Source organism: Geodermatophilus dictyosporus (genome assembly GCF_900115505.1).
GTDB classification, from domain to species: domain Bacteria; phylum Actinomycetota; class Actinomycetes; order Mycobacteriales; family Geodermatophilaceae; genus Geodermatophilus; species Geodermatophilus dictyosporus.
Genome location: NZ_FOWQ01000009.1, coordinates 55,589 through 168,566, shown reverse-complemented (window position 1 = coordinate 168,566; position 112,978 = coordinate 55,589). Strand labels below are relative to the sequence as shown.

The following is a 112,978-nucleotide window of genomic DNA, read 5'->3' as shown; positions in this document are numbered from 1 at the left end:
GAGCTCGGCGACCTCGCGGCGGAGGCGGTCGACGTCGATGACGGACTCGATGCTCCCGAGGGTCGTGTCGAGCTCGTCCAGGACGACGGCGAAGTCAGCGGCCACGTCGATCCAGGGTAGTGCGCTCCGCCCCCGGACCGCGGGGCGGCGCTCAGCCGATCCGCGCGGCCACCCACCCCGGGACGGCGCCGGCCGGGCGCGGGCAGCTGCGCAGCTCGGCGACCAGCGCCTCGGCCGGCAGCGGCGGGCCGGCGGGCTCGAGGTCGTGGTTGAACAACGGCAGCAGCCGGCGCGCGGCCCGGTCGAGGACCACGTCGGTCTCCAGCCAGGTGCCGCGCTCGGGCGTCCACATCACCCGCTTGAGCTCCTCGACGGCGACGCGGACCGCGGCGGGCACCGCCACCTCCCGGGACCGCTCGCCCGGGGTCCCGTCGGCGGTGAGCACGTCGCGGCGCACCGGGCCGGCGACGACCGCGCGGTAGCGCAACCGCGTCGCGCCCTCCGGCGCGGCGGCCAGCAGCGCGGCGCCGAGGTCGCGCAGCACCGCCTCGGTGTCCCGGCCGGGGCGGGTCGGCGGCCGCCAGGTGACGGTCACCCCGGCGTCGGCCAGCGCCCGCCCGGCGGCCGCGAGCACCTCCCGGACGGCGTCGGGCGGCTCGGTCGCCGGGGCGAGGACGACGGCGACCGGCTCGTCGCCCCGGCGCTCGGGCACCCGTCCGGAGCGCAGCGCCTGCCCGTAGGCGTCGAGCTTGGCCCACAGCTCCCCGGCCAGCCGCTCGCCGTCCTCCGCGGTGTAGGGCCGGTCCTCGGTGACGGCGAGGACCAGCAGGCCACCGGCCGAGCGGGTGACGGCGTCGATCGTCCGGGGGTCGCTGACGGTCACCCGGCCATCCTCCCAGCGGGCGCTCCCCCGCCCCGGCGGATGGGCCCGGCGCGGCCGGGTACCTCCCGGGGCGTGACCGAGCCCCACCGCCGGCTGACCCGCGAGGACTACGAGCGCGGGCTGCCCGACCACCACGACCCGACCGCCGGCCTGTTCGGCGCGCCGCCCGCACAGTCGGCGCTCACCCTGCGCCTCGTGCTCGCCGCCTTCGGCCTGGTCGTCTGCGTGGTGTTCGGCGTGCTGTGGCTGCGCACCGACCTGCCGTCCTGGCCGGCGGTGGTGCTGTTCGCCTCCGGCGCGGTGGCGCTGGTGGACCTGCTCGTCGTGGCCCGCCGCAAGCGGCGCGGGGAGCCGGGCTGACGTGCGCGCCGTCGTCCACACCGCACGGGGGGAGCCCGACGTCCTCCCCGTCGGTGAGGTCCCCACCGGCGCAGCCGCGAGGGGCACGTGCGCGGCCGGCTGGTGCTGGTGCCCCGATCAGGGCTCGCGCGTCTCGGCGAGCACCCAGCGCAGGTACTCGGGGCTGCCGCCGGCGACGGGGAGGGCCAGGACGCAGGGGACGTCGTAGGGGTGCAGCTCCGCGGTGCGGGCGGTGATCGCCGGCACCAGCGAGGCGCGCGTGTGCAGCGCGACCCGCGCCTCCGGCTCGTCGTGCACCCGACCCTCCCACCGGAACACCGAGCGGATCGGGGCCAGCAGGTGGCCGCAGGCGGCCAGCCGCTCCTCCACCAGCGTCCGGGTGAACCCGGCCAGCCAGTCGGCGTCCGGACCGGTGACGACCACCTCGACGACGTCCACGGGCGCCATCCTGCGCGGTGCGTGCGGCGGCCCGCGCGGGGTAGGTGGCCGCCATGAGCGACGACCTGACACTCGACATCGACGGTGAGCGGTACGTGCTGCGCAAGGGCGACGGAGGCCTGCAGGTGGGCCGCGCCGTCGGCGGCGACGTGACCTGGCTGGACGACGTCGACCCCGGCCTGCTGCCCGAGGACGCGCGCGCCGCCCTCGCCGAGGGCGACTCCTCCAGCGCTGCGCTGCGCACCGCGGTGAACGGCATCGTGCAGGCCGAGATCCAGCGCGGCGGTTGACCGGCGCACGTCCCGCGACCGCCCGGTCCCCTCACGGGACCGGGGTCAGTAGGGCGCGACGTTGTAGAAGGCCGCGTCCAGGTCGGCGATCGTGTGGCCGGCCCACTCGACGTAGATCTCCATCAGCTGCCGGTCGGGTTGGACGAAGCCCCACGCCTCCCATGCCGGGTCGGTGCCCGGTGGGCTCTGCCGGTACCACCCGCCGCCGTCGATGCCCTGGGGCGCCGACGGGTCGGCGATGGCGTCGAGCTGCGCGATCCGCTCGTCCAGCGCGGCCTGGTCCGGGTACTGGGTGAGTTCCAGGTAGAGGCCCGACGGGTACGTGCACCCGATCCCCGCGACGGCCGGTGACGAGCTGCGCGGTTCGTACGCCTGGCACGTGGCGTCGCCCCACCCGCCGGGACCGGGGGCCTCGGGCACCAGGTCGCGGAAGGCCGCCGCGAGGTCGGCGGCGGCCAGCCACGGGCTGACCTCCTGCACGAGGGAGGCGGTGGACGCGGGGGCGTCACCGTCCTCGTCGACGGCCACGACCGAGTAGTCGTGCGTGCCCGGGGGCGGGTTCTCGTCGAGGAAGGACGAGCCCGCGGCACTCGGCTCGAGCACGTCGTCGCCCCGGCGGACCTCGTAGCGCTCGGCGTTGTCGACACCCGTCCAGGAGAGGGTCACGCCGGTCATCACGACCTCGGCGGTGAGGTCGCCGACGGGGTGCAGCGCGCTGGTCACCGTCTCCCCCGCCGTCAGGTCCGAGCGCTCACCGTCCTCGGCGACGGCGGCCACGGAGTAGGTCACGCGGGCTCCGCTGCCCGCCCCGGTGTCCACGTACGTCGTCGCGTCCGACCGGTCGAGCAGGACCCCGTCCCGGTGCACCTCGTAGGCGGCGGCACCCTCGACCGACTGCCACCGGAGCTCGACGCCCTCAGCCCGGGCGTCCACCGCGAGGGAGGCCGGGCGGTCGAGCGCCCACGGCCGCCAGACGACGACACCGGCCGCCGCCGTGGCGAGCAGGAGCAGGACGGCGAGCAGCCACGGCCAGCGGCGGGGTGCCTGCGAGCCGGTCCCGGCCGCTCGCGCACCACCGGTGTGCGACCCGCCGGGAGGTGGGCCACCGGGATACGGGCCACCGGCGTACGGCCCGCTGGGGAGCGGGCCACTGGGGTGCGGGCCGCCGGGGTGGGGATACGGGTCGGTGGGGTACCGGACCCCGGTCCAGCCGCCCGGCCCGGCCTGCGGGCCGGGGTCCGTCGTCCCCGGCCCGTTCCAGCCCGGCCCGTTCCAGGTCCCGCCGGCAGCGACCGGCGGCTGGACCGTGGGCTGCGGTGGCCACGACGGCGGACCCGGAGGAGGAGGCGACGACTGGGGGAACCGGTCCGACCAGGGCTCGGGGTGGGAGGCGGTGGGCACCCGACCGGCCGGGGCCGGGGTGGGCACCAGGGTCGGGGTGGGCACCGGGGTCGGGGTGGGCACCGGGGTCGGCCCCACGGTCGTCGGCACCGGCGCGACCGCGTCCCGCACGGCCGCGGCGAGGGCGGTGCAGGAGGGCTGGCGGTCCGCCGGGTCCGCAGCCAGGGCGCGCTGCAGCACCTCCCGCAGCGCCGTGCGGCCGGGCGGCAGCGCGTCCCACGTCTCGGGCCGGGGCCCGGCGAGGACGGCACCCATGAGGACCAGCGGCGAGGCCTGGGGGAACACCCGCTGCGCGGTGAGCAGCTCGAACACCACGCAGCCGAGCGCGTACACGTCGACCGCGCCGGTGACGGGGCGCTCGAGCAGCTGCTCGGGAGCCGCGTACGGCAGGCTGGCGAGCAGCGCGCCGGTGTCGGTGAGCTGCCGGGTGGCCTCGCTGGTGTGCGCGATGCCGAAGTCCCCGAGGAAGGCGCGCTCCCCGGTCACGCCGCCCTTCGACAGCAGGATGTTGGCCGGTTTGACGTCACGGTGCACCAGGCCCATCTCGTGGGCGTGGTCGAGCCCGTCGGCGACCGCCTCCAGGATCCGGACCGCGCGGGCCGGTGTCATCGGGCCCTCCCGGCGCAGGACCTGGTCGGCGTCGGAGCCGTCGACGAACTGCATGGTCAGCCACAGCCGGCCCTCGTCGCAGCCGCGGTCGTGCACCCGCACCAGCGCCGGGTGGTCGAGCTTGCAGGCGAGCTCGGCCTCGCGCTCGAAGCGCGCGGCGTAACCGGGGGCGGAGGACAGGTGCGGGTGGATGACCTTCATCGCGTCCTGCCGCGGCAGGCGCGGGTGCTGCACGAGGTAGACCGACCCCATGCCCCCGACGCCGAGCTGCCGCACCACGCGGTAGCCGGCGAACACCATCCCGGCCGTGAGCTCCATGCCCGCTCCCCGATGCCGACCTCGGCCGCCGCCGTCTCGGCGGAGGCGGCCTCCTCCGGCGGACGGTAGGCCCGCCCGGCACGGGGTCGGGGCCCGCCGGCCCCGTGCTGACCTGCCCACCCCGCCCTCGCGCGTGGCGTCACGGTGCTCGTCAGGGCTGACGCGCAGTGTCACCGTCGCGTGGGACCTCCGACCCGCCCTGGAGACGCCCCACCGCCCTAGCGTGGGAACCGGACGCCGGGCAGTGGCGTCCGGCCGCCGGCCTCGTCGGCCGGCCTGCCTCGGGAGTCACCATGAGCGCACCCGTCGACCACCCACCCGCCCCGGCCGAGGGACCCCGGCCGTCCGCCGACGCGGCAGGCACCCCCGCCCCACCCGCCGAGAAGCGCGGCATCGAGGACCGCAGTTGGCTGCTGTTCGGCGTGGTCGTGGCCTTCATCCTGCTGGCCTTCGTCGGCATGTTCGTGCTGACCGCGCTCGGCGGCGGCACCGACTACGTGCCCTGGGGCGACTGAGCCCTGACGCCCGCTGACCGTCCCGGCCGGTGAGGCCCGGACGGCGGGCCTGCACGTGCCCGCACCGCGGTCGCGACCTGACCGTCGAGGTGCCGCACCCGGGCCCGACCGCCACCCCGGCGCTGCGCCCGCCTCGAGCGGGAGGCCGGGCTGCCGAGGCGGCCGTCCCACGCCGACCTCGGCGCGCCCGGCGCGGGGTGCGCCGACCGCACCGGCAGCTCGTCCGGTGGCGCGCGCTCTCGTTCTCCTCCTCCTCCGTGTCTTCCCTTGCTGCCCTGTGACGTGTACAACGGTACGGACACCTTGTACGCACAACCGTCGGCGCAGTGCTGCGCACCGAGGAGTGCTCCATGAGTTCCGTCCCGTCCGGCACCGAGCGGTCCCGGGTGCCCCTGTTCGCCACGATGAACCGCATCCCCGGTGGGCTGATGCTGATCCCGCTGGTCCTCGGCTCGGTGCTCGGCACCTTCGCCCCGGGCGCGCTGGGCATCGGCAGCTTCACCACCGCGCTGTTCCAGGACAGCGCGCTGCCGCTCATCGCGCTGCTGATCTTCGCCACGGGCACCCAGGTCACGTTCCGCACCGGCGGCCCGGTGCTGGCACACACCGGCGTGATCCTGCTGTTCAAGAGCCTGATCCCGGCCGGCCTGATCGTGCTGCTGGGGCTGGTCGTGGGCATCGACGGCTTCTGGGGGCTGTCGATCCTCGGGCTGCTGGCCGCCTTCGACAACAGCAACGGCGGGCTGTGGCTGGCCTTCACCGGCAAGTACGGCGACAACCGCGACCGCGGCGCCTACCTCGCCTCGGCGATCAACGACGGCCCGTTCTTCACCCTGCTGTTCCTGGGCGCCTCCGGCCTCGGCGACATCCCGGTGCTCACCCTGGTGGCGGCGCTCGTGCCGTTCGTGCTCGGCGCGCTCGTCGGCAACCTCGACCCGCAGTGGCGCGAGGTGCTGCGCCCGGTGCCGAACATCGTCATCCCGTTCTTCGCCTTCGCCCTGGGCACCGGCATCGACCTGGGCGCGGTGGTCACCGGCGGCATCGGCGGCATCGCGATCGGCGTCGCCGTCGTCCTCATCACCGGCTCCCTGGTCTACGTCGGCTACCGCTTCGTGCTGCGCCGCGGCCGCAAGGCCGGCATCGGCTTCGCCGCCGCCACCACGGCCGGCAACGCCATCGCCACCCCGGGGATCGTCGCGGCCGCCGACCCCCGCTTCACCGAGTACGTCGGGACGGCGACCGCGCAGGTGGCCGCCGCCGCGCTGGTCACCGCGATCCTCGCGCCGATCGTCGCCTCCTTCGTGCTCAAGCGCGCCGGCGGGCTGACCAGCGAGGACGAGGTGGACGTCCCGGTCGCGACCGTCTCCGCCCCCGACCCGGCGGACCCCGACGGGAGGACGACGGGGGGCGGCCGGTGAGCCGGATCGGCGTCGTCGCCGACGACCTGACCGGCGCCACCGACACGTCGGTGCAGTTCGCCCGCCGGGGCTGGCCCACGCTGCTGCGGCTGCGCCCCGGGGCCGACCGGCTCCCCGCCGACGCGGTGCTGGCCGAGTGCACCGACGCCCGGGCCCTCGGCGACGCCGCGGCCCCGGCGACCGCCGCCGCCGTCACCCGGCTGCACGCCTCGGGAGCCGGCCGGCTCTACGTCAAGGTGGACTCCACGATGCGCGGCTCGGTCGCCGCCCAGGTGCGCGGCGCGCTGGAGAGCTGGTCGGCGGTGCGGCCGGCCGCCTTCGCCGTCGTCTGCCCCGCCTACCCGGCGATGGACCGGGTGGTCGCCGCCGGTGTCGCGCTGGCCGGCCGCCGCCTCCTGGAGGAGGGCCCGGCCGGGCGCGACCCGGTCACCCCGGTGGCCACCTCCCGGCTGGCCGACCTGCTGCCCGGCTCGGTGCACGTCCCGCAGCCCCCCGGCGGTGACCCTGCCGCGCTGGCGGCGACGCTCACCGCGGCCGGCCGCGCCGCCCGGGTGGTCACCGTCGACGCCCGGGACGACGCCGACCTCGCCCGCCTCGCCGACGCCGTCGAGCGGGTCGGCCCCGACGCGGTGCCGGCCGGCTCGGCCGGGCTGGCCGGGGCGCTGGCCGACCGGTGGCGCCCCGCGACGGCCGCCGCCCCCGCCGACGCGCCGCCGTCCGGCGAGGGGCCGCTGCTGGTGCTGGTCACCTCGCTGCACCGCACCGCCCGCGAGCAGGAGGCCCGCCTGCGCGAGGCGTGCGGCGGCGACCTGCTGCACCTCACCCCGGCCGCGGCCGACCTGGCCGACGAGGCGGCGTGGGCGGCCTGGGTCGCGCGCGCCGTCCCCACCGGGCCGGTGCCCGGCCTGGTCGTCGTGACCGCACCGGAGGAGCGCACCCCCGGCGTCCGCGCCGACGCGGTCGCCGCCTCGCTGGCCGGGCTCGTCGCCCGGCTGCACGCCCACCGGCCCTTCGGCCGGGTCGTGGTCACCGGCGGCGACGGCGCCCGGGCGCTGGTGGACCGGTGGGGGTGCACCGGCATCGAGGTCCTCGGCGCGGTGACCGAGGGCGTCCCGCACGGCCGGCTCGTCGGCGGGGACGCCGACGGGCTCCCGGTGACCACCAAGGCCGGCGGTTTCGGCGACCCGGACACCCTCGTCCGCGCCGTCGCGCCCGCCGGGCGACCCTGACCAGACGCACGAGGAGAGGACAGTCGTGGACAAGCCCACGCTCGCCGTGACCATCGGCGACGTCGCCGGCATCGGCCCGGAGATCACCGCCAAGGCCCTGCTCGGGCACGACGACCTGCGCGCCGAGTGCGTGCCCGTGGTCGTCGGCGACGTCGGCGCGGTCCGCCGGGCGGTGCAGGCCGTCGGCGGCGACACCGGCGCCGTCCGGCAGATCGAGGACCCGCGCACCGCGGCCAACGAGCCGGGCACCGTCGAGGTGGTGCAGGTCGGCGACCCGATGCCCGAGGTCCCGCTCGGCCGGCTCAGCGAGGTCGCCGGCGACGGCTCCTACCGCTTCGTCGTCGCGGCCTGCGACCTGGCGAAGTCCGGCGCGGTCGACGGCATCGTGACCGCGCCGCTGAACAAGGCCGCGATGCACTCGGCCGGGCACGCCTGGCCCGGCCACACCGAGCTGCTCGCGCACGAGTTCGGTGTGGACAACTTCAGCCTGGTGCTGTCGGCCGGCGACCTCTACCTGTTCCACCTGACCACGCACGTGTCGCTGCGGCAGGCCATCGAGGCGGTCACCCCCGAGCGGACCGAGGCGGTGCTCCGGCTCGCCGGCGCCTTCACCCGTGCCCTCGGCAAGCCCGACGCCGAGGTCGCGCTGGCCGGGCTCAACCCGCACGCCGGGGAGAACCGGATCTTCGGCGACGAGGACGCCGACGTGCTGGCCCCGGCGGTCGAGGCGGTGCGCGCCGACGGCGTCAACGCCGTGGGCCCGCTGCCGGCCGACGCCCTGATCCCCGCGGCGGTCAAGGGGAGGTACGAGATGGTGGTCGTCTGCTACCACGACCAGGGCCACGCCCCGTTCAAGGCCGTCTACGGCGACGACGGCGTGAACATCACCGTGGGCCTGCCGGTGGTGCGGGTGTCGGTGGACCACGGCACCGCCTTCGACATCGCCGGCCAGGGCATCGCGCGGGAGGGCAGCCTCGTGCTGTCCTGCCGGCGGGCGGCGGCCCTGGCCCAGGGCTGGGACCAGGTCTGGCAGACGGCGCAGGTCTCGGCCGCCCAGCTGGGCGCCTAGGGTCGGGAGCCGTGCCGGGTCTCGACCGCGCCGCGGGGCGGCCACTGCACGTGCAGGTGGCCGACGCCCTGCGCGCGCAGATCCGCGACCACCGCCTGCCGCCGGGGTCGGCGCTGGACAGCGAGGTCGCCCTGCAGGAGCGGTTCGGGGTGGCCCGCTCGGTGGTCCGCCAGGCGCTGTCGACCCTGGTGGCCGAGGGGCTGGTGGAGCGCAGCCGCGGGCGGGGCAGCATCGTGGCGCCGGCCCGGCAGCACCACCGCCTGGTGCAGCGCGCCAGCGGGCTCTACGCCCAGATGGCGGCCGAGGGGCTCGCGGTCACCACCGAGGTGCTGTCGCTCACCGAGGAGCCCGCCGCCGCCCAGGACCGCTGGCTGGGCGGGGACCGGGTGCTGCGGCTGGAGCGGCTGCGGCGGGTGGACGGCCGGCCCCTGGCCCGCATCCGCACCGCCCTGCCGCTCCCCCGCTGCGCCGGGCTGACCGCCGAGGAACTCACCGACGCCTCCCTGCACGAGGTGCTCACCCGGCGCTTCGGTGCCCGGCCCACCGGCGGACGGCGGCAGGTGCGCGCGGTCGCCGCCGACACCGACCTCGCACGGGAGCTGGAGACCCGGCCCGGCGCTCCCCTGCTGCTGCTCGAGGGGCAGACCCAGGACCAGGACGGCCGGCCGCTGGAGCTGTTCGCCACCTGGCACCGCGCCGAGGACATCGCCTTCGACGTCGACCTGGAGGCCGAGCCCCCGTCGCTGCCCTCGCCACCCGTCTCGTCACCGCCTGACCGCGACGGGCTGCGGGCGGCCGCGGAGCAGGCGCAGCACCTGGCCGACCGGCTCCGGGAGCTGGCCGACCGCGCCGGCTGACCACTGGCCGGGCCGCGGCCTCAGTCCATCTGCCAGCCGGCGAGAGCCTCGGCGAAGGGGGTCGAGAACCAGGTGGTGGCGGCGCCGCACGCGACGGCGACGACGGCGTGCACGGCAGAGACGCTCCACGCCCTGCGCACGACGGCCCACACCGACGAGAGGCCGCACACCAGGGCCACGGACACGAGCGTCATCGGCGCGAGGCCCATCGCCAGCATCCCGGCCAGGTGCAGCCACCCGCCGACGTAGGGGATCGTCGTGGGCCAGAGGTCCTTCGGGTCGTGGTACCCGACGGCGACGTCCGCCAGGGGGAACCGGTCGAGTCCGTTGACGAAGTAGGGCACCACGACGAGGAGCCCGTAGACGGCCACGGCGACGACGGAGAGGGCACCCAGCCACAGAGCGCCGCGGACGGTGGTCACGTCCACGCTCCGGTCGCCCGTCGCCGACGCGGTGACGGGTCGGCGCCGCGCCTCCCGCAGCCAGGACCCGCACCGTCACGACGCCGCCGTGGCGCCGTGCCCACGGGACGGTCTCCGTCGGCCGACCAGCACACCCTCATGGCACCCCACGGACCGCAGCGGCCGGGCCCGGGCGGCCGGCTGGAGCCACATCATGGCGCCGCGGGCCGCGACACGGGCCTGTTGCCCTCGGCGGGCCCCGGTCGGCTACCGCGTCCGGCCGGCGTCGGCGCCCGCTCCGCGGCGGATCTCCTCCTTGGTGCGGGTCTCGCGCAGGACGAACGCCGCGGCGAACGTGATGGCGCCCATCAGGGCGATGTAGGCCGACACCGAGGCGGACGAGCCCGTGGCCGCCAGCAGCGCGGCCATGAGGAACGGCGTCGCCCCGCTCACCAGGATGGCGGCCAGCTGGTAGGCCAGCGAGGCCCCCGAGTAGCGGATCCGCGGCTCGAACAGCTCGGCCAGGTAGGCGGCCAGGGGCCCGTAGGTGAGCGAGGACCCGATCAGCCCGCCGACGAGCGCGAGGAAGATCAGCGGCAGCGACCCGGTGTCGATGAGCCAGAAGAACGGGAACGCCCACAGGGCGATGACCGCCGCGCCCAGCAGGATCGGTGGCCGGCGGCCGACCCGGTCCGACACCTTCCCGCTGTAGTAGATGACGAACACGGAGATCGCCGACGCCACGAGCGTGACGGAGAGCAGCTGGTCGCGGTCGACGCCGAGGTCGCGGGTGGCGTAGTCGAGGACCCCGGCGATGCTGATGTAGAAGATCGCGTTGGTGCCGAACAGCAGTCCCGCGCCGAGCAGCACCGGCTTGCGGTGCTTGCGCACGACCTCCATGAGCGGCGCCTGCGCCACCTGCTCCTCGGGGTCCTTGGTGTGGTGCTCCTGGAGCTGGCGGAAGACCGGGGTGTCCTCGACCCGCAGCTGGATGAACATGACGACGGGGAGCAGCACGGCGCTGGCCAGGAACGGGATGCGCCAGCCCCAGGAGACGAAGGCCTCGGGGCTCACCGTGGCGCTCACCACGAGGAACACGACGTTGCCCAGGATGACGCCGATGGGGACGCCCATCTGCCCGAAGGTGCCCGCGCGCCCCTGGTGGTCGCGTCCCGCGTTCTCGGTGAGCAGGAGGATGACCCCGCCCCACTGTCCACCGACCGCGATGCCCTGCAGGAACCGCAGCGCGACCAGGGCGATCGGCGCCAGCACGCCGATGGAGTCGGCCGTCGGCAGCAGGCCGATGAGGAAGGTCGCCGACCCCATCAGGACCAGGCAGGTGACGAGGGCCGGCTTGCGGCCGACCTTGTCCCCGAAGTGGCCGAAGACCAGGCCGCCGATGGGACGGGCGACGAAGCCGGCCCAGAAGGTGCTGAAGGACAGCAGCGTGCCGACCAGCGGGGAGGCGTTGGGGAAGAACAGCTCACCGAAGACCAGCGCCGCCGCGGTGGCGTAGATGAAGAAGTCGTACCACTCGATCGAGCTGCCGATGAGCCCGGCGGCCATGAGCTTGCGCAGCGCCCGACGGTCGAGCGCAGGGGCGTCGTCCTGCGAGGTCGTCATCGCGGTTCCTGTCGCCGTCGCGGGGGGCGCCTCTGACCCTGCGGGCAGGCTATGAGTGCCCCGCGGAGGCGGCAAACGCTGGCGGACGGCGGTCCGCGTGTCCGTCTCCGGGTACCGCCTCGCGGGCGACACGCCGCCGGCGTGGGCACGAGGGGGCAGTCCCGGCCCGGGGTCGTCCCCCGGGCGCCGCTCCAGGAGCAGCAGGGACTCGTCCCTGTGGGACACGACCGGCCGGCCCCAGGGGTGAGGTCCGTGCGCAGTCGTGCTCTGCCCACACCTGCGGTCAGAGCACGACCCGCCGTGGAACAACTGACGGCCGCCGTCCGCGGTGTCCGGTCACCGCCCGCCGGAGCGCCTCAGGTGTGCCCGTCACCGGCGCGGCGGACGGCCAGGTGCGGTGGCCGGGCCAGCGTCTGGGCCACCACGCAGTACCGCTCGGTCAGCTCCCCGAGCTTGACCAGCGTGGCGTCGTCGGCGTCGGTGTCCAGTTCGGCGTCCACGGTGATCGACCCGAGCCCGACCGGCGTCTCGCGGGAGACGCCGAGCGTGCCGCGGGCGTCCATGTCCCCCCGCGCGGTCAGCCGGGCCGAGCGGACGTCGACGCCCATCGCCGTCGCCACGCTGCGCATCGTCACGCCGGCGCAGGCCAGCAGCGCCTGCAGCAGCATGTCGCCGGAGCAGGCGTCGCTGCCGTCGCCCCCGGTGGAGGGGTGCAGGCCGGCGCGGACCGGCCCGGACCACGTGTGCACCGTGGCGGTGATGCCCGGGTCGGCGAACTCCGCCTCGGCGGACATCGTCACGCAGGCCGATCCCGGCTCGTCGCGGTACTGCTGCTTGAGCGGAGCCTGCAGTTCACGCAGCTGGGCGGCGTCCATCCCGGCCTCCTCGTCGTCTCGGACCTCCATGCTGATGACCGGCCGCCCGCCGCGCGACCGGGCCGCGCGGCCCGTGTGACCGCGTGTCCTGCTCGTGAACACTCTGGCGCTTCAGGCGCTACTCTGCATGCATGGCGACCATCCAGATCCGGGACGTCCCCGAAGACGTCCACCGGACCTACCGTCGGCGTGCAGCCGAGGCGGGCAAGAGCCTGCAGGAGTTCCTCCTGGCCGAACTCGTCGAAGGTGCCCGTGCCCAGACCCCCGCCGAGGTGGTGGGCGAGGTCCGGGCACAACTGGAGCGCAGCGCCGGCGAGGGGTTCAGCCCCTCGTCCTCGGCGGACATCGTGCGTGCCGACCGCGACGGTCGATGAGGGTCCTCGACGCGTCCGTCGTCATCGACGCCATGGCCGTGTCCGGACCTGCCGGCGATCGAGCCCGGCGCCTGGTCGCCGGGGAGGCGTGGCTCCACGTGCCGTCGGTCGTCGGAGCGGAGATCACCTCGGCGCTGCGCGGGATGGTCCTCCGCGGCGTGCTGACCACCGGCGACGCCCGCGTGGCGGCAGTCCGCGCGTCACGGCTGCGTGCGCGGCGCTATCCGTTCGAGCCCTTCCTCGCGCGGGTGTGGGACCTGCGCGACAACGTGACCGTCTACGACGCCTGGTACGTCGCACTGGCCGAGTCCCTGGGTGCACCGCTGGTCACCGCGGACGACCGGCTGCGCCGCGCCGACGGTCCGCGCTGCGAGGTCCTCAGCCCCGAGGAGGTCCTCGCCTCGGCGGAACAGCGAGCCCGCGGCCCGGCTCAGCCGTCGACGTAGCGGTCGGTCTCGACGACGAACTGGCCGGTGGCGGTGTTGGCGTCGACGAACTCCGGCAGCAGCGGGATCCGCACCGTCACCGTCGCGCACACCGAGAACTCCTCCCCCGCCACCAGCCGCGGCACGTAGGCGCCCGCCGCCTCGCAGCCGGCACCGGCCGGGGCGTAGGCCAGCTCGACGTCGGTGGCCTCCACCGACTGGTCCTCCACCGCCAGCTGCGCCGCCCGCTGCGCCCGCGCCAGCCCGGTGGCCACGTCCGGCGCGGTGGCCAGCGCCCGCCCCGCCTCCCGCGCCGCCGCGGTGGAGGCGAACACGCCGCGCTGCACCGCCGAGAACCCGGCCACCACGTAGACCAGCGGCACGAACACCACCAGCGCCACGAACACGAACTCCACCAGGGCCGAACCGCGCTCCCCACCGCCGAGGCGCGTCCGCAGCCACCTCACGGCGCCTCCTCCACCGCCCGGCCGGTGACCTCCAGCGGCAGCACGTCACCCAACCCGGCCAGCAGCGTGGGCACCGCACCCGCGCAGCGCACCGTCACCAGCGTCAGCCCGGTGGCGTCGACCTCCTCGGCCGCGGTGCACACCAGCCCCTCGGCGGTCCGCTCCGACGTCGCCCGCGCCACCACGGCCAGCGCCCGGCCGGTCGCCTCGGTCACCGGCACGTCGGCGTTCGCCGCGAACCGGGCACCCTCCTGCGCGCCGGCCACCACCACGTTGCGCACGTGCACGTAGACGGCCACCTGCAGCACCGCCAGCAGCAGCACCACGACCAGCACCGACACCAGCACGAAGTCGACGACCGCGCTCCCCCGCTCCCCCCGGTCGTCGAGGCGGCCGGACCGCTCAACCGCCATTGGTGACCGACGCCAGCGCGTTGGTCACCGCCGCGACGATCGCCTCGCGGAACGGGATGAGGATGGCCAGCACCAGCGCCGCCGTCATCACCGTGATCATCACCCAGCCCGGGACGTCGCCCCGCTCGGGATCGCCGCTCCGCAGCCGGGCGGCGAGCACCGCGACGACCGCCGTCAACCAGGTCCACGCCCGCATCCGTCGTCCTCCTCCGTTGGTCACCGGCGCTCACCGCGCCAGCGAGACGATGCTGATCAGCCCCGGGAACAGGGCGAACAGGACGGTGACCGGCAGCACCATGAAGACGACCGGCACCATCATCTGGATCTCCTTGCGGCCACCCGCCTCGAGCAGCCGCCGCTTGCCGGCCTCCCGCACGTCGGCGGCCTGCGCACGCAGCACCTCGGCCAGCGGCGTGCCGCGCTCGATGGCCACCAGCAGGCCGTCGACGAAGCGGGCGAGGGCGTCGACCGACGTCCGGTCGGCGACCTGCTGCAGCGCCTCGACCAGCGGCACCCCGGCCCGCGCCCGGCCCAGCGCCGCGCCGAGCTCTCCGGCCAGCTCGCCGCCGGAGAGCCGGGTGACCCGCGCGATCGCCGCGGTCGGGCTCTCCCCCGCCGTCACGGCCAGCGCCAGCAGCTCGGCGACCACCGGGAACTCCGCCAGCAGCAGCTCCTCGCGCCGCCGCACCTGCTGGGTCAGCCACCAGTCGCGGCCGAGCACCCCGCCGAGCAGCCCGGCGGTGCACAGCAGCGCCACCGACAGCACGTTGACGCTGCCGGCCACCAGCGACCCGACGCCGGCCAGCAGCGCGGCGCCGAGGAGCCCGAGCCCGCCCCACACCACCTGCTCGACCCGCACGTCCTCGACCGTCTGGTCGCCGCCCAGGGCGTCGAGTCGCCGGCGGACGGCGACCCGCCCGCCGAGCACCCGGTCCACCAGCCGCGCGCCGTCGGCCACCACCGGCCCGAACACCCGCCGGACGGCGGTGAGCAGGCCCGGCTCGGTTCCCGTCCCGAGCAGGCGGGACGGCGGCGGGGTGTCGTGCACGTAGGGCGCGAGCCGGTCGACCAGCCGCACCGAGCGGAACGGCGGCGCGAAGGTGACCACCAGCAGCAACCCGGCGGCCGCCACGGCTCCGAGGACCATGCCCAGCAGGGACGCACTCACTGGAGCACCCGCACGTCCTGCGGCAGCCGCCCGATCCGCAGCATCAGCCGGTAGGCCACCAGGCAGACCACCCCGCCGACGATCAGCAGCCCGGTGCCCATCGGCGAGTCGTAGGCGGCCAGGGTCGTCGACTGGGTGGCCAGCAGGAGCAGCACCACCCACGGCGCGCCGACCGCCAGCCGCGCGGCCTGCACCACCCAGCCCTGCCGGGTCTCGAGCTCCGCGCGGGCGCGGGCGTCCTCGCGCAGGAAGGTGGCCAGCGTCCGCAGGACGCGGCCCAGGTCGCTGCCGCCGACCTCGCGGGCCACCCGCAGCGTCTCCACGATCCGGTCGCCGACCGGGTCGCCGAGGTCGCCCTTGAGCCGGTCGAGACTCTCGCCGAACCGGCCGCTGGAGCGGTGGTCGGCGGCGAACCGGGCGAACGGCGGGCGCAGCACCTCGGGCCCGCGGGTGCCCAGCGCCGCCAGCGCCTCCGGCAGCGACAGTCCCGCCCGCACCGCCGAGGCCAGGTTGTCGACCACCTCCGGCCACACCTCGCGCAGGTCGGCGCGGCGCCGCGCGGCCAGCCGGCGCACCTGCACGTGCGGCACGGCGAAGCCGAAGACGCCGAACGCCAGGCTCACCGTCACCGTCCCCGTCGTCAGCAGGACGACGACCAGCGCGAGCAGACCCAGGCCGACCTGCAGCGCCACCAGCTGGGCCGCGTTGATCCCGGTCAGCCCGGCCGCGGCGAGCAGCCGCGTCCGGCGTCCGGGCAGGCGCGGGCCGGTCCGCCGCCGCGGCGCCCGGGGACCGCTGCGCCACACCAGCAGCAGCCCGACGCCGAGCAGCAGCCCGAGCAGCGCTCCGGTCAGCTCCACGTCGACGCCTGCAGCAGGGCGGCCAGGTCGAAGCCGGCGGCGGCGAAGCGCTCGGGGTGCGGCGGGAAGCCCTCGGCGCGCACCAGCCGGCCCTCGCGCGTGGTGAAGACGTCGGCCAGCTCCACCACGCCGTCCTCGGCCCGGCCCGGGACGGCGACGATCTCGCGCACCCGCCGCTGGCCGGAGGGCTCGGTGGCCACGTGCACGACCAGGTCGACGCTGGCGGCCACCGTCGGGACGACGAAGGCGTGGCCGATGTTGTCGCCGGCCAGCAGCGGCAGCGTGCACGTCTTCACCACCGCCTCGCGGGCGCTGTTGGCGTGCAGGGTGCACATGCCGGGGAGGCCCGAGTTGAGCGCGATGAGCAGGTCGAGGCACTCCTCCTGGCGCACCTCGCCGACGACGATGCGCGACGGGCGCATCCGCAGCGCCTCCTTGACCAGCCGGCGCAGCGGGATCTCTCCGGCGCCCTCGAGGTTGGGCTGGCGGGTCTGCATCGCCACCACGTCGGGCAGCGGCACGCGGAGCTCGAACACCTCCTCGCAGGTGATCACCCGCTCCCGCGCCGGGATCGCCGCGCACAGGCAGTTGAGCAGCGTGGTCTTGCCGGCCTGCGTGCCGCCGGAGACCAGCACGTTCAGGCCGGCGGCGACGGCGGCCTCCAGGAACCGCGCCGCCTGCGCCGTCAGGGTGCCGCCGTCGACCAGCTCGTCGAGGGAGTGCGCCTGCAGCACGAACTTGCGGATGTTGACCGCCATGTGCCGCCGAGTGACGTCGGGGATGACGCGCCTGGCGGTCGTTTCCGCAGGTCAGCCGGGATGGGGAACCCCTTGAGTCCGCACGGAGTCCGCAGGACGGGCGAAAGCCGAGTCGATGGCAGCGCGCGTACGGGCGTCCGCGTCCGGCCACAGGTGCGAGTAGGTCCGCAGCGTCTCCGTTTCATCGGCGTGCCCGAGGACGTGAGCCACCGTCTTGACCGACTCCCCGTAGCGGATCAGCGCCGAGGCGGTGAAGTGCCGCAGGTCGTGGAACCGGGCGTTGGGCAGGCCGGCGCGTTTGCGCAGCGGCTGCCACACGGAGTTGTTGAAGGTGTTGGACCAGATGGGGCCGCCGGTGCGCGATCGGAAGACGAGGTCATCCGGCCCGGCCGGGAACGCCGCTAGGTGCTCGGCCAGGGCCTCCGCGACGACGCCGGCGAGCGGAACGGTGCGGACACTCCCCCGGGTCTTCGGTGGTGCCAGCCTCGGCGGTGCACCCGGGACAAGGGTGAGCTGCTCGACAACGTCTAGCTCCCGCTCGAGAAACCGCACGCGGCTGACCTTGAGCCCCAGCGCTTCTCCAAGCCGTAACCCGCAGCCAGCTCCAAGGATGACAAGGGCGCGGTACCGGTCCGGTGCCGCCTGAACGAGTGCGTCGACCTGCTCGACCGTCAACGGGACGACCCTCTTCCGGTGCGGCCGCGACGGCACGGTGTCGCGACACGGGGACTTGGCAAGGAACCCGTCCTCGACCGCGTCGGCGAAGATGCCGGCTAACAGGGCCATGACCTGCCGACTGGTTGTCGGCGACAGCCTGGCCTCCATCCCACGCCGGAAGGCGAGCACCTGGGTTCGGGTGACCGCCGAAAGTCGCTTGTCACCGAAAGCGGGCAGCAGGTGATTCCGCAGGTACGAGTCATATGCCCGGCGCGATGAGTCCCGCAGCGGCTGTGCTGGTAGCCACGTCTCGACGTAGGCACCGAAGGTGCTTCGACCCCTCTGCGGGTCAACCCAGTCACCGCGCACCAACGCCGCGGTTTGCTCATCGAGCCACCGCTGAGCGTCCACCTTCCGCTTGAAGTGCCGAGCGTGCTCCTTACCGTTCTCGTCCCGGTATCGGGGGCGGTACGTGCCGTCCGGCCTCCTTGCGATCGACGCCACCGCTGACCGCCTCCGTCTCCTCGTGCCGGACCTCCGGCCCTCGCAGTCTCGGCTCCCCCACTGACCAGAACACTGCCGTCTCGCGGCAGGGTCAGCCGACCCCGCGTTGGCATCCGGCTTCCGCGCGCTTGCGAGTACGGCCGCCCATCCCTACACCCTGCTGACCTGCGGGCTCCACCTGTTGGTCAGCGGCGGTCGGCCGCCGCTTCGGCGCGCCGGTAATCGATCCAGGCGTCCAGGTCGTCCCGGCGGTAGAGGACGCGGCGGCCGAGGCGGAGGCTGCGCGGGCCGGTGCCGAGGTGCCGCCAGTGCCGGAGGGTGGCGACGGGAGCGCGGAGGAGTTCGGCGGCTTCGGCGATGGCGAGCAGCTCGGGATCGCGGCTGGGGTTGCGGTCGGGCATGGTCGACTCCGGTGTGGTCGAGTGGGCTGGGCCCCGTCACCTCAGAAGGCGCCAAATCGGAGCTCGTGCTGACAGCCGACCGCCAGACACTGCAGAAGTTCTCCAGTTGTCCTCCGGCGTCCGCTTCCCGGTACCGCGTCCGGCAACGCTCGCCCTAAAAGCGGCCTCAGGGACACGATTCGCCGCTGGACCGGAGTTGCCCGGCCGCCGACAGGAGGACCGTAAGGCTGCGACGATGATGATCGGAAGCCGCTGGTACGGACACCCCCGCCCGGCCCGCGACACACTGCTGCCGTGGGCCCCTTGTTCGTCATCGCCGGTGTGGCACTGGCGGTTGTCATCGCCGGTTCGCTGCTGTCTCCGATACCCAAGCAGTGGACCGGCGGCACGACCTCGGCGCCGGCGTCCCACTCGAGGCCTGCAGCCTTCACGACACGACGAGTTGCTTCTGACTCGTCGTACGCCCAGGCGAGAACTTGCACGACTCGGAGTGGCCCGTCCTGCGTCCAGTCGGTGGCCGGGTTATCCCACCAGTCGGTCGACTCGCATACCACGGCGGACCTCAGCTCAGTTGGTCGAGGATCTGGCGGAGACGGGGTGCCTGGACGGCGAAGTTGCGGTCGCCCTCAATGCCGCCGAAGTGGAGCCCAAAGGCTTTACCGCTCGCCAGGTCGATGAGCACCGAGCCGGAGTTGCCGCCGAGCGTGGTCGCGTCATGGTGGAGCAGGTCCTGCTGCACCAGCGCCGTCACCTGACCTGGAGCCAACCGCTTGTAGTTGTAGATCCCGTCAAAAATTCGTTGCTGGTCCGCCGCGTCGTTGCGGCTGTCGTAGGCGGGGTAGCCGACGACAGCGACCCAGGCTCCGACCCGGGCCTGCTCGAACTCCACTCGGCTTGCCAGCTCGATTGCCCGTGGGCGGGGCTCGTTCTCGTAACTATGCTCCGCGACCCGCAAAACGGCCACGTCGACCGAGTTCTCCGGCTCAATCCAGAGCACCTCCTCGATGCGGAATCTCGACTCCTCGGGGATCCGGTGTTCATGCCGCCAGTCGACGTCGACGCGGACGGGAGGCAGCCCGGAGTACTGCCGGAAGACGAACGCGCCGTCTTTCATGTGAGCGAACTCCGCTGCGACGTGCCGGTTAGTCACTACGAGGTCCGGCGCGACCATCCAGCCAGTGCCAAGCCAGTCGAGCCGGTGGTTGCGGACGTCGATGCGCCCCACACTCGGGATCGCTTGATCGAGCAGCGCTCGAGCCTGCTCAAGCCGCCGGCCGATCTCCTCGCTGTCGGGGAAGGCGTCGGGAGGATCGGTAAAGGTTCCCCTCTGCACGAGGTGGACCGGCCGGGTGAAGCGTTCAATGATCGCTTCGAGCCCGGGCCGATCACCGAGGCGGTATGTCCCCTCGTCGATGCCCACGGCGACTTCCTGGGCGTCGTCAACGGTGAGGCCACCCTCCAGCCTCTCCAGGCCATCGAGCTGCGCCTGTGCGGCCTCGGCGAGCTGGGAGAAGCGGTCGAGGAACTCCTCCCTGAGCGCGCCATCCGAGAAGACGAGTCCTGAGATCATCCCCTCGCACCCCCTATGCGCAGTCCCGCTCAGGTCCGGACGGGCAATGCGCTCCCTGGCGGGGCATCGGCCTTCATCGTGCGTCCGCGGTCAGGGACCTGTCTAGGTAATTGAGCACGCCGGGGTTTCCCGGGCAACTGCTGTCTGCACAAGGGCATCGACGTAGTCGCTGTCCAAGCCCCCGACCTGCATCAGGTGCTCGCAGCCGGACGGGCCGCCGGCTGCAGGCATGGCACCGTCGACGGCACGCTTATCGCCACCTACCGCTGCCGAGTGGCCAACCGCGACACCGGCCAAGACGTGTGGTACTCCGGCAAAAACCAGCTCCAAGCGGCAACGTGCAGGTCGTCGGCGACCCCAGCGGCTTTCCCGTCGCCGTCTCCAACGTTCAGCCAGGGGCAACGCATGACCTCACCGCCGCCCGCGTCACCGGCTTCCGCGGCGCCATGTACGCCGCGGCCGCCCTGCCCGGGTTGCCCACGCTGGCCGGCAGGGGCTACAACGGGGAGCGGGATCAGCGTGCACACGCTGGGCCAAGGGCGCCCACCTAGCCCTGAGCACGGCCTGCCGCAACCGGCTGCCCGCCGAGGGCGAGCGCGGCATCGCACTGCTCAAGACCCAATGGAAAGCGCCACGCCGCATTCGGCTGTGTCCTCAGCGAATCGGCGCCACCGTCGCTGCCGCACTTCTCCTGACCAGCGCTGAACGACCAGCCCGTTGAGAAAACCTTACTGCTCGCTTCATGGTAGGTGCGGCGCGGCCCTACATCGAAAACCCGAGGCTCCATGCCTCCCGTATCGCTCCATATGCGTCGACGAGGCCCCAGCCGTACCGCTCGTCCTTGCCCGATTGCCCCAGCTCCACAGCTGAGGAGTACAGACACTGTCGGACGCTCTCAGTCAGTTCTCGTCCCGAGAGCTGCTGCCGGATCGATGTCGCGCTTAACAGCAGGGCGACGGCTCCGCCGAGGAGCCCAGCGCTGCAGCCCGTGCCGCTCATTGGCCGCCAGCCGCCGCCCGCCTGGGCAGTCCTAATGTCCACGCCCGGCGCCACGAGATCGGGCTTGACGTAGACGTCGTCATCCATGGGCACGACGCCACCACTACTGAAGCTCGCGGCCTCGTCCTCACGGTCCGTCGAGCCCACCCCAATCGCCAGTGGCTCATTGCCAGGCGTCAGGAGGTGTCCATGGCCTTCATTGCCCACGGCGCAGACGACGATAATGCCGAGTTCGTCGATGACTTGAATCATCTCAGCGAAGATCGGGCTGCGCTCCTGCCTGGAACTACCGAGCGGGATGACCACCACATCGGCGTGCTGGTCTTCTGCCCACTCCAACGCCGCGAGGAGGTCGCCCTCCCGGCCCGAACCGTCCGCCCTAAGTACGACGGCGCTGAGTAGCCGCGCGCCTGGTGAAACGCCGATCGCTTCCCCGCTCGCGTCCCCACCCGCGACCAGGCTGGCCAAGCTTGTCCCGTACCCGTTCGGGTCAACACTTGCGGCCGCGTCCTCAGGGCCACCGGTGAAGTCATAGGAGGCCCACACCTTGCCGACCAGGTCGGGATGCTGGCCGTCGGTGCCAGTAGCAAGCACTGCCACCCGGACACCCGAACCGTCGACCCCGAACTCGGACCAGGCGAGCGGCACCCCCATTCGCCGAAGGGCCCAGCTGGCTCGAGCCCGAGGGGACGGCGCGCTCTGCGAGGTGACGTCCTCGAGGAGGCGACCAAGCTCCTGCAGTTGCGCCGATGCGTCCTGCCCGGCCGACGCGGCGCGGAGCAGGTCGCGCGCCAGCGAGCGCAATTGCCTTCCGTGGACGGGGGACCGCCCGGCCACCGCATCAATGACGCCGACGAGCTCTTCAGCGACGAGGCCGAGGTACGCCTTGGGTGCGGTTGTCAGGCGGCGGCCGAGGTCCAGGAGGACCCTGGCTGAGCCGGCGCTGTCGTGCATGGGGAGGCGCTCGGCTCCGCGGGCGAACAAAACGAGAAAGTCTTTCCACCGGTCGGCCTTGGCGGCGCTCAAGGCTCGATCGAAGGAACGGCTGGGCGTTGCGCGTGACGTCCGATCAAAATCCTCCCGCATGGCCACCCGCCACTGAGGATCGGCAAGCGAGTGACTACCGAAGGCGTCGGCACGCTTAAGCGCCTGAGCCGCGCTGTCGGGATCGATGAAACTGTACGAGGTGAGGCGCTGCGCGGCGTCGAGCCGGGGCAAACCGGTCCATGGACTGGTCTCGACGCTGTACTGGTGGAGCAACTCGGCCACCTCGCCGGCGCGCTCCGCGCCGTAGCGGACGTCCAGGTCCGCGAGGAGCAGGTCCCGGAGGTCGGAGTCCATCTGGTAGAGGTCCGGGCCGATGCTCCGAAAGAGGGGTGAGAGCAAGAGCTCGGCCTCGACGGTATACGGCAGGACGTCGGGTGGGTCGATGAAGAAGCGGCTGCGGATTAGGTTCAATAGCGTGGGGTCCACGGCGACGGGGATCGCCGCATGGGCGGCCAGAGCGGTGGCCACCTCGCCAGCCCGGTGTCGGAAAGCGTCCAGGATGCGCTGAGCAGTCGCCGTAGTCACAGTGGCCGCTCCAGGCTCACCGGCCGTCCGCGCAGGACGTCCACGGCCCGGTGCATGCCCGTGACGTCCAGCGGCGCCATCGGAACGTGTCGGGCAAGTTGCGCCGCAGTGCTCGGGGGCCAGCGTGTGACGGGGACTGGGTTAAGCCAGACCACGCGACTACGCCGCAGTCTCACGGCCCGGACGAACGCCAGACACTCCACCAACCGCACCGGGTCGTAACGACCCCGCGCCGCGCCGGCGTCACTGATGAGCGCTGCGCCGATATCCGGCCCGAGCGTCGTAAGCGGTTCGGCGACCTCGACCGGATTGGAGAGGTCGGGATCCCGGTAGACGAACCCCTGCTCGTTGGGTTCGATCTTGTGCAGAACGGCGTCCAGCACCGGCACAAGGCTGTCCCTCACGTGTGCCAGTGGAGCCAGCTCGGCCCCCTCGGTCGGGGTGTCATGGAAATACCAGACCGCCGTCTCAGCCAAAGTTCCCTGCCGACGGATGGCGCGGACGACGTGGTCGACGAAACCATGGAAGGGCGTCATGGACCCCTGACGGTCCACGAGGAGGAGCAGTTTCGCCGCGTTTCGCCGGCGCGGTCGCTCGACTGGCGGCGTGGCAACGCCGCTGTCCAACCGTCGGCGTACGGTCTCCTCGGCATCTAGCTCGACCGGCGGGCCCAGGCGCACCGGGTGACGCAGCCGCCGCCAGGTTTGGGCGACGTCTCGTTCCGAAAGCGGATACCGGGGTGCGAGGTTGTAGCGCACTCCTGCGGCGCCAAGCCGACGCGGCAAGATTGGGAAGGCGTCGACTGGCCGCGTCACCGCGGGCGCCACGGACGGCTCGCTCGCGACCGTCGCCCCGTGCGTTGGCGTGGCTGCACTGTCGGGAGCGTCAAGACCCGTCTCGGGCACCGTGTCCGTGGGACCGGCGATCGCCTTTGCCGCGTCCCATCCTTCCATCGGAAGCTGCTCGAACTGCGCGCGGATCACTGTTTGGTCCTCAACCGACTTCGCCCAGAGAGCCACGAGGAGCTCGCGCAGCGCCTCCCGCGACGACAGACCGAAGCCAGCCCCCAGGGCCTGGCGGAGGCAATCAAGGTCGTCGACGCCGATGGCGATCTGCCGGCGGCGCAGCTGCAGGACGAGCTGCCAGAGGAAATCCGGCATGCCACCGGCGGTTGTCATTGAGCGGCCAGGTGTTCGCGGGCGCGCCGCTGGTCGTCAGGGTTCTTGAGCAACGCACCTACGTACGGCAGGTGCTCGACGTCCGCGCCTGGGACCTGCCGCCGTGCAAGGTAACCCACCCAGTCGATGAGCTCACCGAGCCCGGGCTTGCGGCTGAGATCCAAACCACGGATGGCGAGCATGGCGTCAACCGCTGCAGCGCGGAGTCTCCGCTCGCCTGCACCGTGGAGCTGGAGGACACGGTCTAGAAAGGAGACCTCGGAGGGAAACTCCACAAAGTGGTAAATGCATCGTCGCAGGAACGCCGGAGGTAGCGCCTTTTCCTCGTTGTGGGTCACGATGATCACCGGCCGTAGGTGGGGTTGGTCCTGCGGCACTGCCACGCGGCGCCCGGGGAGGTCGGCGACGTCGAACTCCATCCGGTCCAGCTCACGAAGTAGGTCGTTCGGGAAGTCCAAGTCGGCCTTGTCGATTTCGTCGATGAGGACCACCGAACGGCGCCCGTAGGTAGCCCGAAGGAACGCACGCCCTAGTGGTCCCAGCCGGATGTAGTTGGCCGCGTCCTTGGCGCGCGAAGCCGCGTCTGGGTCCGCATTGGCCAACTGGGCGTCGTACAGCCTGCGTACCGCGTCGTAGGTGTAGAGCAGGTCCTGCGCGCGGCTGGTCGACTTTACGTAGGCTTCCTCGAGCGGCAGCCCGAGGGTGTAGGCGACCGCAAAGGCCAGCCGGGTCTTCCCGGAGCCGGGGTCGCCCTGCAGTAGCAGGGGGCGGCCGAGCGCGATGGCGAGGTTCACCGCCTCCTCAAGCTCACGGGAGGGCAGGTACTCCTCCCGCCGAATCGTCCGCCTCGGCGGTTCCACCTCGCGGACCTCGGTGACGTCTGCCTCCTCGATGAGCTTCTTCACCGGCTGACGCCGTGAGGCATCAAACTCCAGGTCTCGGTCGACGGTCCGCCGGGGACTCCGTGTCATGACCGGGCCTCCTGCAGGCTGCGGCGCAGTTCGTCGTAGAACTCTTCGCGGGCACCGGCGTCGCGGACCCGCTGGACGTCGTCGTCCAATATCGTGTACAGCATCGCTAGGTTAAGTTCCCCGTCTAGCTCAGCGCCGGACAAGAGCCTGCGCTTCCAGGGGACCGCCAGCTCGACGGGCCACCCCAGCGCGTTCACCACCTCGACCGTCCAGCGGTGGATGTCCTCCTCGTTGACGCTGGGCACCGGAAGGGCAGCGACGTCCACCGGGAGATCGGTATCAGGAGCGGTTAGCAGGACGAGCACTAAGTACCGAAGCGGGCTCGTTAGCTCTCCGCGCACACCCTGCCAAAATCGCTTGATCGCCTGGCCGTCGGCTCGGTCACACCAGACCGGAAAGACTATGTGCCGCACCTGCAGGTTCCGGCTCTGGCTCGCGATCCGCCGCACTGCGACGTCGGTCGACCACATCTCCGGGTTGAGCGTCGTGCCGTCGGGGTCGACCTGGACCCACGTGCCGCCTAGTGCGCGCTGTAGCCGGTCGCAGAAATAGCGCACGAACTTAGTGTCCGGCCACGCCACGGCGATGCCCAGTACCCTTCGGGTGCCGGCGCGGAGCTGCTCGGCGTAAAAGCCGTCAACGAGCGACTGGAGGTCGAAGGTCGCGAGGTCGAGCAGGTTGAAGTTAACCGGGGTGGCCAACGACAGGATTCGGTCACGCTCCAGTGCGCTGGCCAAATCCCACCCATTGCTGTCGGCGGCCTCAACAAGCTGGAACGCCACGTCTCTGAGGCCCCCGGTGCCGACATAATCATCGAGGTTCTCACCCAGACGTCTCCGCACGAACTCCCTGAGCTGACGCCTTGTGGGATAGCGCTCGCGCAGAATGGAGTCGAGGGTCGCGGCAGTGGTCACGGGACAAGTGCACCCGCACGGCCCGTACGCTCCAGGTGTCGCTGGATGGCTCGGAGCGGTATGCCCGCGTTGCGCTGTGGCGGGAAGGCGGGCGCGGCCGGGTCACCGGAGTGGTGCAGCGCGACGGGCTTCCAGCCCAGGGTGAAGCACGGAGATCCCGAAGACCCGTGCTGGGTGTTTGTCCGGTAGGTCAGCCGAGTGCCATTAGCGTTGAAACCGATGATCGCCTTCGTGTCCAGCGCGAGCTTCAAGGGGCGTGCCTGCGGATGCTGGAGAATCGCTAGGGCCATGCCGGGGGTCGGCTCGGGAGACGGTGTCCCGATGTCGATCCAGCCGGTGCTGTCGCCCCGTCGGTCCCGCAGCCGAACGACCGCGTAGTCCAGCTCGTCCTCCCCGGGGAGCGCTGCGGGATGGGGATTGGTATCCGACGGGCTGTAGGGAGCAGCCGACACAAGCCAGTCCGTCTGGGCAGCTGGGAGTGTTTTGCCCTCTTGCTGGCCGCCGTCCGGCGCCACTCGGAAGTCGAACCGGAAGCTCAGCGGGGCCGATCCGCCAGAGAGACCGATGAAGGTCTCCACGACGTGGTAATTCGTTAGCACGCAGGACGGACTGATCAGGAAACCCGTGCCGAGGGCGCCGCCGCTAGTGCGCTCGACCCGGCAGACTCGCCCGGTCATTTCCTGGGCGGTGGTCAGCCATGCGTCGACGTCGAGGAACTCCAGTTCGGGGTCGATGAGGCTCTCGAGCGAGGACCTGGACGGTATGTCCTCGTCCATTGTCAGCCAGGCCTCGTCGTACAACGCGCGAAGTTTTGGGTTACCGGGATTTTCGGCTAATGCGCACAGCACCAGTTTGTCGATCCAGTCTTCAGCGTCGGCCGTATCCACCAACTCATAGACAGCGGCCTTGAGGCCACCGGTACCCGCGACATCCTCGAGGTTGCGGTTACACCGAAGAGAGAGCATCCGGGCTAGTGCTAGTCGCGTTCGAAAAGCGTCGCGCAGGGCCTCGTCGAGTTGACTCTTCTGTGAGGCAGTGATGGGCAACCCGGACCTCCCGAGATGAGGGATGTTGCCACCTACGCGCTTGTCTGCAGGTGATCCCCCGCGACGATGATCACAACCTCGTCATTTCTTGACTCCTCGCCGCGAACATCGTCCACTTCAGCCGCCCCGTGCGTACGGATTGGGAACGACCCTGGCAGAAGTCGAATCTCGAGGCGGCCCAATGCGCCGCCCGTATGGCGGCGACGTAAAGGTAGCTTGCCTTCGAAACGTGTGCCACGGAGACGTATGTCCGACGCTGAGCGTTGTCTTTGGGTCGACGAACCGTCCGGTGGCGACGAGTCCAGCCATAATTGACCCGCGGAGCCGGAGATCGCCAATCATTGGCCACGAGTCGAGGCTTGTTACGAGGGCCGGCACGCGCGTGCGACCCTTGATGACCGTATCGACGGACAGCCTAATAGGACCACCCCGGCCCTTCTCCGCTGAGCGCCGCATCGACCGGACGCCGATTCCTCCGTTGCGTTGCCGGGACTGTCCTCCCGTTGCCGGCACTTCGACGGGCGTGGTCTCCAGCGATCTGAACGAGGACGAGGACTGCGCCGGCTGGCTCATCCAGTGAAACTCGATCACCGAGAATCCTCCCTTACAGGGACAGCGCTCCCAGCAGGTAACCTCTCGCGACGCCCGTGCGCTGTCAACGGGGAGCGCAGCCTCTGCGCGCCCGCCAGGTCGGCAGGCGCAAGCGCAGCGTCGATCATGTCGTACTGCGGCCAATCCCTGCCGGACGCCGCTTACGGTGGGCCGCAGTTGGCACGGCATCCGACTGGTGGCTGGTGCCCGTGGCCGTGCTTCACTGCTTTAGCCGCTCAGCGGGCTACAACGACGATCTGGGAGTGCACTTGCTCAGCGCCGGCAGGGCCACTCGGGCAGCCGAGCGGCCCTGCTGGTAAGAGCGCCGGGTTATCTGGCGGCCAATCGACTTCTCCCAGAGTGGGCCGCTTGGGGCGAACGTCGCCTGACGCGGTGCCTACCGGCGGCCCAGCGGCTACAGGGCGCTGCTCATCGTCCGAGGCCTGGAGTGGTTGCCCGTTGGTAGACGGACGGCTTAAGGCGCTCGGGCTGCGGGCGAGGGACGCCTATGGTTGAGGCGTTCGGCCGCGAGGGAAGGGTTGGCAGCCGCTGGGCGTCGGCGTCTCGGGCTGCGCGCCAGGCGTGGCGCTCTGCGGCGAGCCGATCGGTCGGCTGGCTGGGAAGAGCCGGTTCAGTCGTCAGCTGGGTGATGCGCGCATGTGCCTCAGCCAGGTCCTGCTGGGCGGTGGCGATCTGACGGTCGAGGTCGGCCAGCGTCGCCATGGGATCCGGGGTTCGGCCGAGTGCTCCGTACCGGCCAAGCTGTTGGTCCCGTCGGCGGCCGGCCTCGGCCACAGCCCGCCTCGCCTGATCGTGGGCGTGCTGGGCGGCGTGGGCAGCCGCGAGCAGCGTGGCGTGCTCGGGGTGGGCGTCTTCGGCGGTGCGGCGGGCGGCGGCGCCTAAGGCCGCTTGCAGCGCCGGCCGGTTGTCGGGCCGGCCGGCGACCTGCGCGAGCCGGCCGGGGTCAGTGGGCAGGTCCGGGAGGTGCAGGCGCCACCGGTTGGCCCAGTCGGTGAGGTGTTCGGCGGCGCGGGACAGCGTGGGCCGGCGCAGCCCGAACTGGCCCGGGCCGCCCAGCACCACGGTGGCCGCGGCCCGTGCGGAGTCGCGGTCGGTGTCCCAGCGACCGAGCAGCGTGTCCCGGATGCGGTCGGCGTCGGCGGCGACCCGCGACCCGCTGACGGCGGCCCGCCCGGCCGCCTGCCGCGCAGCAGTCTCCGCCTGCCGGCAAGCGTCGGTGAGGGCGGCCAGCTGACCGTTGAGGTCCTGGTGCAGTCCGATGAGCTCTCCCAGGGCCTCGCGCATCGGCTGCAGGACGGCGAGCCAGGTGAGGCAGCGCTGCTCTGCCGTCCACGCCTGGTGCAGCTCCGCGAGCACCTGCTCGAGCGGGCGGGGTGCGGCGTAGTGCGCGGCCTCGGCGGCGGCGAGCTGCGCGGCGTGGCCGGGGCCGAGGTCGGCCCGGTCGCGGCCGAACACGGCGATCCACTGCTTGCGCGCCTCGGCTGGGTCCTCGGCGATCAGGTGGGCGGTGTTGGTGGTGCGGCCGCGGGTCATCCCGACGTAGGCCGACGCCGCGCCGGTGTGCTCGCCGATCACGGTGTGGGCCGCCGGCACGGTGTCGCCTTGCACTCCGTGCGCGGTGCTGGCGTAGGCCAGTTCCACGTGGGCAGTGACGTAGTCGGCGGGCAGCACCCGCTGCCCCGCCCCCGTAGGGGTGGAGGCGCCGGGGGTGACGTCACCGGGAGCCGCGTCGGCAGGGGTGACGATCAGTTCGCCGTGGCGGCCGACGGCGGTGACGGTCCAGGTGTCGCGGTTGGCCACCTTGAGGGCGCGGTCGTTGCGGCGGGTGGCGATCCGGTCGCCGGCGCCGATCCGCTGCCCGGCGCGGGTGGTGACTGCGGCGCGGTCGTCGACGCGGCCGTCGGCGACCAGCCGCTGCCGGATGGCGGCACCGAGCTCGGCGGCCTGCTCGCGGGTGTCGACCACCACCGCTACGCGCTCGCCGTCGCGGTGATGCGCGGCGGTGAGTTCGGCCAGCGCCTGCTGCAGCGCGCCGTGATCGGGGTGCAGGCGTATCTGGCCGCGGGTCACGAGGGCGTCGAACATCGCACCCGGATCCTCGCCGGTGCGCATGGCGAGAGTCAGCTCGGCGTACGCGGCATCCGGGAGCACCCGGCCGGTGTCGTCGGTGCGGGTGAAGCGGTGGACCTCGTCGAGGGTCAGATGCCCAAGCGGGTCGACCTCCCGCACGGCGAGGTCCAGCACGCCGCCGCGGCCGACGGCGGCCAGCTGGTGGCGGTCGCCGAGCAGCGCCACGCGCACGTGGTGCTCGTCGGCGATGGTGAGCAGGACCCGGGCGGTGTCCTGATCGAGCATTCCGGCCTCGTCCACCACCAGCAGATCCCCCATCCGCAGCCGCGCGCCCTCCTGCTCCGGGCCGGCATACACATTGCCGGTGAGCGGGTCGGCGGCGCCGGCGGCCAGCCGGGTCCAAATCCCGTCGCTGGGCCAGCGCCAGCCGTGCTGGAAGGCCAGCCACGCCGCCGAGCCGGTGGCGGTGCCGACCTCGGCGGCGGCGACCTTGGCCGCCTTCAGCGTCGGGGTCACCACCGTCAACCGGCGGCCTTGGGCCGCGAGCAGGTTGCGGGCGGCGGCCAGCAGGGAGGTCTTCCCCGCACCGGCCGCGCCCTCGATCACGATTAGCGGCCGGTCGCCGGCCAGTGCGGCGGCCGCGGCCTCCTGGCCGGGGTCCAGCCCCGCGGGCGCGGACAGGGACAGCGCCGGCTCCGGCCCTCGCCGCGGATTGGCCGGTGAGGGAGCGCTGCGGGTGGCGAACCGGGCCGTGAGGTCGGCCTCCACGTCGAGCACCGGCTGGGACGTCCACGCCCGGACGTGCTCGGACACCGCACCATGCCCGCCGTCGCGGTCCAGCAGCGGCACACACCGCGCCATCGCCCGGGCGGTGAGGTCCTCGGCCAGCTCAAGGCGGACTGCGGCGTCGACGACGATGCCCGCGGCGGCGATCAGCTGCTCGACCTCGCCGCGGACATCGGCGGCGTTCCACGCCGAGCGGCCGGCGGCCAGCCGGGTCAGCACCGTCCCCACCTCGTCGTCCCGGTCGATGCTGCCGACCGGGGTCGGGACCAGGTCCACGGGGCGGTCACGGTCGCGATAGCCCAGAGCGGCCAGCTCGCCCACCCACCGGGCGGTGAGGTCCGCACCCGGTTGTGGGGTGACCTTGTCCGGGCGGCCCTCGGCCCACGCCCGGGCATCCCAGGCCCGCCGCAGCCCCGGTCCGGGAACCTTGCCGGGGTGCGCCGCGGTCCACTCTTGTTCGTACCGGTCTCGATGGCGGCCTATCTGCGCCGCCCGGGCGCTGAACGGACCGACGTACTCGGCGAGCTCCTGTATTTCTCCAGTGCGGTCCAGGGTGTAGCCGTGCGCGGCAAGGGCGGCCCGGAACTGCAGGTCAGTGGCGGCCGCCGCATGTCCGATCCCGTTGACCGCGGCGAGGAAATCCCGCACGCCCACGGTGTGCAGCCCCCGCCAACTTCCGGCGGCGAAGACCCGGGCGTTGACCTGCAAGTGCAGATGCCGGTGCGGATCGCCGGCGCGGGAGGTGTAGTGCCGCACCTTCACCGCCTCCAGCACCTCCACAGGTACCTGGACTTGACCGCCTCGCGGCCCCACCCGGGTGGTGGCGTGCCGCGAGAGCCAGCCGATGATCTGGGTCGCGGCGCGGTCCTGCGCGGCGTCGTAGGCGGCAGCGACGTCGGGATGCAGGGCGGCGACCAGCGACCAGGACTTCGGTCCGTTGACCACGACCTCGACGAACCGCACCGCCCGGTCGTCGGTGCGCAGCCGACCGCGTGCTACGCCGGTGTCGGGGTCCAGGCCGGCGACCCAGGTCTCGTAGCCGTCCCCGGTCAGCGCAGCGAGCTCGGCCACCCTGCCGCCGGCGGCGGTGTAGCGGCGGGCGATTCCGGGCCCCTCGGTGAGGTAGTAGTCATCGGCTCGGCCCCGGCCGGCCTCCACGTAGTGCCGGGCCGCCGCTGGAGCGCCGGTGTAGATCTTCAGGCCGCCGTGCATTGTCAACGCCACCCAACAATGACCAACACGCCACCCCCAGAAACGGCAGTAGGCCCCGCGAAGCGGGGCTCGGACTACCGCTATGGGTAGCATGCGTGCCGCTATTTGGTGAAGAATTGAGCTTGCCCGGAAACGGCTGAAGGGGCGGGCACGAAGACGCTGCGGACGTCATGTCGTTGGTTGTTTACGGCGATTGTCGACTGAGAACAGGTCGCTTTCCTTCCAGTTGCAGGTGCGGACGACGATCAGCTCCGGGGTGCCCCAGCTCGCGTTACCGACCTCCTGCGACCCGGGTAACGTGGATGTCGAGCGGCCGCCGGACGACCAGGCTGCCACGGAGAACCGCTGATGCCCGCGACCGTTCGACGGGCGTTCTTCCCGCTGCAAGCGACCTTCCAAGACGCGCGGCGGCACAACGTCATCCCGTCGAACCTTTGTGAGGCTGCGGCGGTGCCCGAGGCGCTGCCCACCGGCCGCGAGAAGGTCGAGGGGCACTTCCTCAGCCGGGCGCAGGTCGACGCCCTGGCGGCAAAGGTTGCAGAGGCGGACCCGGTCTACGGGCTGCTGGTCCGTTTCGCGGCTGGGGTCGGACTGCGGACGAGTGAGCTGGCGGGCCTGCGCCTACGGAATCTGCGATTGCGCGCCGAGAAGTGGCGGTGGAGCGCACCGCGAAGAACGTGCCCGGCACCGGCTGGGTCTTCGAGGACCCAAGAGCGCCAGGAGCCGGCGACGGGTTCCGATCCTTCAAGACAAGCTGCTGCACAACCTTGGCCTCTACCTGGCGGGCCACCCGCGCCGCGATGAGCTGGACGCCCCGCTGTGGCTCGGCCGGGTCGGAGCGGGTGCGACTACGGCAGCGCGGGCGCGGACCACCTGTGCAACGCCCAGGCGATCTATCGCAACATCTAACCGCCCGGCGGTGGCCGCCGTGGGCCTGCCTGCTGGCGCGCGCACCGGGGTTCGCTTCCACGATCTACGGCACACCTGCGGCAGCCAGTGGGTTGCAGACGGCATGACATGTTCAGCGTGAGCCGGTGGCTCGGGCACAGCTCCATCGCCTTCACGGACGCCGTGTACGCCCACGTCGCCCAGGAGCCCGACTACACCGCCGCCATCAAGCGGACGAGAAGGGCGCGCGGGCTGCAAGGCCACCGCCTCCGACTTTCGCAAGTGCGAACCGGCTGGTAGATTCGTGATCGGTCCACCCCACCGCGACTGCAGAAAGGCTCATCCCCCTCTGAAGGGGATAGCTCTGCGCATGTGGAGGCCGGGGATGGACATCTGGTCGGTACTGACGATCACCGGCGCTCCTGCACTCGCATACGGTGTCGCATACCTCCGCTACGTCGCCTTTATGAAGCGACTTGTCGAGCAGCATGGCGTTGAGGGCCTGAAGGCCGCAAAGGTCGTTGCTCCTCCCCTGCGCCGACCCTCGGTCAAGTGAGAGAACGTGCCTCCAAGCCGCGTAGTTACCCACTCCAAAGTCGAAAGGTTGATTCAACGCCGAGCCGGGATCGGCGCCGTGATCGGCACCGGACAATGACCTTGGCACACCGCTCTGACAGTCCTGACACGCTGCGTTATGCCACAGGCACGACCGGCGGGCGCCCACGCGGGCAGGCCGGCCCGTGCCCGCTGGCCGCGGTGGCCGCCGGGTTAGCTGAGCTCACCCGGCGCACTCAAGTTCGGATCGGGATCGTCGTTTGGGTCGAGCACCGCAGGCCCGGCACAACCCGGCTTTTGGCGCGACGCTAGGCCCTGCCAGCCGCGAGAATCAGTACATGCGACGCGACGACGAGGGCCGGTCAGACGACGAGCCTGTCGGTCAAACCGCAAATCCATCAAGCGACGGGTTGAACAGTACGAACAACGAGGCGCCGCCGATCCAGCTGCTCGTGCGGGTCGGCGACAACCTGCCTCGCGTCACCCCGCCCGGCTACGCGGTCGCCACCGACCTGCTCGCCGAGTTGCTGGACGGCATCGACAGGCCGCACGCGTTCGCGCCCCCTGACCGGCACACCGGTCTGTGCCGAATCTGCGGCGCCACTGCGACGCTGACCTTTGAACACATCCCGCCCAGCTCGGCCGGCAACGATCGGCGCGCGCGCAGTTCGCCGGGCCTGCCGCTACTGACGTCCGACCAACCGCTGAACTTTCCGAAGACCGGCTGGACCCCGGCGCAGCGCGGGGTCGGTGGGTATGTCCTGTGCAAGCCGTGCAACGAGTTTGTCGGCCAGCGCTACATCCTCGAGTACGGCCAACTGGCGGCCGCCCTGCGTAAGCAGGTGGACGGCGCCTTTGCCGCGTTGGGGCACGCTGTCGGCGGGCTGGACCTAGATCTAGCCGGCTGGGCGCTGGGCGACGTGGCGCGTGCGGGGTTGGTCACCGTGATGGACGTCGCCGTCCATGACCGGCTACTGCGTCGCTACCCGGAGCTGACCAATGTCGTGCGGCAACCCGGCACCCCGTTGCCGTCGACGCTGCGGCTTGGACTGACAGTCGTGCTCGGCACCCGTGCGCGGCTATCCAGTCCGGTCTGCCAGGCTGATCCGGACGGGTGCGTGGTGTTCAGCGAGGCCGCACTCGCACCGTTCAGTTGGACGCTGAGCTTCCTAGAGCCCGGACTGCGGTCGCTGCCGCACACCGCCGACGTTTCTGAGTGGCTGCACCACGGCCAGAACCATCGCCCGATACATGCCCAGCTCAAGCTGCCGGTCGGCGCGGTAGTCTCACCGACCCCGGGCGACTACCGACCAGCCTCGCTGATCGAGGCGAATCTTCCCACCGACAGGTAGCCGTCGCAGTCGGGAGACGTCGCCGTGGCAGGCCCACCGGCCGGCCACCTTGAGCAGGCAACCTTGCCGCCGCCGAAAGCCGATCCCCTGCATGTCACGGCTCCGGGCTACTGCTCGACCTTGTTCGCCCAGCCGTTCCCGTGCGGAACGGTGTGCACGTCGCCCTTGACCATCGCGGTCTCCCATGTTTCCTGGTCTCACGCTGCTCGGTGGGCCAGGTTGGCCCGGATGTCGTCGGCGACCGCACTCACATGCCGGTACGTATCCACCGGCAGCCGCCAGGCCACCCCCTTGTCCTGTAGGACGTCGTTGGCCGCCCGCGCCTGGACCGCGGACTGTTCGGCATCGCGGGCGATCTTGTTCAGTCGCCAGCTAGGAGACGCCGGCATCCGGTCGATGTCGGTGAGCTCGTGATGACGGGCCCGGACGGCGTGCTCGCGCCAGTCACTGGTCATGCTCGTGGCCCCGTCGGGACAGCACGAGCTCTCCGGGCAGACCAGCTGGGCCCTAAGGAGGCGGTTGGACAGCAGCGCCTCGGCGTACTTGCGGTCGATGCTGCGGCCGAAGGCGGTGAAGTAGACATTGGCCTCTCCCCCGCCGCCCTTGCGCGGCTTGTCCGCCGGGCGCCGGCGTGCCATCAACTGCGGGTAGTGCAGGGTTTCAGCATGCCCGGGGCCGGTCTCGTAGCCAGCCGCGCCCACACCGGTCAGCGCGGTGCCGTAGACCCCTTGGCGCCAGGGCAGGACGCGCCGTCCGGTGGCGGCGTGGTGGACCGCGGTCATCAGCATGGCGACCGCGTCGTAGCTGGCTTTGCGCTGTTGGGCCCAGGAGAAGGACAAGGCCACGTATCGAGTGTTCATCTGGTCAGCGACGGCCAGGAACGGGTCCAAGCCGGCTGACCACGTGGCCTGGGGGCCGAACTGGCGCAGGGAGGCAGCAAAGACCGGAGCGACGGGGAGGTCGATGTTCTCCCGCTCAAGGTAGCGCGCGGTCCGCTGCAGAAGGTTCTGGTTGACCGCCAGCCAGGCACTGTTGCGTCGGTCGACGTAGACGTAGGGCGGGATGAGGACGGTGGCTCCCTGCTCCCGCTGGAAGCCGATCACCTGATCGATCAGTTCGTCCTGAAGCTCGTGGTGACCGAGGTCGGCGGCGCACAGCTTCTCCGGCTGAGCGTAGGGGAGCGCCGCCCAGCCCTTGCCGGGCTCCTGCTCGTCAGTCAGCAGCGGGGTCAACGGGTCCACCAGGAAGGGAATCGCGGCCACGTCGGCCGTCTCCCGAAGACTGGGACGTTCGACGGCGACGTGAGCGTCGGCGACCACGCCGGTCAAGGGAAGCGATCGAGGAGCCCACAGCCCCGTAGCGGCGGGTGCGCACAGCTTCTCGATGAGCTTGTGATCGGCTCGACCGGCTCGGATCAGCAGGTCCATGTCGCCTCCTCTGTGGACGCGGATCGTCACGCCGGGTGAACGCTACCACGAACTTCAACATGTCCGTAGCGGTGAACCCTGAGGCTCGCTATGGTCGAACCCGGCTAGCCGAATAGCGATCGGCCGCCACCCTCAGGAGGACCCACCCATGCCCACCACCCACGCCGCTTCGGCGGCGCCAACACCAACCCCTCGGGAGCCGTCTGGAGACTCTCCCGTCTACCGCCATGTCGTGGCAGACACCCGCCGAGCGCTGACCTTGGCGGAGATCGGCGAGATCGTCGGCGCCGGCGAGCGGGCCATCCAGAAGTGGGCCGCCGGAACCGCCAGACCCGAGGGCGCCAAGCGGGATCGCCTGCTGGAACTGCAGTACGTCATCGAGGAGCTGTCGGATGTCTACAAGCCCGAGGGCGTTGACATCTGGCTGCACTCACGTCAGCGAGCTCTCGATGGGCGCCGACCACTGGACGTTCTGAAGGACGGAGAGTTCCAGACAGTGCTGCAACTGGTTCAGCGCCTGGCCGGCGGACCGAAGGTCCGCTGACATGCTCAGGTCCACCGCCGAACGCGTCGCCTCAGTACAGCCCGTGCGCGTGCAGGGCACCTTCCACCGCCACGCCGCGCTCAACCGCGACGCGTTCGCCGGTGGCGACCAAGGTCGCTGGGGAGAGAACTTCCCGGTCATCTACCTCGGCCGCCCGGTCGCCTCGGTCACCGCCGAGGCCTACCGCCACCTCGTCGAGGAGTACGGCATCCCTGCCGAGCTGGTGCAGCCCCGCCGGCTCTACACCGTCTCCGTCACCGTGGACCAGGTGCTCGACCTGACCGTGGCCGGCAACCTGGCCGCCGTTGGGCTGACCGAGGTCGACCTACGCTCGAACGTCGACGACTACACCGCCTGCCAGCGCGTGGCCGCCGCCGCTCACCAACTGGAACTCCACGGCGTTCTGGCACCGGCCGCAACCGGCTTGGGCCAGACCCTCGCTCTATTTCGAGAGCGGGTCACCATGGCCGAGATGCCCGTGATCGAACAGGAGATCACCTGGGAAACCCTGCCTGCCGATCCCCGCAAGCTGCGCGCTCTGCCCCCGATGCAGGCGTAACAGACAGCTGGGGATTGGGTAAGCGATCGTTGGTGTCCACATTTGGCCCGGGTCGACCCGGACGACCATGTCCTTCACGAGCTCGCACAGTCAGGCCGGTGTTCCATGCTCAAAGCCTCGGAGAGTCTGTCCGAAGCCAGCCTCCGCGTGGTGACCGGGCTGCCGTGTCTCGCCGTCCACACCCCCCGGCGCTTCCCACAACCCGCTCCATCCAGCTGCCGCTGCTCGGGGGAAGGGTCGGCCGCAGGCCGATCCCGTAGGGACGCGAAGCGCCCTTCTGGCGACCGAGGCAGCTGGCACGCTGACCGGGTGGGGGCGGCGTCCTGAAGCCGTCAGGACCCACACCCCGGGGCGATGATGGGGCGGCGTTGGTCCGCACGGAGTCCGCAGATAATCCGCAAGTCGTCCACGACAAGCCATCGTCAGCCCACGGCTCCCGACACCTATACGCGCAGGTCAGGACGGCGATGAAAGCCGTCTTGGCAGGTCAGCGGATCATGCCGCAATGATGTCGGGGATGACCACGTGCAGCCGCGACCCGTCGGGCAGCACCGCGTCGACGAAGGGCTGGCTCATGTCGATGCGCCGTCCCGAGGTGCGCAGCATCCGCTCCACCAGGTCGGCCAGCTGCCCCGCCCCCAGGATCGTGGTGGTCAGCTCGCTGCGGCCCCGCCGCGCCACGAAGACCCGGCCGGGCTCGTTGACCCAGATCTCCTCGACCTCGGGGTCGTCGAACCAGCGCTGCAGCGGCCCGAACCCGGCCACCCGGTCGAGCACGTCGCGCACCACCGCGTCGGGATCACCGATCGGCGGCAGCGCCGAGGTGAGCGACCGCTCGGAGTAGTCGGCGACCACGTCGCGCACCAGCACCCGCACCGGCGCGGGGTCGGTGAAGGGGTCCAGGCCGCGGCGGCGGATCAGCTCGCGCACCTCGCCGTCGACGACGTCGAGCGCGCTCGTCGCAGTCGGCACCGCACCCCCGTCGACCCGCCGTTCCACCTCCAGGACGACGGGACGATAGGTCGGCGGCGACGCGGCGTGGGCGCCTCGTCAGCCGATCTGTGGACAGCGGCCGCGCACACCACCCGACCGGGCGACCGACGGCCCGGCACACCGGCCGCCCCGGGTGACGGTGTGCGCTGACGGCAGACTCCGGTCCAGGGAGTGCGCCCTCAGCGCACACCACCGGCCGTCGCGGACGTGGAGATGGCGGTCGCGTACCCGGGATGCGGCCCCGCGACGAGGTGATCGACGTCCTGGTCGACGGCGACTCCTCCACCAAGCAGTGGGCCATGACCGGCGTGCACACCGGCGACGTGCCGGGCCTGCCCGCGACCCACCGCTCCTTCCGCATCGTCGGCGCAGGCGCCGGCCGGATCCGCGGGGGGGGGGGGGGGGGGGGGGGGGGGGGGGGGGGGGAGATCGTCGAGCTCACGGAGTGCCGGAACCTGGCCGGCTCCTGGTGCAGGTCGGCGCTCTCCCCGCGCCGACGACCGCGCCTGCGCCCGAGGCTGCTCTCGGCGTCGGTGGTCAGGTGTCGGGAGCACGGACGCTGGTGACGGTCGGCGTGGTGCACACCACCCGACCGGGGGACGGTCCCGGTGCCGGGCGTCAGGCGGGGCTGCGCACCGGCCGCGGACCTCGCGGCGAGGGTACGGCGGCGCCCGGGCAGGCGGCCTGCTCGAGCAGCACGGCCTCGGCGTCGGGGCGCTCCAGCGGCCGGGCGAACAGGTAGCCCTGCGCCGAGTCGCACCGCCCCTCGGCCAGCAGCCGCGCCTGGTGGTCGTGCTCCACGCCCTCGGCCAGCACCTCCAGGCCCAGGGTGCGACCCAGGTCGATGGTGCCGCGCACGATCGCCGGCATCACCTCGCCCTCGGCCATCGTGCTCACGAACGAGCGGTCGATCTTGAGCACGTCGACGGTGAACTGCCGCAGGTGCGCCAGCGAGGAGTAGCCGGTGCCGAAGTCGTCGAGCGCGAGCCGCACGCCCAGCGCCCGCAGCGCCGTCAGCGACGCGGCCGCGTGCTCGGGGTCTCGGACCAGCGCGGTCTCGGTCACCTCCAGCACCAGCGCGCCGGCGGGCAGGCCGCTCTCGGCGAGCGCCACCGCGATCTGGTCGACCAGGCCCGCCGAGGTCAGCTGCGCGGCCGACACGTTGACCGCGATCGTCAGGTCACCGGCGCGCGGGTGGGCCCGCCGCCACGCGGCGGCGGTCGTGCACGCCTCGCGCAGCACCCACGCGCCGATCTCGCCGATCAGGCCGGCCGCCTCGGCCGCGGGGACGAACCGGTCGGGGCCCACTGGGCCCAGCCGCGGCGACGCCCAGCGCAGCAGCGCCTCGAAGCCGGTCACCCGCCGGTCGGCCAGGGTCACCACCGGCTGGTACACCAGGCGGAACTCGCCGCGCTCCAGTGCGCCGCGCAGCTCCTGCTCCAGCTCCCGGGCGGCCTCGGCGGCCGCGCGCATGCCCGGGTCGTAGCGCCGCACCCCGCCCCGGCCGTCGGACCGGGCGGCCTGCAGCGCGAGGTCGGCGTCGGCGATGAGCGAGCCGGCGGTCACGTCCCCGCGGCCGACGGCGATGCCCACGGCGGCGGTCACGGTGACCGAGGTGCCGTCGACCTGGATCGGCCGGGTGAGCACCTCCAGCAGCCGCTCCGCGGTCGTCACGGCCTGCGCCTCGCCGTCGCCGGGCTGCTCGACGAGCACGGCGAACTCGTCGCCGCCGAGCCGGGCCACCGTGTCGTCGGCGCGCACGGCGGCGCGCAGCCGCCCGGCCACCTCGAAGAGCAGCTGGTCGCCGACGTCGTGACCGAGGGTGTCGTTGACCGCCTTGAAGCCGTCGAGGTCCACGGTGACCACCGCGGCCGTGCCGCCGCCGCGCACGGTGCGCAGCAGCGCCTGGCCGACGCGGTCGGTGAACAGCGTGCGGTTGGCCAGGCCGGTCAGCCCGTCGTGCAGGCTGGTGTGCACCAGCATCCGCTCGGCGCTGCGGCGGCTGGTCACGTCGGTGACGTGCAGGACGATGCCGCGGACGTCGCCGTCGTCGGTGAGGTCGACCATCCGGATGCCCAGCCAGCGGTCCTCGCCGCGGCGGCGGGTGACCAGCTCGCCGTCGACGACGGTGCCGCCGGCGGCGAGCACCTGCTGGAAGAAGGCGTCGGCGCGCCCGGGGTCGGCCCCGGCGATCCGGACGGCGTCGTGCACGGTGACCAGCGCCGACGGCTCGACGCCCAGCAGCGCGGCCAGCGGGGCGGGGTCGCTGAGGAAGCGGCGCTCCCGGTCGACGACCACCACCGCGTCGGCCGACCAGGCGGCGAGCTTGGCGGCGTACTGCTCCCGCGAGCGGACCAGGGCGCGGGCGCGGGCCTCGGAGCGCAGCAGCAGCGCCGCCCGCGCGAAGACCAGGACCGCCAGCAGGACCGTGCTGACGAAGGCCGCGAGGCCGGCGGAGCGGCCGCCGAGGTGGGACACGACGTCGACGCTCGGCGGCACCACCAGCGCGGCGAGGCAGACGGCCAGCCGGCCCAGGCCCGAGCGCCCGTCGTCCACACCGGTCGCGGCAGGGGCCGGCACGGCCGGCCGGACCCAGGTGACCGCGGCCAGGAGCAGGGAGCCGAGCAGCCAGCCGGAGTCGGTCCACGAGCCGAAGCCGTCGTTGCCCGACTGCAGGAGGAGGACGACGTCGGAGTACAGCCAGCAGGCGCACGCCACCGCGGCGACCAGCGGCGTCCGGTCCCCCCGGCGCCGGGTGGCCACCAGGCGGACGACCACCGCGATGAGCGCGGCGTCGGCCGCCGGGTAGAGCGCCTGCACCACCCGGTCGAGCACGGAGAGCGAGCCGTCCTGCACGGTCGCCGAGATGGAGAGCTGCCAGGCGACCAGCAGGGCCGCGACCAGCACGACGACCGCGTCGATCCAGCCGGCCAGCTGCTGCGCCCGGCTGGTGCCCTCGCCGTGCGCGAGCCGCCAGAGGCCGGCGGCGAGGACGCCGTAGGAGGCCAGCCAGAGGACGTCGGCCGGGCAGGTGACGCCGGTGGCGCCCGCCAGCGAGTGGTGCAGCTGCCAGACGAGGTCGCCGGCCGCGGACAGTGCCACGCCGAGGGCGACCAGCCGGGTGGCCGGCCGCGCGTCGCCGCGCCGGGAGCCGGCCACGGCGAGGGCCACGGCCAGCGCCACGACGGCGAGGTAGGTCGAGGTGCGGGCGACCGTGCCGGGCAGCAGCGCCTGACCCAGGAGGCCGACCGCGGCGAGCGCACCGGCCGCGCCGAGGACGGCGCGCGGACGGCCCGGGGGCGTCGGGGAGCTGCCGACGGTGCGGTCGGCAGCCCTGGGGGTCGGTGACACGCAGAGCTCATCGGCCGGACCCGGGCCGGACTGGAACCGAGTCGTCCGCCGCTCCCCCCATGGGGGTGCCGCCCGCTCAGCCCGCCGGTCGCAGCACCGCCTGGACCAGGTGCGGGCCGGGCTCGGCCAGCGCCGTCCGCAGCTGCCCGGCGAGCTCCTCGGCGGTCTCGGCGCGGGTGGCCGGCACGCCCATCCCGGTGGCGAGGGAGACGAAGTCCAGCGTGGGGCCGCCGAGGTCGAGCAGCTGCCCGGCACGCTCTCCCCCGCCGCTGGCGCCGACGCGGGCCAGCTCGCCCTGCAGGATCGCGTAGGACGCGTTGTCGTAGAGGACGACGGTGACGTCGAGCTGCTCGCGGGCCATCGTCCACAGCGCCTGGACGGTGTACATCGCGCTGCCGTCGGCCTGCAGGACCAGCACCGGCCGGTCGGGGCAGGCCACCGCCGCGCCGACGGCCATCGGCAGGCCGTCGCCGATCGCCCCGCCGGTCAGCGCCAGCCAGTCGTGCCGCGGCGCGCCCGAGGTGAGCTCGGCGATGCCGACGCCGGAGGTGATCGCCTCGTCGACCACGACCGCCCGCTCGGGCAGCAGCGCCCCGACCACCGCCGACACCGCCCGCGGCGTCAGGCGCCCGGTGGGCAGCTCCGGGCGGGAGGCCTCGAGCAGCTGCGGCTCGGCGTCTCCGGCCACCTGGCCGGCGAGCTCCTCGAGCGCGGCGACGCCGTCCTCGCCGGGCGCCGACAGCACGTGCACGGTGCAGTCGTCGGGCACCGGCGTCCCCGGGACGCCGGGGTAGCCGAAGAAGTGCACCGGCGAGGTGGCGCCGGCCAGCACCAGGTGCCGGGTGCCGGCCAGCGCCTTGATCGCCACCTCCGGGGGGTAGGGCAGCTTGCCGACGTCCGGCAGGCCCGCGCCGCGCACCATCCGCGCCGGGAACGTCTCGGCCAGGAGCCGGACGCCGGTGCCCGCGGCCACCCGCCCGGCGGCGAGCAGCCCGGCCTCCGACGCCACCACGTCGCCGCCGAGCAGCAGCACGGTCGGCTCGCCGGACCCCACTGCGGTCGCCACGTCGGCCACTCCGGCGGGAGACACCTGCGGCCGGGGCCGCGGCGGCACCGGGTCGGCGACCGCGGCGCCGTCGGACCACGACACGTCGGCGGGCAGCACCAGCGTGGCGATCTGCCCGCGCGCGGCCGCGGCGACGGCGTCGGCGGCGTCGGCGGCGACGTCCTCGGGGGTCAGCGACCGGCGGACCCAGCCCGACACCGTGCCGGCCACCGCGTCGATGTCGCTCTCCAGCGGCGCGTCGAGCCGCTTGTGCGAGCGGGTGTGGTCGCCGACGACGTTGACCATCGGCGTCCGGCCGCGGCGGGCGTTGTGCAGGTTGGCCAGCCCGTTGCCCATGCCCGGTCCGAGGTGCAGCAGGGTGGCGGCGGGGCGGCCGGTCATGCGGGCCCAGCCGTCGGCGGCCCCGGTGGCGACCCCCTCGAACAGGGTGAGCACGCCGCGCATCTCCGGCACGTCGTCGAGCGCGGCGACGAAGTGCATCTCCGAGGTGCCGGGGTTGGCGAAGCAGACGTCGACGCCGGCGTCGACGAGGGTGCGGATGAGGGCCTGGGCGCCGTTCACCGGGAGACGTGCACCTCGGTCACCTCGTAGTGGGTCATGGTGGCGCCGCCGCTGGCGAACTTCGGCACGTCCCGCGCGGTCACCTTGCCCTGGTCGGAGGCGAAGGCGGCGCCCATCGCCTGCTCGGAGTCGAAGTCGAGCTCGGCGACGAGGTAGGGCGCGGGCTGCGAGGGGTCCATCGACTGCGGCCGGCCGGTGGTGAGCCGCACCAGCCCGGGCATCTGCACCGCGAGCGGCGTGTGCGTGTCGCGGTAGTAGGCGTCGAACTGAGCTGGGTCCTCGGGCTGTCCGTAGCTGACGACGAGCCTGTGCACCATGTGCGCCACCTCCGCGGTCGGCCCGGGCACCGCTGCTCCGGGACTCCCCTCACCCTGGCAGGCCCGCCCGGCCGGCCGCGACCGGGGCCAGCGGCGGCTCAGAAGGTGAGCACCAGCCGCCCGCGCACCCCGCCGCGGGCCAGGGTGCGGTGCGCCCCGGGCGCCTCCCCGGGCGCGAAGGTGCGGGCCACCCGCAGCGTCACCGCGCCGGACTCCACCTGCTCGCGCAGCCGGTCGAGCGCGGCGCCGTTCTCGGCGTAGTGGCGCACCAGCGTCGGGAACACCTCGACGCGGCCCGATCCGTCGCCGCGGTAGCCGCGCACGGTGGCCACCTTCCCGCCGTCGCGGACCGCGGGGAGCACGAGCGCGTCCTGCACCGACCCGTCGGCCAGCCCGTCGACGCCGTCGGGGAACTGCGCGCGGATCCGCTCGGCGACGTCGTCCCCGCGCCGGACGACGACGTCGGCGCCGAGGTCGCGCACCAGCCGCTCGTCGGCCTCCGACGCGTCGGCGACGACGGTGTGCCCGTCCGCCTTGGCCAGCTCGACCACGTAGCCGCCGAAGGCGCCGGCCGCGCCGGTCACCGCGACCACCGAGCCGGGCGGCAGCGCCATGTGGTCGAGCGCCAGGCGCGCGGTCAGGCCGTTCATCGGCAGCGTGCACGCGGCGACGGCGTCGGCCCCCGCGGGCACCCGGGCCACGGACCCGGCCGGCAGCACGAGGTCCTCGCGGTAGCCGCCGTGCGCGCCGGTGGGGACGACGACCGCCATCACCGCGTCGCCCACCCGCACCCGGTCGACGCCCTCGCCCACCTCGACCACCTCGCCGGCGGCGTCCATGCCGGGCACCCACGGCGGCGTCTTCACCGGGTCGCGCCCGGCGTAGGCGCCCTCGCGCAGGTGGGTGTCGGTGGGGCTGACGGCGGCCGCGCGCACCCGCACCCGCACCTGCCCGGGCCCGAGGGGCTCGTCCGGGACGTCGACGACGGTGAGGGCCTCGGGCCCGCCGAACTCGGTCACTCCCACGGCTCGCACGCACCCGACACTAAGCGGGGACCGCTTCACAGCCGACCGGCAGCCGCCGCACCGGGGCGGCCCAGCTCCTCCCCCGACCGTCCCACCCATGCCACCGCTCCCGCTCGGCGCGCACGACCGCGCCGGTGCCGCCGGCCGGGGACGGCCCGTCCTCGACGTCGTCGTCCCGGTGCACGACGAGGGGACCGACCTCGAGCCGTGCCTGCGCCGCCTGCACGCCCACCTGACCGAGGCCCTGCCCTGGTCCTTCCGCATCACGGTCGCGGAGGACGCCGGCACCGACCGCACCCTGGAGATCGCCCACCGGGTCGCCGCCGAGCTGCCCGGGATCGAGGTGCTCGCCCTGCCCGAGGCCGGCCGCGTGCGCGCGCTGCGCACCGCCTGGCTGCGGTCGGACGCGCCGGTCCTCGTCCACACCGACGTCGACCTCTCCACCGACCTGGACGCCCTGCTGCCGCTGGTCGCCCCGCTCGTCGGCGGCCACTCCGACCTGGCCGTCGGCACCCGCCTGTCGCGCTCGTCGCGGGTGGTGCGCGGGTTGGGGCGCGGGCTGTGGCGCGAGGTGGTCTCCCGCGGCTGCGACCTGCTGCCGCGGCGCACCCCGGCCACCTCGCCGTCCGACGCCCGGTGCGGGATCACGGCCGTCCGGGCCGACGTCGCCGCGCAGCTGCTGCCGCTGGTCGAGGACGCCGGCTGGTTCTCCGACACCGAGCTGCTGGTGCTCGCCGGGCGCGCCGGGCTGCGCATCCACGAGCTGCCCGTCGACCGGGTCGACGACCCGGACAGCCGGGTGGACATCCTGGCGACGGCGAAGGCCGACCTCGCCGGCATCGCCCGGGTGCTGCGCGCGCCGGCCACCGGCCGGCTGCCGCCGGCCCGGCTGCGCGACTCGATCGGCCGCCGGCCGCTGCCCGATCCCCCGCCCGGCGTCCCGGGGTCGCTGGTGGGCCAGCTGGTCCGCTTCGCCGTGGTCGGCGTGCTCTCGACGGCGGCCTACCTGCTGCTCTTCGTCCTCCTCCGCGGCGTCCTGGCCGCCCAGCCGGCCAATCTGCTGGCGCTGCTGGTGACCGCGGTGGCCAACACCGCGGCCAACCGGCGGGTCACCTTCGGCATCCGCGGCGGCCGGCACGCCGGCCGCCACCAGCTGCAGGGCCTGGTGGTGTTCGCCCTGGCGCTCGCGCTGACCAGCGGCTCGCTCGCGCTGCTGCAGCTGGCCGACCCGGCGCCCGCCCGCGCCGTCGAGCTCACCGTGCTCGTCGCCGCCAACGCCGCGGCCACCCTGCTGCGCTTCGTGCTGCTGCGCGGCTGGGTGTTCCGCACCTCTCCCCCCTCCCGCACCCCCGTGGCGGCGACCGCCACGGCCGACCTCCCCGAGACGGAGACCGCCCGATGACCGCCACCGTGCCGGCACCCCCGGCGCCCGCCGCTCCCCCGCCCGCGCCGGCTCCCCCACGCACCCGCCGGGCCGCCCGGCTGCTGCGCGGGCCTGCCGCCGACCCGCGCTGGGTGCGCCCGGCGCTGCTGGGCCTGCTCGCCGGCACCGGCGTGCTCCACCTCTGGGACCTGTCGGCCTCGGGCTGGGCCAACGCCTTCTACGCCGCGGCCGCGCAGGCCGGCTCGCAGAGCTGGGAGGCGTTCTTCTACGGCTCCTCCGACGCGGCCAACTCGATCACCGTGGACAAGCCCCCGGCATCGCTGTGGGTGATGGCGCTGTCGGTGCGGCTGTTCGGGCTGAGCTCGTGGTCGCTGCTGGTGCCGCAGGCGCTCATGGGCGTGGCCACCGTCGGGCTGCTGTACCTGGCGGTGCGCCGGGTGGCCGGCCCGGGCCCTGGGCTGCTCGCCGGTGCGGCGCTGGCCCTGACCCCCGTGGCGACGCTGGTGTTCCGCTTCGACAACCCCGACGCGCTGCTCGTGCTGCTGATGACCGCGGCGGCGTACGTGCTCACCCGGTCGCTGGAGCGGGCCTCGACGCGCGGGCTGGTCGCCGTCGGCGTGCTCCTCGGGTTCGCCTTCCTCACCAAGACGCTGCAGGCGGTGCTGGTCGTCCCCGGCTTCGCGCTGGTCTGGCTGGTGTGCGCCCCCACCCCGCTGCGCCGCCGGCTCCTCCAGCTGCTCGCCGCCGGTGCCGCCATGGTGGTGGCCGGCGGGTGGTGGGTCGCGGTCGTCGAGCTGGTGCCCGCGGCGTCGCGCCCGTACGTCGGGGGCTCGCAGACGAACTCCGTGTGGGAGCTGATCTGGGGCTACAACGGCCTCGGCCGCCTCACCGGCGAGGAGATCGGCAGCGTGGGCGCCGCGCCCGGCTGGGGGGACGCCGGGATCACCCGGCTGTTCGGCGCCGCGGTCGGCGGCCAGGTGGCCTGGCTGCTGCCGGCCGCGCTCGTCCTGCTCGTCGCCGGGCTGGTCGCCGTCGGGCGGGCTCCGCGCACCGACCCGACCCGGGCGGCGCTGCTGACCTGGGGCACCTGGCTGGGCGTCACCGGGCTGACCTTCAGCCTCATGGCCGGCATCTTCCACGAGTACTACACCGTCGCCCTGGCCCCGGCGATCGCCGCGCTCGTGGCGATCGCCGGTGCGCTGCTGTGGCGGCGCCGCGGGCAGGCGTGGCCACGCCTCCTGCTGGTCCTCGTGCTGACCGGCACCGTGCTGTGGGCCTGGGTGCTGCTCGGCCGCTCGGCGGAGTTCCTGCCCTGGCTGCGCTGGGTCGTGCTGGTGCTCGGTCTGGCCGCCGCGGCGGCGCTGCTCGCCGTCCACCGGCTCCGCCGCGCCGTCGTCGTCCTGGTGCTGGCCGCCGGCATCCTGGCCGGGCTCGGCGGCCCGGCTGCCTACGCCCTGCAGACCGCCGCCACCCCGCACACCGGTGCCATCCCGACCGCGGGACCGGCGGTGTCCGGGGACGACGGCTCCGGTCCCGGCGCCGCCGGGCAGGCCGGTCCCGGAGGCCCGCCGGCGGGCACGGCCGGTCCCGGTGGCGCACTGCCCGGTCCGGCGGCCCCGCCCGGCGGCAACGCCACCACGGTCGTCCCGCCCGGCAGCGGGAACGGTGCGCCGGGCGGCCCGGGCGGCCTCCTCGACGCCGGCGACGTCAGCGACGAGGTGGTGGCCGCACTCACCGAGGACGCCGCCGGCTCCACCTGGGTGGCCGCCACGGTGGGGTCGAACAACGCCGCCGGCTTCCAGCTGGCCACCGGCCTCCCCGTCATGGCCGTCGGCGGGTTCACCGGCAGCGACCCCTCCCCCACCCTCGAGCAGTTCCAGCAGTACGTCGCCGACGGCGAGATCCGCTGGTTCATCGGCGGGGACACGGGGATGGCCGGTGACGGCGGCAGCACGGCGTCGGCCGAGATCACCGCGTGGGTGGCCGAGAACTTCCCCGCCCGGACGGTCGACGGCGTGACCGTCCACGACCTGGGCGAGGCGGCGGCCTGACGATGAGCGGCCCGGGGCCTGGTGGTCCCGGGCCGCTCGCGCGGTCGCCTCAGCGCTTGAGGCCGTACTCCTTGAGCAGGCCGCGGCTGATGATCGTCTTCTGGATCTCGCTGGTGCCCTCGCCGATGAGCAGGAACGGCGCCTCGCGCATGAGCCGCTCGATCTCGTACTCCTTGGAGTAGCCGTAGCCGCCGTGGATGCGGAAGGACTGGGTGGTCACCTCGGCGCAGTACTCGCTGGCCAGCAGCTTGGCCATGCCGGCCTCGACGTCGTTGCGCTTCCCGGCGTCCTTGAGGCGCGCGGCGTTGACCATCATCAGGTGCGCGGCCTCGACCTTGGTGGCCATCTCGGCCAGCTGGAAGGCGATCGCCTGGTGCTGCGCGATCGGCTTGCCGAAGGTCTCTCGCTGCTGCGCGTACTCCACCGCCAGCTCGAAGGCGCGGATGGAGATGCCGCAGGCGCGGGCGGCGACGTTGACCCGGCCGACCTCGACGCCGTCCATCATCTGCGCGAAGCCGCGGCCGGGCTCCCCGCCGAGGATCGTGTCGGCGCCGGTCCGGTAGCCGTCGAACACCAGCTCGGTGGTGTCGACGCCCTTGTAGCCCATCTTGTCGATCTTGCCGGGGATGGTCAGGCCCGGGGCGACGGTGCCGAAGCCGGCGGGCTTCTCGACCAGGAACGTCGTCAGGTTCTGGTGGGCCTTGTCCGCGCCGAGGTCGGTGCGCACCAGCGCGGCGACCAGGGTGGAGGAGCCGCCGTTGGTCAGCCACATCTTCTGGCCGTCGATCACGTAGTCGCCGTCGGCCTGCTTGACCGCCTTGGTGCGGATGCCGGCGACGTCGGAGCCCAGGCCCGGCTCGGACATCGAGAACGCCCCGCGGACCTCGCCGGTGGCCATGCGCGGGAGGAAGTGCTCCTTCTGCGCCTCCGTGCCGTGCTGGCGGATCATGTAGGCGACGATGAAGTGGGTGTTGATGACACCCGAGACGCTCATCCAGCCGCGGGCGATCTCCTCGACCACCAGCGCGTAGGTCAGCAGCGACTCGCCCAGGCCGCCGTACTCCTCGGGGATCATCAGCCCGAAGATGCCGAGCTCCTTGAGACCCTCGACGATCTCGGTCGGGTAGGCGTCGGCGTGCTCGAGCTCCTGGGCGTGCGGGATGATCTCCTTGTCCACGAAGCTGCGGACCGTCGCGAGGATCTCCTGCTGGATGTCGGTCAGGTCGGCGGTCTGCGCCAGTCGGGCCACGTCTGCTCCTCCGGGACTCCGGTGTCCGTGTTACCGGCGAGTATGGGCCACCGGTCCGGACGGGTCGCCGTGTCCGTGGTCACGCGCCCGCGCCGCGGCGTCCCCGCCGTCTACCGTGCCGCTGGCAGCACCGAGGAGGACGCCGTGAGCAGCAGTCAGGACCCGTCCGGGCCGGCCCCGGGCCAGCCGCCGCCGTACGGCGCCCCGCCGGCGTACGGCCCGCCCGGCTGCGGCCCGCAGTCCCACGGCCCGCAGTCCCACGGCCCGCCGCCGGGCTGGCCGCCCTACCGGCGGCCCACCAACACGATGGCGATCCTGGCGCTGGTCCTCGCCTTCGTCGCCGCGCCGGTGGGCCTGGTGCTCGGCGTCCTGGCCCGCCGGCAGATCCGCCGGACCGGCGAGGAGGGCGACGGGCTGGCGCTGGCCGGGATCGTCGTCGGCGGCATCGGCACCGCCCTGGCCGCGATGGGCATCGTCGTCGCGATCCTCGCCCTCGCCACCGTGAGCGCGTCCTTCGCCCCCTGACCGCCCGCCCCCTGACCGCCGGCCGGGCCCGGGCCGCTACTCCGGCGGGGTGAACGACGAGGTGCGGCCCATCCCGGCGGCGCGGCCCTTGCCGGCGATGACCAGGGCCATCTTGCGGCTGGCCTCGTCGATCATCTCGTCGCCGAGCATCGCCGAGCCCCTCTTCCCGCCCGCCTCGGACGTGTACCAGTCGTAGGCGTCGAGGATGAGCTCGGCGTGGTCGTAGTCCTCCTGCGACGGGGCGTAGATCTCGTTGGCGGCGTCGATCTGCCCCGGGTGCAGCACCCACTTGCCGTCGAACCCGAGCACCGCGGAGCGCTTGGCGACCTCGCGGAAGGCGTCGACGTCGCGCACCTGGAGGAAGGGACCGTCGATCGCCTGCACGCCGCGGGCACGGGCGGCCATGAGGATGGTCATGAGGATGTGGTGGAACGGGTCGCCCGGGTAGTCCGGGTGCAGGGCGCCGACCACCAGCGACTTCATGTTGATGCTCGCCATGAAGTCGGCCGGGCCGAAGATGATCGTCTCGATCCGCGGGCTGGCGAAGGCGATGTCGTTGACGTTGACCAGGCCCTGCGCGGTCTCGATCTGCGCCTCGATGCCGATCCGCCCGACCGGCAGGCCGTTGGCCTTCTCGATCTGGGTGAGCAGGAGGTCCAGCGCGGTGACCTGGGCGGCGTCGGCCACCTTCGGCAGCATGATGCAGTCGAGCTCGGCGCCGGCACCCTCGACCACCTCGACGACGTCGCGGTAGGTCCACTCCGTCGTCCAGTCGTTCACCCGGACCGTGCGGATCCTCTCGCCCCAGCCGCCCTCGTTGAGCGCCGCGACGATGTTCTTGCGGGCACCCGGCTTGGCCAGCGGCGCGCAGGCGTCCTCCAGGTCGAGGAACACCTGGTCTGCCGGCAGCCCCTTGGCCTTCTCGAGGAAGCGCGGGTTGCTGCCCGGCACGGCGAGGTTGGAACGGCGGGATCGGAGCTCGGCCACGGTGCCTCCGCTGACTGGGTCGATGACGGGCTACCGGAGGGTAACGACGCTCAGGTGACCGGCTCGACCGGCGGGGCCGGGCGGCTGGCCCGCACCACCAGCGCCACCCCGGCGACGACGGCGACCATCCCGGGCAGCGCCAGCAGCGGCGGGGTCTGCCCGAGCAGCACCAGCGCCACCAGCAGCGCCCCGGGCACCTCGAGCAGCACGGCCAGCCCGACGACGGTCGGCCCGACGCTGGAGAGCACCAGGTTGAGCAGCGTGTGCCCGAACAGCTGCGCGCAGACGGTGATCGCCGCGATCAGCCACCAGTCGCGGGCGCTGAACCCGACCAGCGGCGTGGACGTCACCAGCGCCGCGACCGCCAGGGTGAGCGCGCAGGTGGAGTAGCAGACGACCGAGTAGGCCGACGTCGCCAGCCGGGTGCGGGCCCGCGCGCCGGCCAGCATGTAGCCGCCGGCGCACACGGCTCCCAGCAGCGCCAGCCCGTCGCCGGCCAGCGCTTCCACGCTCACCGTCACGTCGACCCCGGCGATCAGCGCGACGCCGACCACCGCGAGCACCAGCCCCCACCACACCGCAGCGGGCAGCCGCACGCCGGACACCCGCGCGGCCAGCGCCGTCCAGACCGGGGTCGTGGTGACCAGCGCGGTGGAGGCGGCGACGCTGGTCATCGACAGGCTGGGCAGCCAGGCGGCGAAGTGGGCGGCCAGGAACAGGCCCGCGACCACCGAGCTGCCCAGCTGCCGCGGCCGGAGCCCCGCGAGGGTGGCGCGCTCGCGGCCGAGCAGCACCGGCACCAGCAGCGCGGCGCCGGCGGCGTTGCGCCAGAACGCGATGGCCAGGAAGGACGTCGCCACCAGGGCGGTGAGCGGCCCGGAGAAGGAGACGCCGACGACGGCGACCGCCATGAGCACGAGGTCGCGGCCGCCCGGGCGGTGCACCGCCCACGGCGACGGCGCGGCGGTGGCCTGCCCGGCGCTCACGCCCCCGGGACCCGGATGCGGCCCGCGGCCACCGGCACCACCGCGCCGGCCACCGTGGCCCCGGTGGCCCGCCCGCCGTCGGCGGTGACCGTGCACGAGAGCACCGAGGGCCGGCCCATCGCCTCGCCCTGGCGCACCGTGTACGCCGTCGTCCCCTCCGGCGCGACCAGCCCGGCGGCGGTCAGCCACACCCCGGCACCCAGCGCGGCCGAGCCGGTGGCCGGGTCCTCGCCCCAGCGCAGGTCGTTGGCGAAGACGCGGGCGTACGCCGTCGACGTCGCGGCGTCCCAGGACAGCACCGACACGCCCTCGCCCACGGCGAACCGGTCGAGGGCGGCGGGGTCGGGTGCGGCGCGGTCGACGACGTCCGGCGACACGGCGAGGAAGGCGAACGGCAGGCCGCAGCCGGCCACCGACGCGGGCAGGCCCACGACGTCGGCCGCGGCGAGCCCGAGCGCCTGCGCCAGCCCGGCCGGGTCGGGGCCGTCCTCGAGGGTGGCCCGGCCGCCGGTGAGCGTCGCGCCGTCCTCGGTGACATCGACCGGCAGCACGCCCGCGCCGCACTCCTGGTGCAGCGTGCCGGCGGGCAGCCGGCCGGTGCGCACCAGCGTGTGCGCGGCACCGACGCTCGGGTGGCCGGCGAAGGGCAGCTCGGCGTACGGGGTGAAGATCCGCACCCGGTAGTCGGGCTTCGGACCGCCGGCCGACCCAGGGTGGCTCGCGCCCGGTCCGGTCGGCGCGCACAGGAACGACGTCTCCGACAGCGCGAACTCGTCGGCCAGCGCCTGGCACTGCCCGGTGGTCAGCTCGTCGGCGTCGAACACGACTGCGAGCGGGTTGCCGGCGAAGGCCCGCGGCGCGAAGACGTCGACGACCTCGTACTCCACGGAGGCGGGGGCGGCCACACCACCGACGGTAGCCTCAGGCCGTGACGACGGTGACCAGGGCGTACGTCTCCCGGCTCGCCGGACTGCCCGTCTTCGACCCCAACGGCGACCGCGTGGGCCGCGTGCGCGACGTCGTCGTCGCCCTGCGCGTGGGCACCGCCACCCCCCGCGTGCTGGGCCTGGTCGTGGAGGTCGTGGCCCGCCGCCGCATCTTCGTGCCGATGGGCCGGGTGACCAGCGTCGACCCGGGTGCGGTGGTGCTCGGGTCGGGCACGCTCAACCTCAAGCGCTTCGAGCAGCGCCGCGGCGAGACCCTGGTGCTCGGCGAGCTGCTCGACCGCACGGTGACCATCCGCGAGAACGGCCGCCGCGGCACCGTCGTCGACGCCGGGATCGAGCAGACCCGCACCGGCGAGTGGGAGGTCACCCGCCTCGCCGTCCAGGAGCCGGGCCGGATCGGCCGGCGGGGGCAGCTGCACCAGCTGGCGTGGGCCGAGGTGTCCGGGCTGTCGCTGCCCGAGACCGGCCAGGGCGCCGAGACGCTCATCGCCACCTACCGCGAGCTCAACGCCGCCGACCTGGCGCACGCCCTGCAGGACCTGCCGATCAAGCGGCGGCACGAGGTGGCCGAGGCCCTCGACGACGAGCGGCTGGCCGACGTCCTCGGGGAGCTGCCCGAGGCCGAGCAGATCACCATCCTCGGCACGCTGGAGGAGGCGCGGGCCGCCGACGTCCTGGAGGAGATGGACCCCGACGACGCCGCCGACCTGCTCTCGGAGCTGTCCAACGTCGACCGCAACCGGCTGCTGGAGCTCATGGAGCCCGGCGAGGCCGAGCCGGTGCGCCAGCTGCTGCAGTACACCGAGGACACCGCCGGCGGGCTGATGACCAGCGAGCCGGTGATCCTCGCGCCCGACGCCACCATCGCCGAGGCCCTGGCCCGCGTCCGCGAGCCCGAGCTGACCCCCGCGCTGGCCAGCCAGGTCTACGTCTGCCGGCCGCCCTCGGCCACGCCCACCGGCCGCTACCTGGGCCTCGCGCACATCCAGCGGCTGCTGCGCGAGCCGCCGTCCACCCTGGTCAGCGGTGTGCTCGACGACCTCGAGCCGCTGCGGCCCGACGCGCCGCTGGCCGAGGTCACCCACTACTTCGCCACCTACAACCTGGTGGCCGCGCCGGTGGTCGACGAGCAGGGCCGGCTGGTGGGCGCCGTCAGCGTCGACGACGTCCTGGACCACCTGCTGCCCGAGGACTGGCGCGAGCGGGCCCGCCGTGGCTGACGGACGGCGGCTCGACGTCCCCCGCGGGGCGGCCCGTGGCCTGGGCAGCTACCTGCGGCTGGACCCCGACGCGGTCGGCCGGTTCGCCGAGGGGATCGCCCGCTTCCTGGGCACCGGCCGGTTCCTCGCCGTCCAGACGATCATCGTGGTCGTCTGGATCACGCTGAACGTCGCCGCCGTCCGGCTGCGGTGGGACCCCTACCCCTTCATCCTGCTCAACCTGGCCTTCTCCACCCAGGCCGCCTACGCCGCGCCGCTGATCCTGCTGGCGCAGAACCGGCAGGCCGACCGCGACCGGGTGCAGGCCGAGGAGGACCGGGCGCGGGCCGCCTCGACCCGTGCCGACACCGAGTACCTGGCCCGCGAGCTGGCCGCCCTGCGGGTGGCGATCGGCGAGCTGGCCACCCGCGACTTCATCCGCGGCGAGCTCACCCGGCTGGCCGGTGACGAGGCGGAGGAGGCCGAGAAGCGGGAGCGCAAGCGCCGCAAGGCCGAGCGCGCCGAGCGGGAGCGCCGCGAGTCCGTCGGCTGAGGGAACGGCCTCCCCGCAGGGAGGCCGTTCCCTCAGCTCGCCAGCCGGGCCGCGGCGCGGTCGAGCCGGCGCGGGACCGGGCGCACCGAGGTGGCCGCCGCCAGGCCCTGGACCGGGAGGTCGACGTAGACGCTCTCGGCCGCGGCGACCCGGTAGGTCTCGTGCCAGAGTCCCACCGCGCCGGGAACGCGGCGGGCGCGCCGGTTGAACGCCGTCCACGCGGGCCGGTGCCGGGCGCCGGCGTCGGTGGCGTAGCGGTAGACGTCCTCGACGCTGCGCCAGTACTGGACCAGCACCGGCCCGCGCCAGCCCAGCGTCATGCGGTAGCCGAGGAAGCCCGTGTCGGGGTCGGCGCTCAGCTCGCGCAGCATCGGCCCCATCGCGGCCAGCACCGGGAACCAGGCGTCGGGCCGGTGCAGCGTGTTGACGCGCATCCCGATGAGGAAGACGGCCAGGTCCCCCTCGTGGTGGTGGGTGGCGCGTCCGCGCAGGGTGCGGGGCATGTCGTCCTCCTGGTTGGATAGCGGCGGTGTCCAATGTTAGACACCGCCGCTATCCAACGTCGAGGGGAATCCGTGCAGATCTCCGAGCTGGCCCGGCGGACCGGCGTCCCGGTGGCGACGGTGAAGTACTACCTGCGGGAGGGCCTGCTCCCCTCCGGCGAGCTGACCGGCGCCACCCGCGCCCGCTACGACGAGGCGCACGTCGAGCGGCTGCGCCTCGTCCGGGCGCTGCTGGGGCCCGGCGGGCTGTCGGTGGCCACCGCGCGCAGCGTGCTGGCCGCCGTCGACGCGCCGGGCACCGCGGTGCACGAGGCGCTGGGCGCCGCGCACCGGGCGCTGCCCGGCGTGGGCCCCGGCGACCCGCCCGACCTCGACCGCGCCCGCGCCGTGCTCGCCCGCCGGGGCTGGCGGGTGGCCGAGGACTCCCCCGCCCTCCGCGCACTCGCCGCCGCGCTGGCCGCGCTCGAGGCCGCCGGGTACCCGCCGGGCGACGACCTCCTCGACCGCTACGCCGAGGCCGCCGGCCGGATCGGCGAGCAGGACGTCGCCGAGGTGCCGGCCGGCTCGCTGCCCGAGGCGGTGCGCTTCGTCGTCGTCAACACCGTGCTGCTGGAGCCGGTGCTGCTGGCGCTGCGCCGCCTGGCGCAGGAGGACGCCTCGGGCCGCCGGTTCTCCGGCGGCTGAGCTCAGCCGAGGACGGCGGCCAGCACGCCGAGGCCGAGGCCGGCCGGCCAGGTCGCGGGGACGAGCAGGGCCGTCGCCCACAGCCGGGTGCGGCCACGCCGTGGCAGGACGCCGACCAGCAGCCCGGCGACCAGGACGTCGGCGACCGCCTGCACCGGGTGCCCGGCGGCGTTCCCGAGCACCGCTCCCCCGGCCAGCACGATCCCGGCCGCGCCCGCGAGCAGCGCGCCGGGCACGGCGCCGTCCTGCCGGGTGGCGCGGTGCACCGCGACCGCCACCGCGGGGACGGCGGTGGCCGACAGCAGGAGCCAGGCGGCCAGCAACCGGTTCCAGCCGAACCCGAGCACCAGCGCCGCCCAGGCGTAGTACGCGACGCTCATCGCGGCGAAGGAGATTCCGGCGCGCAGCGCCGCCTCCCGGGTGCCCGGCGCCGCGCGGCCGAGCAGCGCCACCGCCAGCACCCACGCGGCCGGGTAGCTGCCGAGGTCCGCGGCCCAGGTGGGACCCGACTCGTCGGCCGCCTTGGCCACGGCACCGGCCAGGGCACCGCCGAGTGCACCCGCCGTCAGCGCGCGGGCGCTCACCCGGTGAGGACGTGCACGAGGGCCCCGGTGGCCCCGGCGAGCACCAGCACCACGATGAACGGCGCGCGCAGCGCCAGGGCGAGCGCGGCCACGGCCAGCCCGGCCAGGCGGCCGTCGACCACCAGGTCCTGCCCGGAGGTCAGTGCCTGCACCGCGACCAGGGCGGCCAGCAGCGCGGCCGGGACGAACGTGACCACGCGGGTCACCCACGGCCGCTCCACCCAGGCCGCGGGCACCGAGAGCCCGGCGAGCTTGAGCAGGTAGCAGCCGAGCGAGGCGACCAGCACGACCGCCCACAGCGTCCCGGGGCTCACGCCGCCCCCCGCGGCCGGCCGGCGAGCGCCACCGCGACCACCGCGGCCACCACCTGCACCCCCGCCGGCACGAACGGGGTGAGCACCAGCGCCACGACCGCGCCGCCCAGCGCGACCCGGCGCGCGACGGCCGGCTCCTCGGCGCCGGCGCGCAGCCGCGGCCACAGCAACGCGAGGAAGGCGGCCGGGACGACGGCGTCCAGCGCGGCCTGCGCCGTCTCCCCGAGCGCCGCCGCCCCGAGCGCGCCGACCAGCGTGGTGGCGTTCCAGACGAGGTAGATGGTGGCCCCGCCGGTGAGGAACGCGAGCCGGGCCAGCCCGCGGTCGGGCGCCGCCACGGCCAGCGCGGTCGTCTCGTCGATGACCCACTGCGCGGTTCCCAGCCGGCGCGCCAGCCCGCGCGGTGCCAGCAGCGGCGCCAGGCGCACCCCGTAGACGGTGTTGCGGGTGCCCAGCAGCAGCGCGCTGCCGATGGCCGCCGGCCCGCCGCCCCCGGCGCCGAGCACGCCGACCATCGCGAACTGCGAGGCGCCGGTGAACATCAGCAGCGAGGTGACCAGCGCCTGCCAGGGGTCCAGGCCCGCGGCGTCGGCGGCCGCACCGAAGGCGACCCCGTAGAGGCCGACGGCGACCCCGAGCCCGACGGCGTCGCGGAGGACGGCGGTGCGGGCGGCGCGGGACACGGCGCCCGACGCTACCGACCGGTCCCGGCCCCGCCGTCGACCCGGGGAGGCGACGCGCGGCCCACGGCGTCGACCTGCACGGCAGTGCCGCGCGCACTGCGCAGCACATCACCCCCGCGTCGGACGGCACCCCGTGCCGATCGCCGTACAGTGGCAGGTGGCTCGGGAAGCAGGACGCCGCGCGCGGCGGGCCGCAGCCGGGTCCCCCCGTCGAAGGAGACAGACGCACCCATGTCCGACACGCTGACCGGCTCGCCGGCGCTCGACGCCGTCAACGCCGCTCTGGCCACCGTCCAGGACCCCGAGATCAACCGCCCGCTGACCGACCTCGGCATGGTCAAGGACGTGCAGATCGGCGTCGGTGGCGACCCGGGCGCCGTGCGCGTCGAGGTCTACCTCACCGTGGCCGGCTGCCCGATGCGCGAGACGATCACCAACCGGGTCACCACCGCGGTGTCCGCCGTCCCCGGGGTGACCTCGGTGCAGGTCGGCCTGGACGTCATGAACGACGAGCAGCGCGCCGAGCTGCGCAAGACCGTCCGCGGGACCGACGCCGCCGAGCCGGTCATCCCCTTCGCCCAGCCGGGCTCGCTCACCCGCGTCTACGCGGTCGCCTCCGGCAAGGGCGGCGTCGGCAAGTCGTCGGTCACGGTGAACCTGGCCGCGTCCCTGGCCAGGCGCGGCCTGTCGGTCGGCGTCGTGGACGCCGACATCTACGGCCACTCGGTGCCGCGCATGCTCGGCGTCGAGGACAAGCCGACCCAGGTCGACAACATGATCATGCCGCCGCAGTCGATGGGCGTGAAGGTCATCTCGATCGGCATGTTCACCCCGGGCAACACCCCGGTCGTGTGGCGCGGCCCGATGCTGCACCGCGCGCTGCAGCAGTTCCTCGCCGACGTGTGGTGGGGCGACCTCGACGTCCTGCTGCTCGACCTCCCGCCCGGCACCGGCGACGTCGCGATCTCGATCGCCCAGCTGCTGCCCAACGCGGAGATCCTCGTGGTGACCACGCCGCAGCAGGCCGCCGCCGAGGTGGCCGAGCGGGCCGGCGCGATCGCCACCCAGACCCACCAGCAGGTGGTCGGCGTCATCGAGAACATGTCGTGGCTGGAGCTGCCCGACGGCTCCCGCATGGAGGTCTTCGGGTCCGGCGGCGGCCAGACGGTCTCCGACGCGCTGACCCGCACGCTGGGCGCCCCGGTGCCGCTGCTGGGCCAGATCCCGCTCGACACCCGCCTGCGCGAGGCCGGCGACGCCGGTGCGCCGATCGTGCTCGCCGAGCCCGAGTCGGCGGCCGCCAAGGCGCTGACCGCGGTGGCCGACTCGCTCGCCGTCCGCTCCCGCGGGCTGTCGGGCCGGTCGCTGGGGCTCACCCCCGTCCGCCGCTGACGCCCCGGACGGAACGGCCCGGCTCCCCTCGGGGAGCCGGGCCGTCCCGCTCCTCCGACCTCACGCCGAGGGCCGCGGCCGGAAGCTGTCGATCCTCCACCTCCGACCGCGCTCCGGGGCAGGTCCTGCGACGTCAGGCCGGGTGGCGCGGATCGGCGACGAGGACCCAGCCCTTCTGTCCAGGGCTCGGTCGACTCAGCCCAGCTCGCTCCACTTCTCCACCGCGCGCGGCGGACCGGACGCGATCACGACGTCGCCGCTCCTGAGAACGGTCTCCCCCGTGCAGTGCGTGAAGGCCCCACCCGGTCGCTTCACCCCCACGATCGTCACCCCGTGCCCGGAACGCACTCCGGTCTCCGACAGCGGCTTGCCGAGCATCGTGGCCGGAGGGGCCGTCTTGACCATCGCGTAGTCGTGCTCGAACTGGATGAAGTCGAGCATGCAGCCCATGACCAGGTGTGCCACCCGGCGGCCCATGTCGTTCTCGGGGTAGACGACGTGGTCGACGCCGAGCTGCTCGAGGATGCGCCCGTGGGCCGAGCTGATCGCCTTGGCCCACACGTTGTCGACGCCCAGGGTCTTGAGCAGGGACGCGGTGAGCAGGTTGGACTCGATGCTGGTCCCGATGCCGACGACCGCCCGTCCGAACTCCGGGATGCCCAGCTGCCGCAGCGCGTCCTCGTGTGTGCTGTCGGCGCGCACGCAGTGCGTCAACTTGGTGCTCATCTCCTGCACGGTCCGCTCGCTGGAGTCCACGCCGAGGACCTCGACGTCGGACGCCATGAGCTCGAGCGCCACCGCGCTGCCGAAGCGACCCAGGCCCAGGACGGCGACGCTCTCGTCGCCGCGTGCACCGTTCTGTCTGCCGAGAGAGAAGCGCTCGGGCATGTGGGTCCCCTCGTGGTGGTCGTGTCACCCGATTATCGGGCGCTCCTGCGGGAGTTCGTAGAGGCGGGGACGTGCCCGCAGCGCCAGCGCCGACGCCAGAGTGATCGGCCCCAGGCGTCCGGTGAACATGAGCACGACGAGCAACAGGGTGCCTGGCGTTCCGAGGTCACCGGTGATCCCGGTCGACAACCCCACCGTCGCGAACGCCGAGATGACCTCGAAGAGCACCTGATCGAGCGAGAAGGGCGTGAGCACCATCAGCGCGCCCGTACCGCCGAAGACGCCGGCGACGCCGAGCAGCGCGACGGTCAGCGCCTGCCGCTGGGCATCGGACGGGATGTGCCGGTGGAACGCGACGACACTGCGGTCCGCCCGGATCTCGGTGAGGATGACGAAGAGCAGCACGGTGAAGGTCGTCACCTTGATCCCGCCGGCCGTGCCGGCGCTGCCCCCGCCGATGAACATGAGCACGTCGGTCAGCAGCAGGGACTCGGCGTGCAGTTCTCCCGTCGGCACGGAGTGCAGTCCGCCGCTGCGCGGCATCACGGCGAGGAGGAACCCGGCGAGCGCCTTGCCGCCGACGCCGAGCGGGCCGAGAGTGGCCGGGTTGCTCCACTCGAGGGCGAGGAACGCGAGCGTTCCTGTGGCGAGGAGGACCGACGTCGCGAGCACCACGATCTTGGTGTGCACGGTCCACCGGCGCGGGCTCCGCCACAGCCGGTGGAGCTCGAACAACACCGGGAAGCCCAGTCCGCCCGTGATGACGAGCAAGCACACGGTGAGGGTCACCACCGGGTCGGTCACGAAGCGGATCAAGCCGTCGCTGAAGAGGGCGAACCCCCCGTTGTTGAACGCCGAGACGGAGTGGAAGAGCCCGAGCCACAACGCGCGGCCCACCGGCTCGTCGTGGGCAGCGGCGAACCGGACGCTGAGCACCACCGTCCCGGCAGCCTCGAAGAGCAGGCTGGTGCGTGCGACGCCGACGAGGACGCGCCGGACGTCGCCGATGCCGAGCATCCTGGTCTCGGCCGCCGTGGTCAGCCGCATCCGCAACCCCAGCCGGTGCGACACGAGCAGGCCGAGCAACGTCGCCAGCGACATGATGCCGAAGCCACCGATCTGGATCAGCAGCAGGATCACGACGTGACCGAGGTCGGACCAGTAGGTGGCCGTGTCGACCGTGTTGAGGCCCGTGACCGTGACCGCGGACGTCGCGGTGAACAGCGCGTCGACGAGCGGCGCACCGCCAGGGTCGGCCCGGGACACCGGCAGGAGCAACAGCAGGGTGCCCAGCGCCACCGCCCCCGCGAAGGCGAGGACGACGACCTGAGCCGGGCGCGCGGGTCGTGGCAGGTGGAGCAGGCGGGGCCTCATGGGGAGCTCCGGCGCGGCACGCGAAGAGTATGCGTGGCTCCCCGCCCCCGCTGACCCCGTGAACGGGTCAGCGGGCGACGGACGAGCCGGCCTGTTCGCCAGGGGATGTGGACGGGCGATCGAGGTCCTTGACGGACGTCGAGTGACGGCCCTGGGCAGCGGACACCTCGGGCCCGGAAGGGCCGTCGGCATCCCGACTCGAGGGTGGCCGCAGTGGCTGAGGAGTGGGCCAGGGAGAAGCTCGGGCTCGACAGGGGCAAGTCCGGCGCGCTCAGCGAAGCGATCTTCGGCGGCCTCCTGGGCGACGGGGCCTCACTTGGCGAAGGCCTCCGAGACTACCGACGGGCCAAGCGGATCATGCGAGTCGCCAAGCGACCTCGACGGTCGCCTCGGTGCCTGGGTCCGTCCCTTGGTGGGCCGCTCAGACACAGAAAGCGCCGGCCTGTCCGGGTCGGGTGTGGGCCCTGTCGACGGAGTGCGTGCAGGATGGCGCAGTGGCGTGGTGGTCCAGACGTCGGCGTACCAGCGCAACCGCCGTAACCTGGCCCCGCCCGGGGTCCGTCGCGATCGTGAGCGCCGAGGCTCAGGAGGCGGCCTTCATCGACGTGGACCTCGTCAGGCGGATGACCGAAGGCCTCCCTGTCACTCAAGGCCAGGAGATCCTGCTGGACCGAGGCGGACAGTGGTGGCTTCCGGAGGAAGACGTGATCAGCATTCGAGCCCTGCTGACCACCCTCCTCGGTCGAGCGGGCAACGACGAAGATCGGCGCCAGCTACGAGCAGCGGTCGAGCTGATCGACCTCAGCGACATGGGGGCGACCGGCCTGCTCCTCGTGCCAGCTGCGGATGGTGGTGCCGACCTGGAGGCCTGAACGCAGCGGTGTTCCATGGTGGGCCGCTCAGAGACACTCGCGCCGGCTGCCATGAGGATGGCTTCAGGACGATCCTCCGCGCGGCAGCAAGCGCGCACAGCCGCGGTAGCCCTCCAGGCGGACGTCGTTCAGCCCCAGCGGTAGATCATCCAGGTCACCGTCGACGAGGCGCTGGAGGAACACTGCGAGGTCTGCTTGATCAGCGGGCGTACTCAGGACCCACTCGGACACGTACTCGCCCTCAACACCGGCACCCAGTAGCGCTAGGTCCCCGGGCAGGTCGATGCGGAACGGACAGGCCTGCGGTCTGCCACGGACCTCAATCCAGTCACCTCCCTGCTGGATCTGACAGTCGTAGGGAGCCAAGAGCTGGAGGACCGCTTGTCGCAGCTGCTCGCGCCGAAGCTCGTCCTGGGCCTCCCGCACTCGACGGCGCTTCGTCACCCACCGCACGTCGCTGATCTTCCCGAGCCCGTCGACGCCTCAGGGCGGCTGCGAGCGCCGCTCACGGCGGCGGCACACGACCCCTGCACCCGACGACCCCCACGACGCGAGCAACGGCGACGGCTCCGTCATGCGCGGGACGGCTGCTACGTCGCGTCGACGTCGAAGGGCGGTGGGACGGCGCGGTCGCGGGGCCGGTCGGGTTCGTGGCTCGCCTTGACCAACCCGGCGGCGGTGGCCCCGGTGGTGCTGCGGCGCACCGGCGGGGCGTCGTAGTCGTCCTCGAACAGCTGCGACCGGATGAACGTCTTCGGGTGGTACTTCCGCAGGTCGAGGTCGCGCAGGCCGGCGAACTCGTCGCCGAGGGACTCGTCGACCTGGGCCCGCACCCCGGCCAGCGCCGCGCGGACCCGCTTGAGCCCGCTCGCCGCGTCCTTCGCCAGGGTGGGCAGCCGCTCGGGCCCGAAGATGAACAGCGCGGCCAGGGCGAGGACGACGATCTCGCCCCAGCCGATCGAGTCGAACACGTGCCGCTCCCCCTCCCGTCGACCCCAGGGTAGGTGCCCGCCGGACCTGGCCCGCCCCGACCACGCCTGTTCGAGCTGGGCCTGGTCGAGCTATGCCTGGTCGAGCTAGGCCTGGTCGAGCGTGGCCTGCACCGTGGTGGACGCCCCGCCGCGGATCAGCTCCAGCGTGACGACGTCGCCGGGCCGGTGGGAGTCGACGGCGACGACGAGCTCCTCGGAGCTGCCGACCTCCTGGTCGTCGACCCGGATGACGACGTCCTGCTCCTGGACGCCGGCCTCGGCCGCGGCGCTGCCCGGCTCGACGTTGAGCACCAGCGCGCCGTTGCGGGCGCCGTCGGTGACCGACCGGGTGTTGACCCCGAGCGAGGCGTGCACCGCGCTGCCGGTGGCGATGAGCTGCTCGGCGATGCCGCGGGCGGTGTCGATGGGGATCGCGAAGCCCAGGCCGACGCTACCGCCGCCGAGCGAGGCGATCGCGGTGTTGATGCCGATGACCGCGCCCGTGGCGTCGACCAGCGCACCACCGGAGTTGCCCGGGTTGATCGGCGCGTCGGTCTGCACGGCGCTGATGACGGCGTTGGTGTCGCTGCCCTCCCCCGCCAGCCGCACCGGCCGGTCGAGGGCACTGACGATGCCGCTGGTCACGGTGCCGGCCAGGCCGAGCGGCGAGCCGATGGCGACGACGGGGTCGCCGACCACGACGTCGTCGACGCTGCCCAGGGAGGCGGTGACCAGGCCGGGCCGCTCCACCTTGACGACGGCGATGTCGCTGGCCGGGTCGCGGCCCACGATGCGCGCCTCGGAGCCGGTGCCGTCGCTGAACACGGCGCGGATCTCGGCGCCGTCGACGCCGTCGGCGCCGGACACGACGTGGTTGTTGGTGACGATGTAGCCACCCTCGCCGTCGACGACGACCCCGGACCCGGTGGCCCCCACCTCGCCGACGCGCACCTCGATCGACACGACGGCCGGCGCGACGTCCGCGGCGATGTCGGACACCGAGCCGGGCTCGCGGGTGACCGCGTCGTCGGTCTCCGACAGGGTGGTGCCCGGCGCCAGCAGCGGCGTCTCGGACGCCTCGCGGGTCAGCAGGTAGCCCACGCCGCCGCCGAGGACGCCGGCCAGGAGCACCGCCAGCACCACCAGGGCCGCGACGCGCACCGACAGGTCGCGCAGCCGCAGCTTCCGGCGGCCCTTGCGGTCGACGACGACCGGGCCCTCCTGCTCTGACTCCTCCTCGAACACCGCCGGCCCGGTGAGGGCGGCCGGGGCGTGCGGGTCGCGCCAGGGGTCGCTCTTCGCGTCGGGCTTCCACCACGGGCCGGCCGAGGTGCGCCGGCGTCCGGGCCGGCCACCGGGTGGCTCCTGCAGGCCCGCCTGCCCGGCCGGCGCGCGGAAGGCGCGCAGCACGGCCTCGGGCGGCGGCGGGAGGACCGGCCGCGCGGGCGGCGACGGGCGGTCGCCGGCGAAGCTCCCGGCGACGGCGGCCGGGCGCCCGAACGCCGCCTGCTGTGCCGGGCTGGCCGGCGGCGGGAGTGCGACGGCGGGCCGGGTGCGCTCGGGCGGGTCGAACGGGCCGGTGGCGCCGGTGGGCCGGGCGAACTCCGCGGCGTCGGGCGTGCGGTCGCCGGCGCTCCCGGCGTCGGGGGCCCCGGGCTCCCGGGCATCAGGGGACGTCACGGGTACAGGGTCCTCCCCGGGCCCGACGGCGTGCGGCAGCACGCCGGGCGGCGGCCGCCCGGGCCGCCGGTCAGGGCGTGCCGCCCTGCGCGGGGGTGTCGGCCGACGACGGGCCGGTGAGCGTGCGGACGACCGGCGGCACGACCTCGGTGCGCTCCTCGGGCGCGGACGGCCCCGCCACCGACGCCGGCGGCGAGCCGGGCCGGACGGGGCCGGCGTCGGGCAGGTTGACCGCGAGGACGGCCACCCCCAGCCCGAGCCCGGCCAGGGTGCCCGCGACCCCGCGGCGCAGCCAGCGCGCCTGGTGCGGCGCGGCCGGGCGCTGCGGCGGGTCGTCGAGGGAGACGGTCCACCGGCCGGAGGAGCCGGTGACGGTCAGCTGGCCCGGACCCGCGGTGACCGAACCCAGCCCGCCGCCGCCGGGCACGTCGGCGGTGAAGGGGATGGCGCACAGCCGGGACAGCAGGTCGCCGGGGACGTCGACGTCGGCCGCGGCGTGCAGCGCGTCCTTGGCCTCCCGCTGGGCCTGCACCGCCGTCCGGCACTCCCAGCAGCCGGCGAGGTGCCGGGCGGCGCGCGCGGCGGGGCCGCTGGCCAGCTCGCCGTCGACCAGCGCGGCGATGGCCTCCTGCGCCAGGTGGCTCTCCGGCAGGCTCACGCGCCGGCCCCCGGTGCCGCGGCCCCGCGCGGGGCCAGGTGGGCCAGGGCCTGGCGCAACTGCACCCGGCCGCGGTGGATGCGGCTGCGGACGGTGCCCAGCTTGATGCCGAGGGTCGCCGCGATCTCCTCGTAGGTCAGGCCCTCGATGTCGCAGAGGACGACGGCCACGCGGAACTCCGGCGACAGCGCGTCGAGCGCCGCCTGCACCTGCGGGTCGAGGTGGGTGTCGGCGTAGACCTGCTCGGGGCTCGGGGCGGTGCCCGGCAGCCGCTCGGTGTCCTCGGGCAGCGCGTCGAACCGGATCCGCTGCCGGCGGCGGACCATGTCGAGGAAGAGGTTCGTGGTGATCCGGTGCAGCCAGCCCTCGAAGGTGCCCGGCGAGAAGTCGGCCAGGGAGCGGAACACCCGGACGAAGGTCTCCTGGGTCAGGTCCTCGGCGTCCTGGGCGTTGCCGGAGAGGCGGTAGGCGAGGCGGTAGACGCGGGCGGAGTGGTCGCGCACGACCTGCTCCCACGTCGGGGCGACCCACACCTCACCGGCGCCCGCGGCGGGCTGGTCGTCGGCGGACGGGGGGACGGTGGCCTCGGGCACGCCTCCAGTATCCCGGACGCGCACACCGCCGACCTCCCCCGGACCGGTGGCAGGGGGGACAGCGGCACGCTGGGGTGTCACACCGGGTGAACGGACGGCGGGGTGCCCGGTGTTCCCCGGTGTCGCCGTTCACAGGCCCCTCACAGGCTCGGCTCCCCGCCCGGCACGGTCACGGTCGGTAACCTCGCCCGGTGACGATCGCCGGGGGACCGCACCCGGGCGGCACCGGCGCCGCGTGGGCCGACCGCTACGCCGCCGAGGACCCCGTCCTGGTGGCCGCCCGCAGCCGGGCCACCGCGCTGGGCGGCGCCGCCCCCGTCGAGCCCGCGGTCGGCGCGACGCTCGCCGTCCTCGCGGCGGGGGCCGGCGCCCGCGCGGTCGTGTCCGTCGGCAGCGGGGGCGGGGTCGCGGGGCTGTGGCTGCTGCGGGGCATGCGGCCCGACGGCGTCCTCACCGTCCTGGACACCGACCCCGCCGCGCTGCGCGCCGCCCGCCAGGCGCTCGCCGACGCCGGCGTCCCCGCGGGCCGCACCCGGCTGATCTTCGGCACCCCGGCCGAGGTGCTGCCACGGCTCTCCCCCGGCGCCTACGACCTGGTGGCCTGCGCCGGCCCACCGACCGAGTACGCCGCGCACCTCGCCGCGCTGGTGGGGCTGGTCCGCCCCGGCGGCACGCTGACCTGGCACGGCCTGCTGGCCGGCGACCGGATCGGCGACCGCGCGGCCCGCGACGCCGACACCGTCGCCTGGCGGGAGCTGGCGCGCAGCGTCCGCGAGGACGAGGAGCTGACGTCCGCCGTCCTGCCGATCGGCGCGGGCCTGCTGGTGGCCACCCGCGGGCCCGGGCAGGTCAGCCGGTGAACGGGTGCTCGGCCAGCGGCTCCCACGGGCCGCCCAGGTAGCGCCACAGCCCGAGCCCGCGGGCCGGGACCGCGTGCGGGACGAACCCCGCCTCGAGCCGGTCACGCAGCGCGCGGGCCCGCTCCGGCGCCACCTTGTTCTGCACCGTGACGTGCGCCGACAGCCGCTGGCGGTCCTGCCGGGTCAGCCACGGGTCGAACTCCGCGGCCAGCCGCGCGTGCAGCGCGGAGAGCTCCGGGGCGGCCAGCCGGAACGCGACACCGCGGCCGAGCAGCTGCAGGCCGGTCACCGCGACGTCGAACGGCGGGCGCGCGGCGGCCGCGCCCAGCGCCGCGCCGACGGCGGCCTGCTCCTCCCCCGGCAGCGCGTGGAACAGCGTGACGTGCGCGGCCAGGTGGTTGCGGTCGGCCGGGAAGTGCTCGGCCCGCAGCCGGTCGAAGCGCGCCTGCGCCTCCGCCCCCAGCAGGAGCGTGACGACGAGAGGTGACGTGCTGGAACGGCCCTCGTGCAGGGGCCCGGCCCGAGCGGAGCGAGGGTCGGGGGTACGAGGGTCCTTCACACGAAGGCGCGGACGCCCTTGCCGAGCACGGTCACCCCGCCGGCGCTGACGTGGTAGTGCTCCTTGTCCGCGACCGTCTCGACGCCGATGCGTGCCCACGGCGGGACGACGACGTTCTTGTCCAGGATCGCGCGGCGCACGTAGGCGCCCTCCCCGACGACGACGCCGTCCATGAGCACGCTGTCCTCGACCCGCGCGCCACGGTCGACCCGCACGCCGGGGGAGATCACGGAGTTGTGCACCGACCCGCCGCCGATGATCGCGCCGGCGCTGACCATCGACTCCTCGGCCCGCCCGCCGAGCACGAACTTGGCCGGCGGCTGCTGCGGCGGCAGGGTGAGGATCGGCCAGCGGTCGTTGTAGAGGTTGAACACCGGGGTGACCGACACCAGGTCCATGTGTGCGTCGAAGTAGGAGTCGATGGTCCCCACGTCGCGCCAGTAGCCGTGGTCGCGCTCGCTGGCGCCCGGGACGATGTTGGTGGAGAAGTCGTAGACCCAGGCCGCCCCGGCGTCGGCCAGCATGGGCATGATCGAGCCGCCCATGTCGTGTGCGGAGTCGGCGTCCTCGGCGTCGGTGCGCAGCGCCTCCAGCAGCGCGTCGGTGGAGAAGACGTAGTTGCCCATGGAGGCGAAGGACTCCTCCGGGGAGTCCGGCAGCCCGGGCGGGTCGGCCGGCTTCTCGAGGAAGCCGCGCACCTTGCCCCCGGCGTCGGCGTCGATGACGCCGAACTCGGTCGCCTCGCGGCGCGGCACGCGCAGGCCGGCGATGGTCACGCCCGCCCCGGTCTGCAGGTGCTGGTCGATCATCTGGCCCGGGTCCATCCGGTAGACGTGGTCGGCGCCGAAGACGACGACGATGTCGGGCCGCGCGTCGTAGATGAGGTTGAGGCTCTGCAGGATGGCGTCGGCGCTGCCGGTGTACCAGCGCGGGCCGAGCCGCTGCTGGGCCGGCACCGGGGTGACGTAGTTGCCGAGCAGGTTCGACATCCGCCAGGTCGTGGTGATGTGCCGGTCGAGGCTGTGGCTCTTGTACTGCGTCAGCACGGCGATCTGCCGGATCTCGGCGTTCACGAGGTTGGAGAGCACGAAGTCGATGAGCCGGTAGTTGCCGCCGAAGGGCACCGCCGGTTTGGCCCGGTCCTGGGTCAGGGGGGCCAGTCGCTTGCCCTCTCCACCAGCCAGGACGATGCCGAGCACCCGGGGACCGCCACGCATGGAGCGAACGTAGCCGTTGCCGGCCTCCGGCGTGACCTGACCCGGCGCGGTCGGTCCCCCTAGGGTGACCGGCGTGCGCATCGGCATCGTCACCCGCGAGTGGCCACCGGACGTCTACGGCGGTGCCGGGGTGCACGTCGAACACCTCGTCGCGGCGCTGCGGTCGCTGCCCGCCGGGCCCGACCTCGACGTGCACTGCTTCGGCGCCCCGCGCCCCGACGCGACCGCCTGGGCGGTGCCACCGGGCCTGGCCTCGGCCAACGGTGCGCTGCAGGCGCTGGGCACCGACGTCGAGATGGCCGTCGCCCTGTCGACGGTCGACCTGGTGCACAGCCACACCTGGTACGCCAACGGCGCCGGCCTGCTGGCCGCGCTGGTGCACGGCGTGCCGCACGTGGTGACCGCCCACTCGCTGGAGCCCCGCCGTCCGTGGAAGGCCGACCAGCTGGGCGGGGGCTACCGGCTGTCCTCCTGGGTGGAGCGCACCGCCTACCTGGCCGCCGACGGCGTCATCGCGGTCAGCAACGGCATGCGCGCCGACGTGCTCGACGCCTATCCCGACCTCGACCCGGCCCGGGTGCACGTCGTCGGCAACGGGGTCGACGCAGAGGCGTACCGGCCCACGCCGGCGCCCGACGTCGTCCGCTCCCTCGGGGTGGACCCCGACCGGCCGTACGCGCTGTTCGTCGGCCGGATCACCCGGCAGAAGGGCGTCGTCCACCTGCTCCGGGCGGCCGAGCAGCTGCCGCCCGACGCCGGGCTGGTGCTGTGCGCCGGTGCCGCGGACACCCCGGCCGAGCGTCAGCAGGTCGCCGACGCGGTGGCGCAGCTGCAGGCCCGCCGGCCGGGCGTCGTGTGGATCGAGGCGATGGTCCCGCGCGAGCAGCTGGTGCCGCTGATCACCGGCGCCACGGTGTTCGTCGTCCCCTCGGTGTACGAGCCCCTGGGGATCGTCAACCTCGAGGCCGCCGCCTGCGGCACCGCCGTGGTCGCCAGCGCGGTCGGCGGGATCCCGGAGGTCGTCGCCGACGGGAAGACCGGGCTGCTCGTCCCCTACGACCCCGACGACGTCGCCGCGTTCGAGGCCGGCCTCGCGGCGCGGGTCGCCGAGCTGCTCGCCGACCCGCAGCGGGCCGCGGCCATGGGGGCCGCCGGACGCGAGCGGGTGCTGTCGGAGTTCGGCTGGCCGGCGATCGCCCAGCAGACCGTGCAGGTCTACTCGGCGGTGCTCGAGACCCGCGGCTGAACCCGCCCGGGGCCGGGTGGGAGGCTCTCCCGTCGTGGCCACCGACCCGATCCCGTCCGAGGAGGACCCCGTGCGGGCGCTCGTCCGCGCCTCGCACCACCTCCCCGCGGACGCCGTGGGTGCGGTCGTCGCCGCGCAGGCGCGCCGCCTGGGCGTCCGCGACGCCGTCGTCTACCTGGCCGACTACGCGCAGCACGAGCTGGTCCCGCTGCCCGGTGACGGCGTGCCCGCCCGCGAGGCGCTGGTCATCGACGGCACCGTGGCCGGGCGCGCCTTCCGCCGGGTGCAGCCGGTGCGGGCCCCTGCAGCCGACGGGCCGGCGACGCTGTGGCTGCCGCTGCTCGACGGTGCCGAGCGGATCGGCGTCCTGGAGTTCGTCCTCGCCGGGGAGACGACGCCGCGGTTCGAGGACGACGCGCGGTCCTTCGCCTCGCTGGTCGCCGAGCTGGTCGTCACCCGCGACGCCTACAGCGACGTCTTCGCCCGGCTGCGGCGGCGCCGGGAGCTCTCGCTGGCGGCCGAGGTCCAGTGGGAGCTGCTCCCGCCGCTCACCTACGCCAGCGACCGGGTGGTGGTCACCGGCGCCCTCGAGCCGACGTACGAGATCGGCGGGGACACCTTCGACTACGCCGTCAACGGCTCGGTCGTGGACCTGGCGGTGCTCGACGCCGTGGGCCACGGCCTGCCCGCGGCACTCCTGGCCACCGCGGCCGTCGGCGCCTACCGGCACGCCCGACGGGCGGGCCTGGACCTGCCCCGCCTGGCCACCGCGGTCGACGCGGTGGTGGCCGGCCAGTTCCAGGGCAGCCGCTTCGCGACCGCGGCCATCGCGCGGCTCGATCTCGACACCGGCGTCCTGGACTGGGTGAACTGCGGCCACCCCGACCCGCTGGTGGTCCGCGACGGCGCCCTCGTCCGCCCGCCGGTGTGCCCGCCGGCCCGCCCGCTCGGCCTGCTGTCGGGCGCGCCCGGGCCGTGCCGGCTCCAGCTGCGCCCGGGCGACCGGGTGCTCCTGTACACCGACGGGGTCGTCGAGGCCCGCTCGCCGGAGGGTGCGTTCTTCGGCGAGGAGCGGCTGGCCGACCTCGTCGTCCGCGCCGAGCTGGCCGGCGACCCGCCGCCGGAGACCATGCGGCGGCTCATGGGCAGCGTCATGGACCACCAGGCCGGCCGCCTGCAGGACGACGCCAGCATCGTGATGGTCGAGTGGCGCACCGGCCGGGAGGGGCAGCTCCGCCTGTGACCGCGACCGCAGGGACCTCCCCGACGGGAGGGGAGCCACCCGTGGCCTCCGCCGCACCGCCCGACGTCGTCCTCGGCCTGGTCGCCGCGCCCGGCGCCCCCGCCGAGGTGGCCGCCGACCTCGCCGCCGACGTGACCGGCGCGCTGCACGAGCGGTACCCCGACGTGGTCTGGGACGTGCGCGTGGTCGAGGACGGCCTCGTGCAGCCGCCGGCCGACGACGCCGAGATCGTCGCCGCGGCCCGCGAGCGCCTGCTGGCCGAGGAGTGGGACCTCGCCGTCGTCGTCACCGACCTGCCGCTGACCGTCGACCGCCGCACCGTGGTGGCCCACGCCAGCCCGGTGCACGGCGTGGCGGTGCTCTCGCTGCCCGCGCTGGGCGCGGTGGGCCGCCGGCGCCGGGCGCTGCAGACGTCGGTGGGGCTGGTGCACGCCCTGCTCGGCGAGGACGAGACCGGCGACGGCGACCCGGAGGCGCTGCGCCGGCGGGTGCGCGAGCTGGCCACCGACCCCGTGGAGTCGACCGAGGGCGTCCGGTTCACCGCCCGGGTGCTGTCGGGCAACCTGCGGCTCCTGGTCGGCATGGTCCGGGCCAACCGGCCGTGGCGGCTGACCATCCAGCTCTCCCGGGCCCTGACCGCGGCCATCGCCGCCGGGGTGTTCGCACTGGTCACCGCGGACATCTGGCGGCTGGCCGACCGCTTCGGCTGGCTGCGGCTCACGGTCGTGGGCCTGGGGTCGGTGGTGGCCATCTGCGTCACGCTCGTGGTCGGCGCACAGCTGTGGGAGCGGGCCCGCTCGCGACGGGTGCGCAAGCAGGTGGCGCTGTTCAACCTGGCCACGGTCGCCACCGTGGTCATCGGCGTGCTCACCCTGTACGCGGCGCTGTTCGTCCTGGCCCTGGGCGGGGCGCTGCTGCTGGTGCCCGGCGCGCTGTTCGCCGAGGGTCTCGGCCACCCGGACGGTCTCGGCGACTACCTGGAGCTGGCCTGGCTGACCAGCTCGCTGGCCACCGTGGGCGGCGCGCTGGGCGCGGGGCTGGAGTCCGACGAGGCGGTGCGCGAGGCGGCCTACACGCACCGGCCGGAACGGGGTCCCTGACCGGCCGCCCGGGTTCCGCGTCCACGCGGGAGCATGGGGCATGACCATCGCCACCCGGTTCGCCGCGGCGCTCGACGACGTGACCGCGCGCGGCCCGACCGGCACGGAGCTGCTGCCGGAACGGCTCGCCCGCGCCAGCGCCGCCACCCTCGGGGTCGACGGCGCGGGCTTGTCGGTGGTCGACGCGGCCGGGCGGCGGATCCCGCTGGGGTCGAGCAGCTCCGCCGCCTCGTGCGCCGAGCGGCTGCAGTTCACCACCGGGACCGGGCCGTGCCTGGAGGCCCAGCGGACCCGGCAGCCGGTGTTCGCCGTCCACGCCGACCTGCACCGCCGGTGGCCGCTCTTCGCCGAGCTGCTGACCACGGAGACGCCGTTCCGGGCGGCGGTGGCCCTGCCGCTGCGCGAGGACCTCGCCGGCGCCGGCGCGCTGGACCTCTACTTCACCGACGAGACGGCGGTGCCCGCGCTCGACGTCTTCGCCGCGGTCGCGGTGGGCGAGATGGTGACCGCCGAGCTCACCGAGGCGGCCGTCTGGTCGGACTGGCCGGCCGAGCGCGGGCCCGACTGGCTGCACGGCCCGGAGGCGGTCCGCCGCGCGTCGGTGCTGCGGGCGGCCGGCCGGGCCGGGCTGGCGCTGAACACCGACGCGGCCACCGCGCTGGTCCTGCTGCGCAGCGCCGCGTACGCCGCCGGGCGCTCGGTCGAGGAGCTCGCCGAGGACCTCGAGAGCGGCCGGCTGCACATCGAGGACGTCGTCCCGCCGCGCTCGGCCTGACCCGCCCGTGTGACCGTTCCCGCAGGTGGGGGCGGGAATCCGGGTGCGGCCGGGAGCGCTGAGCAGGGCGTGGCAGCCGCTCCCTCGCCGTCCGCCGTCCGCGCCGCCGACTCCCCCACGGAGCCGGCCCCCGTGCCCTCCCCCACCCGCCTGCTCGACGTCCGGACCGTCTACGCCGAGCCGGCCGCGATCGACTCCGCCCGCGGCCGCGAGGTGCTGGCCCGCTTCCCCGCCGCCGAGGTCGTCGAGGTGCCCTCGCACTGGCAGATCCCCGAGCTGCACGGCAACGAGGGCAACGTCGAGCGCTGGGTGCGGGTCAAGACCGAGACGCTGGTGCTCGGGGTGAAGAAGTCGCTGTCGGCCCGGCCCAACAGCCGCTCGTCGAACTGGATCGCGCCCTCGACGGCCAACGGCTGCGCCATGGCGTGCGCGTACTGCTACGTCCCCCGGCGCAAGGGCTTCGCCAACCCGATCACCGTGTTCACCAACATCGAGCAGATCACCGGCTACCTGCGCCGGCACGTCGCCCGGCAGGGCGTCAAGGGCGAGGCCGACCAGTGCGACCCGGTCAGCTGGGTCTACGACATCGGCGAGAACAGCGACTGCTCGGTCGACGCGCTGGTCAGCGACAACGTCGCCGACCTGGTGGCCACCTTCCGCGGGCTGCCCATGGCCAAGGCCTCCTTCGCCACCAAGTACGTCAACCGGCAGCTGCTCGACTTCGACCCGCAGGGCCGCACCCGCGTCCGCTTCTCGCTCATGCCCGACGTCGACGCGAAGGTGGTCGACGTCCGCACCAGCCGCATCGCCGAGCGCATCGGCGCCGTCGACGACTTCGTCGAGGCCGGCTACGAGGTGCACCTCAACCTCTCGCCGGTGGTGCTGCGCGAGGGCTGGGAGGCCGACTGGGCACAGCTGCTGCGGCAGCTCGACGACGAGCTGGGGCCGGCCGCCAAGGCCCAGGCGGCCGCCGAGGTGATCATGCTGACCCACAACCGCGACCTGCACGAGGTCAACCTCGGCTGGCACCCCAAGGCCGAGGACCTGCTGTGGCGGCCGGACCTGCAGCAGCCCAAGCGCAGCCAGAACGGCCAGTGGAACGTGCGCTACCGCAACGACGTCAAGCGTGCGGGCGTGGCGCGGCTGCAGGAGCTCGTCGCCCACCACGCGCCCTGGCTGCGCATCCGCTACGCGTTCTGACGTCCTGCGCCACCGGCGACGTGCAACCGGCGCCGTCGAGGGCTGTGAGACCGTGGCGGTGGTCGACGACCGCCGGTGCGACCGCCGCCCGACGGAGCACGACGAGACGGGAGGAGGGGCTGTGGCGCCGAACTCCGGGGGACCGGTGCCGCCTCCGGCCGCCCTCCCCGCACCGGCCCTCCTCGAGGCCCTGCCCGACACGGTGGTGGTCGCCGACGGCCTCGGCCGGATCGCCTACGTCAACCCCTCGGTCCGCGTCCTGCTCGGCCACGAGCCCGAGGACCTGATGGGCCGGCCGCTCACGGTCCTCATGCCCGAGCGCTTCCGCGGCAGCCACGGAGCCGGGTTCAGCCGGTTCCGGCGGACCGGCGTGGGGGAACTGGTCGGCTCCACCACACAGGTTCCGGCCCTGCGGGCCGACGGGCACGAGATCCCGATCGACCTGACCCTGTCCCGACTGGAACCCGTGCCGGGTACCGATCCGGACGGTGCCGTGGTGGTGGCCGTGCTGCGCGACGCGAGCACGACGATCCTCCTCGAGCGCCAACTCCAGGTCAGCCGGTACCTCGCGGCCACGCTGCGGGTCACCGCGGCGCTCACCGAGGCGCCGGACGCCGACGTCGCGTTCGAGCGGCTCCTGGCCACGCTCTGCGCCGAGCTGGACTGGGACGTCGCCGCCCTGTGGGAGTCCGACGGCACTGCCGGCCGGCTCCGGCACGCCGGCACGTGGACCGCCCCCGGACTCGACGTCGGTGTCCTGCACGCCGGGTCGGCGGGGCGTTCGGTCGCCCGTGGTGGCGGGCTGCCGGGCCTGGCCTGGTCGTCCCGGGCGCCGGTGGTGGTGGAGGACCTGTGGAACGACCCGCGTTTCCTCCGCGGGGCCGAAGCGCGGGCCGACGGCCTCCGCACCGGGGTGGCCTTCCCCGTGCTGGGTGGGGACACCGTGGTCGCGGTCTGCGAGCTGTTCTCACGGCAGTCACGGCCGGTGCCGGCCGAGCTGCTCGACGTCCTGGCCCACGCCGGCCGACAGATCGGTCAGTTCCTGGGCCGACTGCGCGCGGAGTCCGACGTCCGGCACCTCGCCGACACCCTGCAGCGCAGTCTGCTCCCCTCGCACCTGCCGGCCGTCCCCGGACTCGACCTGGCCGCCCGCTTCCGACCCGGCGGCGGGTCGGCCCTGGTGGGCGGCGACACCTACGATGTCACCCCGTTGTCCGACGGGCGCTCCATGGTGCTCATCGCCGACGTGTGCGGCACCGGCGCCGAGGCGGCCGCGGTGACCGCCCTCGCCCGCCACACGGCCCGCGCGGCCGCGGCCGCCGGAGACCCGGCCGAGGTGCTCCGAGCGGTCAACGCCGCGCTGCTGCGCGAGCAGGCATCCGGCCCACTCCGCTTCGTGACCGCCTGCTGCCTGGTGCTCGGACCACGGGACGACAGCGGCGCACCGGCGGAGCTGAGCGTCGCCGGCCACCCGTTGCCGCTGCTCCGCACGTCGACGGGCTGGTCGGAGGTCGGCGCCCGCGACGTACCGCTCGGCGTCGACGCCGAGGCCCGGTTCGACCCCGTGTCCGTCCCCCTCCCGCCTGGGGCGTCCCTGGTCCTCTACACCGACGGCGTCACCGAGGCCCGGGACGACTCCGGCGCACAACTGGGGGAGGACGGGCTGGTCGCCCTGTTGAGCCGGCCCGGCGTGGACGGCGCCGAGTGCATCGTCGAGCGGATCTCGGCCGCCGTGGTCGAGCGGTTGCGGAACTCCCGGTACGAGGCCGACGACCTGGCCGTCCTGGCGTTGACCGTCCCGTCCTGAGCCCGACCGCCGTCAGCCGGTGCGCCGGTGTCCCGGTCGCGCCGTCCCGATGGGGTGCCGCCCTCCCCGGCTACCGTGTGGGCGTGGCGCGGGTGGTGGTCGTCGGCGCCGGACTCGGCGGCCTGGCCGCGGCCGCGCGGCTGTCCGCGCTCGGGCACCGGGTCACCGTGCTGGAGCAGTCCGACGACGTCGGCGGCAAGCTCGGCTGGTACGCCCGCGACGGCCACGCCTTCGACACCGGCCCGAGCCTGGTCACCCTGCCCCAGGTGCACCGCGACCTGTTCGACGCGACCGGCGGGCCGCTGGAGGACGCCGTCGACCTCGAGCGCCTCGACCCCGCCGTCGACTACCGGTTCGGCGACGGCACCCGGCTGGCGGTGCCCGGGCACCTCGGCGCGGTGCCTGCCGCGCTCGACGCCGCGCTCGGGGCGGGCACCGGCGCCCAGTGGCGGGCGCTGCTCGACCGCGCCGAGGCGATGTGGGCGGTCACCGAGCAGCCCTTCCTCCGCTCGCCGCTGCGCGGGGCGGCCACCCTGGCGCGGCTGGCCCGCGACCCGGTCGACGTCGGCACGGTGGCGCCCTGGCAGACGCTGCGCGGCCTGGGTGCCCGCTACCTGCGGGACCCGCGGCTGCGGGTGCTGCTCGACCGGTACGCCACCTACTCCGGGTCCGACCCGCGGCGGGCACCGGCGGTGCTGGCCACCGTGCCCTACGTCGAGCAGGCGTTCGGCTCCTGGTACGTCCGCGGGGGGCTGCACCGGCTGGCGGAGGCGGTGGCCGACCGGGCGCGCGAGCGCGGCGCCGACGTCCGCACCGGCACCCCGGTGCGCCGGGTGCTGCGCGACGGTGGGCGGGTGTCGGCCGTCGAGCTCGCCGACGGCGGGGAGGTGACCGCCGACGTCGTCGTCTCGGGCGCCGACGCCACCGCGCTGTACTCGGGGCTGCTGCCGCCGTCGCGGCGGACGCGGGCGGTGCGGCGGGGACTGGGGCGGGCGACGCCGTCGCTGTCGGGGTTCGTGCTGCTGCTGGCGCTGCGCGGCCGGACGCCGGGGCTGGCGCACCACACCGTGCTCTTCCCCGAGGACTACGACGCCGAGTTCGACGCCGTCTTCGGCACCGGCCGGCACCGCGGCGTCCCGTGCCCGGTGCCCGACCCGACCGTCTACGTGAGCGCACCCGACGACCCGGTCACCCGGCCCGACGACGACAGCGAGTCGTGGTTCGTCCTGGTCAACGCGCCGCGGCACGACCCCGACGGCGGCGTCGACTGGGACGCCCCCGGCCTGGCCGACCGCTACGCCGCCCGGGTGCTGGAGGTCATGGCCGCGCGGGGGCTCGACGTCCGCGACCGGGTGCGCTGGTGCGTCACCCGCACCCCCGCCGACCTCGCCCGCGAGACCGGCAGCGTCGGCGGCTCCATCTACGGCACGTCGAGCAACGGGACCCGCGCGGCCTTCCTCCGGCCGGGCAACGCCGCGCCGGTGCGGGGGCTCTACCTGGTCGGCGGCTCCTCGCACCCCGGTGGCGGGCTGCCACTGGTCGCGCTGTCGGCCGAGATCGTCGCCGGGCTGATCGGCCCCGCCTGAGGCACCGGCGACGGGGCGGGCCGGGTCAGAACGGCGGCGGTTCGTCGTCTGGTTCGAGCTCCGGCAGCGGTGGTGGGGGTTCGGCCGGGGGTGGTCGCGTGCCGGGCGGTCTCGTGGTGCGGGTGATCCCGGACGGGGTGGTGACGGTGAGGACGCCGTCGGAGGTCATCTGGAAGTGCCAGCCGCGGGCGAAGGTCTTCAGGCGGTGGTGGCTGCGGCACAGGCAGCACAGGTTGGCGCAGTCGGTGGCCCCGCCGTGCGCGTGCGGGACGACGTGGTCGGCGTCGGCCCACCCGACGCGCTGGCCGCAGCCGGGGAAGCGGCAGGTGCGGTCGCGGGTGTGCACGAACGTCTGCTGCGCGGCGGAGGGTGCGTAGCCATCGACCTCGGCGGGCCGGTCGAGCACCGCGCACCCGCAACCGGCGCTCTGGTGGGTCGGGCAGCCCCGCTGGGCGAGGCGGCGGAGCCGGTCGAGCGTGGTGGTGGCGCGCAGGGCGCCGACGTCGTCGGTGAGGGCGAGGGTGACCGACCCGCCCGCGGGCGTCCGCACGCCCAGCGCGTCGAGCCGGGCGAGCAGCTCGCGCAACTGACCGATGGCGATCGGCAGGCCGTTGACCTCACCGGCCTCGCCGCTGCCCCCGGCCAGGGCGCTGAGCGTGGCGGCCAGCTGCAGGTGGGCGGTGACCGGCGGGCGGGTGTCGTCCCAGGGCCGCTGGACGAGGTCGGCGAGCACCGTGGCGCGCAGCTGCCCGATCGGTCGCTCGTCGCCGTCCTTCTTCAGCAGCACCGCGAGCTGGTCGACCAGGTCGAAGCAGGCCGCGGCGACCGGCGCCGGCAGGTCCGCGGTCAGGGTGCTCATGCCCTCCCGCGGTGAGGGGTGGACGCGCACGTCGGCCTGCCGCTCGGCCTCCCTGCGCCGCGCGTCGACCGCGTCCGCATCGACAGCGAGCAACGCCGCGACGGCCCGCTTCCTGAGCGTGTGGGTGGTGCAGCTCGAGGCCTCACCGATCAGCTGGGACTCCACCTGCCGGGCCACCGCCGGGTCGGTGTGCTGCAGCACGTCGACGAGCACCTTGGCCCGCGCCTCGTCCAGCTGTCCGGCCGCGAGCGCGGCCCAGGTCGCCGGCAACGACTCGCGGTACACCCAGGCCCGCTGCGCCAGCAGGGAGGCCGACCGGCGGCCGCAGTCGAGCACCACCGCCAGCTCCGCGGTGAAGAACTCACTGACGCCCGGCAGCTCGGGATCCGGCGCCCACGAGCCCCGCTGCGCCCCCGGCGTACCGGGCGTGGGGTCCAGGTCGTCAGGGCTGTCATCAGCCAGCCCGAGCACCAGTTCCGCCTTGTAAGCCGCGAGCTTGGCTTCCAGCTCGACCAGCTGCGCCAGCTCGGTGGCCTTCTGCTCTCGCGACAGCAACGCCACCGGCAGCCGCCGCAGCTCCGGCGACCCGGCCCCGAGCAGGTCGAGGAGACCACCGACGAACGCCGGCGGCTGGTCCTCCTCCATCCGCTCCACGGGACGAACCTACGACCGGGTTACGACAGTTTCTGCAGGTCAGAGGTGTGCGCGACTCACGACGCAACGGCGCGTTGCGCGGCAGGTGCGGAAACGGCCCGCGACCGGGGGAGGCGTGCCAGGGTCGGCCGGTGCGCACCGACCCGCCGGAGACCGCCTCCGAGCTCGTCCAGCTGACCGCCTACCTCGACTTCCACCGCGAGACCCAGCTGCTGAAGACCGAGGGCCTGAGCCGGGAGCAGCTCGCGCACCGGCACCCGCCCTCGGCCCTGACGCTGGGCGGGCTGCTGTACCACCTGGCGCTCGTCGAGGAGACCTGGATGGTCCAGCGCTTCGCCGGGAGGCCGATCCCCGAGCCGTGGGACGCCGTCGACTGGGACGCGACCCCCGACTGGGAGCTGGAGACCGGCGCCACCCTCGACCCGCCGGTGCTGCGCGGCCGCTACGAGGAGGCCTGCCAGCGCTCGCGGGACGTCGTCGCGGAGGCCGGTGACCTGGACGCGCTGTCGGCCGTGCCGCTGCGCAACGGGAAGCACTTCAGCCTGCGCTGGGCCCTGCTGCACCTGCTGGAGGAGACCGCCCGGCACAACGGGCACGCCGACCTCATCCGCGAGGCCATCGACGGCGCCACCGGCGAGTGAGCCCTACTGCGCCAGCTCGGTCGCCCAGGCGGCGACGGCGATCTCCCCGGTGGTGCCGGCGTCGACCCAGACCGGCAGCACCTGGGCGACGTCGCCGGGCACCGGCACGACCCGCAGGGCCTGCCCCTCGGTGAGCCCTCCGGCGGTGACGGTGGCCGACCAGGAGACCCCCGTGACGGCGGTCTGGCCGGGCTGCAGCACCAGCGGGGCGGGGCCGGGGTCGCGGACCATGTAGCTCGAGTCGTGCGCCACGGTGAACGGCATCGGCGCGCCCGTGGCGTCGAGGACGGCGACGTCCGGGTAGCCGGTCACCACGCGCGGCCCGCTCCCGCAGTTGGTGACGGTGAGGACGACGGCGCGGTGCCCGAGGCCGGCGTCGACCTCGCCCGCGGTGACCGACAGCCCCAGCGGCGAGCACACCGGCGCCACCGGCGAGGGCGACGCGGGGACCGGCTCGTCCGGGTGGGTGGGAGGGAAGGCGGGCGGCACCGGGGTCGGCGGGACGGCGAGCCCCGTCGCCTCGGCCCCCGCCGGCGTGCGGACGGCGACCAGCGCCACCAGCGCGACCGCCAGCACCGCGAACGCGACGAGCAGCGGTGCCAGCCGGCGGAGGCGGGACGGCGGCGGCACCCGGCCAGCCTGCCGCGCCGGCCGCCCCGGCCCGCGCACCTCAGCCGCGCGCCGCCCCGAGACCCAGGACCGCGGCCAGCCCCAGGGCGCTGCGCGGCGCGTACGCCGCCCGCCACAGCCCGCCGTGCACGGCGGCGTGCGCCTCGTCCTGCCACGGGTGCTCGTGCCGCGGCCCGCCGCCGGTGTGCAGGTCGTGCACGAGCAGTGCGGCCATCAGCACGTTGGACGTCGCCGGCTCGAACACCTCGACGCCGAAGCGGTGCGCCCCGGCGTAGGCCGCGGCCAGGGCACGGTTCTTCACCACCGAGCGGGTCCGGGTGGGCGGCGCGACGTTCATCGACACCGTCGTCCCGGCCTGGCGGGCGACCGTGGCCCGCCACCGCTGCAGCCGCTTGGCCAGCGCGTAGTTCGGCCCCTGCTGGGCGACCAGGTCGTCGCTGATGCCGGGGTCGGCGCCGGGCACGTAGGCCCGCTGCAGCAGCCGCCCCGCCGACAGGGTCCGCAGCGGGCGGCCGACCAGCTTGCCGAACCGCGAGCGGTCCGCGTAGTTGCGCACCGACTGGGCGACGGCGTCCCCGGGGACGGCGAAGACGTCGGTGGGCGTGGCGAGGAAGGCCAGCGCCGCCTCCGGCCGGGCCGCCTGCACGCGCAGGGTGAGCGCGTCGACGGCGGCCGAGACGCGCACGTTGAGGGCGCCGTCGGCGTAGACGTAGTCGCCCAGCACCAGGTCGCCGGGCAGCCCGGCGAGCCAGTCGGCGACCGCGGGCACCTCGCGGACCAGGTCGGCGCCGGCCCCCTCGGGCAGGTCACCCGCGGCGGGGACCAGCAGCGTGCCGGCGCCCCGGCGGGCGGTGTCGAGCACCCGCCGCCACAGGTCGGGGCGGGGCAGGTCGACGCCGGCCACCGTCGCGCCCCAGCGCAACAGGGCGGTCAGCGGGCCCATCTCCGCGCCGGCGCCCAGGACGGCGACGGTGCGGCCGGGCAGCGCCAGCCACTCCGGGTGCGCGGCGACGGTGCGCACCGCCTCGGCCGCCGACGGCTCCAGCACGCCGCACTCGACCCAGGTGTCCAGCCGCCGGTGCAGGTCGGGCCCGCGCAGCCGGGCGCCCCGGAAGGGCAGGCTGAGCTCCCGCTCGGGCTCGGCGGTGCCGGTCACCTCGCGGGTGCCCGGCACCCGGGCGGCCGGGGCGGTGAGCAGGACCGTCAGCGGTTGCTCGCCGCCCGCGTCGGCCACCCGCAGCCGGGCGTGCACGGCGTCGAGCCCGGCGCCGGCGATGGTCAGTGCCGCCTCCGCGGAGACCAGGCCGGCCTCGACCAGCCGGCGGAAGTGCACCAGGTAGCCCGCCCGCCAGTTGGTCTCCTGCTCGGCGGCGCGGGCGCCGACCGGGTCGACCGGCCGCAGCGCGTCGGCGACCACGGCCCGGCCCACCGCCGCGGTGCTGCGGCGGCCGTCGGGGCCGGCGGGGAAGACGACGCCGGTGTCGTCGTCCATCAGTCGGTCACCGTGGGCGGCGGGTCGAGCGGCGCGCCGGCCTCCAGCCAGCGCAGCAGCGTGCGGGCGCCGAAGCCGGTGCCGCCCTTGACCACCTCGGCGTCGTCGGAGCCGGCGCGCGCGGGACCGGCGACGTCGAGGTGGGCCCAGGGCAGGTCGCCGGCGAAGGGGCGCAGGAACAGCGCCGCGGTGGTGCCGCCGGGGTTGCCGGGGGCGTTGTTGGCGTCGGCGACGTCGCTGCCGAGCAGGTCGGCGTACTCCTCGGCCAGCGGCATCCGCCACACCCGCTCGCCGGCGTGCAGCGCCGCGGTGGACAGCGCGTCGGCCAGCCCGTCGGCGGTGGCGTAGAGGCCCGCCGTCTTCGTGCCGAGGGCGACCTTCATCGCGCCGGTGAGCGTGGCGACGTCGACCAGCACGGTCGCGCCCAGCTCGAGGCGGCCCCACGCCAGGCCGTCGGCGAGGACCATGCGGCCCTCGGCGTCGGTGTTCTGCACCTCGGTGGTGCGTCCGCCGACGTGCCGGACGACGTCGGCCGGCCGGTAGGACGACCCCGAGACCGCGTTCTCGGCGGCCGGGACGACGGCGGTCACCGCGACCGGGAGCTCCAGGCGGGCGGCGGCGTCGAGTGCGGCCAACACCGCCGCTCCCCCGGCCATGTCGGTCTTCATCTCCCGCATGCCGGCGTTGGGCTTGATCGACAGGCCGCCGGTGTCGAAGGTGATGCCCTTGCCCACGAGCACCGGCCGGGCCGGGCCGGCACCGGGCGGGTCGTAGGCGGCGACGACCACCCGCGGCGGGGACGCCGACCCGCCGCCGACCGCCAGGACACCGCCGAAGCCGCCGGCGCGCAGCTCCTCGGGGCCGAGCACGGTGACCGTCACGTGCGGCAGGCCCGACAGCCGCTCCACCGCCTGCTCCGCCAGCCAGGCAGGGTCCTTGGTGTTGCTCGGGGTGTTGACCAGGTCGCGCGCCCAGGCGACGGCGCGGCCGGTGACCTCGCCGGCGCGGGCGGCGGCGACCACCGCGGGGTCGGCACCGTCGGTGGCGACGACGGTGACGGTGGCCAGCCGCGGCGGGTGGGGGGTGGAGGTGTCGCGGAAGCGGTAGCCGGCCAGCAGCGCCGCCTCGACCGCGGTCCGGACCTCGTCGGCGCCGGCGGGGGCGGCCGCGCCGTCGACGGGCAGCACCAGCCGGGTGGCGCCGTGCTCGGCGAGGGTCTGCGCGCGGCGGACGGCGGTGGCCACGCAGGAGCGCAGGTCCGGCAGCGTCCCGTCGCCCACGCCGACGGCGACCACGCTGCGCGGGCGGCGGCCGGGGACGGGGAGGTCGGTGACCGCGCCGGGCCTGCCGGTGTTGCCGGTGTCGCGCAGCGCGCCGGCCAGCAGTCGCGCGGGCACCGGCGGGAGGGTGCCGAAGGCCGGCCGCTCCAGCCAGGGCGGCAGCGCGCCGCCGGTGCCGACCGGCACGGCCAGGACGTCGTCCTCCCCCAGGCGCGGGAGGGTGGTCAGCAGCTCGACCCGCGGCAAGGGTGCGGCCCCGGTCGCCGGCGTGCTGCCGGCGGCCGGGGCCGCGTCGTCCTGCGCGGTGCTGCCCTCGGGCAGGTGCGCGGCGACGTTCAGCTGGTCGCGCCCTTCAGTGCCTCCGAGAGGGCCTGCGCCTCGTCCGGCGACAGCTCGACGACCAGGCGGCCGCCGCCCTCGAGCGGTACCCGCATGACCAGGCCGCGCCCCTCCTTGGTGACCTCCAGGGGACCTTCACCCGTGCGCGGCTTCATGGCCGCCATGCGTGCCTCCTTCGCCGGCCACCCGACGCCCCTCTGCGGCTGCGGTGTGGCTGTTGATCGGTGCTTGAGCTCCGGAGACATGATCCCGTATCCCCGCCGGGACTCCAACCGGAGCCCCCCGAGGGGTGCCTCCCCCGGTCGCCCGGAAGCAGGTGGCGACGTGGTCGTCGACCATGCCGGTGGCCTGCATCAGGGCGTAGGCGGTGGTCGGCCCGACGAAGGCGAACCCGCGCCGCTTGAGCTCGCGCGCCATCGCCGTCGACTCCGGGCTGGTGGCGGGGACGTCGGCCAGCGTGGCCGGCCGGGGACGCGGCGCGGACGGCGCGAAGGACCACAGCAGCGCGTCGAGCCCCTCCGGCACCTGCTGGGCGGCACGGGCGTTGCGGACGGCGGCGGCGATCTTGGCGCGGTTGCGGACGATCCCCGCGTCGGCCAGCAGGCGCGCCTCGTCGTCGGCGCTGAACGCGGCGACCGCGTCGATCGAGAAGCCGGCGAACGCGGCGCGGAAGGCGGGGCGCTTGCGCAGGATGGTGATCCACGACAGGCCGGACTGGAAGGCCTCGAGGCAGAGCCGCTCGAACAGGGCGTCGTCGCCGTGCAGCTCGGTGCCCCACTCCTCGTCGTGGTAGACGACGTACTCCGGGGCGCTGTCGCCCCACGCGCACCGGACCCGCTCCACGCGCCGCACCGTAGCGCCGGCCACCGACGGCCGGCGGTGCGCCCGGACGGGTGGGTCGCGCGCACGGGGCGGGCGTCCCGGGCTCCCGGCGGCTACGGTCCGCGGGTGCCCGACGCCGCCCTCGCCGCCCAGCTGCTGGTCCTCGCCGAGGCGCCGGGGCGTGACACGACGCGGCTGGACCCGCCGTGCACCCCGGAGCAGGCCGCCGCGATCGCCGAGGCAGCGGTGGCCGACACCCTCGACGCGGTGCGCGCCACCCCGGTCGCGCGCCGGGTGGTGGCCCTTGACGGCGAGCCCGGCGACCTGGACCTGTCCGGCTGCGCCGTCCTCCCGCAGACGGGCGGCGACACGGGCACCCGGCTGGCCGCGGCCTTCGCCGACGCGATGGACGGCGCGGCCCTCCCGACGCTGCTCATCGGCACCGGCACCCCGCAGGTGACGCCGGCGCTGCTGGCCGCCTGCCTGGACCGGCTGGTCACGACCAGCCGGCAGACCGCGGTCCTCGGTGCCGCCCCGGACGGCCGCTGGTGGGCCCTGGGCCTGCACGCGGCCCTCGAGGCCGGCGTCCTGCCCGACGTGCCGACGGCCCGCACCGACACCGCGGAGCGGACGCGCCGGGCGCTGGAGGACGCCGGGCTGACCGTGCTCGACCTGCCGGAGCTCACCGACGTCGGCTCCTTCCCCGACGCGCTGGCGGCGGCCGCCGCCTGCGACCCCGGCACCCGCACCGCCCGGGTGGTCGCCGCGGTGGCCGACGCCGTCCCCGGGGACGGGGCGCCGGGTCAGCCGCGGGGCACCGTCACCGCACCGTCGGCGAGGTCCTTGGCGTAGAGGTCGCGCAGCCGGTTGGTGTCGCCCGCGGTCAGCGCCTGCGACGTCGTCACCAGCACGCGCTCGCCGTCGACCGCCAGCAGCCGGCCGTACTCGGCCGGGGTCACCGAGCCGGTCGGACCGGTGGTGGCGCGGCCGGCGGCGTCGGCGGTGACCAGCGTGAGCGCCCCGGTGCCGAGGTCGCGGCGGAGGTGGTCGGTGTGGCCGTTGCCGTCGCCGGGGACCTGCGCCGCGGCGGTGGCGAAGAAGGCGTACCGGCCGGTCGGGTCCAGCTCCACCCGGTGCTCCCACACCGACGTCTGGCCGTTGCCCAGCGGGACCACCGCGCCGGTGGCGGTGTCCACGCGGTGGGCCAGGCCGGTCGACCAGTTCGCGGTCGGCGTCGGCGTCGTCACCTTCGCGGCGGTGACCAGCGCGACGTACCGGCCGTCGTCGCTGAGGGCGACGTCGCCGGCGTCGCGGTAGACGCCGTACTCCACCGGCCGGCCGCCGACGGGGACCGCCGAGACCACGACGGCCTGCCCGGCGCCCGGGCCCGACAGCGTCTTGCGGTAGAGCACGACCGGGCCGGAGGACGACGTCGCCGGGAACAGCGCGAACCGGCCGTCGGGGGTGACCGCGAGCGCGGGACCGGTGGCGGCGCGCGGGAGGTCGCCCCCGGTGGCGGACGTCGACACGCGCGTCACCGCGCCGGTGGAGACCGTCTTGGCGAACACGTCGACGACGCCGTTGGTGTCCCCGGGCACCAGGTCGGAGCGGGCGGAGTAGAAGAGCACCAGGTCGCCGCTGCCGGACAGGACGACGGTCGGGCTGGTGGCGTGCACGGCGGGACCGGGCTGCAGGACGGTGCCGGCGACCGACGGGTGCACGGCCCCTCGGGCCGGGACGCTGACCAGCTCCCAGGCGCCCGACCGGGTGTCGAGCCGGTAGACGTCGGCGAGCCGGTTGGTGTCCTCGGGGCGCAGTGCCGCGGTCGTGGCGAGGGCGACGTAGCGGCCGTCGTCGCTGACCGCCGGGGCCGCCGAGTTGGTCGGGTCGCTGCTGCCGGTGGCCGTGGCGGGCAGCGGCGCGATGCGGCGGGCGGTGCCGGCGGCCCGGTCGAGCAGGTACAGCTCGTAGGCGGTGTTGGTGTCGGTGGCCTCCCAGCGCGCCGACGTGCCGACGACGACCACGCGACCGTCGGCGCTGGCCGCCACGCCGCCGCTCTGCCCCGCGCCCTCGGCCGGGACGCCCGCCGCCGCGGGGGTGACGGCGACCTCCGCCGACGGCGGTGAGGCGTTGCCCGAGGTGTCCACGGCGACCACCCGCAGGCGGCGCTCGGTGCCGTTGACCAGGCCGGTCACCGTGGCCTGGGTGGCCGGCGCGGTGGCGGTCGCCAGCGTGCCGCCGTCCTCGGCGAGCACGCGGTACGCGGCGACGTCGGGCTCGCCGTCGGCCGTCCAGCGCAGCACCGCGCGCCCGTCGCCGGCGGTGGCCGTGACGCCCGCCGGGGCCGCCGGCGCCGTCTGGTCGGCCGGCCGGGCGGTCACCGCCGGGTCGCTCGTGGCCGAGGCGTTGCCGTGCCGGTCGACGGCCTGGACCCGGTAGCCGTGGGTGGTGCCGTTGACGACGCCGGTGTCGACCCACGACGTGCCCGGCACCCGCGCCACCTCCGCGCCGTCGCGGTAGAGGACGTAGCGGTCGACGTCGGGCTCGGGGTTCGCGTTCCAGGCCAGGTCCACCGACCCGTCGTGAGGGATCGCCGCCAGCCCGGTCGGGGTGGCCGGCGCGGTCTGGTCGGTCGGCCGGGCGGTGACCGCGGGGTCGCTGGCGGGCGAGGCGTTGCCGTGCCGGTCGACGGCCTGGACCCGGTAGGCGTACGTGGTGTCGTTGACGACGCCGGTGTCGGTCCAGCTCGTCCCGGTGAGGCGCACGACCTCGACGCCGTCCCGCTGGAGGACGTAGCGGTCGAGGTCGGGCTCGGGACCGGCGTCCCAGCGGAGTTCGACCGAGCCGTCCCGGGCGGTGGCGACCAGCCCGGTCGGGGTCCCGGGTGCGGTCCGGTCGGTGGGCCGCGCGGTGATGGCGGGGTCGCTGGTGGCCGAGGCGTTGCCGTGCCGGTCGACGGCCTGGATCCGGTAGGCGTAGGAGGTGTCGTTGACCAGACCGGCGTCCACCCGGCTGGTGCCGGTCACCCGCGCGACCTCGACCCCGTCGCGGTAGAGGACGTACCGGTCGACGTCGGGCTCGGTGTTGGCGTCCCAGTGCAGCTCCACCGCCCCGTCGCGGGCGGTCGCGACCAGCCCGGTCGGCGTCGCCGGCGGGGTCTGGTCGGTGGGCCGCGCGGTGACCGTGGGGTCGGAGGTGGGCGAGACGTTGGCGTGTCCGTCGACCGCGGCGAGGCGGTAGCTGTAGGTGGTGTCGTTGACCAGGCCGGTGTCGGTCCAGCTCGTGCCGGTCACCCGGACGACCTCCGCACCGTCGCGGTGGACGACGTACCGGTGCAGGTCGGGCTCGGCGTTGGCGTCCCAGCGGAGCTCCACCGCCCCGTCGCGGGCGGTCGCGACCAGCCCGGTCGGAATCGCCGGGGCGGTCTGGTCGGTCGGTCGCGCGGTCACCGCCGGGTCGCTGGCGGGTGAGACGTTGCCGTGCCCGTCGACCGCGGCCAGCCGGTAGGCGTAGCTGGTGCCGTTGACGACACCGGGGTCGGTCCAGTCCGTGCCGGTCACCCGCGCCACCTCGACGCCGTTGCGGTGGACGACGTACCGGTGCAGGTCGGGCTCGGCGTTGGCGTCCCAGCGGAGCTCCACCGCCCCGTCGCGGGCGGTCGCGACCAGCCCGGTCGGCGTCGCCGGCGGGGTCTGGTCGGTCGGCCGGGCGGTGACCGCGGGGTCGCTCGCGGGCGAGACGTTCCCGTACGCATCGACCGCGGCCAGCCGGTACGCGTGGGGCGTGTCGTTGGCGAGCCCGGTGTCGGTGTAGGACGTCCCGGTCACCCTGGTGACCTCGACCCCGTTCCGCAGCACGACGTAGGCCGCGAGGTCGGGCTCGGTGTTCGCCGCCCAGGCCAGCGCCACCCGCCCGTCCCCGGCCACTGCCGTCAGCCCGGTCGGGGTCGCGGGAGGGGTGTGGTCGAACGGCCGGGCGGAGGCGACGGGCGCGGAGCTCGCCGACCAGTTCCCCGAGGTGTCGTGCGTCTGGACCGTGTAGCCGTGGGTCCGGTCGGGGACCAGCCCGGTGTCGGTCCAGGTGGCAGTGGCCCGTCCCGGGAGCAGGTCGGTCACGGGGACGCCGTCGCGCAGCACGCGGTAGCCGTCGGCATCCGTGTCGGCGCTGTTCGGCGTCCAGCCGACCCGCACCTGCCGCTCGCCGGCGGTCGCGACCACCCCGGTGGGCGGGGCCGGGGGGACCGAGTCCGCCGGGGTGCCGGGCACCGGGGTGCTGGACCTGGTCCCCGTGTAGGTGGGGGTGAGCAACGCCGACGTCTTCGTGTACACGGTGACCGTGTAGGTGCGGCCGTTGGTGAGGCCCCCGACGGTCACGCCGGTGACGTTCCCGACACTGGTGACGGCGGCGTCGACGTACACGTCGTAGCCGGAGACGCTGGCCTCCGCGGGCGGGGTCCACGAGATCTGCAGGGCGCGGTCGGCGGGGGCGGCGACGACGTCGCCCGGCGGCAGCGGGTCGGTGAAGCTGGCCGTGGCCAGGTCCGGCCGGCCCGCCGACCCCGACCCGGACAGCGCCAGGCCGACGAGGACGACCGCCGCCAGCAGGCGGACCGTCCCCCGCTGGCGCCGTCGCGCCGTCCGGTCCCTCTGCTGCGCCACCGTCGCCTCCCGCCGCGCCCGGAGGAGCCGGGTGCCGCGAGAGGATCGGCCGGCGCGCCGCCGACTTGAGTTCGATCGGGAGCCGACTGCGTGGACGACCTCGGAGGACCCGGTCGAGAGCTTGCCGAGACGTGGGGACGGGCCTTGGACGCTGGCGACCGTCGACGCCCTCGGCCGAGGACGACCTGACGGTGGTGTCCGGCCCGCAGCTCGACGAGCGGGTGCGGGTGCTGCTCACCGCCACCCACGGCCCCGAGATCCGCACCGGACCACCACTGCGGCGCCCCGCCGCCCGACCGGGCAGCGCGGTGGAGCGGTCCTACGGCACCGGCGCGTCGACCGCGGCGGGCGCCGGGGTGTTGCGCCGGGTGGCGAGCACGCAGCCGGCCAGCACCAGCGGCAGGCCCACGGCCAGGCCCAGGGTGAAGGGCTCGTCGAGCAGCAGCACCCCGGCGAGGACGGCGACGGCCGGGTTGACGAAGGTGATCACCAACGCCCGCTGCGGGCCGACCTCGCGGATCAGCGCGAAGAACAGCACCAGCGCCAGCGCGGTGCACACGACGCCCAGGACCGCCAGCGCCCCGATCGCCCGGGTCGACGCGGCGCCCACCTCGCCGGTGCGCGGCAGGGCGAACGGCGCGTAGACCAGCGCGGTCACCACCAGCGCGAGCGAGCTGACCGCCACGCCCGGGACGCCGTCGAGCCGGCGGCTGGCCACCAGCGGGGCGGTGCCGTAGCCGATCACGACGAGCAGCACCGCCAGCACCGGCAGCAGGGCGATCCCCTCGACGTCGAAGCCGAGCAGCGCGACGATCCCGACGACGCCCAGCCCCATCCCCGCCAGCCGCACCGGGGTCAGCCGCTCCTCGTCGCCCACCAGCCGGGCGGCCAGCGCCGCGACGAAGGGCACCGAGGCCACGAGCAGGCCGGTCAGCGAGCTCGACAGCGTGTCCTCGGCGTAGGACAGCAGCAGCCACGGCCCGGTCATCTCCAGCACCGTGAACAGCAGCAGCGGCCGCCAGTGCCGCAGCGCCGGCCGCAGCTGCCCGCGGGCGAGCGTCAGCGGCAGCAGCAGCACCGCGCCGACGACGCAGCGGACGAAGACGACGACCACCGGCGAGGTCTCCTCGACGGCGACCTTGATCAGCAGGTAGGGCACACCCCAGATCACCGACATCGCCAGGAACAGCGCCCACCCGCGACGGCTCACCGGCCGCCTCCGTCGCACTCGTGCACCCGGTCATCCTGACGCCCGCCCCTCGGGCACCCTGGACCGGTGCCGCGCGTCCTGTTCCACGCCGTCCACCACCCGCACCCCGAACACCTCGACGCCCTGCTCGGCGCCATGCGGCGGCTCAACGAGGCGGCCCGGGGCATCGAGGGCCTCGAGGAGATCGGCGCCTTCCACGACGCCGAGGGCGGCCGCGTCGTCGCCATCTCGGTGTGGTCCTCCCCCGAGGCGCTGCAGGCCGGCAGCGCGCGCCTGTTCGCCGGCGTCGGCGACCTGCCGTTCGACCGGTGGGAGCGCCGGCCGCGCGAGCTCCTGACCCTGCCCGAGGTGGCGCGGTGAGCGGCGCCTGGTCCGGCTACGGCACCTTCGTCCTCCTCACCGTCGTCCTGGTGCTGGTGCCCGGGCCGGACTTCGCGGTGGTCGTCCGCAACACCCTCGCCGGCGGCCGGCGCCGCGGCGCGTGGAGCGCCGTCGGCATCACCGCCTCGAACGTCGTCCAGGGGACGGCGGCCGCGACCGGGCTGGCCGCGGTCGTCGTCCGCGCGGAGCCGCTGTTCCAGGCGATCCGCTGGATCGGGGTCGGCTACCTCGCCTACCTGGCGGTGCAGGCGTTCGTCTCCGCCGTCCGCGGCCGGTACGCCGACCTCGACGGCGGCGGAGCGGCGGTCGGCAGGGGCGCGCTGACCGGGCTGCGCCAGGGGTTCCTGTCCAACGTCACCAACCCGAAGGTGCTCGCCTTCTACCTCGCCGTGCTGCCGCAGTTCCTCGGCCCGGGCACCGCCGTCCCCGTGCTGATGGCCTACGCGCTCACCCACGCGGCGGTCGGGCTGGTCTGGCTGCTGTTCCTCGTCGCCGTCCTGCACCGGGCGCGGCTGCTGCTCGCCCGGCGTCCGGTCCGCCGGGCGCTGGACGCCTTCACCGGGTGCGCGCTGCTCGCCTTCGGCGCCCGGCTGGCGGCCGACCGGGGGTGAGCCTCGGCCGACCGGCCAGGCGACCTCGACGTGCGGGGCGTCGGGGTCGACTGCGTCCCGGTCGGTGAGGTAGACCTCCGCCGGGCTGCCCGCCCGCGTCAGCCCCTCGGCGTCCACCCACGCCCCGACCGCGTCGTGGGCGCCGAGGATCCCGGGGAACTCCGCCGGCCGCCGCGACAGGCAGGTCACCGCCTCGCGCCCGGCCCGCCGCAGCCGGATCCGCAGCTCCCCGGCCGGCTCGACGGTGCCGGTGAACGGCCGCACCACCTCGACCGGTCCGTCGCCGTCCTCGGTGACCGTGCCGTGGTGGACGACGCACAGCGGCCCGGCCGGGACCGCGCCCGAGCGCGCGAGGTGGCCGGCGACCTCCCCGGCCGCGTCCCGGACGAACCCGTCCAGCTCGTCGCCTGCGGCCCGCCCCAGGGGCCAGGTCGAGCGGAGCGGGGGCTTGCGGACGGCGGACCGCCTCGGCTGCACTCCCGGCATGACTGCCGAGGACCGCCTCGCCGCCCTGGTCGACGCCCTCGCCGGCGAGCCCGGCGTGGTCCCGCCGCAGCCGGGACGGCGCCGGTTCGGGTCGACGGCGCTGACGGTGGACGGGCGGGTCTTCGCGATGGCCGTCGGCGGGGCGCTGGTGCTCAAGCTGCCGCGCGACCGGGTGGCGACGTTGGTCGCCGGCGGTGCGGGCAGCCCGTTCGCCAACGGCAGTGGCCGGCCCATGCGCGAGTGGGTGGCCCTGGGTGGGGACGCCGGGGCCGACCTCGAGCTCGCGCGGGAGGCGCTGGCCTTCGTCGGCGGCCGCTGAGCGGTTTCCCGTCCGACGCCGCCGGGCAGCGTCCGGGGACGCGACGACGGGAGGCCCGGGTGTCCGACGCACCGACGCGACCCGCGCCCCGGCGACGGCTGCTGGTCTCGGGCCTGCTGCTGGGCCTGGGGACGGCGGGCGCGGTCGACGAGATCGTGTTCCACCAGCTGCTGCACTGGCACCACTTCTACGACCGGGCCAGCGGCGCGGCGGGGCTGGTCTCCGACGGGCTGCTGCACGCCGGCACCTTCTCCGCCGCCGTGGCCGGCATGGCGCTGCTCGCCGACGCGCGCCGCCGCGGCCGGTTCGTCCCGCCGCTGTGGTGGGGCGCGGTGCTCACCGGCGCCGGCGCCTTCCAGGTGTGGGACGGCCTGGTGCACCACAAGCTGCTGCGCCTGCACCAGGTGCGCTACGGCGTCGACCTGACCGGCTACGACGTCGGCTGGGTGCTGCCCGGGGCGCTGCTGCTGGTCGCCGGCGTCGTGCTCCTGCGACGGGCCCGCACCGTGCCCGCGCGGTGATCGCCGCGCTCCTGCTGGCCGCGGGCGCGGGGTACGTGGCCGCCACCTGGCGGTGCCGCAGCCCCTGGCCGCTGGCCCGCACCGCGGCCTGGCTCGCCGGCCTGGCCGCCGCGGGGGTCGCCGTCGCCGACCCGCTGCGGGCGCACGCCGGCGGGCACGTCGACCTGCACGCGCACATGGCCGGGCACCTGCTGCTCGGCATGGTGGCGCCGCTGCTGCTGGTGCTCGCCGCCCCGGTCACCCTGGCGCTGCGCGCGCTCCCGCAGGACGCCGCCCGGCGGCTGTCCCGGCTGCTGCGCACCGCCCCGGCGCGCCGGCTGGCCGACCCGCTGGTCGCCGTCCCGCTCAACGCCGCCGGGCTCTGGCTGCTCTACGGCACGGGCCTGCACGCCGCCGGCCCGCTCGTCTGGCTGCACCTGCTGCTCAGCGGGTACCTGGCGACCGCCTCGGTGCTCGCCGTCGACCCCGCGCCGCACCGCCGCGGCGTCGCCGTGCGCGCGGCCGCGCTGGCCGCGGGCGCCGCCGCCCACGACGTCCTGGCCAAGGTGCTCTACGCCCACCCCCCGGCCGGCACCGTCGGCGCCGAGGAGGGCGCGCGGCTGATGTACGACGGCGGCACCGTGGTCACCCTGGTCACCGCGGCACTGCTGTGGCGGCGCTGGTACGTCGGCCGCGACGCCGTCCGCGCCGCGGCTCAGCCGGCGTAGGTGCGGGCGAAGCGGGCGAACCGGCGCAACGCGACCCGGAACCCCACGACGACGAACGGGCGCGCCAGCGGCCAGCCGACCCGGCCGAGCAGCCCGAAGGGCGGGTACCACCGTTCGGTCAGGACCAGGTCGGTGCCGCCGCCGGCGGGCGTGAGCTCGAAGATGCCCGGCCCGCGCACGATCCGGCCGGTGTGCTGGACGACCACCCGCCGCGGCGGGTCCCACTCGGTGACCACCATCGTGTCGAGCACGCCGAGGTGCCGGCCGCGCCGCCACGGCAGCGGGAGGCCGGTGCGCGCGGCCAGCCGCACGCCGACGCCCTCCTCCGCGGCGGTCACCACCTCGACGTCGGTCGCCGGCATCCACCGCCCCTGGCCGCGCCAGTCGGTGAGCGCCGCCCACACCTGCTCCGGCGGCGCCTCCACGTGCACCGGCAGGACCAGCTCAGGCATCGCGGCGCACCCCGTCCCCGGTCGGCGCCTCGCCCGCCCCGGCACCGCCCGGCAGGGTCAGCCCGGGATCGGTGTCGGCGTCGGCGGCCCGGGCCGGCCGCTCGCGCTCGGCCCGCAGCGTCGCGATCACCTCGTCACGCTCCTCGATCGTCTGAGCGAGCTGCTCGAGCAGCCAGTCCACCTCGGTCATCCGGTAGCCGCGCACGGCCACCGAGATCTGCAGCGCCCGCACGTCGGCACCGGTCACCGGGCGCTCCTCGGGCAGCTCGACCGGCGAGCGGTCGAGGTCGGCCGGCGGCTGGGTCTCCCCGCGGCCGAGCAGCACCGACCCGCCGAGGAACAGCAGCGCCCCGACGACGGCGACCGCGGCCAGCCCGACGAGGAGGGACAGCACCGGCGTCCTCAGCCCTCGACCGGCTCGACCGGCCCGGACAGCGGCGCGCGCATGCCCCCGCCGTTGTCCCCCGGCGACCCGGCCGCCTCGGCCGCCCGGATGTGGGCCAGCACCTCGTCGACGTCGTCGGTGACGGTGAACAGGTCGAGGTCGCCGGGGCTGATCGTGCCGGACTCCAGCAGCGAGCCGCGGATCCACTCGACCAGCCCCGACCAGTACGCGGTGCCGAACAGGACGACCGGGAAGCGGGTCACCTTGCGCGTCTGCACCAGGGTCAGCGCCTCGAACAGCTCGTCGAGGGTGCCGAAGCCGCCGGGGAGTATGACGAAGGCCTGCGCGTACTTCACGAACATCGTCTTGCGGACGAAGAAGTAGCGGAAGCTGATGCCGACGTCGACCCACTCGTTGAGCTCCTGCTCGAACGGCAGCTCGATGCCGAGGCCCACCGACAGCCCGCCGGCCTCGTGCGCGCCGCGGTTGGCCGCCTCCATCGCACCCGGCCCGCCGCCGGTGATGACCGCGTAGCCGGCGCCGGCCAGCGCCCCGCCGATCCGCACGCCCGCCTCGTAGTAGGGGTGGTCGGGCTTGGTGCGGGCGCTGCCGAACACGCTGACCGCCCGCGGCAGCTCGGCGAGCAGGCCGAACCCCTCGACGAACTCGCTCTGGATGCGCAGGACACGCCACGGGTCGGTGTGCACCCAGTCGGTGGGCCCGCGCCGGTCGAGCAGCCGCTGGTCGGTCGTCGTGCCGACCGTCTGCGGGTCGGGCTCGCCGCCGCGCAGCACCACCGGGCCGCGGTGGCGCGTCGGGCGGGGCTTGCGGGCGCCGTCGGGCGGCGGGGTGGTCGTCATGCGCGGTCTCCGGACAGGTAGGCGGTCAGGGCGTCCTCGGCCGGCTGCAGGCGCTCGACCAGCACCGACTCCTCACGGGTGTGCGCCAGCTGCGGGTCGCCCGGGCCGTAGTTGACCGCCGGGATGCCGAGCGCGGCGAAGCGGGCGACGTCGGTCCAGCCGAGCTTGGCCCGGGCCGGGCGGCCGACGGCGGCGACGAACGCCGCGGCGGCGGGCTCGGTGAGCCCCGGCAGCGCGCCGCCGGCGTTGTCGGTGACCGTGAGCGTGGCGCCCGCGGCGATCGCCTCGGCGAACACCTCGCGGACGTGCGCCTCGGCGGCGTCCTCGTCGCGGTCGGGCGCGTAGCGGAAGTTGACCGTCAGCGCGGCCTCGTCGGGGACGACGTTGCCGGCCACGCCCCCCGAGATGCCGACGGCGTTGAGCCCCTCGCGGTAGTGGCAGCCGTCGATGTCCACCTCGCGCGGCCGGTAGGCCGCCAGCGCGGCCAGCGCCCCGGCCAGCGCGTGAACGGCGTTGACGCCCAGCCAGCTGCGGGCGCTGTGCGCGCGCCGGCCCCGGGTCTCCAGCCGGGCGCGCAGCGTGCCCTGGCAGCCGGCCTCGATCTCGCCGTCGGTGGGCTCGAGCAGGACGGCGAGGTCGCCGTAGAGCCAGCCGCGCCGCTCCCGGACCACCCGGCCCAGGCCGCTCTTGACCGACTCGACCTCCTCGTTGTCGTAGAAGACGAACGTCAGGTCGTGCGCGGGCGCGGCGCCGGGGACGCCGAAGCGGGCGGCCAGCCGCAGCATCACCGCGTCGCCGGACTTCATGTCGCTCGTGCCGCAGCCGAAGACCCGCCCGTCCTCCAGCCGGCTGGGCACGTTGCCGGCGATCGGCACGGTGTCGAGGTGCCCGGCGAGGACCACGCGGGCGTCGCGGCCGAGGTTCGTGCGGGCCAGCACGGTGTCGCCGACCCGCTCCACCTCCAGGCCGCCCAGCGCCCGCAGCGCCGCCTCCACGGCGTCGGCCAGCGCGCGCTCGTCGCCGGAGACCGACGGCGTGTCCACCAGCGCCCGGGTGAGGGTGAGCACGTCGGCGGAGAGGTCCAGGTGGGGCGGGGGGCTCACGGGCACCGAGCCTACGGTGGGAGGACCTCGTCCTCCTCCCCACTCGCGGGCTCGCGGCGAGCCCGGGGACGAGGCCGCCGGCCGTCCCGGTGCGCCGGCCTCGGTAGCGTCGGGCGCGTGACCGCCTCCGCCGCCCGCTCCGCCGTCGCCGCCGGCGTCGCGACCGTGACCACCTCCGGGACCGTCCTCGACACCTGGTACCCCTCCCCCGCGCTCGGCGCCGACGGGCCGGCCGGCACCCGGCAGCTGGGCACCCTCGAGCTGGAGGGCGAGCTCGGCCCGGAGTTCTCCGGCCTGGTGCGCACCGACGACGTCCGTGGCGTGCAGGTGGTCGGCGTCCGGACGACGATCGCCGACCTCGACGCGCCGCCGGCCGACGCGCACGACGTCTACCTGCGGCTGCACCTGATCTCGCACCGCCTGGTCCGCCCGCACGGGATCAACCTCGACGGCGTCTTCGGGCTGCTGGCCAACGTGGCGTGGACCGACGCCGGCCCGGTGCTGGCCACCGAGCTGACCCCCGCCCGGCGGGCGGCGCTGCGCGCGGCGCACGGGCACCTGACCGTGCTGTCGGTGGACAAGTTCCCGCGGATGATCGACTACGTGCTGCCCTCCGGCGTGCGCGTCGCCGACGCCGACCGGGTGCGGCTGGGCGCCCACCTGGCCGAGGGGACGACGGTCATGCACGAGGGCTTCGTCAACTACAACGCCGGCACCCTGGGTCCCTCGATGGTCGAGGGCCGGATCAGCGCGGGCGTCGTCGTCGGCGCCGACAGCGACGTCGGCGGCAGCGCGTCGATCATGGGCACGCTCTCCGGCGGCGGCAAGGAGGTCGTCTCGATCGGCACCGGCTGCCTGCTGGGCGCCAACTCCGGCATCGGCATCTCGCTCGGCGACGACTGCGTGGTCGAGGCCGGCTGCTACGTCACCGCCGGCTCGCGGATCACCCTGCCCGACGGCTCGGTGGTCAAGGGCCGCGAGCTGTCGGGGCGCAGCGGGCTGCTGTTCCGCCGCAACAGCGTCTCCGGGGCGCTCGAGGCCCTGCCCCGCACCGGCACCTGGGGCGAGCTGAACGCCGCGCTGCACGCCAACGACTAGCGGACCCGGCCGAGGGTGACCCGGACGTCCTGGTCGAAGCCGAGGCGCCCGTCGCCGTCCCGGCAGTGCTGCAGGCGCCGGTGGGCCTCCGCCCGGACGGCGTCCCGCTCGTCCTCGGGCACGAGCTCCCAGAACCCCCGCTGGCCGACCGACCAGGTCCAGGTGTGCCAGTGGTCCTCGTCGGCGAAGCGCACCGGCACGGTCAGGTGCACCGTGCGCAGGTCCCCGAAGCCGGCCCCGCGCAGCAACTGCTCGACCCCGTCGTCGGAGGCGAACGGACCGCTCGTGCCGCTCGTCCGCGCGTCGCGCACCTGCGGCGGCAGGTAGGGGGCGAACACCGCGTCGACCTCGCGCCACGCCTCGCTGTACGGGCCGAACGTCGTCACACCGACGCGGCCGCCGTCGACCAGCAGCGACCGCCAGGCCCGCAGCGCCGCCGCGGGATCGGGCAGGAAGAACAGCACCAGCGAGGAGGCGACGACGTCGTAGGGGCCACCGCCGGGGTCCTCCGCGTCGGCGATCCGCACCTCCGCGGGGACCCCGGCCTCCTCGGCCGCCGCCCGTGCCCGCTCGACCATCCCGGGCGCGAGGTCGATCCCGGTGACCGACCCCGTCGGGGCCACCCGGGCCGCCGCCCGCAGCAGGACCGCGCCGCGCCCGCAGCCGACGTCGAGCACCCGCTCCCCCGGCCGCGGGTCGAGCTCGGCGACCAGCCGCTCGGCGATCGGACCGAACATCTCCACGCCGACCGCGTCGTACGTGGGTGCCGCCCGGTCGAAGACCCCGGCGACGCGTTCCCGCTGCCCGTCCACGGCACCCTCCCGGACACTCGGCGGAGGGGACGATCGTGCACCCGGAGCGCGGCGGGTGGGGCGTCCCGCTGCCCCGCTCAGGCGTGGCCCGCGGGCTCCCCGGCGGGGACGTCGAGGTGCTCGAGCAGCGCGACGGCGAACTCCTGCGGGCGCTCGACGTGCGGCGAGTGGCCCACCCCGGGCAGCACGACCTCGCGGTAGGTCCCGCCGGCCGCCGCGTAGCGCTCGAGCACCGCGCGGGTCTGGGCCACCATCGGCTGCGGCGGGCACACCTCCGCGCCCGGCCAGCCCGGCACCGCGCCGAGCTGCCCGAGGAAGGCGAGGTCGAAGGCCGAGGTGTCGGAGACGATCGCGTCGGCGTCGCCGCGGATCCACAGCACCGGCGGCCGGACCGGCAGGTCGGCGAGGCCGGAGACGTCGAACACCGTCGGCGCCATCGTGTTGAGCACGCCGCGCGGTCCCGGCGCCGTCCCCGGCCAGGTGCCGCTGGGCACGCTGTCGCCCGGGTAGTGGTCCTCGCCGGTGCGGGTCGACAGCATCGAGGCGACGAACACGTCCTCCAGCGCGGGGTCCAGCGGCAGGGAGCCCGGCGCCACGTAGAAGGCGCGCAGGATCGACCGCGGGCTGGTCGGCGCGGCGTCCCCCGTGTCCCCGGCGGCGATCGCGGCGACGAACTCCGGGTTGGCCGCGCCCGCCCCCGAGCCCGCGCCGTCGTCGGACAGCCGCCGCCCCTCCGGCCCGGCGGTGCCGCCGAAGCCGTACGGCGAGACCGGCGCCTGCAGGGTCACCGAGGCCACCCGGCCGGGGTCGTCGAGCAGCCGCTGCAGGACGACGCCGGCGCCCATGCTCCAGCCGACCAGGTGCACCCGGTCGAGGCCGAGCGCGTCGAGCAGCGCGCCGAGGTCGTCGGCCCAGTCGCGCACCCCGCGGCGCGCGTCGACCGGCAGCGGGTCGGTGTCGCCGTAGCCGCGCAGGTCCACCGCCAGCGCCCGGTGCCGGCCGGTCCCGTGCACGGTGAGCAGCTGCTGCTGCCAGAACAGCGCCGAGCTGACGTTGCCGTGCACGAAGAGCACGGCCTCGCCGGGCCCGGCCGGGTCGGTGCCCTCGGGGTGCAGCACGTTCTGGACGAGCCGTGCGGTGGGCACCCGGGTGGCGGTGACCCCGGGGAGCAGGACGTCGGGCACGGAACCTCCTGGACAGCAGAACGAGGGGCCCGCACACGCTAGCGACGCGGCCTCGGGGCGACCAGTGACGCGCCCGCCCCAGGCGCACCGCCGGTCCCCGCGACGTCCAGGGCCCTGCCAGGGGACCCACCTACCCTCGGAGGCGATGACGAGCGCACGGACCGGCACCCGCCCCGCGGCCCGCCGGACGACGTCCGCTCGCCGGCCCCCCGCACGCAGGCCGCCCGCCCGCAGGCCGGCCACGCGCGCACCGGCCCGGCGGCCGGGGTTGCGGCGCCGCCTGGCGTCCTGGGGCTGGCTGACGGCGGTGCTCGCGGTGCTGGTGCTCGTCGCGGTCACCGTCGGCGCGGAGGAGCGCGAGGTCCCCCTGGCCACCGCGGACTGCACCGTGCCCGGGACCGGGGTGGAGCTGTCCGGCGAGCAGGTGGCCAACGCGCGCACCATCGCCCAGGTCGGCTACGACCGCGGCCTCCCCGAGCGGGCCGTGGTCGTCGCGCTGGCGACCGCCATGCAGGAGTCGACGCTGCGCAACCTGCCCTACGGCGACCGCGACTCCCTCGGCCTGTTCCAGCAGCGGCCCTCGCAGGGCTGGGGCACGCCCGAGCAGGTGCAGGACCCGGTCTACGCCGCCGGCCAGTTCTACGACCGCCTGGTGCGGGTCCCGGGGTGGGAGACCGGCGAGCTGACCGTGGTCGCCGACAGCGTGCAGCGCTCGGCGTTCCCGAGGGCCTACCAGCGGTGGTCGGACTTCGCCCAGTCGCTGACGGCGGCGCTCCGCTCCGACGACCTCACCCGCGCCTGCGGCTGACCGGCCGGCCGCGCCGGCTCAGGCGGTCAGGCGCTCCGCGGCCGCGTCGATCCGCTCGTCGGTGGCGGTGAGCGCCATCCGCACGTGCCGGGCGCCGGCCGGGCCGTAGAACGAGCCGGGCGCGGCGACGACGCCGAGGCCGGCCAGCCAGTCGATGGTGGCCCAGCAGTCCTCGTCGCGGGTGACCCAGAGGTAGAGGCCCGCCTCGGAGTGGTCGATGCGCGCGCCGGCGGCCCGGACCGCGGCGGCCAGCCGCTCGCGCCGGGCCCGGTAGCGCTCGCGCTGCACGTCGACGTGCGCGTCGTCGGCCAGCGCCGCGGCCATGGCGGCCTGCACCGGCCCGGGCACCAGCAGCCCCAGGTGCCGGCGCACCTCCCACACCTGCCGGACCAGGGCGGGGTCGCCGGAGAGCAGCCCGGCGCGGTAGCCGGCCGCCGTCGACTGCTTGGACAGCGAGTGCACCGCGAGCAGGCCGGTGTGGTCGTCGCCGGCGACGGCGGGGTGCAGCAGCGAGCGCGGCTGCACGTCCCAGCCGAGGGTGGCGTAGCACTCGTCGGCCACCACGGGCACGCCGTGCGCCCGGCCCCAGGCCACCCAGCCGCGCAGCTGCCCGTCGGAGAGCACCCGGCCGTGCGGGTTGCCCGGGGAGTTGAGCCAGACCAGGACGACCCCGGCGGCGTCGCCGGGCGGGGTGTCGGTGCGGCGCACCGCCAGCCCGGACAGCACCGCGCCGACCTCGTAGGTCGGGTAGGCGACCTCCGGGATGAGCACCGTGCCCTCGCGCAGCCCGAGCAGCGTGGGCAGCAGCGCCACCTGCTCCTTGGAGCCGATCGTCGGGATCACCGACGGGTCGGCCGCGAACGGGTCGGCCACGGTCACGCCCAGCCGGCGCTGCAGCCAGCCGGCGGCGGCCTCGCGCAGGGCGCGGGTGCCCAGCGCCGTCGGGTAGCCCGGGGAGTCCCCCGCCGCCGAGAGCGCGTCGCGCAGCAGCCCGGGGGTCTCGTCGACCGGCGTCCCGATGGACAGGTCGACCAGGCCGCCGGGGTGCCGCGCGGCGCGGACCCGGGCGGCCTCCAGGCTGTCCCAGGGGAAGTCCGGCAGCCGCCGGGCCGCCGTCCCCGGAGTGGTGGCGGTCAGTGGCCCTCACCCTGCGGCGGCAGGGCGGCGACCAGCGGGTGGTCCTTGGCGATCTTGCCGGTCTTGGCCGCGCCGCCGGGGCTGCCCAGGTCGGAGAAGAACTCCACGTTGGCGTTGTAGAAGTCCTTCCACTTGTCCGGGACGTCGTCCTCGTAGTAGATGGCCTCCACCGGGCACACCGGCTCGCAGGCACCGCAGTCGACGCACTCGTCGGGGTGGATGTAGAGCATCCGGTCGCCCTCGTAGATGCAGTCCACCGGACACTCGTCGATGCACGCCTTGTCGAGGACGTCGACGCAGGCCTGGGTGATCACGTAGGTCACGGTGGGTCCTCCCGGGGGACGTACGGGCAGCGGACCGGCTCGTGACCGGTTCTCGCGCGTGTCTGCCGACCAGTATGGCCCCGTGGCCCCCCGCCAAACGTGACAGGTGGACCCGCGTGCCCCGTCGGGGCAGGGGTCCGCCGCGGGGCGCAGGATCGACCGTCGTGGGACAGAGCCGATCACCCCTGGGCGTCGCGGACCTGGAACGACTGGCCGCGCGTGGCTGGCGGGCCGCCGAGGAGGAGCCACTGGGCGACTGGCTGCTGCGCGCCGCGGGCGGGTTCACCGGCCGGGCGAACACCGCCCTGGTCGCCGGCGACCCCGGCCGGCCGCTGCCGGAGGCGGTCGACGCCGTCGCCGGCTGGTACGCCGCCCGCGGGCTGCGGCCCGGCGCCCAGCTGGCCGGCGTGCGCTCCCGGCCGGCCGACGCGGCCTTCGCCGCCGCGGGGTGGCCGCGCGACGAGGACGTCCTGGTCCTGACCGCGCCGCTGGTCCCCGGCGCTCCCGACGGCGTCCCGGTCGAGCTGGCCCCGACGCCCGACGACGGCTGGCTGGCGACGTCCGGGCACCTGGGCCGCGCCGACGCCGGCACCGTCCGCGCGGTCCTCACCCGCGCGCCGCGGGTCGTCTTCGCCGCGGTCCGCGAGGCCCCCGCGCCCGCCCCGCCGGTCGCCGTCGCCCGCGGCGTGGTGACCGACGACTGGCTCGGCGTCACCGCGGTGACCGTGGCCGCGGCGCACCGGCGCCGAGGGCTGGCCTCGGCGCTGGTGGCCGCGCTCACCCGCTGGGGCGCCGGGGAGGGCGCGCAGTGGGTGTACCTGCAGGTCACTGCCTCCAACGAGGCGGCGCGGGCGCTCTACCGCCGGTCCGGGTTCGTCGAGCACCACCGGTACCACTACCGGTGGGCACCGTCCTGACCCCGGCCCTCCCCCGGGCGGGGGGTCGTGTGCGCCGCGTCTCAAGAGATGCGGAACGCGGTCGATCTCTTCCGGTGTGACCGACCTGCCGACCCCCTCCTCCCCGGAGCAGGTGCCGGCCCCGCCGTCCGACGCGGAGGCCGCCCTCGAGCACCGCCTGGCCGCGCTGCGCCTGGCCCTCGGCGCCGACCGGGTGTCGCTGTGGTGGCACGAGACCGCCACCGGCCTCGCGGTGCCCTTCGCGGCCGCCGCCGACGGCGCGCCCGCCGTCGGGCCGGTGTCGGCCCAGGTGGTCGGCCGGTCCCCCTTCCTGGCCACGGTGCTCACCGGGGGCCGTCCGGTCGCCGTCGAGCCCGGCGACGCCGGCCCGGCGGCCGCCGAGCTGGCGGACCTCGGCGTCGACGACGCGGCGGGCCTGCCGCTGGTGCACGACGGCGAGGTCGTCGGCGCCCTGGTCGTCGAGCCCGCCCGCTGCGCCCGCGGCCCGCGTCCGCGGCGGGCGGCGGCCGGTCTGGCGCGGGCGCTGGTCGCCGCCTCCGCCCGCCGCGCCGAGCGCCGCCGGCTGGTGACCGCCGAGGTGCTGCTGCAGCTCGTGGAGGGCGCCACCTCGGCACGGTCGCTCGACTCCCTGCTCGGTGCCGCCTGCGAGCGGCTGGCCGCGCTCGGCGGGGTCGACCGGGCCTGCGTCTTCCTGCTGGAGGACGGCCGGCCGGTCCCCGCCATGGCCGCCTTCGCCGACGGCCGCCGCGACCCGGCCGGCTGGCAGCGCTTCCGCGCCGCCCCGTCGGCGATCGGCCTGGTGGAGCAGGTGGCGAGGACCGGGGTCCCGGCCTCCGCCGACCGCGGCAGCGACCTGCTCGCCGACTGGTGGGTGGAGTCCTTCGCCATCGGCTCGCTGCTCGCCGTGCCGCTGGGCCGCGCGCCCGACGTCGTCGGCGTCCTCACCCTCGACAGCGCCGCCCTGCGACCGTTCTCCCAGGAGGTGCGGCGGCTGGCCGCGGCCGCCGGTGCCCACCTGGGCGGCGTGGTCGAGCAGGCGCGGGCCGCCCAGGCGCGCGCCGACGAGCTGGTCGTCGCCGGCGCCGTCCGGCAGCTGCTCGTCGAGGGCGCCGGCGCCACCGGGGTGGCCGAGGCCGCGGGTGTGCTCGCCGCCGCCGTCCAGCGGCTGGCCGGCACCGACCGCGGCGCGGCCTACCTCGTCGACGGCGACGGCCTGGTCGAGGACATCCGCCTGGTGGGCTGGTCGGCGGAGGCCCGGGAGGTGCTCACCGCGCGGGTCGCGGGCCGGCCGGCCGACGAGGCGCCGCTGTGGCGGCGGGTGGCGGAGCTGCGGCGCCCGGTGTTCGTCGAGGACGCCCGCGCCTGCGACCTGCTCCCGCCCGCGCTGGTCGAGTCGCTGGGGCTGGCCGCGTACGTCGCCGTCCCGGTGCTGGCCGGCGACCGCCTGCTCGGCATGGTGGTGTGCGGCGCGGTGGGCCGGCCGGTGTCGTGGTCGGCGGCGGTCCGCGAGGCGGTCGCGCGGCTCGTGCTCGAGGGCGCCCTCGTGGTGGAGAACGCCGCGCTGCGCGCCACCGAGCAGCTGCGGCTGGCCCAGCTGGCCCGCGAGGCGCACCACGACCCGCTCACCGGCCTGGCCAACCGGCGCCGGTTCACCGAGGAGGTCGAGCGGACCATCTACGCCGAGCCGCACCGCTCGGCCGCCGTCCTCATGCTCGACCTCGACCGGTTCAAGGAGGTCAACGACAGCTTCGGGCACAGCGTCGGCGACGACCTGCTGTGCCTGGTCGGCCCGCGCCTGCAGCAGGCGCTGGGCCCCGGCGACCTGCTGGCCCGCATGGGCGGGGACGAGTTCGCCGTCCTGCTGCCCGACGCCGGCGCGGACCGCGCCCGGGAGGTCGCCGAGGGGCTGGGCGCCGTGCTGCGGGAGGCGTTCGTGCTCGACGGCATGCCGCTGCACGTGGACGCCAGCACCGGCGTCGCGCTGTGCCCGGAGCACGGCCGCGACCGCTCCCTGCTGCTGGCCCGCGCCGACACCGCCATGTACGGCGCCAAGCGCAGCCGGGAGGGCGCCCGCGTCTGGGCGCCGGAGGGCACGACGGACTCCCGCGACCGGCTGCAGACCCTCGAGCAGCTGCGCGTGGCCCTCGACACCGAGCAGCTCGTGCCGCACTACCAGCCCAAGCTCGACCTGCGCACCGGCGACGTCGCCGGGGTCGAGGCGCTGGTGCGCTGGGAGCACCCCGAGCGCGGCCTGCTGGCGCCCGACGTCTTCCTGTCGCTGGCCGAGCAGGCCGGGCTCATGCGCCGGCTCACGCTCCGGGTGCTCGAGCGCTCGCTGCTGGACCTGCGGACCTGGCGCGACGCCGGCCACGAGCTGAGCCTCGCGGTCAACCTGTCCGTGTCCAACCTGCAGGACGTCGCGCTGCCCGAGCAGGTGGCCCTCCTGCTGGAGACGCGCGGGGTGCCGGCGTCGGCGCTGGTCCTGGAGATCACCGAGGACGTGCTCATGGCCGACGCCGCGCGCAGCCAGCAGGTGCTCGCCGGGCTGCGGCGGCTCGGGGTGCGGCTGTCGGTCGACGACTACGGCACCGGCTACTCCTCGCTGACCTACCTGCGCGCCCTGCCGGTCGACGAGCTCAAGCTCGACCGCAGCTTCGTCACCTCGCTGACGCGGGACCCGCGCGCCGGTGCCATCGTCCGCAGCACCCAGCAGCTGAGCCAGGACCTCGGCATGACCTTCGTCGTCGAGGGCGTGGAGGACGCCGCGACCCTGGAGCTGCTGCGGAGCCTCGGGTGCGACGTCGCCCAGGGCTGGCACGTGGCCCGGCCGATGCCCGGGGAGCGCGTGCTCGGGTGGCTGGAGCGCCGCCCCGTCCGCGCGGCGCTGCCCCGGCAGCGGACGGCGCGCTGAGGCGCTAGCCGCCGGCCGGGTGGGCGACCAGCACGCGGCCGACGGCGAGCGCCGCGGCCAGCACGCCCAGGCCCAGGTAGGCGAGGGTCACCGCGCCCAGCCCGCCGCCGCCGACGGCGACCAGGTCCCCCTCGGGACGGCGGACGGTCGCCGCGACGGCCACCGCCAGCCAGGTGAGCGCCGGCAGCACCGCGACCGCCCGCGACCCGGTCAGCCGGTGCGCGCCGGCCACCAGCAGCAGGTTGCCCACGACGGCGAGCAGCACCGACAGCGGCACCAGCACGCCGGCCACCCGCAGCGGCAGCCAGAAGACCTCCACCACCGCCAGCCACCCGGCGACGAGGACCGCGCCGGCGCCGGCCAGCACCCGGTCGACGGCCCGCATCAGGCGAGGCCGGCGAACAGGTCGTCCTCCCACCCGTTCGGCGCCTCGCCCGCCGGCCCGCGCTGCCCGCGCACCAGCCGGTAGTGCTCGACGCCGAGCACCTCCTGGCCGAGGTCGTTCGACAGCGCGAAGAACGGCCCGTCGACGGTGATCTGGGTGGCGTGCGCGCGCATGGCGGCGTCCTTGCGGCCGGCCTGCGCGCGGCCGTCGACGGCGGCGGTGACCAGCTCGTCGGGGACGGCGAACGGGATGTCGTCGACCTCGCCGAGGTGTCCGAAGGGCGAGTCCTCCCCCAGCGCCGCCAGGGCCTCGATCCCCTCGCGCAGCACCGAGCGCGGCACGCAGCACCAGTACACCTTGGCGACGTCCCAGGCCGGTCCCAGGTCGGGCCGGTGGCCGGGGTCGGCGGCCCGGTCGACGGCGGCCATCGCCACCCGGTGGGCCTGGATGTGGTCGGGGTGGCCGTAGCCGCCGTTCTCGTCGTAGGTGACGACGACCTGCGGCCGCACCTCCCGGACGACGGCGACCGCGTGCGCCACCGCCTCGTCGAGGTCGGCCCGCCAGAACGCGCGGGCCTTGTCGTTGGCCGGCGTCCCCATCATCCCGGAGTCGCGGTAGCGGCCCGGCCCGCCGAGGAAGCGCCAGTCGCTCACCCCGAGGGCCTCCATGGCCGCCCGCAGCTCGGCGATCCGGTACCCGCCGAGCTGGTCGGCGTGCTCCGGGGCGAGCAGCTCGAGCTCGGGGACGAGGACCTCGCCCTCCTCGCCCAGCGTGCAGGTCAGCAGGGTGACCTGGGCCCCCTCGGAGACGTAGCGCGCCATCGTCGCGCCGTTGTTGATCGTCTCGTCGTCGGGGTGGGCGTGCACCAGCAGCATCCGGCGGTCAGCGGTCACGGGCGCACATCCTCCCCCACCCCGGGGACGACGACGGCGCGGTGGCCACCCCGGGAGGTGGTCACCGCGCCGTCGTGGGGGTGCCGGACTACTCGACGTCGACGGGGACGACCATCCGGGCCTCGGCGAAGTGGCAGGCGCTCGGGTGGCCCTGCCCGCGGTCGACCAGCGCCGGGGCCTCCTGGGCGCAGACGTCCTGGGCCTTCCAGCAGCGGGTGCGGAAGCGGCAGCCCGAGGGCGGGTCGGCCGGGCTGGGCACGTCGCCCTGCAGCAGGATCCGGTCCTTCTGCCCGCGCAGGTGCGGCTCGTGCAGCGGCACCGACGACAGCAGCGCCTGCGTGTACGGGTGCGACGGCGAGGCGTAGACCTGCTCGTCGGTGCCCTCCTCCACGATGCTGCCCAGGTACATGACCGCGACCCGGTCGGAGATGTGCCGCACCACCGACAGGTCGTGGGCGATGAACAGGTAGGACAGGCCGAACTCGTCCTGCAGGTCCTCGAGCAGGTTGACCACCTGCGCCTGCACCGAGACGTCGAGGGCCGACACCGGCTCGTCGCAGACGATGACCTCCGGCTGCAGCGCCAGCGCGCGGGCGATGCCGATGCGCTGCCGCTGCCCGCCGGAGAACTGGTGCGGGTAGCGGTTGACGTAGTCGGGGTTGAGCCCGACGCGGTCGAGCAGCTCCTGGGTGCGCTTGAGCCGGCCCTTCCGCGGCGCGACGTCGTCGTGCACCGCCCAGCCCTCGGCGACGATGTCGCCGACGGTCATCCGCGGGTTCAGCGACGCGTAGGGGTCCTGGAAGATGATCTGGACCTCGCGCCGGTATGCCTTGAGCGCGCGGCCGCCCATCCGGGCGACGTCCTTGCCCTTGTAGAGGATCGACCCGGCGGTGGGCCGCTCCAGCGCCACGATCAGCTTCGACACCGTCGACTTGCCGCAGCCGGACTCGCCGACCAGGCCGACGGTCTCGCCGCGGCGCAGGGTCAGGTCGACGCCGTCGACGGCGCGGACGTGGCCGATCGTGCGCTTGAAGACGATGCCCTGGGTCAGCGGGAAGTGCTTCTGCAGCCCGCGGACCTCCAGCAGGCTCTCCCCCATCGCGCCGCGGGCGCCGGCGCGGGCCGGCCCGGCCGGCGCCGGGGTCCCGGGGGTGGACGGCGACGACGTCGACAGGGACGACGCGGCGGTCGCACCGTGCTCACGGGGCTCGGACACCGAGCACCTCCTCGCTGTAGTGGCAGGCGGCCTCGCGCCCGGGGACGACCAGCCGCAGCGGCGGGACGTCGGTCGAGCACTCGCGGCCGGGCGCGGCCTCGGCACCCAGCCGGCGGTGGGAGCAGCGCGGGTGGAACGGGCAGCCGCTCGGGATGTCCGCCAGGTTCGGTGGCTGGCCGACGATCGGCCTCAGGCGACCGCCCTTGGCCTCGACCTGCGGCACCGAGCTCATCAGGCCGTCGGTGTAGGGGTGCGAGGGGCGGCTGAAGACGTCGTCGACCGTGCCCCGCTCGACGATCTCGCCGGCGTACATGACCGCGACGTCGTCGGCGACCTCGTTGACCACACCCAGGTCGTGGGTGATGAGGATCAGCCCCATCCCCGTCTCCTGCTGCAGGTCCTTGAGCAGGTCCATGACCTGCGCCTGCACGGTCACGTCGAGGGCGGTGGTCGGCTCGTCGGCGATGAGGATCCGCGGGTCCAGCGCGATCGCCATGGCGATCATGACGCGCTGGCGCATGCCGCCGGAGAACTGGTGCGGGTAGTCGTCGACCCGCCGGGCCGCGGCCGGGATGCGCACCCGGTCCATCAACTCGACGGCCTTCGCGCGCGCCGCCTTCCTCGACATCCCGCGGTGGGCGCGGAACATCTCGCCGATCTGGAAGCCCACGCTGTAGACGGGGTTCAGCGACGACAGCGCGTCCTGGAAGATCATCGAGATGCCGGGCCCGCGGATCCTGCGCTGGTCCTCGGCCGACATCTCCAGCACGTTCCTGCCCTGGAACCAGATGCCGCCGCCGCTGATCACCGCCGGCGGGGTCTCCAGGATCCCCATGATCGCCTGGGCCGAGACCGACTTCCCCGAGCCGGACTCGCCGAGGATGGCCAGCGTCTCGCCCGCCCCGAGGCTGTAGCTGACGCCGTTGACGGCCTTCACCACGCCCGAGCGGGTGCGGAACTCCACGCGCAGGTCGTCGACCTCCAGCAGGGGCGTCCCCTGCGCGGCGAGCTCCGCGGTCGGCTTGGTCAGGTCCAGGTTGGTCATGCGCGCTGCCTCGGGTCGAGGGCGTCGCGCAGGGCGTCACCCATCATCACGAACGCCATCACGGTCATGGTCAGGATCAGGCTGGGGAACAGCACCAGGTGCGGGGCGGTGCGGATGGAGTCCTGCCCGGCCTCGATCTGCAGGCCCCAGGAGATCGCCGGTCGCTGCAGGCCGACGCCGAGGTAGGTCAGCGTCGCCTCCGCGGCGATGATCACGCCGATGGTGATGGTCGCGTAGACCAGCACCGGGGCGACGGCGTTGGGCAGGATGTGCCGCACCAGGATGCGGCGGCTCGAGGCCCCCATCGCGCGGGCCGCGGCCACGTAGTCCGAGCTCTTCACCGCGATGACCTGGGAGCGGACCAGCCGCATCGCCGTCATCCACCCGAACAGCGCCAGCGCGATGGCCACCGCGCCGGGCCCGCGGGAGTTGATGACCGGGATGCCGGTCGAGGGGCCGACCCGCAGCAGCACCAGCGCGCCGAGGATGAGCGGCAGCGCGTAGAAGATGTCCGCGAGGCGGGCCAGGATCCCGTCGGTCAGCCCGCCGTAGTAGCCGGCGACGGCCCCGACGACGACGCCGAGCAGCAGGATGACCAGCACGGCGATGACCCCGATGATCAGCGAGTTGCGGGCGCCGTAGACGACGTTGGCCAGGTAGTCGCAGCCCTGCGTGTCGAAGCCGAACCAGTGGTCCGCCGAGGGCAGCCCGCGGGAGTTCCCCAGGTCGCACGCGCGCGGGTCGGCCCCCCGGGCGAACACCTGCGGGACCAGGGCCATGAGCAGGAACACCAGGCCGAGGACGGCGCCGATCCAGAAGAACGGGTTGCGCCGCAGGTCGCCCCACGCGTCGCTCCAGAGGCTGTTCTGCCGCTCCTGGGTGACGTCGACCGACGGGCTGGCGAGGCCGGTGGTGGTCCCGGCCTCGACCGCGTCCTTGCGCAGGTCCAGCTGCTGCTGGTCAGTCATAGCGGATCCTCGGGTCGAGGACGGCGTAGAGCACGTCGACGACCAGGTTGAAGAAGATGAAGAAGAACACCATCAAGGTGACGATGCCGACGACGACCGCGCCCTCCTGGGAGCGGATCGAGTTGAACACCTCCCGGCCGATGCCCGGCAGGTTGAACACCGTCTCGGTGACGATCGCCCCGCCGAGCAGCGTCCCGATGTCGGCACCGATGTAGGTGACCACCGGGATCAGGCTGTTGCGCAGGGTGTGCCGGACGATGACCGTCCGGTTGGGCAGGCCCTTGGCCCGCGCCGTCCGCACGTAGTCGGCACGGAGGTTCTCCGCGAGGCTGGTCCGGGTGAGCCGGGCGACGTAGGCGAGCGAGCCGGAGGCGAGGACCAGCCCCGGCAGGAGGTAGCTGTAGAGGCCCTCGTTGGTCCCGGCGATCGGGAACCACTGCAGCCGGAGGCCGAACAGCAGCTGCGCGAAGAAGGCCAGCACCAGGATCGGGATCGACACGACGAGCGTCGTCGACACCAGGACGAGGTTGTCGAAGAAGCTGTTGCGCCGGATGCCGGCCAGGACGCCAGCGACCAGGCCGATGACGGCCTCGAAGACGATCGCGACGAGGGCCAGCTTGACGGTGACCGGCAGCGTGCGCTCGATGGTGTCCAGGACCGGGCGGCCGCGGAAGTCGGTGCCCAGGTCGCCCTGGAACAGGCCCTTCACGTACTCCCAGTACTGGACGTACAGGGGGTCGTTGAGGTGGAACCTCTCACGGAGCTCGGCGATGACGGCCGGTGAGAGCGGGCGGTCACCACCGAGGGCGCGGATGGGGTCACCCGGCAGGGCGTAGACCATCGCGAAGATCAGGAACGAGGCGCCCAGCAGAACCGGGATGGTGAGCAGCAGGCGGCGCGCGACGTAGCGGCCCATGGTCCCCCTCGGGGTGTGTGCGCCGCCGGGTCGTACGGCGGCGCCGGTGTCCATCGTGCCCGCCGGCCCGGGCACACGCGCCGCCGGGGGCGACCGTCCTGGTCGGACGGGCGCCCCCGGCGGGTGGTGCGGGTCCTGCGGGGTGAGGTCAGCTGTTGACGGTGACCTCGGAGGTGACGATCCGCTGGAAGAGGTCCAGCCGGACGTTGCTCACGTTCTCGGAGGTCACCGACTGGATCTCGGTGAAGAACATGGGCGCCATCGGCATGTCCTCGGCGATGATGTCCTCGGCTGCCTGGTAGTCCTCCAGGCCCGCCTCGGGGCTCTCCGCCTGGTCACCGGCGACGAGCAGCTCCTCGACCTCGGGGTTCGAGTAGAAGGAGTAGTTCGAGCCGGCCGGCCCGAACGCCGCCTGGGTGAACAGGGGGGTCAGGTAGCTGTCCGCGGCGGGGTAGTCGAAGCTCCAGCCGATGCGGAACGGACCGGTGAGGCCCTGCGACGAGGCCAGCGGCAGGTACTCGGCGAACTCGAGGTTGCCCTGCAGCGTGTACTCGACGCCGAGGTTGTCGCGGAGCTGGTTGCCCACGGCCTCCATCCACGCGTCGTGGCCGGCGCCGGCGTTGAACCACAGGTCGACGGGCTGGCTCTTGTCGAAGCCGGCCTCCTCGAGCAGCTGGTTGGCCTGGTCGGCGTCGAGGGTGCAGTAGGTGCAGCTGCCCTCGCGGTAGCCGTCGATGACCGGCGGGATGAACGAGTCGGCCGGGGCGCGGGTGCCCTGGAAGATCGCCTCGGAGATCGCCTCCCGGTCGATGGCCATCGAGAAGGCCTGGCGGACCCGCGGGTCGGCGAAGCGCTCGTCGTAGGTCGGGAAGCCGATGTAGGTGATCTGCGAGGACTCGGTGCGGATGAACCGGTCACCGAACTCCGACTCGGCCGACTCGATGACGTCGGGCGGGATCACGTCGACGATGTCGAGGTTGCCGGCCTGCACGTCGGTGTAGGCGGTGTTGACGTCGGCGTACACGACGTACTCGACGGAGTCGGCCACGGCGGCGTCCTCACCGGCGTAGTCGTCGTAGCGGGTCAGGGTGACGCCCTGGCCCGGCACGAAGTCCTCCTCCGCCTGGAACGGGCCGTTGCCGATCGGCCGGGTGCCGAAGCCCTCCGGGTCGTCGAAGAACGCCTGCGGCAGCGGGTGGAAGGAGTTGTAGCCGGTGATCGCCGGGAAGTTGGAGAACGGCGAGGACAGCGTCACGGTGAAGGTCTGGTCGTCGACGACCTGCAGGCCGCTCATCTCGGTGGCGGCCGGCTCGCCGGTGGCCTCACCGGTGGCCTCGTCGACCGGGGCCTGCAGGTCGTCGTAGCCCTGGATCCGCGCGAGGTAGGACGCCGCGCCCTGGGCGTTCGGGCTGTAGGCGGTGTAGTTCCACGCGTTGACGAAGGACTCGGCGTCCACCGGCGAGCCGTCGTGGAAGGTCCAGCCGTCCTTGAGCGTGACGGTCCAGGTGGTGTTGTCCTCGGACTCGATCGACTCGGCGACGCCGCTGTAGTCGACCTCGCCCTCCTCGGTGTAGCGCACGAGGCCCGTCCACAGCGAGCTGATGACCTGGTCGCCCTCGGACTCGGCCGTGTTGCCCGGGACGAGCGGGTTCTCGGGCTCGCCGATGTAGACGCTGAAGGTGCCACCCTCGGCGCCGGCACCGGAGCCGCCGGAGCTGCTGCTGTCGTCGCTGCCGCCGCCACCACAGGCGGACAGCAGCAGCGCGCCGGAGATCCCGGCCGCGACGAGCGCCGACCGGCGCTTGCTCAACTTCACGTGCGTTGCCTCCCTCGTCCCGCGTGTGTGCGGGGGGAACGGACTGGTTGGTGCGCACCCCGGCGCGAGGCCGGGCAACGGCGCGTTGCGGGACGGAGCGCCCGCGACGGCCGGAACGCCGGTCGCGACCCTAGGCACGCCCGGTGAGGACCGTCCACGACCGTCACCGATTTGTGACCCAGGCTCACGACCTCGGCGCCCCGTGCCGCAACGACCGCGGTCTGCCGCCCTCGGGACGACAGGTGTTGCGGCGCGAGGACGATACCCCCGCAGGACTTACGCCTTCGAAGGGACCCGCGTGTCCGACCGCCCCGTCCGGGGTAACCGTCGGTGACCCGAGGAGAGGAGCTCACCCGTGAGCGGCATCGACAAGGCGAAGAACAAGGTCCAGGAGCTGTCCGGCGAGGGCAAGGAGCGCGTGGGCGAGGCCACCGGCGACCGCGAGATGCAGGCCGAGGGCGCCAACGACAAGGCCGCCGGCAACCTCAAGCAGGCCGGCGAGAAGGTCAAGGACGTCTTCAAGTAGTCGAAGGACCAGCACGTCACCCGCCCCTGCCCCGGCACGACCGGGGCGGGGGCGCGGCCGTGTTCAGGGGCCGGTCAGCAGTCCGCGGACCGCGGGGAGCAGCGGGCGGTCGGCGGGGATCCAGTCGAGGGCGCCGAGCTCGGCGGCGGTCACCCAGCGCAGCTCGCGGTGCTCGTGGGCCACCGGCTCCCCCTCCACCAGGCGCGCCGACCACACCCGCAGCGTCGAGGTGCCCGGCACGCCACCCGCGACGGCGCCGTCGAGGAGCACCTCCCCGAGGAAGGTCTGCGGCACGACGGCGACAGCCATCTCCTCCGCGCACTCGCGGACCAGCCCGGCCAGGTCGTCCTCCCCCGGCTCGACCTTGCCGCCGGGGAACTCCCAGCGGCCGGCCAGCGGTCCGCTCCCACCGCGCTGCGCCACGAGCACCCGGTCCCCGCGCACGATCGCCGCGCCCACCACCTGGACGACGTCGAGCGCCTGCCGGGCCGCCGCCGCGGCGTAGCCGTCCAGGTGCCGGCGCATCGACCGGGCCACCCGCCGGCGCAGCACCGTCCGGTCGGCCAGCGCGCCCAGTGGGCCGGGCAGGACGGTCTCCCACTCGACCTGCTCGTCGACGCGGGTGCCCGCACCGGTGGCCGTGAACCGGCGGGTGTGCACCAGCGAGCGCCAGGCCCCGCCGGGACCGGCGGCGTACACGTCGCACACCGGCCGGAGCGACTCGACCTCCTCCAGCGGCACCGGCCAGGGGCGCCCCAGCGCGCGGGCGACGTCGAAGGCGACGGTGAGCGGCGCTGCCACGATCGTGGTGAAGCGCAGCCGGTACACGCCGCCACCCTCGCAGACGGGGCAGGATGGGCTCCCGGAGGAGTCCGCAGGAGGGAGCACGGTGCGCATCACGGCCCGGGTCGACTACGCCGTCCGCGCCGCCCTGGAGCTGGCCGCCGCGGCACCCGGCAGCCTGACCTGCGACCGGATCGCCACCGCGCAGGACATCCCGTCGCGCTTCCTGCAGGGCATCCTCGGCGACCTGCAGCACGCGCGGCTGGTCACCAGCCAGCG

The 112,978-nt window shown here is 74.7% G+C and carries 111 protein-coding genes and 1 pseudogene (2 of these 112 cut by a window edge); 43 read left to right on the top strand and 69 right to left on the bottom strand.

The genetic code is table 11. The features are described from left to right. Both prfB and BMZ33_RS19535 read right to left on the bottom strand, forming a co-directional pair. Positions 1–105 carry the 5' end (the start) of a peptide chain release factor 2 gene (gene prfB, locus BMZ33_RS19540; RefSeq protein ID WP_091115077.1) on the bottom strand. It extends 1,008 nt beyond the left edge of the window, so only the first 105 of its 1,113 coding nucleotides appear in the window; it begins with the start codon at positions 103–105; its stop codon lies beyond the left edge, outside the window. A 46-nt stretch (positions 106–151) separates the two neighbouring features. After that, positions 152–883 (bottom strand): hypothetical protein, encoded by a 732-nt coding sequence (locus BMZ33_RS19535; protein WP_091115075.1) that lies wholly within the window; start codon positions 881–883, stop codon positions 152–154. A gap of 72 nt (positions 884–955) precedes the next feature. Between BMZ33_RS19535 and BMZ33_RS19530 the strand changes: the two genes are divergently transcribed. Continuing rightward, positions 956–1,243, top strand: a complete 288-nt coding sequence (locus tag BMZ33_RS19530; RefSeq protein WP_169064590.1) for a DUF6343 family protein — start codon at positions 956–958, stop codon at positions 1,241–1,243. A gap of 117 nt (positions 1,244–1,360) precedes the next feature. Here the strand turns inward: BMZ33_RS19530 and cutA are convergent, their stop codons facing one another. Further along, positions 1,361–1,681, bottom strand: coding sequence for a divalent-cation tolerance protein CutA (gene cutA / locus BMZ33_RS19525; RefSeq protein ID WP_169064589.1), 321 nt, complete (start codon positions 1,679–1,681; stop codon positions 1,361–1,363). A 53-nt stretch (positions 1,682–1,734) separates the two neighbouring features. Here cutA and BMZ33_RS19520 point away from each other — a divergent pair, with 53 nt between their 5' ends. Then, positions 1,735–1,971, top strand: coding sequence for a hypothetical protein (locus BMZ33_RS19520; RefSeq protein ID WP_136697362.1), 237 nt, complete (start codon positions 1,735–1,737; stop codon positions 1,969–1,971). A gap of 45 nt (positions 1,972–2,016) precedes the next feature. On the opposite strand, the gene BMZ33_RS19515 is transcribed toward BMZ33_RS19520, so the two are convergent. Further along, the gene (locus BMZ33_RS19515) at positions 2,017–4,299 is read right to left on the bottom strand and encodes a serine/threonine-protein kinase (protein WP_091115063.1); all 2,283 of its coding nucleotides are present in this window, start codon (positions 4,297–4,299) and stop codon (positions 2,017–2,019) included. Positions 4,300–4,592: 293 nt separating this feature from the next. Between BMZ33_RS19515 and BMZ33_RS19510 the strand changes: the two genes are divergently transcribed. From BMZ33_RS19510 to BMZ33_RS19490, 5 genes are all read left to right on the top strand, one after another. Beyond that, positions 4,593–4,814 (top strand): hypothetical protein, encoded by a 222-nt coding sequence (locus BMZ33_RS19510; RefSeq protein ID WP_091115059.1) that lies wholly within the window; start codon positions 4,593–4,595, stop codon positions 4,812–4,814. 350 nt (positions 4,815–5,164) lie between these two features. Continuing rightward, the gene (locus BMZ33_RS19505) at positions 5,165–6,232 is read left to right on the top strand and encodes a 2-keto-3-deoxygluconate permease (protein WP_169064588.1); all 1,068 of its coding nucleotides are present in this window, start codon (positions 5,165–5,167) and stop codon (positions 6,230–6,232) included. Next, a complete protein-coding gene (locus tag BMZ33_RS19500) occupies positions 6,229–7,461 on the top strand; it encodes a four-carbon acid sugar kinase family protein (RefSeq protein ID WP_091115055.1) in 1,233 nt (410 codons plus the stop codon). The genes BMZ33_RS19505 and BMZ33_RS19500 overlap by 4 nt, the downstream gene beginning before the upstream one ends. Positions 7,462–7,486: 25 nt before the next feature. Beyond that, complete coding sequence (gene pdxA / locus BMZ33_RS19495) at positions 7,487–8,530, top strand: 4-hydroxythreonine-4-phosphate dehydrogenase PdxA (RefSeq protein ID WP_091115054.1); 1,044 nt, start codon at positions 7,487–7,489, stop codon at positions 8,528–8,530. A gap of 11 nt (positions 8,531–8,541) precedes the next feature. Continuing rightward, the gene (locus BMZ33_RS19490; protein ID WP_091115050.1) at positions 8,542–9,387 is read left to right on the top strand and encodes a GntR family transcriptional regulator; all 846 of its coding nucleotides are present in this window, start codon (positions 8,542–8,544) and stop codon (positions 9,385–9,387) included. 20 nt (positions 9,388–9,407) lie between these two features. On the opposite strand, the gene BMZ33_RS19485 is transcribed toward BMZ33_RS19490, so the two are convergent. The 3 genes from BMZ33_RS19485 to BMZ33_RS19475 all read right to left on the bottom strand — a co-directional run bounded on the left by BMZ33_RS19485 (position 9,408) and on the right by BMZ33_RS19475 (position 12,316). Further along, on the bottom strand, positions 9,408–9,809 hold the full coding sequence (locus BMZ33_RS19485; protein WP_136697361.1) for a hypothetical protein: 402 nt from the start codon (positions 9,807–9,809) through the stop codon (positions 9,408–9,410). A 246-nt stretch (positions 9,810–10,055) separates the two neighbouring features. After that, complete coding sequence (locus BMZ33_RS19480; protein WP_091115042.1) at positions 10,056–11,411, bottom strand: MFS transporter; 1,356 nt, start codon at positions 11,409–11,411, stop codon at positions 10,056–10,058. 356 nt (positions 11,412–11,767) lie between these two features. Then, entirely contained in the window at positions 11,768–12,316 is a 549-nt protein-coding gene (locus BMZ33_RS19475; protein WP_169064587.1) for an OsmC family protein, read from the bottom strand. 101 nt (positions 12,317–12,417) lie between these two features. On the opposite strand from BMZ33_RS19475, the gene BMZ33_RS19470 reads away from it, so the two are divergent. Next, positions 12,418–12,660 (top strand): FitA-like ribbon-helix-helix domain-containing protein, encoded by a 243-nt coding sequence (locus BMZ33_RS19470; RefSeq protein ID WP_091115035.1) that lies wholly within the window; start codon positions 12,418–12,420, stop codon positions 12,658–12,660. Continuing rightward, entirely contained in the window at positions 12,657–13,106 is a 450-nt protein-coding gene (locus tag BMZ33_RS19465; RefSeq protein WP_091115031.1) for a type II toxin-antitoxin system VapC family toxin, read from the top strand. Before BMZ33_RS19470 ends, BMZ33_RS19465 begins: the two co-directional genes overlap by 4 nt. Here BMZ33_RS19465 and BMZ33_RS19460 read toward each other — a convergent pair. The 9 genes from BMZ33_RS19460 to BMZ33_RS19420 all read right to left on the bottom strand — a co-directional run bounded on the left by BMZ33_RS19460 (position 13,091) and on the right by BMZ33_RS19420 (position 19,883). After that, positions 13,091–13,552, bottom strand: coding sequence for a hypothetical protein (locus tag BMZ33_RS19460; protein ID WP_091115027.1), 462 nt, complete (start codon positions 13,550–13,552; stop codon positions 13,091–13,093). The genes BMZ33_RS19465 and BMZ33_RS19460 overlap by 16 nt on opposite strands. Beyond that, complete coding sequence (locus BMZ33_RS19455) at positions 13,549–13,965, bottom strand: TadE/TadG family type IV pilus assembly protein (RefSeq protein ID WP_091115023.1); 417 nt, start codon at positions 13,963–13,965, stop codon at positions 13,549–13,551. Before BMZ33_RS19455 ends, BMZ33_RS19460 begins: the two co-directional genes overlap by 4 nt. Then, positions 13,955–14,161 carry a hypothetical protein gene (locus tag BMZ33_RS19450; protein ID WP_091115019.1) on the bottom strand — a complete coding sequence of 69 codons (207 nt, stop codon included), beginning with the start codon at positions 14,159–14,161 and terminating at the stop codon, positions 13,955–13,957. The genes BMZ33_RS19455 and BMZ33_RS19450 overlap by 11 nt, the downstream gene beginning before the upstream one ends. 30 nt (positions 14,162–14,191) lie before the next feature. Continuing rightward, positions 14,192–15,133: a type II secretion system F family protein gene (locus BMZ33_RS19445; RefSeq protein WP_091115016.1), complete on the bottom strand. Its 942-nt coding sequence runs from the start codon at positions 15,131–15,133 to the stop codon at positions 14,192–14,194. Then, complete coding sequence (locus BMZ33_RS19440; protein WP_169064586.1) at positions 15,130–15,993, bottom strand: type II secretion system F family protein; 864 nt, start codon at positions 15,991–15,993, stop codon at positions 15,130–15,132. The genes BMZ33_RS19445 and BMZ33_RS19440 overlap by 4 nt, the downstream gene beginning before the upstream one ends. Continuing rightward, positions 15,984–16,751: a TadA family conjugal transfer-associated ATPase gene (locus BMZ33_RS19435; RefSeq protein WP_169064585.1), complete on the bottom strand. Its 768-nt coding sequence runs from the start codon at positions 16,749–16,751 to the stop codon at positions 15,984–15,986. Before BMZ33_RS19435 ends, BMZ33_RS19440 begins: the two co-directional genes overlap by 10 nt. A 51-nt stretch (positions 16,752–16,802) precedes the next feature. Then, positions 16,803–17,912 carry a tyrosine-type recombinase/integrase gene (locus tag BMZ33_RS19430; RefSeq protein WP_091115013.1) on the bottom strand — a complete coding sequence of 370 codons (1,110 nt, stop codon included), beginning with the start codon at positions 17,910–17,912 and terminating at the stop codon, positions 16,803–16,805. 185 nt (positions 17,913–18,097) lie between these two features. Continuing rightward, positions 18,098–18,313, bottom strand: a complete 216-nt coding sequence (locus BMZ33_RS19425) for a helix-turn-helix transcriptional regulator (RefSeq protein ID WP_091115010.1) — start codon at positions 18,311–18,313, stop codon at positions 18,098–18,100. 562 nt (positions 18,314–18,875) lie between these two features. Then, a complete protein-coding gene (locus tag BMZ33_RS19420; protein WP_091115006.1) occupies positions 18,876–19,883 on the bottom strand; it encodes a trypsin-like serine peptidase in 1,008 nt (335 codons plus the stop codon). Positions 19,884–20,027: 144 nt separating this feature from the next. Between BMZ33_RS19420 and BMZ33_RS24275 the strand changes: the two are divergent. After that, a pseudogene (locus BMZ33_RS24275) lies at positions 20,028–20,604 on the top strand (transposase family protein); the annotation flags it as partial. 41 nt (positions 20,605–20,645) lie between these two features. Here the strand turns inward: BMZ33_RS24275 and BMZ33_RS19410 are convergent. The 6 genes from BMZ33_RS19410 to mobF form a co-directional block, all read right to left on the bottom strand. After that, positions 20,646–22,397, bottom strand: a complete 1,752-nt coding sequence (locus BMZ33_RS19410; RefSeq protein ID WP_136697359.1) for a S8 family peptidase — start codon at positions 22,395–22,397, stop codon at positions 20,646–20,648. Positions 22,398–22,450: 53 nt separating this feature from the next. Then, the gene (locus BMZ33_RS19405) at positions 22,451–23,614 is read right to left on the bottom strand and encodes a VWA domain-containing protein (RefSeq protein WP_169064584.1); all 1,164 of its coding nucleotides are present in this window, start codon (positions 23,612–23,614) and stop codon (positions 22,451–22,453) included. 14 nt (positions 23,615–23,628) lie between these two features. After that, on the bottom strand, positions 23,629–24,537 hold the full coding sequence (locus tag BMZ33_RS19400; protein WP_169064583.1) for an AAA family ATPase: 909 nt from the start codon (positions 24,535–24,537) through the stop codon (positions 23,629–23,631). 62 nt (positions 24,538–24,599) lie between these two features. Continuing rightward, positions 24,600–25,517 (bottom strand): effector-associated domain EAD1-containing protein, encoded by a 918-nt coding sequence (locus BMZ33_RS19395; RefSeq protein WP_091114990.1) that lies wholly within the window; start codon positions 25,515–25,517, stop codon positions 24,600–24,602. Further along, positions 25,514–26,563 carry an effector-associated domain EAD1-containing protein gene (locus BMZ33_RS19390; RefSeq protein WP_169064582.1) on the bottom strand — a complete coding sequence of 350 codons (1,050 nt, stop codon included), beginning with the start codon at positions 26,561–26,563 and terminating at the stop codon, positions 25,514–25,516. Before BMZ33_RS19390 ends, BMZ33_RS19395 begins: the two co-directional genes overlap by 4 nt. 1,020 nt (positions 26,564–27,583) lie before the next feature. Continuing rightward, the gene (mobF, locus tag BMZ33_RS19385) at positions 27,584–31,243 is read right to left on the bottom strand and encodes a MobF family relaxase (protein WP_244524305.1); all 3,660 of its coding nucleotides are present in this window, start codon (positions 31,241–31,243) and stop codon (positions 27,584–27,586) included. Between the two features lie 1,273 nt (positions 31,244–32,516). Between mobF and BMZ33_RS23525 the strand changes: the two genes are divergently transcribed. Next, positions 32,517–32,687 (top strand): hypothetical protein, encoded by a 171-nt coding sequence (locus BMZ33_RS23525; protein ID WP_169064580.1) that lies wholly within the window; start codon positions 32,517–32,519, stop codon positions 32,685–32,687. A 337-nt stretch (positions 32,688–33,024) separates the two neighbouring features. Beyond that, positions 33,025–34,038, top strand: coding sequence for a hypothetical protein (locus BMZ33_RS19380; protein WP_136697358.1), 1,014 nt, complete (start codon positions 33,025–33,027; stop codon positions 34,036–34,038). 197 nt (positions 34,039–34,235) lie between these two features. Here the strand turns inward: BMZ33_RS19380 and BMZ33_RS19375 are convergent, their stop codons facing one another. After that, positions 34,236–35,465 (bottom strand): hypothetical protein, encoded by a 1,230-nt coding sequence (locus BMZ33_RS19375; protein ID WP_091114981.1) that lies wholly within the window; start codon positions 35,463–35,465, stop codon positions 34,236–34,238. A gap of 232 nt (positions 35,466–35,697) precedes the next feature. Here BMZ33_RS19375 and BMZ33_RS19370 point away from each other — a divergent pair, with 232 nt between their 5' ends. Both BMZ33_RS19370 and BMZ33_RS19365 read left to right on the top strand, forming a co-directional pair. Then, complete coding sequence (locus tag BMZ33_RS19370) at positions 35,698–36,009, top strand: antitoxin Xre/MbcA/ParS toxin-binding domain-containing protein (RefSeq protein ID WP_169064579.1); 312 nt, start codon at positions 35,698–35,700, stop codon at positions 36,007–36,009. A gap of 49 nt (positions 36,010–36,058) precedes the next feature. Then, on the top strand, positions 36,059–36,568 hold the full coding sequence (locus tag BMZ33_RS19365) for an RES family NAD+ phosphorylase (protein ID WP_169064578.1): 510 nt from the start codon (positions 36,059–36,061) through the stop codon (positions 36,566–36,568). Between the two features lie 495 nt (positions 36,569–37,063). On the opposite strand, the gene BMZ33_RS19360 is transcribed toward BMZ33_RS19365, so the two are convergent. From BMZ33_RS19360 to BMZ33_RS19335, 5 genes are all read right to left on the bottom strand, one after another. Next, on the bottom strand, positions 37,064–37,540 hold the full coding sequence (locus BMZ33_RS19360) for an ATPase, T2SS/T4P/T4SS family (RefSeq protein WP_169064577.1): 477 nt from the start codon (positions 37,538–37,540) through the stop codon (positions 37,064–37,066). Between the two features lie 639 nt (positions 37,541–38,179). Continuing rightward, positions 38,180–40,912, bottom strand: a complete 2,733-nt coding sequence (locus BMZ33_RS19350) for a putative bifunctional diguanylate cyclase/phosphodiesterase (protein ID WP_091114968.1) — start codon at positions 40,910–40,912, stop codon at positions 38,180–38,182. A 76-nt stretch (positions 40,913–40,988) separates the two neighbouring features. Beyond that, positions 40,989–42,539: an acetolactate synthase large subunit gene (locus BMZ33_RS19345; RefSeq protein WP_091114958.1), complete on the bottom strand. Its 1,551-nt coding sequence runs from the start codon at positions 42,537–42,539 to the stop codon at positions 40,989–40,991. Beyond that, on the bottom strand, positions 42,536–42,856 hold the full coding sequence (locus BMZ33_RS19340; protein ID WP_091115303.1) for an EthD family reductase: 321 nt from the start codon (positions 42,854–42,856) through the stop codon (positions 42,536–42,538). The genes BMZ33_RS19345 and BMZ33_RS19340 overlap by 4 nt, the downstream gene beginning before the upstream one ends. Before the next feature lie 98 nt (positions 42,857–42,954). Further along, a complete protein-coding gene (locus BMZ33_RS19335; protein ID WP_091114955.1) occupies positions 42,955–43,890 on the bottom strand; it encodes an NADP-dependent oxidoreductase in 936 nt (311 codons plus the stop codon). Between the two features lie 88 nt (positions 43,891–43,978). Between BMZ33_RS19335 and BMZ33_RS19330 the strand changes: the two genes are divergently transcribed. Next, a complete protein-coding gene (locus BMZ33_RS19330) occupies positions 43,979–45,283 on the top strand; it encodes a glycosyltransferase (protein ID WP_091114932.1) in 1,305 nt (434 codons plus the stop codon). Beyond that, the gene (locus BMZ33_RS19325) at positions 45,280–47,316 is read left to right on the top strand and encodes a mannosyltransferase YkcB-related protein (protein ID WP_091114928.1); all 2,037 of its coding nucleotides are present in this window, start codon (positions 45,280–45,282) and stop codon (positions 47,314–47,316) included. The genes BMZ33_RS19330 and BMZ33_RS19325 overlap by 4 nt, the downstream gene beginning before the upstream one ends. Positions 47,317–47,365: 49 nt before the next feature. Here the strand turns inward: BMZ33_RS19325 and BMZ33_RS19320 are convergent, their stop codons facing one another. After that, the gene (locus BMZ33_RS19320; protein ID WP_091114925.1) at positions 47,366–48,565 is read right to left on the bottom strand and encodes an acyl-CoA dehydrogenase family protein; all 1,200 of its coding nucleotides are present in this window, start codon (positions 48,563–48,565) and stop codon (positions 47,366–47,368) included. Positions 48,566–48,709: 144 nt separating this feature from the next. On the opposite strand from BMZ33_RS19320, the gene BMZ33_RS19315 reads away from it, so the two are divergent. Beyond that, positions 48,710–49,090, top strand: coding sequence for a DUF4190 domain-containing protein (locus tag BMZ33_RS19315; protein WP_169064576.1), 381 nt, complete (start codon positions 48,710–48,712; stop codon positions 49,088–49,090). A 36-nt stretch (positions 49,091–49,126) separates the two neighbouring features. Here the strand turns inward: BMZ33_RS19315 and BMZ33_RS19310 are convergent, their stop codons facing one another. From BMZ33_RS19310 to BMZ33_RS19300, 3 genes are read right to left on the bottom strand one after another with little or no spacing between them, the layout of a single operon-like run. Then, the gene (locus BMZ33_RS19310; RefSeq protein ID WP_091114918.1) at positions 49,127–50,077 is read right to left on the bottom strand and encodes an HpcH/HpaI aldolase/citrate lyase family protein; all 951 of its coding nucleotides are present in this window, start codon (positions 50,075–50,077) and stop codon (positions 49,127–49,129) included. Positions 50,078–50,127: 50 nt separating this feature from the next. Continuing rightward, entirely contained in the window at positions 50,128–51,063 is a 936-nt protein-coding gene (locus tag BMZ33_RS19305) for a DMT family transporter (protein ID WP_169064575.1), read from the bottom strand. Continuing rightward, a complete protein-coding gene (locus BMZ33_RS19300; RefSeq protein WP_091114914.1) occupies positions 51,060–51,968 on the bottom strand; it encodes a PhzF family phenazine biosynthesis protein in 909 nt (302 codons plus the stop codon). The genes BMZ33_RS19305 and BMZ33_RS19300 overlap by 4 nt, the downstream gene beginning before the upstream one ends. A 23-nt stretch (positions 51,969–51,991) precedes the next feature. Between BMZ33_RS19300 and BMZ33_RS19295 the strand changes: the two genes are divergently transcribed. Together BMZ33_RS19295 and BMZ33_RS19290 are read left to right on the top strand one after the other, a co-directional pair. Next, on the top strand, positions 51,992–53,230 hold the full coding sequence (locus BMZ33_RS19295; RefSeq protein ID WP_091114910.1) for a magnesium transporter MgtE N-terminal domain-containing protein: 1,239 nt from the start codon (positions 51,992–51,994) through the stop codon (positions 53,228–53,230). Next, entirely contained in the window at positions 53,223–53,762 is a 540-nt protein-coding gene (locus BMZ33_RS19290; protein ID WP_091114907.1) for a DUF1003 domain-containing protein, read from the top strand. Before BMZ33_RS19295 ends, BMZ33_RS19290 begins: the two co-directional genes overlap by 8 nt. A gap of 32 nt (positions 53,763–53,794) precedes the next feature. On the opposite strand, the gene BMZ33_RS19285 is transcribed toward BMZ33_RS19290, so the two are convergent. Beyond that, complete coding sequence (locus BMZ33_RS19285; protein ID WP_091114898.1) at positions 53,795–54,265, bottom strand: DUF4188 domain-containing protein; 471 nt, start codon at positions 54,263–54,265, stop codon at positions 53,795–53,797. A 72-nt stretch (positions 54,266–54,337) separates the two neighbouring features. Here BMZ33_RS19285 and BMZ33_RS19280 point away from each other — a divergent pair, with 72 nt between their 5' ends. Further along, the gene (locus tag BMZ33_RS19280) at positions 54,338–54,949 is read left to right on the top strand and encodes a MerR family transcriptional regulator (RefSeq protein ID WP_091114894.1); all 612 of its coding nucleotides are present in this window, start codon (positions 54,338–54,340) and stop codon (positions 54,947–54,949) included. A 2-nt stretch (positions 54,950–54,951) separates the two neighbouring features. Here the strand turns inward: BMZ33_RS19280 and BMZ33_RS19275 are convergent, their stop codons facing one another. From BMZ33_RS19275 to BMZ33_RS19265, 3 genes are read right to left on the bottom strand one after another with little or no spacing between them, the layout of a single operon-like run. After that, positions 54,952–55,533: a hypothetical protein gene (locus BMZ33_RS19275; RefSeq protein WP_091114888.1), complete on the bottom strand. Its 582-nt coding sequence runs from the start codon at positions 55,531–55,533 to the stop codon at positions 54,952–54,954. After that, a complete protein-coding gene (locus BMZ33_RS19270; RefSeq protein WP_091114884.1) occupies positions 55,530–55,847 on the bottom strand; it encodes an AzlD domain-containing protein in 318 nt (105 codons plus the stop codon). The genes BMZ33_RS19275 and BMZ33_RS19270 overlap by 4 nt, the downstream gene beginning before the upstream one ends. Then, a complete protein-coding gene (locus tag BMZ33_RS19265; RefSeq protein ID WP_091114882.1) occupies positions 55,844–56,530 on the bottom strand; it encodes an AzlC family ABC transporter permease in 687 nt (228 codons plus the stop codon). The genes BMZ33_RS19270 and BMZ33_RS19265 overlap by 4 nt, the downstream gene beginning before the upstream one ends. A gap of 231 nt (positions 56,531–56,761) precedes the next feature. On the opposite strand from BMZ33_RS19265, the gene BMZ33_RS19260 reads away from it, so the two are divergent. Then, positions 56,762–57,922 (top strand): Mrp/NBP35 family ATP-binding protein, encoded by a 1,161-nt coding sequence (locus BMZ33_RS19260; protein ID WP_091114879.1) that lies wholly within the window; start codon positions 56,762–56,764, stop codon positions 57,920–57,922. 195 nt (positions 57,923–58,117) lie between these two features. Here BMZ33_RS19260 and BMZ33_RS19255 read toward each other — a convergent pair whose 3' ends face one another. Further along, on the bottom strand, positions 58,118–58,810 hold the full coding sequence (locus BMZ33_RS19255; RefSeq protein ID WP_091114875.1) for a potassium channel family protein: 693 nt from the start codon (positions 58,808–58,810) through the stop codon (positions 58,118–58,120). 24 nt (positions 58,811–58,834) lie between these two features. Further along, positions 58,835–60,109, bottom strand: coding sequence for a TrkH family potassium uptake protein (locus BMZ33_RS19250; RefSeq protein ID WP_169064574.1), 1,275 nt, complete (start codon positions 60,107–60,109; stop codon positions 58,835–58,837). 644 nt (positions 60,110–60,753) lie between these two features. Between BMZ33_RS19250 and BMZ33_RS19245 the strand changes: the two genes are divergently transcribed. Beyond that, positions 60,754–61,056, top strand: a complete 303-nt coding sequence (locus BMZ33_RS19245) for a hypothetical protein (protein ID WP_091114868.1) — start codon at positions 60,754–60,756, stop codon at positions 61,054–61,056. A 63-nt stretch (positions 61,057–61,119) separates the two neighbouring features. Here BMZ33_RS19245 and BMZ33_RS19240 read toward each other — a convergent pair whose 3' ends face one another. From BMZ33_RS19240 to sigE, 5 genes are all read right to left on the bottom strand, one after another. Next, positions 61,120–61,500: a hypothetical protein gene (locus tag BMZ33_RS19240; RefSeq protein ID WP_136697357.1), complete on the bottom strand. Its 381-nt coding sequence runs from the start codon at positions 61,498–61,500 to the stop codon at positions 61,120–61,122. Positions 61,501–61,646: 146 nt separating this feature from the next. After that, positions 61,647–62,027: a twin-arginine translocase TatA/TatE family subunit gene (locus tag BMZ33_RS19235; protein WP_091114862.1), complete on the bottom strand. Its 381-nt coding sequence runs from the start codon at positions 62,025–62,027 to the stop codon at positions 61,647–61,649. A gap of 105 nt (positions 62,028–62,132) precedes the next feature. Continuing rightward, positions 62,133–63,707 (bottom strand): S1C family serine protease, encoded by a 1,575-nt coding sequence (locus tag BMZ33_RS19230; protein ID WP_091114858.1) that lies wholly within the window; start codon positions 63,705–63,707, stop codon positions 62,133–62,135. Between the two features lie 70 nt (positions 63,708–63,777). Next, positions 63,778–64,365, bottom strand: coding sequence for an anti-sigma factor family protein (locus BMZ33_RS19225; protein ID WP_091114855.1), 588 nt, complete (start codon positions 64,363–64,365; stop codon positions 63,778–63,780). Continuing rightward, positions 64,362–64,958, bottom strand: a complete 597-nt coding sequence (gene sigE / locus BMZ33_RS19220) for an RNA polymerase sigma factor SigE (RefSeq protein WP_169064573.1) — start codon at positions 64,956–64,958, stop codon at positions 64,362–64,364. Before sigE ends, BMZ33_RS19225 begins: the two co-directional genes overlap by 4 nt. 191 nt (positions 64,959–65,149) lie before the next feature. Here sigE and BMZ33_RS19215 point away from each other — a divergent pair, with 191 nt between their 5' ends. Then, positions 65,150–65,818, top strand: a complete 669-nt coding sequence (locus BMZ33_RS19215) for an O-methyltransferase (protein WP_091114853.1) — start codon at positions 65,150–65,152, stop codon at positions 65,816–65,818. Here the strand turns inward: BMZ33_RS19215 and BMZ33_RS19210 are convergent. Together BMZ33_RS19210 and glgC are read right to left on the bottom strand one after the other, a co-directional pair. Then, complete coding sequence (locus BMZ33_RS19210; RefSeq protein ID WP_091114850.1) at positions 65,808–66,377, bottom strand: 2'-5' RNA ligase family protein; 570 nt, start codon at positions 66,375–66,377, stop codon at positions 65,808–65,810. The genes BMZ33_RS19215 and BMZ33_RS19210 overlap by 11 nt on opposite strands. Continuing rightward, positions 66,374–67,594: a glucose-1-phosphate adenylyltransferase gene (gene glgC / locus BMZ33_RS19205; RefSeq protein WP_091114846.1), complete on the bottom strand. Its 1,221-nt coding sequence runs from the start codon at positions 67,592–67,594 to the stop codon at positions 66,374–66,376. The genes BMZ33_RS19210 and glgC overlap by 4 nt, the downstream gene beginning before the upstream one ends. A gap of 73 nt (positions 67,595–67,667) precedes the next feature. Between glgC and glgA the strand changes: the two genes are divergently transcribed. The 7 genes from glgA to BMZ33_RS19170 all read left to right on the top strand — a co-directional run bounded on the left by glgA (position 67,668) and on the right by BMZ33_RS19170 (position 76,551). After that, entirely contained in the window at positions 67,668–68,840 is a 1,173-nt protein-coding gene (glgA, locus tag BMZ33_RS19200) for a glycogen synthase (RefSeq protein ID WP_091115293.1), read from the top strand. A gap of 34 nt (positions 68,841–68,874) precedes the next feature. Next, positions 68,875–70,083 (top strand): PP2C family protein-serine/threonine phosphatase, encoded by a 1,209-nt coding sequence (locus BMZ33_RS19195; protein WP_169064572.1) that lies wholly within the window; start codon positions 68,875–68,877, stop codon positions 70,081–70,083. Between the two features lie 41 nt (positions 70,084–70,124). After that, positions 70,125–71,183 carry a hypothetical protein gene (locus BMZ33_RS19190; protein WP_091114841.1) on the top strand — a complete coding sequence of 353 codons (1,059 nt, stop codon included), beginning with the start codon at positions 70,125–70,127 and terminating at the stop codon, positions 71,181–71,183. 40 nt (positions 71,184–71,223) lie between these two features. Beyond that, on the top strand, positions 71,224–71,958 hold the full coding sequence (locus BMZ33_RS19185; protein ID WP_169064571.1) for a GAF domain-containing protein: 735 nt from the start codon (positions 71,224–71,226) through the stop codon (positions 71,956–71,958). A 132-nt stretch (positions 71,959–72,090) separates the two neighbouring features. After that, a complete protein-coding gene (locus BMZ33_RS19180; RefSeq protein ID WP_169064570.1) occupies positions 72,091–73,158 on the top strand; it encodes a spore photoproduct lyase family protein in 1,068 nt (355 codons plus the stop codon). Between the two features lie 121 nt (positions 73,159–73,279). After that, positions 73,280–74,965 (top strand): SpoIIE family protein phosphatase, encoded by a 1,686-nt coding sequence (locus BMZ33_RS19175; protein ID WP_169064569.1) that lies wholly within the window; start codon positions 73,280–73,282, stop codon positions 74,963–74,965. 83 nt (positions 74,966–75,048) lie between these two features. Next, positions 75,049–76,551 carry a phytoene desaturase family protein gene (locus BMZ33_RS19170; RefSeq protein ID WP_091115279.1) on the top strand — a complete coding sequence of 501 codons (1,503 nt, stop codon included), beginning with the start codon at positions 75,049–75,051 and terminating at the stop codon, positions 76,549–76,551. A 25-nt stretch (positions 76,552–76,576) separates the two neighbouring features. On the opposite strand, the gene BMZ33_RS19165 is transcribed toward BMZ33_RS19170, so the two are convergent. Then, positions 76,577–78,055 carry an HNH endonuclease signature motif containing protein gene (locus BMZ33_RS19165; RefSeq protein WP_091114835.1) on the bottom strand — a complete coding sequence of 493 codons (1,479 nt, stop codon included), beginning with the start codon at positions 78,053–78,055 and terminating at the stop codon, positions 76,577–76,579. Positions 78,056–78,195: 140 nt separating this feature from the next. On the opposite strand from BMZ33_RS19165, the gene BMZ33_RS19160 reads away from it, so the two are divergent. After that, complete coding sequence (locus BMZ33_RS19160) at positions 78,196–78,705, top strand: DinB family protein (protein ID WP_091114832.1); 510 nt, start codon at positions 78,196–78,198, stop codon at positions 78,703–78,705. Between the two features lie 3 nt (positions 78,706–78,708). Here the strand turns inward: BMZ33_RS19160 and BMZ33_RS19155 are convergent, their stop codons facing one another. The 5 genes from BMZ33_RS19155 to BMZ33_RS19135 all read right to left on the bottom strand — a co-directional run bounded on the left by BMZ33_RS19155 (position 78,709) and on the right by BMZ33_RS19135 (position 83,289). Beyond that, on the bottom strand, positions 78,709–79,335 hold the full coding sequence (locus BMZ33_RS19155; protein ID WP_169064567.1) for a DUF4232 domain-containing protein: 627 nt from the start codon (positions 79,333–79,335) through the stop codon (positions 78,709–78,711). A gap of 40 nt (positions 79,336–79,375) precedes the next feature. After that, the gene (locus BMZ33_RS19150) at positions 79,376–80,827 is read right to left on the bottom strand and encodes a hypothetical protein (protein WP_091114828.1); all 1,452 of its coding nucleotides are present in this window, start codon (positions 80,825–80,827) and stop codon (positions 79,376–79,378) included. Further along, a complete protein-coding gene (locus BMZ33_RS19145; RefSeq protein ID WP_091114825.1) occupies positions 80,827–82,353 on the bottom strand; it encodes a leucyl aminopeptidase family protein in 1,527 nt (508 codons plus the stop codon). The genes BMZ33_RS19150 and BMZ33_RS19145 overlap by 1 nt, the downstream gene beginning before the upstream one ends. Before the next feature lie 89 nt (positions 82,354–82,442). Beyond that, positions 82,443–82,610, bottom strand: coding sequence for a DUF3117 domain-containing protein (locus BMZ33_RS19140; RefSeq protein ID WP_091115270.1), 168 nt, complete (start codon positions 82,608–82,610; stop codon positions 82,443–82,445). Further along, positions 82,582–83,289 carry a DNA-3-methyladenine glycosylase I gene (locus BMZ33_RS19135; RefSeq protein WP_169064566.1) on the bottom strand — a complete coding sequence of 236 codons (708 nt, stop codon included), beginning with the start codon at positions 83,287–83,289 and terminating at the stop codon, positions 82,582–82,584. Before BMZ33_RS19135 ends, BMZ33_RS19140 begins: the two co-directional genes overlap by 29 nt. 105 nt (positions 83,290–83,394) lie before the next feature. Between BMZ33_RS19135 and BMZ33_RS19130 the strand changes: the two genes are divergently transcribed. Next, positions 83,395–84,120, top strand: a complete 726-nt coding sequence (locus BMZ33_RS19130; protein ID WP_091115266.1) for a TIGR04282 family arsenosugar biosynthesis glycosyltransferase — start codon at positions 83,395–83,397, stop codon at positions 84,118–84,120. On the opposite strand, the gene BMZ33_RS19125 is transcribed toward BMZ33_RS19130, so the two are convergent. Both BMZ33_RS19125 and BMZ33_RS19120 read right to left on the bottom strand, forming a co-directional pair. Then, positions 84,072–87,926: a fibronectin type III domain-containing protein gene (locus BMZ33_RS19125; RefSeq protein ID WP_091114822.1), complete on the bottom strand. Its 3,855-nt coding sequence runs from the start codon at positions 87,924–87,926 to the stop codon at positions 84,072–84,074. The two genes, BMZ33_RS19130 and BMZ33_RS19125, sit on opposite strands and share 49 nt — an antisense overlap. Positions 87,927–88,245: 319 nt before the next feature. Further along, positions 88,246–89,136 carry a DMT family transporter gene (locus tag BMZ33_RS19120; protein ID WP_091114818.1) on the bottom strand — a complete coding sequence of 297 codons (891 nt, stop codon included), beginning with the start codon at positions 89,134–89,136 and terminating at the stop codon, positions 88,246–88,248. A gap of 66 nt (positions 89,137–89,202) precedes the next feature. On the opposite strand from BMZ33_RS19120, the gene BMZ33_RS19115 reads away from it, so the two are divergent. The 5 genes from BMZ33_RS19115 to BMZ33_RS19095 all read left to right on the top strand — a co-directional run bounded on the left by BMZ33_RS19115 (position 89,203) and on the right by BMZ33_RS19095 (position 92,161). Continuing rightward, positions 89,203–89,496 (top strand): antibiotic biosynthesis monooxygenase, encoded by a 294-nt coding sequence (locus BMZ33_RS19115; protein ID WP_091114815.1) that lies wholly within the window; start codon positions 89,203–89,205, stop codon positions 89,494–89,496. After that, positions 89,493–90,128 carry a LysE family translocator gene (locus tag BMZ33_RS19110; RefSeq protein WP_091114811.1) on the top strand — a complete coding sequence of 212 codons (636 nt, stop codon included), beginning with the start codon at positions 89,493–89,495 and terminating at the stop codon, positions 90,126–90,128. Before BMZ33_RS19115 ends, BMZ33_RS19110 begins: the two co-directional genes overlap by 4 nt. A gap of 484 nt (positions 90,129–90,612) precedes the next feature. Beyond that, positions 90,613–90,933 (top strand): hypothetical protein, encoded by a 321-nt coding sequence (locus tag BMZ33_RS19105; RefSeq protein ID WP_091114806.1) that lies wholly within the window; start codon positions 90,613–90,615, stop codon positions 90,931–90,933. Between the two features lie 59 nt (positions 90,934–90,992). After that, positions 90,993–91,454 carry a DUF2243 domain-containing protein gene (locus BMZ33_RS19100; protein WP_169064565.1) on the top strand — a complete coding sequence of 154 codons (462 nt, stop codon included), beginning with the start codon at positions 90,993–90,995 and terminating at the stop codon, positions 91,452–91,454. Next, entirely contained in the window at positions 91,451–92,161 is a 711-nt protein-coding gene (locus BMZ33_RS19095; RefSeq protein ID WP_091114802.1) for a cytochrome c oxidase assembly protein, read from the top strand. The genes BMZ33_RS19100 and BMZ33_RS19095 overlap by 4 nt, the downstream gene beginning before the upstream one ends. Here BMZ33_RS19095 and BMZ33_RS19090 read toward each other — a convergent pair. From BMZ33_RS19090 to dapE, 4 genes are read right to left on the bottom strand one after another with little or no spacing between them, the layout of a single operon-like run. Further along, positions 92,149–92,613 (bottom strand): SRPBCC family protein, encoded by a 465-nt coding sequence (locus BMZ33_RS19090; protein ID WP_091114797.1) that lies wholly within the window; start codon positions 92,611–92,613, stop codon positions 92,149–92,151. The genes BMZ33_RS19095 and BMZ33_RS19090 overlap by 13 nt on opposite strands. Further along, positions 92,606–93,007, bottom strand: a complete 402-nt coding sequence (locus tag BMZ33_RS19085) for a DivIVA domain-containing protein (protein WP_091114792.1) — start codon at positions 93,005–93,007, stop codon at positions 92,606–92,608. The genes BMZ33_RS19090 and BMZ33_RS19085 overlap by 8 nt, the downstream gene beginning before the upstream one ends. Positions 93,008–93,015: 8 nt before the next feature. Next, entirely contained in the window at positions 93,016–93,858 is an 843-nt protein-coding gene (locus BMZ33_RS19080) for an LOG family protein (protein ID WP_091114789.1), read from the bottom strand. Next, on the bottom strand, positions 93,855–94,961 hold the full coding sequence (gene dapE, locus BMZ33_RS19075; RefSeq protein WP_091114786.1) for a succinyl-diaminopimelate desuccinylase: 1,107 nt from the start codon (positions 94,959–94,961) through the stop codon (positions 93,855–93,857). Before dapE ends, BMZ33_RS19080 begins: the two co-directional genes overlap by 4 nt. Positions 94,962–95,078: 117 nt before the next feature. Here dapE and dapD point away from each other — a divergent pair, with 117 nt between their 5' ends. Continuing rightward, a complete protein-coding gene (gene dapD, locus BMZ33_RS19070) occupies positions 95,079–96,059 on the top strand; it encodes a 2,3,4,5-tetrahydropyridine-2,6-dicarboxylate N-succinyltransferase (RefSeq protein ID WP_091114782.1) in 981 nt (326 codons plus the stop codon). Here dapD and BMZ33_RS19065 read toward each other — a convergent pair. Next, positions 96,056–96,871, bottom strand: coding sequence for a class I SAM-dependent methyltransferase (locus BMZ33_RS19065; RefSeq protein WP_091114778.1), 816 nt, complete (start codon positions 96,869–96,871; stop codon positions 96,056–96,058). The two genes, dapD and BMZ33_RS19065, sit on opposite strands and share 4 nt — an antisense overlap. A 77-nt stretch (positions 96,872–96,948) precedes the next feature. Then, complete coding sequence (locus BMZ33_RS19060) at positions 96,949–98,055, bottom strand: alpha/beta fold hydrolase (protein ID WP_091114775.1); 1,107 nt, start codon at positions 98,053–98,055, stop codon at positions 96,949–96,951. Between the two features lie 268 nt (positions 98,056–98,323). Here BMZ33_RS19060 and BMZ33_RS19055 point away from each other — a divergent pair, with 268 nt between their 5' ends. Further along, positions 98,324–98,863, top strand: a complete 540-nt coding sequence (locus BMZ33_RS19055; RefSeq protein ID WP_169064564.1) for a hypothetical protein — start codon at positions 98,324–98,326, stop codon at positions 98,861–98,863. 18 nt (positions 98,864–98,881) lie between these two features. On the opposite strand, the gene dapC is transcribed toward BMZ33_RS19055, so the two are convergent. Together dapC and fdxA are read right to left on the bottom strand one after the other, a co-directional pair. Continuing rightward, positions 98,882–99,964, bottom strand: coding sequence for a succinyldiaminopimelate transaminase (dapC, locus tag BMZ33_RS19050; RefSeq protein WP_280139241.1), 1,083 nt, complete (start codon positions 99,962–99,964; stop codon positions 98,882–98,884). 32 nt (positions 99,965–99,996) lie between these two features. Then, complete coding sequence (gene fdxA, locus BMZ33_RS19045) at positions 99,997–100,323, bottom strand: ferredoxin (RefSeq protein ID WP_091114765.1); 327 nt, start codon at positions 100,321–100,323, stop codon at positions 99,997–99,999. 164 nt (positions 100,324–100,487) lie between these two features. Here fdxA and BMZ33_RS19040 point away from each other — a divergent pair, with 164 nt between their 5' ends. Together BMZ33_RS19040 and BMZ33_RS19035 are read left to right on the top strand one after the other, a co-directional pair. Continuing rightward, positions 100,488–101,240 (top strand): GNAT family N-acetyltransferase, encoded by a 753-nt coding sequence (locus BMZ33_RS19040; protein WP_091114761.1) that lies wholly within the window; start codon positions 100,488–100,490, stop codon positions 101,238–101,240. Positions 101,241–101,316: 76 nt separating this feature from the next. Then, the gene (locus BMZ33_RS19035) at positions 101,317–104,151 is read left to right on the top strand and encodes a bifunctional diguanylate cyclase/phosphodiesterase (RefSeq protein ID WP_091114757.1); all 2,835 of its coding nucleotides are present in this window, start codon (positions 101,317–101,319) and stop codon (positions 104,149–104,151) included. Between the two features lie 4 nt (positions 104,152–104,155). Here the strand turns inward: BMZ33_RS19035 and BMZ33_RS19030 are convergent, their stop codons facing one another. The 7 genes from BMZ33_RS19030 to BMZ33_RS19000 all read right to left on the bottom strand — a co-directional run bounded on the left by BMZ33_RS19030 (position 104,156) and on the right by BMZ33_RS19000 (position 111,390). Then, entirely contained in the window at positions 104,156–104,536 is a 381-nt protein-coding gene (locus BMZ33_RS19030; protein WP_091114755.1) for a hypothetical protein, read from the bottom strand. After that, positions 104,536–105,429, bottom strand: a complete 894-nt coding sequence (gene mshB, locus BMZ33_RS19025) for an N-acetyl-1-D-myo-inositol-2-amino-2-deoxy-alpha-D-glucopyranoside deacetylase (RefSeq protein ID WP_091114752.1) — start codon at positions 105,427–105,429, stop codon at positions 104,536–104,538. The genes BMZ33_RS19030 and mshB overlap by 1 nt, the downstream gene beginning before the upstream one ends. 88 nt (positions 105,430–105,517) lie before the next feature. After that, positions 105,518–106,645 carry an ABC transporter ATP-binding protein gene (locus tag BMZ33_RS19020; RefSeq protein ID WP_091114749.1) on the bottom strand — a complete coding sequence of 376 codons (1,128 nt, stop codon included), beginning with the start codon at positions 106,643–106,645 and terminating at the stop codon, positions 105,518–105,520. Beyond that, entirely contained in the window at positions 106,629–107,690 is a 1,062-nt protein-coding gene (locus BMZ33_RS19015) for an ABC transporter ATP-binding protein (RefSeq protein ID WP_091114745.1), read from the bottom strand. The genes BMZ33_RS19020 and BMZ33_RS19015 overlap by 17 nt, the downstream gene beginning before the upstream one ends. After that, on the bottom strand, positions 107,687–108,658 hold the full coding sequence (locus tag BMZ33_RS19010; protein ID WP_091114741.1) for an ABC transporter permease: 972 nt from the start codon (positions 108,656–108,658) through the stop codon (positions 107,687–107,689). Before BMZ33_RS19010 ends, BMZ33_RS19015 begins: the two co-directional genes overlap by 4 nt. Next, positions 108,651–109,574: an ABC transporter permease gene (locus BMZ33_RS19005; protein ID WP_091114737.1), complete on the bottom strand. Its 924-nt coding sequence runs from the start codon at positions 109,572–109,574 to the stop codon at positions 108,651–108,653. The genes BMZ33_RS19010 and BMZ33_RS19005 overlap by 8 nt, the downstream gene beginning before the upstream one ends. A 148-nt stretch (positions 109,575–109,722) precedes the next feature. Next, the gene (locus tag BMZ33_RS19000; RefSeq protein WP_091114734.1) at positions 109,723–111,390 is read right to left on the bottom strand and encodes a peptide ABC transporter substrate-binding protein; all 1,668 of its coding nucleotides are present in this window, start codon (positions 111,388–111,390) and stop codon (positions 109,723–109,725) included. 355 nt (positions 111,391–111,745) lie between these two features. On the opposite strand from BMZ33_RS19000, the gene BMZ33_RS18995 reads away from it, so the two are divergent. Beyond that, a complete protein-coding gene (locus tag BMZ33_RS18995) occupies positions 111,746–111,916 on the top strand; it encodes a CsbD family protein (RefSeq protein WP_091114730.1) in 171 nt (56 codons plus the stop codon). Between the two features lie 63 nt (positions 111,917–111,979). Here BMZ33_RS18995 and BMZ33_RS18990 read toward each other — a convergent pair whose 3' ends face one another. Further along, positions 111,980–112,744, bottom strand: coding sequence for an NUDIX domain-containing protein (locus tag BMZ33_RS18990; RefSeq protein WP_169064563.1), 765 nt, complete (start codon positions 112,742–112,744; stop codon positions 111,980–111,982). Between the two features lie 61 nt (positions 112,745–112,805). Here BMZ33_RS18990 and BMZ33_RS18985 point away from each other — a divergent pair, with 61 nt between their 5' ends. Beyond that, positions 112,806–112,978, top strand: the 5' portion of a protein-coding gene (locus tag BMZ33_RS18985; protein WP_091114727.1) for an RrF2 family transcriptional regulator. The gene runs 304 nt beyond the window's last position; only the first 173 of its 477 coding nucleotides appear in the window; its start codon is at positions 112,806–112,808; its stop codon lies beyond the right edge, outside the window.

Excerpts from the sequence above, each read along its gene's own strand:
- mobF (WP_244524305.1), bottom strand. The coding sequence starts at position 31,243 with ATGCACGGCGGCCTGAAGATCTACACCGGCGCTCCAGCGGCGGCCCGG.
- BMZ33_RS19425 (WP_091115010.1), bottom strand. The coding sequence starts at position 18,313 with ATGCCCGACCGCAACCCCAGCCGCGATCCCGAGCTGCTCGCCATCGCC.
- BMZ33_RS19005 (WP_091114737.1), bottom strand. The coding sequence starts at position 109,574 with ATGGGCCGCTACGTCGCGCGCCGCCTGCTGCTCACCATCCCGGTTCTG.
- BMZ33_RS19080 (WP_091114789.1), bottom strand. The coding sequence starts at position 93,858 with ATGACGACCACCCCGCCGCCCGACGGCGCCCGCAAGCCCCGCCCGACG.
- BMZ33_RS19330 (WP_091114932.1), top strand. The coding sequence starts at position 43,979 with ATGCCACCGCTCCCGCTCGGCGCGCACGACCGCGCCGGTGCCGCCGGC.
- BMZ33_RS19455 (WP_091115023.1), bottom strand. The coding sequence starts at position 13,965 with ATGGCGGTTGAGCGGTCCGGCCGCCTCGACGACCGGGGGGAGCGGGGG.
- BMZ33_RS19450 (WP_091115019.1), bottom strand. The coding sequence starts at position 14,161 with ATGCGGGCGTGGACCTGGTTGACGGCGGTCGTCGCGGTGCTCGCCGCC.
- BMZ33_RS19470 (WP_091115035.1), top strand. The coding sequence starts at position 12,418 with ATGGCGACCATCCAGATCCGGGACGTCCCCGAAGACGTCCACCGGACC.
- BMZ33_RS19165 (WP_091114835.1), bottom strand. The coding sequence starts at position 78,055 with ATGGAGGAGGACCAGCCGCCGGCGTTCGTCGGTGGTCTCCTCGACCTG.
- BMZ33_RS19515 (WP_091115063.1), bottom strand. The coding sequence starts at position 4,299 with ATGGAGCTCACGGCCGGGATGGTGTTCGCCGGCTACCGCGTGGTGCGG.
- BMZ33_RS19090 (WP_091114797.1), bottom strand. The coding sequence starts at position 92,613 with ATGCCTGAGCTGGTCCTGCCGGTGCACGTGGAGGCGCCGCCGGAGCAG.
- BMZ33_RS19015 (WP_091114745.1), bottom strand. The coding sequence starts at position 107,690 with ATGACCAACCTGGACCTGACCAAGCCGACCGCGGAGCTCGCCGCGCAG.
- BMZ33_RS19475 (WP_169064587.1), bottom strand. The coding sequence starts at position 12,316 with ATGGAGGTCCGAGACGACGAGGAGGCCGGGATGGACGCCGCCCAGCTG.
- BMZ33_RS19140 (WP_091115270.1), bottom strand. The coding sequence starts at position 82,610 with ATGGCGGCCATGAAGCCGCGCACGGGTGAAGGTCCCCTGGAGGTCACC.
- BMZ33_RS19520 (WP_136697362.1), top strand. The coding sequence starts at position 1,735 with ATGAGCGACGACCTGACACTCGACATCGACGGTGAGCGGTACGTGCTG.
- BMZ33_RS19010 (WP_091114741.1), bottom strand. The coding sequence starts at position 108,658 with ATGACTGACCAGCAGCAGCTGGACCTGCGCAAGGACGCGGTCGAGGCC.
- BMZ33_RS19505 (WP_169064588.1), top strand. The coding sequence starts at position 5,165 with ATGAGTTCCGTCCCGTCCGGCACCGAGCGGTCCCGGGTGCCCCTGTTC.
- BMZ33_RS19465 (WP_091115031.1), top strand. The coding sequence starts at position 12,657 with ATGAGGGTCCTCGACGCGTCCGTCGTCATCGACGCCATGGCCGTGTCC.
- BMZ33_RS19255 (WP_091114875.1), bottom strand. The coding sequence starts at position 58,810 with ATGCCCGAGCGCTTCTCTCTCGGCAGACAGAACGGTGCACGCGGCGAC.
- BMZ33_RS19325 (WP_091114928.1), top strand. The coding sequence starts at position 45,280 with ATGACCGCCACCGTGCCGGCACCCCCGGCGCCCGCCGCTCCCCCGCCC.
- BMZ33_RS19420 (WP_091115006.1), bottom strand. The coding sequence starts at position 19,883 with ATGATCTCAGGACTCGTCTTCTCGGATGGCGCGCTCAGGGAGGAGTTC.
- BMZ33_RS19150 (WP_091114828.1), bottom strand. The coding sequence starts at position 80,827 with ATGGACGACGACACCGGCGTCGTCTTCCCCGCCGGCCCCGACGGCCGC.
- BMZ33_RS19030 (WP_091114755.1), bottom strand. The coding sequence starts at position 104,536 with ATGCGGGCCGTCGACCGGGTGCTGGCCGGCGCCGGCGCGGTCCTCGTC.
- BMZ33_RS23525 (WP_169064580.1), top strand. The coding sequence starts at position 32,517 with ATGGACATCTGGTCGGTACTGACGATCACCGGCGCTCCTGCACTCGCA.
- glgC (WP_091114846.1), bottom strand. The coding sequence starts at position 67,594 with ATGCGTGGCGGTCCCCGGGTGCTCGGCATCGTCCTGGCTGGTGGAGAG.
- BMZ33_RS19380 (WP_136697358.1), top strand. The coding sequence starts at position 33,025 with ATGCGACGCGACGACGAGGGCCGGTCAGACGACGAGCCTGTCGGTCAA.
- BMZ33_RS19405 (WP_169064584.1), bottom strand. The coding sequence starts at position 23,614 with ATGCCGGATTTCCTCTGGCAGCTCGTCCTGCAGCTGCGCCGCCGGCAG.
- BMZ33_RS19375 (WP_091114981.1), bottom strand. The coding sequence starts at position 35,465 with ATGGACCTGCTGATCCGAGCCGGTCGAGCCGATCACAAGCTCATCGAG.
- BMZ33_RS19480 (WP_091115042.1), bottom strand. The coding sequence starts at position 11,411 with ATGACGACCTCGCAGGACGACGCCCCTGCGCTCGACCGTCGGGCGCTG.
- BMZ33_RS19260 (WP_091114879.1), top strand. The coding sequence starts at position 56,762 with ATGTCCGACACGCTGACCGGCTCGCCGGCGCTCGACGCCGTCAACGCC.
- BMZ33_RS19435 (WP_169064585.1), bottom strand. The coding sequence starts at position 16,751 with ATGGCGGTCAACATCCGCAAGTTCGTGCTGCAGGCGCACTCCCTCGAC.
- BMZ33_RS19510 (WP_091115059.1), top strand. The coding sequence starts at position 4,593 with ATGAGCGCACCCGTCGACCACCCACCCGCCCCGGCCGAGGGACCCCGG.
- BMZ33_RS19340 (WP_091115303.1), bottom strand. The coding sequence starts at position 42,856 with ATGGTGCACAGGCTCGTCGTCAGCTACGGACAGCCCGAGGACCCAGCT.
- BMZ33_RS19105 (WP_091114806.1), top strand. The coding sequence starts at position 90,613 with ATGACTGCCGAGGACCGCCTCGCCGCCCTGGTCGACGCCCTCGCCGGC.
- BMZ33_RS19285 (WP_091114898.1), bottom strand. The coding sequence starts at position 54,265 with ATGCCCCGCACCCTGCGCGGACGCGCCACCCACCACCACGAGGGGGAC.
- BMZ33_RS19185 (WP_169064571.1), top strand. The coding sequence starts at position 71,224 with ATGACCATCGCCACCCGGTTCGCCGCGGCGCTCGACGACGTGACCGCG.